We start from the raw sequence: 115343 nt of genomic DNA on the forward strand, positions 1-115343 counted from the left end.
TAATTCCGTTCTTTTTGATGTGATTTTAAAGGCTATAAATTCAACAATTATAACTGCTCCGTCTATAATTATACCAAAATCAATTGCTCCTAAACTCATTAGGTTTGCGTCGATTCCAAAAATATACATTAGCGATAACGTAAATAATAATGATAATGGAATTACAGATGCAACTACTAAACCAGATCTAAAACTTCCTAATAGTAGAATTACAACAAAAATGACAATAATAATCCCTAAAATTAAGTTTTCGGCAATTGTAAAGGTTGTTTTTCCAATTAATTCACTTCGTTCTAAAAATCCATTTATATATACTCCTTCTGGTAAAGTTTTTTGAATTTCAGAAACTCGCTCTTTTACAGCTTTAATTACTTTATTAGAGTCGCCATCTTTTAACATCATAATTTGGCCAAGTACTTTTTCTCCTTCACCATTTCCCGTAATTGCACCAAAACGAGTAGCAAAACCAAAGTTTACTTCAGCAACATTTTTAATTAATATTGGAACTCCTTCTACATTTTTAATTACTATGTTTTCAATATCTTCTAAAGATTTAATTAAGCCTTCTCCTCTAACAAAATAACTTTCATTATTTTTTTCAATATATCCACCTCCAGCAACACTATTGTTAAATTCTACGGCATCTAAAATTTCTGATGCCGTTATATTCATCGACTTTATTTTTTCGGGATTTATGGCAATTTCATATTGTTTTAAAAATCCTCCCCAAGTATTAACTTCCACCACTCCTGGTATACCAGACAACTGACGTTTAACAACCCAATCTTGAATTGTTCGCAGTTCCATTGACGAATATCTATCTTTATAGCCTGGTTTTGTATCAATAATATATTGATAAATTTCTCCTAACCCTGTTGTTATTGGCCCCATTTCTGGTGTTCCAAATCCTTCTGGTATTTTTTCTGCGGCTGTCTTAATTTTTTCAGCAATTAATTGTCTGGGTAAATAGGTTCCCATTCTATCTTCAAAAACAATGGTAACAACAGAAAGACCAAATTTTGAAACCGATCGAATTTCTTCAACTCCGGGTAAATTAGACATTTCCAATTCTACAGGATAAGTTATAAATTGTTCAATATCTTGTGTCGATAAATTGCGTGATGTTGTAATTACTTGTACTTGGTTATTTGTAATATCTGGTACTGCCCCAATAGGAATTTGTGTAAGTGAAAACAATCCAAATCCTACTATAGTAGCAGTAATTAAAAGTACTATTAGTTTATTATTAATACTTAGCTTAATAATTTGTTGCAACATAAATTAATTATTTAAAATTGTATATTGTTAAAAACCAAAAACTTGATTTTCAAAATTACCTATATAATAATTTAACTATGTAACTTTTGTAGAGGTAGAAAAAGGTTTTTTATTAATAAATTAGTTGGTGGCTTTGAAAAACAAAAAATAATAATTTATTCAAATAACAAATGTATGTTATCAATATTATTAATAATTATTAAAACAAATAATTTTACAATTATTAAATTTTACCAAAATATTTTCTAATAAACCACTCAATACTAAGTATTAAAACAACAATACCTAAAAGCCATTTCCAATCTATTAATGGAGATTCAATAACTTTTGAACTTTGAACACTTTTAAAACGAGGGTCGCTTTGTAATAATGTAATTAAATTTTCTGAGTTTTGTTCATAAAAAACTTCTCCATTAGTTTTTGTTGCTAACTTTTTTAATGATAAATCGTTCGCGTTTTTAAACTGTTGTTCTATTTCAAATTGAAGAACTTTAAAACTACCAGAAGATTTTGATGCTTGGTTATCAACTGTAACAGTATAATAATATTCACCTGCCGGGATATTTGAAAACTCAGCTTTGTATTGATTGTTACTTAAAGAAAAAGGTATTTTTTTAATATAATTATTCTCCTTACTGGAAATGGAAACCCACAATTTAGATTTTGTATTAAACTGATAGTTTTCATCTAAATAACTAGCCGAAAAATTCACCATTTCATTTGCGTAAAATAGATTATTTACCGTTACACTTAAACGCTCATTTCTTAAATTAGATGATAAATATTGTATTACATTAGAAATAAATCCATCAAATACTTCAAACGAATTATTTTTTACAAAACTACGCATTCTCCATCTCCAAATATTCTCTCCAAATAAAAAAGCACCACGTTGATTATCATTTTGAAAAGTTCCCAACATAGTTTCCTCAGTAGTAATTGGTCCTATTTTTTGAAATAATAATGTATTAATTGGTATTGAAAAATTTACTGTTCCAAAAACATCTTCTATTGGAGGAAAATTTAAAAAATCAATATCTTCAACTAAAAATGAAGGGAAATTTGAATTATAAACAGGACGATAATTTTCAAATTGTGAAGTATTACTTTTCTTAAAATTTTGTTGAATGCTATTTAAAAAATTCCAATCAGTACTTAAACCTGTTATAACAAAATAGTTCAAGTTTTTATCCGAAATATTGCGCATTACGCTTTTAAATAAACTAGTAGGCTGATAAAGTATTACCAATTGATAATCAGATACATTACCTTTAAAGTTGTTTATATTCTCAATAAATACTGAACGCTGTTTGTTGCTTTCAATTGCTTTTTTTAACATTCCTAAATCGGGATGAATTATTGAGGTTAACACTAATATTTTTGATGTTTCTTCTATAACATTTACACTAAAATTCTTTTTGTTATTTAAGGTATTTAATTCATCCTCTAAATTTTCAATACTTGCTGTAAAATACTGTATTCCTTTTTCCTTTGGAGACAAGAAAAAGGATTCAATTTTTACATTGTCATCCTTAGAAAAAATAAGGTTTTTTGAAAAAACTTTATTGTTTTTATTATAAACACTAAATTGTTTAGTTATCCGCTTATTTCCCGTATAATTTATAAAAACTTCAACAGGTAATTTATTATTTATGTACGTGTATTTATTTACATTAAGTTGCCCTATAAAAACATCCTCAAACTGAGTTGTATCACCAATAATTAAAGGAAAAACTGGGCTTTTGGAGGTATTAAATTCCACATTATTACCAATGGTTTGATTTCCATCTGTTACAATAATAATAGGATTGTTAGATTTCTTATAAAGCTTTGAAAACTCTTGAATGGGGGCCGAAATATTTGTTTGATTTTCATTAAATTTTAATGAATCTAACGGAGATACATTATTTCCAAAAGAAAAATATTCAACTTTATATTTATCATTTAAAAGTTTATCATTCTTAAGTTTTTCAACAAAATTTAAAACACTTTTATCTCCTGAACTATATTTAATTGATTTCGAATTATCAACAGCTACAATTAAATTAGGTTTTACATTTTCAATTTCAGTTTTATTAATTGAAGGATTTATTAAAAGTAAAAGAATTGTAAAAACACTTAAAAAACGTAAAAAAGAAAGCCAATATTTCAATTGGCTTTTCTCTTTGTTTTTATATAAATATTGAAAAAAAGCAACGATTAAAGCCAACAGAACAGCTAAAACAATAAACATAGTTTTAATCATTTAAATTACCATTAGGCTTAATTACTTTTTTTAGTTTTACTTTTATGTTAACATACCTCCATCAACACTAATTGTTTGTCCTGTAACATAAGCACTCATTTCTGAAGCTAAAAATACACAGGCATTTGCAACATCTTCAGGTGTTCCTCCTCGTTTTAAAGGAATAGAACTTCTCCATTCTTTTACTGTGTCTTCAGGTAGCTTTGCAGTCATTTCAGTTTCAATAAAACCAGGTGCAATAACATTACACCTTATATTTCTAGAGCCTAATTCTAATGCAACAGATTTTGAAAACCCTAATATACCTGCTTTAGAGGCGGCATAATTTGATTGTCCTGCATTTCCCTTTAAACCTACAACAGAGCTCATATTTATAATAGAACCCGAACGCTGTTTCATCATTGGTCTTATTACCGCTTTTGTTAAATTAAAAACAGATTTTAAATTAACATCCATAACGGTATCAAAATCATCTTCTGAAATTCTCATTAACAAATTATCTTTAGTAATTCCAGCATTGTTAATTAAAACGTCAATTGTACCAAATTCTTTCAAAACATTAGCTGCCAATTCTTGAGCTGCATCAAATATTGCAGCATTTGATTGATATCCTTTTGCTTTTACACCATATGATTTCAATTCTTTTTCTAATTCGTTGGCTGCTTCAACTGATGAGCTGTATGTAAATGCAACATTTGCTCCATGTTTTGCAAAAACCTGAGCAATTCCTTTTCCTATTCCTCTAGTTGCTCCAGTAATTAAAGCTGTTTTATTTTCTAAAAGTTTCATACTTTTTAATATAATTTAAAATTTAAATTTTTAATAAATCAAATATACACATTTGAACTAAAAAAGCCTCCAATAAGGAAGCTTTTGTAAATTTAATTAATATAAAAAAGGGTTGATTTATGCTATTTATCTTGAAAATGAACCTGTTGGAAAATTTAAATTTTGTCCCAAATTATATGTGGTATGATCTATTGCATTTGCTGGAATGTCTCCCACTAAAGGCTTTAACAAAAATGGATTAGGGCTATTATCCGGATCTGGTTCTATTGAAATTACAGCCTTACCACCCGATAAATCTACTGGAAAAGTTAATCCAGATGGTGCGTTTAATAAATAATCTTCACCTGGAAATGGCGGACCTGCCATATTATCACTAAAACCATCAAACTCATCTGCTCCTGTAACACTAGTAAACTTACCTGAAGTAACTGGCTGACCGTTTGTTACAACCCAACCTTCATATTTCCAACCAGCTGGTAATGTTGGCAAACTTAATCCAACAGCTGGGGAACCTGATGATAAATCTAAAAACCAAACCCCGCTATTTTCGTCATTATTTGCCCCATTTGTAGGTGTTGCTAAAATATATTTTCCAATGGCAGTTGAAAAGTTATTACCTAATGCCGCTCCGTGATCTATTGATAAAGTTCCTGAATTTCCAGAAAAATCACCCGCTAAAATATGTACATCACTAGGTTCCGGTACATCACCTACGGCTTTTTCAATTGTTAAAATAAATGCTGTTGCAGCATCTAAATCATCTAAATCTAAGTTAAAACTTGTTTGAGATAATATTCCATTATCATTTACTGTAAATCTTCCTGTTGTAACAGGAGAACCACTAACCATAATCCATCCTTCATAAACATAATCTGATCCAAGGTTTTCCAAACCAGAAATATTTAATACTAAATTCTTTGTTGTTGGTTCATCATCATCTGAACAAAATGATACTGTTAAAGCAAAACAGAACAATGCTATAAATTTAAAAATTCTTGTCATAATAATTTGTTTTAATGTTATATGACAAATATATTTGAGTAAAGTAAATTAAAATGTTAGCTATCTAACACTATGCGGTTTTTTTCAAAAAAAGTATTTCTTTTCCTTTAAAATCTATTATTCCTTCTTCCTTTAATTCATTCATTACTAGGTTTAAAGTTGGTCTTGATGTTCCAATTAGGTTTGCAATATCTTTTTGGGTGTATGGATGAGCCGCTTTTAATTTTCCTGTTTTTTCACAACAAACTCCATAATCTTCGCATAATTCGTCTAAAAAATCTAATAATCTGGTTTTAGCATCTTTAAATAATAAAATTTGTAATCGGCGTTCTAATTTTCTAATACGAAAACTAATAAATTTATAAATTTTTAAAGTAAAAGTTTGATTGTCTCTCATTAGGTCATGTAAAGTATTAACTCCTATTGGACATATAGTGGTATTATTATCTATAGATTGTGCAAATTCATTTCTTTTTTCTTCACCAAGAATTGCTTTTTCACCAAACAGTTCACCTTTACATAAAATGGCTTTTACTACTTCTCCTCCGTTTTCTGTATAATAACCTAATTTTACTTTACCTTTTTCAATTAAAAAAACTTTATTCGAAACATCTTCTTCAAAATATATATAGTCACTTTTAGAATATTCACTAAAATTATGGCAGTCTTTGTAGGCCGCAAATTTATGAGGGCATAAAATTTTAAAAAGATTTACGTTTTCGAAATACCAAAGTTTGCTCATTGTATAAATTTGTATCCTTTGTCGCAAAAAACAATAAAACTTACACAAAAACATAAAAAAACCTCTTTAATAAGAGGTTTTTTTGTTTTTTATAAAAATAATTTACTATTCTGATACTATATAAAGTTCTCTAAATTCTTTTGTTACCTCCAAGGTAACATTTCCATTTAATTTTGAAATATCAATTTCTTCATTATCAACTTCAACTTTTTTAATTTTAAATGGCAAGCCATGAATGTTTATCTTAAATGTTTCATAGCTGGTTACATATTTACCAGATTTAAACTGTTGAATTGTTAAAGAATTTTCTTTACCAACTTGATTAAAATTTCTTAAGCTATAACGTCCTTTTTTATAATCATATCCATCGTGAGCATCTTCATAAACTTCTGAAGATTCCTTACCCATTTTAAAATAAACGTCTAAAACCAATTGATCAATTTCTTTTTCCCCAACATATTGCTGAACAGGATACTTTGGAATAATTGCACCTTCTTTTATAAAAATTGGCATACTATCCAAATCGGCATCAACCCAAATTTCTTCTCCACCTTCTTCTATAATAGAATTATCCCAAAAGCTATACCATCTTCCTTTTGGTATGTACATTCTTCTACCTTTTGAATTTGCCTCAATTATTGGACAAACTAATATTTTTTCACCAAAAATAAATTCATCATTTCTATGATGTGTATTGGGATCTTTTTGATCAAATAGTACTAATGACTTAAGAATTGGAATTCCTTCACTAGTATATCTCCAAAAAGTAGTATATAAATATGGTAATAATTGATATCTAATTTCAATGAATTTTCTTACTATATCAGTAATTGTTTTACCAAATACCCAAGGTTCTTGATCTCCATGGTCTCCTGAAGAGTGCACTCTACAAAATGGATGAAAAACACCTAACTGTATCCAACGTGCAAATAATTCACCTGTTGGCTGTTCTGCAAATCCTCCAATATCCGAGCCTGCAAAAGAAAAACCTGACATACACATACGTTGTGCTTGTTGATTTGCAATTGCTAAATGATCCCAAGTAGCAACATTATCACCTGTCCACGTTGATGTATAGCGTTGTGTTCCCGAATATGCAGCTCTAGTAATTACAAAAGGACGTTTTGGATAAGAAAACTTTTTTAAACCATGATAAGTTGCACGAGCCATTTGCATTCCATAAACATTATGCGCTTTTCTATGACTACAAGGGTTTCCGTCATAGTCATGGCGTACATCATTTGGAAAAGTTTTTCCAGGAACATCCATAACAGCAGGTTCATTCATATCATTCCAAACCCCATTTACACCAACTTCTTCTATTAATTCTTTAAATAAATTAGACCACCATTCTCTAACTTCTGGGTTTGTATAGTCTGGAAAATAACATTCTCCAGGCCATACTTTTCCTTTCATATAAGGTCCATCCGCTCTTTTACAAAAATAATCTTTCTCTAATCCTTCTTTAAAAACATCATACTCATTGTCAATTTTAATCCCTGGATCTATAATTACAATTGTTTTAAACCCATCATCCGCTAATTCTTTAACCATTTTCTTTGGATTTGGAAAGTATTCTTTACTCCAGGTAAAACATCTAAACCCTTCCATATAATCAATATCCAAATAAATAGCATCACATGGAATCTTTAATTCCCTAAATTTGGCCGTAATTTCTTTAACATTTGATTCTGGATAATAGCTCCATTTACATTGATGAAATCCTAATGCCCATAAAGGTGGAATATGTTGTGGACGACCAGTTAAATCTGTATAATTAGAAACAACTTCTTTCATATCAGGACCATAAATGAAATAAAAATTCATTTCACCACCTTCTGCCCAAAAACTTGTTATATTTCTTCTTTCCTGACAAAAATCGAAAAATGTTTTAAAGGTATTATCAAAGAAAATTCCATAGGACTTCTCATGATGTATTGCTGTATAAAATGGAATTGCTTTATAAATAGGATCTGTATTTCTACCATAAGCAAAAGAATCTGTTACCCAGTTTTGAAAACGTCTTCCTTTTAAATTGTTATCTACAGGTTTATCTCCTAATCCATAATAATTTTCGGCTTGTTGAGACCTAAAAGACATTTTTACTATATCACCACCAATTTCATAACTTTCTTCCCAGTGAAATCCTATTTCGTCTTCTAAAATTAATGAGTTATCCTTCACATCATGGATAGTTCTTCTCATATCTAACTTTGAAATATTACAAATAAGCTTTGAAGTGGTTATAATGTAATTGTCGTCATCTTCCTCAATTTCCAAATGGTTATATCCTTTACTAGCATACATTGTAATTCCATAAGAAAAATCTTTATCAAAAAGTCCTGTTGTACTATATCTAAAACGTAAAACACTATCTCGTTCCACGGTTAATTCTAAAACAACATTATTCTCACTTTTAAAATATAAGGTATTAACGTTCTTTTTGTAAAAAACTATTTTTGAAGGGCTTTGATTTCCTTTATATTCTAATTCTGTATTTAATATCATATATATATTTTATAATAACGAGATCCAAATTTACTAAAATTAATCATTAAAACTACGCAGTAAAAATTTAAAAAAAGGCTACCATATTTAAATATAATTTAAATATGGTAGCCTTATATTTTGGTTATAATAATTAGTTCTACTTAATTTGAAAAACAGCCATTCCTAATGGAGATAACTTAATATCAGCTGAATAACTTTTTCCATTCCAAGTTTTCTTTTTAATTGTAATTTGTCTTGAATTTACATTTCCACTTCCTCCAAATTTTTCAGCATCAGAATTAAAAATTTCTTTTAATTTTCCATTTACTGGTAATCCTATTTTGTAACTATCAATTGTTCTTGGTGTAAAATTACATACAACTATTACATTTTCAGATGGTTTATTACCTTTTCTAATATAAGATATGACAGAGTTTTCGTGATCATCAAAACTAATCCATTCAAAACCTTCTGAACTAAAACCATTTTCAAAAAGAGCTGGTGTATTTCTATAAAATGCATTTAATTCTGAAAAGTAATTTTTCATGTTTTTATGAGGTTCAAATTCCAACAAATTCCAATCTAAACTAGATTGAAAATCCCATTCATCATATTGACCAAATTCACTTCCCATAAACAATAATTTTGTTCCTGGATGTGTAAACATATAACCATAAAGTAACCTTAAATTAGAAAATCGTTGCCATTCATCACCTGGCATACGTCCTAATATTGAATTTTTACCATAAACTACTTCATCGTGAGACAATGGAAGCATAAAATTTTCAGTAAAAGCATAGGCTAAACTAAATGTAATTTCATTTTGATGGTATTTTCTATATATGGAATCTTTTCCAAAAAATTCTAATGTATCATGCATCCAACCCATCATCCATTTCATTCCAAACCCTAGACCTCCCATTGATGTTGGTTTAGAAACCATTGGAAATGCAGTTGATTCTTCTGCGATTGTTTGTACATCAGGAAAACTTCTATAAACTTCTTCATTCATTTGTTTTAAGAATGAAATAGCGGCTAAATTTTCTTTACCTCCAAACTCATTAGGTTCCCATTCTCCATCTTCTCTAGAATAATCTAAAAATAAAATGGAGGCCACTGCATCTACTCTTAACCCATCTGCATGATATTGATCTAGCCAAAATATTGCATTACTAATTAAAAATGAACGAACTTCATTTCTTTCATAGTTGAAAATTAAACTTTTCCAATCTGGATGATAACCTTTTTTACGATCTGGATGTTCGTACAAATGAGATCCATCAAAAAACCCTAAACCGTGATCATCACTTGGAAAATGAGAGGGTACCCAATCTAAAATTAAACCAATTCCATTCTGATGTAATTTATCAACCAATAATTTAAACTCATCTGGATAACCAAAACGTGATGTTGGTGCAAAATATCCAGTTAATTGATATCCCCAAGAAGGATCATATGGATATTCCATTATTGGCATTAACTCTACATGGGTAAAATTCATTTCTTTAACATAAGCTACCAATTCATCCGCCAATTCAGTATATGATAAAAATCTATCTTCTTCCATTTGACGTTTCCATGACCCTAAATGAACTTCGTAAACGGAATAAGGAGCATCTAGAGAGTTATGCTCTTTTCTGGTTTTCATCCATTTTTTATCTTTCCATTTATAATCATCGCTCCAAACAACAGAAGCCGTTTTTGGTGGATGTTCATTTCTTCTTGCATAAGGATCGGCTTTTTCCGTAACAATTCCACTATTATTAGAATGAATTTTATACTTATATAAATTTCCCTTTCCAACATTAGGAATAAAACCTTCCCATATTCCGGATGAATCCCAACGAACGTTTAATTTATGTTCGCCATCATTCCAATGATTAAAATCACCAATTACTGAAACTTGGTTTGCCGTAGGTGCCCAAACCGAAAAATAAGTTCCCTCAACACCATCTACTGTAGTAATATGTGCTCCAAATTTTTCATAAAGTCTGAAATGATTTCCACCTTTAAATAGAAAAATATCAAATTCGGTAAAAAGACTATAAGGTTTAACTTTTGTCATATAATTATTTATTTATAAGATTTGAATTCCTAACTCAAAGGAATATTGGCCCTTATTGGGCAAAATTTTAATTTTAATTATTTATTAATTATAAAGATATGAAATGGCATTGCTGGATGCAATTCAATAAAATTATATTCATCATACCAATCGTATGTTGAATGCGTAATTAAATCTGTTACTTTAATTTGATGACCTTGCCAAACACCTAATTCATATAAGGGAAGTTTAAGCCAACCTTGCTGCATATAATATTCGTCTAAACTAATAACAATAAGCATTTCGCTTGTTTTATCATCATTCCATTTATAAAATGCAAGTAAATTATCATTATTAATGTCTACAAACTTTATATTGTTAGTTTGCTGCAAGGCTTCATGTTTATTTCTAATATTGTTAATTTGAGATATTAAATGAATTAGCTTATTCTCTTTAAACCAATTATAATTACAAATTTGGAATTTTTCAGAATTTAAATATTCTTCTTTACCTGGAATTGGTTCGCTTATCATTTGTTCAAAAACAGGTCCATATATTCCAATATTTGAACTCAATGTAGCTGCTAAAACATATCTCTGTATATGCTTGGCTTCATTTGCTCCTTGCAAGTGAAATGGATTAATATCTGGAGTATTTGGCCAAAAATTTGGTCTCATAAACTCTTTTTGATCTGTTTTAGTTAAATCTTCAACATATTCAATAAGTTCATGTTTTGTATTTCTCCAAGTAAAATATGTATATGATTGTGTAAACCCTTGTTTTCCTAATTGATGCATAACTTTAGGCTTGGTAAAAGCTTCTGCTAAAAATAATACATCTGGATATTTCTTTTTAATATTGGTAATTATCCAGTTCCAAAAATAATATGGTTTGGTATGTGGATTATCAACTCTAAAAATATTTATTCCACATTCTATCCAATAATACAAATCTTCTAAGCATTGATTCCATAAAGCTTCATATTCTACTGTTTCAAAATATATTGGAAGTATATCTTGATATTTTTTTGGAGGATTTTCGGCATATTGTACTGTGCCGTCTGGTCTCCATTTAAACCATTTTGGATGTTCCGTAACCCATGGGTGATCTGGAGCTGCTTGTAAAGCATAGTCCATTGCAACTTCAATACCCATTTCTTTGGCTTTCCAAACTAGCGATTTAAAATCATCAATTGACCCTAATTGAGGGTGAATAGAAGTATGTCCTCCATCTTTAGATCCAATTCCCCAACAAGATCCAACATCACCTTCATAAGCAGTTGTTGTATTGTTTTTTCCTTTTCTATTTACTTCGCCAATTGGATGAATTGGAGGAAAATATAAAGTATCAAATCCCATTTGAGAAACACGAGGAAGTAATTTTTCACAATCCTTAAATGTTCCATGAACACCTTCTTTTAATGAAGAAGATCTTGGAAAAAACTCGTACCAAGTACTAAATCTTGCTTTTAAACGATCTACATAAATAGTTAAAATTTTCGAATTGTTTGCTAATTTCTTCTCAGGATTTTTAAATAACAAATTATATAAATGCTCACTCTTAACTTCTTCAATAGCCTCGTTGTAACAATCTGTGTTTTTAAAAATATATTGCAATTTTAAGATGTACTGTTTTTCGGATTCTATTGATACAACATTTAATAAATTATCCAAATATTCAACACCTTCGAGAAGTTCTGATGCAACATGTTGATTATCATCAATTTTTCGAATAGTTCCATGCCTCCAATTTAAGGCATAATCAACCCAACCTTCAATTTTATACTCATAAACACCTTGTTTTTCAACATAAAAGGATCCATTCCACTCATCATTTCCGGCGTCCACTAATCTAGATTCTCTCCATTTTTTTTCTCTTTCATGCTTATATAAAATAGAAGCTGCTATAACATCATGCCCATCACCAAGTACAGTTGCACTTACTTCAACTACTTCTCCTACTACTCTTTTAATAGAAAATTCTCCGCTATTTATTTGCGGAGAAATATTTTCTATTACAACTCTTTTTTGATTCATCATTTAATAAATATATACTATTGGATGGTAAATCCATTTGGAATAATCGCTCCTTTTTTAATAACTACAATTCCTTCTTTTATGGCATAAGACTCATTTTCGTCATTTGCTAAATGTTTACCTCCATTAATTCTAACATCGTCTCCAATACAACAGTTTTTATCTAAAATTGCATTTTTTATAAAACAACGCTTACCTATTCCCATGGAAGCCACATTACTATCAAATATTTCTTCTATTGGTTGATAAAAATCACTACCCATCATATAGGTATTTATTACAGTAGATTCTGTATCAATTTTAGATCTAATACCTATTACAGAGTTTTCAATTTTACTGGCATTAATAATACATCCTTCAGCAATAACCGTTTTATTTAAACTGGTTCCCGAAACTTTTGTTGTTGGCAGCATACGTGCTCTCGTATAAATACGTTTTTCTCTGCTATATAGATCAAATTTAGGAAAATCATCAGCTAATCCTAAATTAGCTTCAAAAAAGGAATCTATGTTTCCAATATCAGTCCAGTACCCTTCATATTGATGACTTATAACCTTTTCTTTTCCAATGCTTTGAGGAATTATTTCTTTTCCAAAATCAATGGTAGTAGTATCTTCCATTAAATTTTCTAAAAGTTCTCTATTAAAAATATAAATTCCCATTGATGCCAAATAATTTCTTCCTTCTCCTTCCATTTCAGAGCTAACTTTAGAAGTCCAGTCAGGTAAAAGTTCTGCTGCAGGTTTTTCAATAAATGATGTTATTTCATTTTTATTATTTGTTTTTAAAATACCAAATTCTGTAGCATCTTTGGCATTTACTGGAATTGTTGCAATTGATAAAGATGCTTTTGCTTTTTTATGAGCATTTAACATATCATTAAAATCCATTTGGTACAATTGATCACCAGATAATATTAACATATAATCATACTCCAATCTTTTACAATGGTGCATACTTTGCCTTACAGCATCGGCTGTTCCCTGAAACCATCCTTTATTATTAGGAGTTTGTTCTGCAGCTAAAACATCAACAAAAGCTGAACTAAAAAAACTAAAATGATAGGTATTTTTAATATGTCTGTTTAAGGAAGCTGAATTAAATTGTGTTAATACAAACATCCTTTTTATTCCTGAATTTATACAGTTTGAAATTGGGATATCAACTAACCTATATTTTCCAGCAATTGGTACTGCCGGTTTTGAACGTGTTTCCGTTAAAGGATGCAATCTAGATCCTTGTCCTCCTCCTAAGATAATTGCTAAAACTTTAGTTCCTTGCATAATTTACAATTTTTAATATTTTAATATTTGGTTATATTATTTTATTGAATTTTTGTTGTGCTTAAATTAAAGATTTGTATAAATCTTTAGTTTGATTGGCTATTGCTACCCAATCAAAGTATTCTTCTACTCTTGCTCTTCCTTTTTGTCCCATTGAGTCTCTTAAATTTTTATTATTTATTAATTTATTAACTCCATCGGCTAAATCTCTTGCAAATTTATCAGGGTTAATTGGCTCAAAAGGAGCTTCCGATTGTTGCTCCACATCAACTAAAATACCTGTCTCACCATCTACTACAACTTCTTTTATTCCTCCAACAGCACTTGCAACAACTGCTGTATTACAAGCCATTGCTTCCACATTAATTATTCCAAAAGGTTCATAAATTGAAGGACAACAAAATACATCAGCATGAGAATATAATTGAATAACACTTTTCTTATCTAACATTTCATCAATCCAAATTACATTCTTTCTATTCTTTTTTACTTTATTAACACTGTCTTCCATTTCCTTGGCAATTTCAGGAGTGTCAGGAGCTCCAGCACATAATACCACTTGAGTATCAGGTTCAATATATTTAATTGCATTGACCAAATGTATAATTCCTTTTTGTCGGGTAATTCTACCAACAAATAGTACAAACGGTTTTGTTTTGTCGATACCAAACTTTTCTAAAGTTGAAGTTTCATCGGTTACTACATACTCTTGAAGATTGATACCATTATAAATAACTTTAACTTTATTTTCATCAACATTAAAATTATTTAAAACATCTATTTTTGTTTCTTCTGAAACTGCAATAAGGGCATCAGCCATTTCAATAGCCGTTTTTTCAATCCAAGATGAAGCATCATATCCCAATCCTAATTGCTCTCTTTTCCAAGGACGTAAAGGTTCTAATGAATGTGTTGTTATTACCAAAGGAACGCCATAACAAAGTTTGGCAACAATTCCTGCAAAATGAGCATACCAAGTATGACAATGAACTATATCTGCATCGAGAACTTCAGCATTCATATGAAGACAAGTACTTAAACTATTAAATACGGCTTTTAATTTATTATCTGAATGTTCAAAAATTGGATTATCATAAGGAAAACCTTTTACTGTCATATTTCCTGAACTCGAATTTTGATCTCCAAAACACTTAATATCAATTTCCATTAATTTCTCCAATTCTGTCGCTAAATATTCAACAACAACTCCTGCACCACCATAAACATATGGAGGAAATTCTTTTGTATAAAACAATGCTTTCATAAAACTACTTTCTATTGATTTTAATTTTTTCTCACTTAATTAATTATATAATCTTTCCAGCAACTCACAATTATTTTTGTAAATTTTAATCTATTAAAAATAAATATTTTTTGATTTTAAGAACGGAAAGAAACTTATTAAAATAACAAATGTTATTATAACTAAATTTAAAGTTTTCCTGTTTAAATTGTTCTTCATTTAACATTCAAATTTATGATAAAAAGTTACGAAAAATTTATTTAAGACACTATTTATTTACGAAAACGTTGGAATGAAATTTGTTTTATCTTGTTAGTCAACAATTTACACGTTAAAAAATTAAAAAAACTTTAATTAATTAAAAAAAATAAAAAAAGGAATGTTGAAAAACACTCCTTTTATTTATAAAAATTAGGTTATTTATTCCTTTTTTAATTATGAATTTTCTTTTTTAATAAGATTTAAAGCTGAACCTTCATTAAACCAATCTATTTGACTTTGGTTATAAGTATGATTTAATAGAATAGTATCTTTGGTCTTATCTTTATGCACAATTTCTAATGTTAATTGTTTTTCAGGTGCAAATTTATCTAAATCCACAAAGTTAAATGTATCATCTTCTTTAATTAAATCGTAATCGGTTTCATTTGCAAATGTTAAACCTAACATCCCTTGTTTTTTCAGATTTGTTTCATGAATACGTGCAAAGGATTTCACAATAACCGCCGCAACACCTAAATGCCTCGGTTCCATTGCTGCATGCTCTCGAGATGAACCTTCCCCATAATTATGATCTCCAACAACAATTGATTTTACTCCCGCTGCTTTATATGCTCTTGCCGTTGCAGGAACAGCACCATACTTACCCGTTAATTGATTTTTAACAAAGTTTGTTTTTTTTCCAAAATCGTTTACAGCTCCAATTAAACAGTTATTAGAAATATTATCTAAATGTCCTCTGTAGCGTAGCCAAGGACCTGCCATTGAAATATGGTCTGTTGTACATTTTCCAAAAGCCTTTATCAATAATTTAGCTCCAATAATTTTATTTCCAATTGGTTTAAAAGGTGTTAATAATTGCAATCTTTCTGAAGTTGGACTCACAGAAACTTCAACCTTACTACCATCTTCAACAGGTTCTACATAACCCGCATCCTTCACATCAAAACCTAATGGTGGAAGTTCTAAACCTTTTGGTTCATCCAATTTAACTGCTTCTCCATCTTCATTAATTAGTGTATCATTAATTGGATCAAAATCCAAACGACCCGATATTGCAATCGCAGCAACCATTTCTGGTGAACCAACAAATGCATGTGTATTTGGATTTCCATCAGCACGTTTTGAAAAGTTTCTGTTAAATGAATGTACAATAGTATTCTTCTCTTCACCTTTTAAATCACTTCTATCCCATTGTCCAATGCAAGGGCCACAAGCATTAGTAAAAATAGTTGCGTCTAAATCTTCAAAAACTTTAAGAATTCCATCTCTTTCCGCAGTATAACGTATTTGTTCTGAACCTGGATTTATTCCAAAATCTGATTTTGCCTTAATTTTTTTATCAACTGCTTGTTTTGCAATTGAGGCTGCCCTAGTTAAATCTTCGTAAGAAGAATTTGTACAAGAACCTATTAATCCCCAATCTACTTTTAAGGGCCATCCAAATTCTTTAGCTTTAGCTCCCAATTCTCCTACTGGCGTAGCTAAATCTGGTGTAAAAGGGCCATTTAAATGTGGACGTAAAGTATCTAAATTAATTTCTATTACTTGATCAAAATATTTTTCCGGATTGGTATAAACTTCAATATCTCCTGTTAAATATTCTTTTATTTTGTTTGCTTCGTCCGCAACATCATTTCTATCTGTAGCTCTTAAATAACGCTCCATAGATGCATCGTAACCAAAAGTAGAAGTTGTTGCTCCAATTTCTGCGCCCATATTGCAAATTGTACCTTTTCCTGTACAAGATAAGTTTTTTGCTCCTTCACCAAAATATTCTACAATAGCTCCAGTTCCTCCTTTTACAGTAAGAATTCCAGCTACTTTAAGAATAACATCTTTAGCAGAAGTCCAGCCGTTTAATTTCCCGGTTAACTTAACACCAATTAACTTTGGAAATTTAAGTTCCCAAGCCATACCAGCCATAACATCTACGGCATCTGCTCCTCCTACCCCAATAGCTACCATTCCCAATCCACCGGCATTTACAGTATGAGAATCTGTTCCAATCATCATACCTCCTGGAAATGCATAATTTTCTAAAACTACTTGATGAATAATCCCTGCTCCAGGTTTCCAAAAACCAATTCCGTATTTATTAGAAACTGACGCTAAAAAATCAAATACTTCTTTACTTGTATTATTCGCTCTTTTTAAATCTAAATTAGCGCCTTGTTTTGCTTGGATTAAATGATCACAATGAACAGTAGTTGGAACAGCAACTTTATTTTTTCCTGCTTGCATAAATTGTAATAATGCCATTTGAGCAGTTGCATCCTGACAAGCAATACGATCTGGTGCAAAATCCACATAATCCTTTCCTCTTTTAAAAGCTTTAGTAGCTTTTCCTTCCCATAAATGATTGTACAATATTTTTTCTGCTAAGGTTAATGGTCTTCCTACTATTTCTTTAGCGGCATCAACCCTTTTTGCCATTCTTGAATATACTTCTTTAATTATTTCAATATCAAAAGCCATAAGATTAATTTTAGATTCTATTTATTTTCAATTTTTTGAAACATCAATATACAAAATATGTGTCTCTTTGAAAACATCTTTATAGTTTTTGTTTAAAAGCCAAACAAACTATAATTATAAATTTATTTATCATATCTTACAATCATTAATTTAGCTAATAAAAAAGCCCAAGTTTAAAACTTGGGCTTTTTTATTATAATATATTTTTATTTACTAATTAACCAATAATTTATGAGATGGTTTAAATTTTGTTAGGTTAATACCATCTACTGCAGTTACATATTCTTCTATTGTTGGAGTTCTACCAAGTATTGTTGAAAGAACCACAACTGGAGTTGAAGAAAGTAAGGACTCACCTTTCTTTTCACCTGAATCTTTAACAACTCTTCCTTGAAATAAACGAGTTGAGGTTGCCATAACAGTATCACCTGGTTCTGCTTTTTCTTGATTTCCCATACATAAGTTACAACCTGGACGTTCTAAATACAACATATTTTCATATTTAGTACGAGCCAATCCTTTAGGAGCATTATCATCAAATTCAAAACCTGAATACTTTCGCAATACTTCCCAGTCTCCTTCAGCTTTCAATTCGTCTACAATATTATATGTAGGTGGCGCAACAACAAGTGGCGCATTAAACTCAACTTTACCTTGTTGAGACTCAATATTTTTTAGCATTTGAGCAAGAATTTTCATATCTCCTTTGTGAACCATACACGACCCTACAAAACCAAGATCTACTTTCTTGTTTCCTCCGTAAAATGAAAGAGGTCTTATAGTGTCATGAGTATATCGTTTAGAAACATCTTCATTATATACATCTGGATCTGCTATCATTGGCTCTGCAATAGCATCTAGATCAACTACAACTTCTGCAAAATACTTAGCATTAGAATCGGGTCTTAAGGCTGGCTTTTCACCAGATTTAATTTCCGAAATTCTTTTATTCGCTATATTTATTAAGCCTTTTAGCACTCGCTTGTCGTTATCCATTCCTTTATCAATCATAATCTGGATTCTACTTTTTGAAATCTCTAAAGATTCTATCAAAGTTTCATCTTCCGAAATACAAATTGAAGCTTTTGCTTTCATTTCAGCAGTCCAATCCGTAAAAGTAAACGCTTGATCAGCAGTTAGTGTTCCAATATGTACTTCAATTATTCTACCTTGGAATACGTTATCTCCGCCAAATTGTGAAAGCATTTGTTGTTGTGTAGCATGTACAACATCACGAAAATCCATGTAGTCTTTCATTTCACCTTTAAACGTTACTTTAACCGACTGTGGAATTGGCATAGTAGCTTCTCCTGTAGCTAATGCCAAAGCAACTGTACCTGAATCGGCTCCAAAAGCAACACCTTTAGACATTCTTGTATGTGAATCTCCACCAATTATAATGGACCAATCATCTACAGTAATATCATTTAATACTTTATGAATTACATCAGTCATTGGAGGATAAACTCCTTTTGGATCACGAGCCGTAATCAAACCAAAATCATTCATAAACTTCATTAGTCTAGGAATGTTTGCTTTGGATTTATTATCCCAAACTGAAGCAGTATGACAACCTGATTGATATGCACCATCAACAATAGGTGAAATTGTAGTAGCCGCCATCATTTCTAGTTCTTGAGAAGTCATTAAACCAGTAGTGTCCTGAGACCCAATTATATTTACTTCAACACGAACATCTGAACCTGCGTGTAAAACTTTACCTGGTGTTGTTCCTACTGCATTTTTATTAAATATTTTTTCAACTGCCGTAAGACCTTGTCCTTCATTAGAAACTTCTTTAGATGTCGCATATACAGTTGGCACTTCAATTCCTAAAACTTTAGCCGCAAAGGTTTGTAATTTTTTACCAAAAACAACAGCATAAGATCCACCTGCTTTTATAAATTCCTTTTTTTGCGGAGTTAATGCAGTAGAAATATCTTTTAATTCCTTTTCACCATTATATAATTTTTTGGTCTTCGTATTAATTGTAAGAACAGTTCCTGTTTCTACAGAATACTCTTGTTTTAAAACTGGTTCTCCATCTTCATCCACTATTGTATTGCCATTAGCATCTTTTTGCTTAACCCAGTTTTTAAGATCAATCCCAATTCCTCCCGTAACTCCAACTGTTGTTAAGAAAATTGGAGAAATTCCATTTGTTCCTGCAATTACTGGTGCAATATTTATAAATGGAACATAGGGACTAGATTTAATTCCTGTCCATAAAGCCACATTGTTTACTCCCGACATTCTTGATGAACCTACTCCCATTGTACCTTTTTCGGCAATTAACATCACACGTTTATTTGGATGTTTTTCTTGTAATGCTTTAAGTTCATTTTGCATTTCTTTATTGTGCTCAAATAAGCACTGACCGTGCAATTCTCTGTCCGATCTTGAGTGTGCATCACCTCCAGGAGAAAGTAAATCTGTAGAAATATCTCCAACACCTGCAATATAAGTTACTACTTCAATTTCTTCTTCAATCTCCGGTAGTTTTGTAAAGAATTCTGCTTGTGCATAACTCTCTATAATATCTTTAGCAATTTCACTACCATTATTATAAGCATCTTCTAAACGATCTGTGTCAGCTTCATATAGAAAAACCTGTGTTTTAAGCACTTTTGCCGCTTCTTTAGCAATTTCTTTGTCGCTTCCTAAAGCTAAATCTAATAACACTCCTATTGAAGGTCCTCCCTTCATATGTGATAATTGCTCAAATGCAAATGCAACTGAAATCTCTTCAATAACTGATTCACCAAGAATAATCTCTTTTAAAAACTTTGCTTTTACATTTGCAGCACTAGTTGTTCCAGGTAAAACATTGTAAATAAAAAAGTTAAGAGAATCCTCTCTATACTTATTATTTTTATCTTTAATTTGCTGAATAATTTCGCTAAGTAATTCAGCTCCATCAATTGGCTGTGGGTTTAATCCCTGATCTTTACGCTCTTCGATCTGCTTGATGTATTCTTTATAGGTGTTCATAATATTTCTAGGAATTTAGAGTGTTGGCATTAAATAACAACTGTATAAAATACCAAATCTATTTTATAATTATTTTGGCGAAGTTACAAAAAAGGAAAACTTTAATTTCACTTATTTCTATATTCAAACCTATTTTTACCAATTTAATTTTCAAAAACACCTATTTTTTTTAATAATATAAAATCATATTACGAAAACGTTGTAAATATTAACAATATGGCAAAAAAAACTAGTTTTAAAATTTCTAATATTCTACATATTATCTATTCTATAAATTGTCAAATCATCAATTATAACAATATTTAACCTTTGAAAAAAATGGAAAATGTGAAACAATTTAGTTTTTAAGTAAAATGTATAAAAATAAGTAGGTCTATAAGCCGGATTCTGTTCTTTAAAAGTTCTTATCATTTATCTAGACCATAAATTGCTTTATGGCTCAAGCTGTCTACCCCTTGAAATAAAGCGAGTAACTTTAAAATTTCAATATACATGACATTTCACCGCATAGAGTTTACCTGGTTTCACTACAGCCTAACTGTACTTGCTTTCTGTTGCACTTGTCCTCAACTTACGTTGGACGGATGTTATCCGCTATGCTACTCTTTGGTGTCCGGACTTTCCTCTTTATTAAAAATAAAGCGATAAGACAACCTACTTATTTCTGCAAAAGTAAGCTAATATTTAACATAAAAAAACCCACTCAAAGTTTGAGTGGGAAAATTGCTATGAAAAAGAAAAAGTGTTATTAGATTGTTTCATCTAATAACACTTCAAATATAATTGTAATTTCTAAATAATAAAATATTTAACACAAAATTTACATAAAAACGTGCATTTTATTTAAGAAAACATGTCTTTTACTTTTTCAAAGAAAGATTTATCTAATCTAGAAGGGTTTGGAGTAAAGTTATCATCGGTCTTCATGTTTTCAAAAAACTTTTTTTGTTCTTTCGATAAACTTTGGGGTGTCCAAACATTAACATGCACCAATAAATCTCCATTTCCATAGTGATCAATACTTGGTAATCCTTTACCTCTTAATCTTAATATTTTACCAGATTGAGTACCTGGCTCAATTTTAATTTTAACTTTTCCTGAAACAGTATCAATATTCTTATCTATTCCAAGAACTGCTTCTGAAAAATTAATATATAAATCATAATGTAAATTGGTACCTTCTCTTTTTAAAGTATCATGTTTAATTTCCTCAATAACCACAATTAAATCACCGTCAATAGAATTGTTTCCTGGAGCAGCATTACCTTTACCATTAACTTTTAATTGTACACCATCAGTTACTCCTGGTGGAATTTTAATTGAAACTGTTTCTTCCTTTATTACAAGACCTTGCGCATCTGCATTTTTAGGCTTTTTATCAATAACCTCTCCAGAACCTTGACAAGTTGGACACGTTGAAGCAGATTGCATACGTCCTAAAATGGTGTTAGTAACTCTCATTACTTGTCCTTGACCGTTACAAGTTGAACACGTTTTGTAGGTTGCTCCTTCAGCACCAACTTTTCTTTTAACTTTTACTTTTTTCTCAACTCCATTGGCAATTTCTTCTAAGGTTAATTTTACTCTAATTCGTAAATTACTTCCTTTTACACGCGCTCTACCTCTAGATTGACCGCCAAATCCGCCGCCAAATCCTCCACCGCCAAAAGCACCACCAAATATATCTCCAAACTGGCTAAATATGTCATCCATATTCATTCCTCCACCGCCAAAACCACCGGCTCCGCCACCGTTTTCAAATGCAGCATGACCATATTGATCATATCGAGCTTTTTTGTTTTCATCACTCAGCACCTCATATGCTTCGGCTGCTTTTTTAAAATTTTCTTCGGCTTCTTTATTTCCTGGGTTTTTATCGGGATGGTATTTAATGGCCATTTTTCTATAGCCTTTTTTTATCTCAGCTTGTGTAGCATTCTTTGAAATACCTAATACTTCGTAGTAATCTTGTTTCATGTTTTCAAATATTATTGTCCTACAACAACTTTAGGGTATCTAATTATTTTATCTCCTAATTTATAACCTTTTTCTACTACATCAATTATTTTTCCTTTTAGATCTTCAGTAGGTGCAGGTATTTGAGTAATGGCTTCATGTAATTCAACATCGAAAACAGAACCGTTTTCAACATTAATATAACTCAAACCCTTTTGAGTTAAAGAATTCACCAATTTATTATTAATTAGCTCCATTCCTTTTAACAATTCACTTCCTTCTTCTTCTTTTCTTATTTCATTTAAACCTCTGTCAAAATCATCTAAAATTGGAAGTAAAACTGTCATTAATTCCTCATTGGCAGTTTTAAATAATTCTATACGTTCTCTTGCTGTTCTTTTCTTGAAGTTTTCAAACTCGGCAAACAATCTTAAAAATTTTTCTTTTTCCTGAGAAACTTCAATTTTTAATTGTTCTTCAACACTAATTTCTTGTGTTTCTTCTTGTTTTACTTCGTTATCCTTTACTTCCTTTTCTTCTTTGGAATCCTTCTTTTTACTCATAATTTTATTTAAAAAATTTTTCACTTATTTAGTTAGCAAAAGTATTGCCATTTTTTTAATTATGCCAATATGACATTTATTATTCCAAACCATTTTATAAAAGTTATTTTATTTCATAAAAAAATGGATAATTATTCATTATCCATTTTTTTATATTAATATGGTAAAACTATTCAATACGTTTAATTTTTGCACCAATTGCTTGCAAACGTTTATCTATATTTTGATAACCTCTATCAATTTGCTCAATATTATGAATAGTACTAGTACCTTTTGCTGAAAGCGCCGCAATTAACAATGAAATTCCCGCTCTTATATCTGGAGATGTCATTACTGTTGCTTTTAAACTAGATTCATGATTCATTCCAATAACGGTTGCTCTATGAGGATCACAAAGGATTACTTTTGCTCCCATATCTATCAATTTATCTACAAAGAATAATCGACTTTCAAACATTTTTTGATGAATTAGCACACTTCCTTTTGCTTGTGTTGCAACTACTAAAATAATACTTAATAAATCGGGTGTAAAACCAGGCCAAGGTGCATCTGATATTGTTAAAATGGAACCATCAATAAAATTTTGAATTTCATAACTATCTTGTTCAGGTATAAATATATCATCACCTTTTCGTTCTAAATTAATTCCAATTTTTTGAAACACACGAGGAATTAACCCTAAATCATCCCAACTAACATTTTTAATTGTAATTGATGATTTGGTCATTGCTGCCATACCAATCCAACTACCAATTTCAATCATATCTGGTAAAATCCTATGACTACAACCGCTTAATTCCTGCACACCTTCAATAACTAATAAATTTGAGCCAACACCTGAAATTTTGGCTCCCATACTATTTAGCATTTTACACAGTTGCTGTAAATAAGGTTCACATGCAGCATTGTAAATAGTTGTAATTCCACGTGCTTTTACGGCGGCCATTACAATATTTGCAGTTCCCGTTACAGAAGCTTCATCTAAAAGCATATTTGTTCCTGTTAGAAATTCTGCTTCTACACCGTAAAATTTTTCATCTTTATTATACCTGAAATTTGCCCCTAGCTTTATAAAGCCTTCAAAATGAGTATCTAACCTTCTGCGCCCAATTTTATCACCACCTGGACGTGGAATATATCCTTTACCAAAACGAGCTAACAGAGGACCAACTATCATAATTGAACCTCTTAATGAGCTACCATCTTTTTTAAACTTTTCAGATTCTAAATAACTTAAATCTAATTCATCAGCCTGAAAAGTATAAGTGTCCTCATTAATTCGTTTAGTTTTAACGCCTAACTCACCCAGAATATAAATTAATTTATTTACATCTCTAATGTCTGGAATATTACTAATTGTAACTTTTTCTGAAGTTAATAAAACCGCACAAATTACTTGCAAGGCTTCATTTTTAGCTCCTTGAGGAGTTATACTTCCACTAAGTTTGTGACCTCCTTCAATAACAAATTTTGCCATGCTTTTATAAAATTATTTATATTTATAATTTCTTTTTCGAGAATCTTGTTGCTTATTTTTATTAGATTGTTTACGTTTTTTCATTAAATTTTTAACTTCAGAAAGTGTTTCAGAACTATCTGTTAAATCAATTTTACCTTTAGATAATTCTTTTAAATGTTTAAAAATTACTTTATCTTCAACAGTATCTTTATTCCAATTTAAATAGCATTTTTTCATATGATTAGCAATTGTATAATACAATGCTTCTCTTGCCTCTCCCTCTTCCCAAGTTAAGGCAACATCAATCATAATTTGAATATTATTTCCATAAAATCTATATTTTGATGCAGATTTTGGGTATGCTAACGGCTCGGGTTTAGCCTGAAGTTCTTCTTTTAATGGTTTTTCATACGGAGAATCTACATCCAATTTAAAATCGGACATTATAAATATTTGATCCCATAATTTATGTTTAAAATCAGGAACATCGCGTAAATGAGGTTGTAAATTACCCATTACATCAACAATTGCTTGCGCCATTTTATTTCTTTCATCAATATCTTCTAGCGCAATACAATGGTCTACCAATTTTTGAATATGTCTTCCATATTCAGGTATAATTAAATGAGGACGTTCCCCGTTGTATTCTAAATCAAATTCCATGTATCTTTTCTTCTTTTTATTTTATGCAAATTACAATATAAATATTGGTTTCACAACGTTATTTTCAGCTTAAAATTGTTAGTTTGGCAAATTGAAGCAATAACTTTTTAACTCCTACTGTTGCAAATCTTATTTCAGCTTTTTGATTTGCTCCCGAACCTTCCAAACTAAGAACCTCTCCTTTTCCAAATTTAGTGTGATTTACTATATTACCAACAACAATTTTACTATCGAACAAATTAGTATTTGGATTGTTTTTTTTAATTACTTTTTTCAAGTTCTTTGGAGCCTGAAACTCAATTTTTGGTGGTGTATTTTTTTTAATTGGAGTTCGTTGAACTGGTTTTTTAAATCTTATTTTATTTTGTGGTACGCTTCCAAATATATCGTCATTTATAAATTTATTTTGTGTTGGTACAATATTTTTTACAGTTAAATAGTCTAGAAATTTATCGTCTATTTCCTCTAAAAATCTACTTGGTTCACAATCAACTAATTTACCCCAGCGATATCTATTTTGAGAATAACACAAATATGCTTGTTTTTCGGCTCTAGTAAGTGCCACATAAAATAATCTTCTTTCTTCTTCTAATTCGCTTCTGGTGTTCATACTCATTGCTGAGGGAAATAAATTTTCCTCTAAGCCAACTATATAAACATAAGGAAATTCTAATCCTTTTGCTAAGTGAATTGTCATTAACGAAACCTTTGGAGAGTCATCTGTTGATTTTTTATCTAAATCTGAAGCTAAGGCCGCATCTTCTAAGAAAAAAGCTAAGGAGTCATCTTCTTTTTTTTCTTTTTGCTCATCGGTAAATCCTTTAATGGCATTTAATAATTCTTGAATATTTTCAACTTTACTAACACCTTCAGGAGTTCCATCTTGTTCTAAATCTTTAACTAACCGTGTTTGTTTTACAACAAAATCTGCTACTTCAAATGCATTTTTAGTTTGTGCTTCAATTTGAAAATGTTTAATCATTGTAACAAAGTTGGTTAACTTTGTTTTTGTACCAGCATTTAAATTTATGTCTATTTGATTTAAATTACATAGTAATTCAAAAATGGACTTTTTATAATGATTAGCTGCAACAGACAATTTATCAATTGTAGTTGCCCCTATTCCACGTGCCGGATAATTAATAACACGCTTTAATGCTTCTTCATCATTTGGATTAATCAATAAGCGAAGATATGATAATGTATCTTTAATTTCTTTTCTTTGATAAAATGAAAGTCCACCGTAAATTACATAATCAATATCTTTTTCACGAAGCGCATCTTCAATTGCTCTGGATTGCGCGTTGGTTCTATACAAAACTGCAAAATCGGAGTTTTTGAGTTGTAAATTCATTTTATTATCAAAAATTGAACTTGCAACAAATTTCCCCTCTTTTACTTCTGTAACAGTACGCATAACTTTTATTGGTTCTCCGTCACTATTTGCCGTCCAAACTTGTTTGTCTAATTTTGTTTTGTTTTTTGCAATTACACTATTAGCAGCTTCGACAATTGTATTAGATGATCTATAATTTTGTTCTAATTTAAATATTTTAACATCGTCATAGTTTTTCTGAAAATTTAAAATATTTTGAATATTAGCTCCCCTAAATGCATATATACTTTGAGAATCATCACCTACAACACAAATATTTTGAAATCTATCTGCCAAAGCTCGTACAATTAAATATTGCGAATGGTTTGTATCCTGATACTCATCTACTAAAATATACTTAAATCGTTCTTGATATTTGTAAAGTACCTCTGGAAATCTAGTTAATAATTCATTAGTTCTTAACAATAAATCATCAAAATCCATAGCTCCTGCTTTAAAACAACGTTCCACATAATGATGGTATATTTCTCCCATTTTTGGACGTTGTGTCATTTTATCAGCTTCAATAAGCTCTGGATTTCCAAAATAAGCTTTAACTGTAATTAAACTATTTTTAAAAGATGAAATTCTACCAAGCACCTGTTTTGCTTTGTAAAGGTCTTTATCTAATTGCATTTCTTTAATAATAGAAGATAGCAATCGAACCGAGTCTTGTGTATCGTATATGGTGAAATTTGACGGATAACCTAAATGATGCCCTTCCGATCTTAAGATTCTTGCAAAAACTGAGTGAAATGTACCCATCCATAAATTTTTGGCTTCAGAGGCTCCAACAACATTTCCAATACGTTCTTTCATTTCTCTAGCCGCTTTATTGGTAAATGTTAATGCCAAAATATTAAACGCGTCGACACCTTCATTCATTAAATGAGCTATTCTAAAAGTTAAAACACGAGTTTTACCAGAACCTGCCCCAGCGATAATAATCATTGGTCCATTTTTATGGATTACAGCAGCTTTTTGAGATTCGTTAAGGTTTTCTAAGTAGTTTATCACAGGAATTCTTTAAAATTCAAAAATACTATTACAAATTAAGTTGGGCAATAAAAGTTATTGACAAATAATTATTTAACATTATTATATAATAATTTTAACTGATTTACAAAAATTAGGATAAGCCCAAGAACTATAAAAAAACTAAAAATTAACATAAAAATATGGAAATAAGTTATTGCTGAAATTCCTATTAAAAATGTTCCACCTTGCGAAAAAAGAAGAATTTCGGATAATAAAATACCAACTAAAAACAAATTCAATCCTATTTTAGCGAATAATGATTTAAAATTAAAGACATTGGCCTGTTTTAAAATCAATAATAAAGTAACACTCATAAATGCTAATGTAAACAAATGTAAATAGCCAATTATAAAATAAGGTTTCAACGCTATAGATTTTTTTACAAAATAAGGAAAGGATGATAATAATTGCGCTATAATTTTAAAACTAAATGCAATCATTGCATAACTTAATAAGTATTTCGCCACCAAATCCCATGTTATTAATCTAAATGTACTAATAAGAATTTTAATTAAATACCACATGGCTATTAATTGTAAAATTGCCGACAAAAGTCCAATAACATTAAATATTACTTGATCTGTGCTCCACAAAACAGATAAAAAATAAGCTGGAATACAAGCAATATTTAAAAAAATAAAAAAATATTTTTGATTTTTAATTGATAATTCGATGCTTTGTTTTTTAAGTATTTTAAATAGTATTCCAAATAGGCAAAAAACAAAAAAACCATTGTATAAAAAATGCAAATAAAAATAAACTGTATTATAATACAACTCTGTTTTACCTTGGGTAACAATTACAAATGCTAAAAACCATGTTGCTAAACTTGATATTAAATAATAATAAATTCCAAATCTTATAAATTTTGTAGAAACATCTTCGCCTTTAATATCTTTCAATAATTGAAATGATAAAACATATGTTGTTATACCAAATACTGAAAGTAATGCTATAGAAAAAGCCTTGTAACCACTTAATAAAAAACTAAATAACATTAGTGTAATGGAAATAACACTAATTGCTAGCGTAATGCTATAAACTCTTCTGATTAAATTCTCTTTTGGAATAAAATAGTTAAAAATTGCACCAATTGTGGCTAAATATCCCCAACCTAAAAAAGCTACATGAGAATGACCCTGCACTAAATTTTTGTAGGAAATAATGTTAGAAGGAAATGCAAAATTCCAACGTAAAACCAATCCATAGATTGCAGAAAATATGAATAACAAAAATGAAAACAAAAAAAGTCCTCTTGAATATTTTTGAAGCATATTACAAATAAACAAGAAAAAAAATTATTCTCTTAAATTTTGAATAAAAAAAAACGACTTCAAATGAAGCCGTTTTTTAAAATTGAGGTAATTAAAATAATTTTATTTATTAAAGGTATATGAAAAACCAAACATTATCATGCTTGTTGACATTTCATAACCAACTTCACTATTTGGAACAACTCCAAGTGGATTGCTTGTTGCATCCCAAGGTCCATCAGGCATACCATCTCCATTAAAATCAATTGCTGGTGTTGGATTTAACAAGCTACCTGAAGTTTTCCCATCACTTTTACCATAATGAAAAACTCCATTAAGTTCAAAGTTATTATTTATTTCATATCCAAACCCTAATTGAAAGGCATTTGCAATAATTGCAGTTGCTGGTGTTGAGAAAAACGCTAATTCTTCGTCTATTGGATTACTACTATATGTATATCCAACTCTTAAAGGCATTTTTTCTATTCCTTTGTATTGTAAACCAACAGAAATTATATCTATGTTTTTCCAACCAAAACCTTTAACTGCTCCGGTAGGAAATCCATTATCTGCAATCACCCAACCTTTTTCAGAAAATCCATCGGTATTTTCGTAATCTACCATTCTATAATCCAATGCAATATCAATCATTTCATTTGAGTATCCTGTACCAAAAGATAAGATTGCAGGATAATCCATATTAAATGAAGCATCTGGTGCAGATGAACCATCTAAATAAGTATTATTAAATTCCAAGTCACCAAACGATTGTGTTGTTTTATATGAAGCTCCTAACTTAAAACCTCCATCAGACTCATAAAATACACCTATCTGTGCTCCAATTCCAATTGCTGATGCTTTATCACTTACTGGATAACCTAAAGTTTGACTAGGTGATGCAATTGGGTTTGGTGCTAATTCTAATGCTCCATAATTAATAGTTGGTTGTATCCCAACAGAAAAATTATCTGAAATTTCATAAGCCCAAGTTAAACCAATTTGCAACAACATATAATCTGATTCTAAATGTCCAAAACCTCCTGCCATTTGTGGAAAGTTGATTGGATTAACAGGCGCTGATGGATCAAAATTTGGATTGCCATTTCCCATTCTATCTTGTGGATAATTATTATTTTGAGGAAATGTTACCCCAAAACCGCTAATTCCAAATGCAGAAACACCAAAAGTATGTTTACTATCTTCTTTACCCCAAACCATTGCTAAAGCTGGCATTGGAGACACACCTCTATCATCCTCAGTAACTCCAGATAATGGTCCATAAGAAGAACTTAACTCTGGTGATGAAAAGAATAAACCTAAATCAAAATTTAATATTTTGTTATCAAATGTAGAAATTGCTGCGGGGTTCCATTGTAAGGCCCCACTTATATCTATTGGCTGAGCGGTAGCAGCACCTCCCATTGACATATTAACTGCACCAACACCTTGCATTATGTGTCCAGCTTGCGCAAAAGTTGCAGTTGTAAATAATAAAACTATTAATCTTAATAAATTTTTCATAAATATAATATTTGTTTAACTTAGTTTAGTTTTCGAAAAAACATAAGCCTTGTAGCTTATTTTAGTTATCCGATAATCAAATCTAAAAAGATTCATATGGATTATTGCTGACAATTGTCATTATATTTTTTATATAGGGTTACAATTGTTACATAACTCAAGGCCTAATTTTATTTTAATTAAAAATAAATAATTAAAATTATTATATCAACAATAATGATATTTATATTGTGGATTAATAATACAAAGCATATTTTTGAATAGAAATTTATAACAAATGGACCTAGATAGAATTATTGATTTATTAAGTTATACTATACCAACAATTGTAACTGGTATAATAGCTTATTATTTTTTTTTAAATCATACTCGAAATGAAGAACGAAAATTAAAACTTTCCATGCTTAAAGAAAATCAAAAACAAGCTTTACCAATAAAACTGCAAGCTTATGAGCGTATGACCTTATTTTTAGAACGTTTAAACCCGTCTAATTTACTATTAAGAGTAACATCTATAAATAATGATAAAGATGCTTATGTTATAAGCTTAATTAATACAATTGAACAAGAGTTTGAACACAATTTATCACAGCAAATATATATATCAGATAAATGTTGGAGTGTTATTGTTGCTTCAAAAAATGCGACTGCTCAAATTATAAAAAAAACTTCAGAAGATATTTCATTAAAAAACGCTCAAGAATTGAGAGAAGCTATCTTAAAAAAAATGTTAGAAGTTGCTCCTCCGAGTAAAACAGCACTGGCATTTATAAAAGATGAAGTAAAAAATATGATATAAAAAAAGCCGCCCTTGGGCGACCTTTTTCATACTTTTTATTTAACTGATTAGTTAAAGTATATTTTTGAAGCGTTAATAGGCGCTTTTAATGTTTGAGTATTTGTTTTTGTACTTATATCAAATACTTTCATATCTGCTTCACTTGCATAATCTTTAGCATCTAATACAAATAATTCACTATTATTTACAGCCATTCCGTAAAAAGTAGTTACAGATGACTCTAATAATTCACTTGCAGGTAATGTTGTTGCCGATTGAGAAACCTCATAAACTTTACTGCCTATATTATAATATAAATTAGCTGAGTTACCTACTAGTGCACTTGGATGAATTCCTGTGTCAAATTCAAGTTTGGAAGAAATTGCATTTGATGTTGTATTTATTTTTACAATTGAAGCTAAAGTTTCATTTCCTGTCCATGCTGCTTTACCTTCACATAAAACAACTAAATTTCCTGAATTATCAATTAATAAATCATCTGGTAAATCATTTACAGTAATTTCAGTAGTTGCTTCTGTTGCAATGTTTATAACAGTTACAATATTATTTGTTCCATTTCCTCCTTTATGAGAAACAAATAACTTTCCATTAGCTTCAATAATTCTTTCAACTCCAATTGAAACCGAAATTGTACTTGTTACTTCATAAGTGTTTAAATCTACAACAGCAATATAATCATCATCAACGTCCGCTCCATATACACCTTCAGCCCAGTTTGTTACATAACCTTTATCTCCAACAATTGTCATATATCTTGGTTTTTTTAAACCAGTTGTAATTTCTCCAAGTTTTTCAAAAGTATATCTATCAACTACTGAAATTGTATTTGCGTTATCTACAACAATAAATGCTCTAGAATCATCAAAAGCTATTGATTGAACAAAAATACCTAAATCTTCATTATTTACTTTTTTATAAATAAGACTCTCTGTAGTTGAGTAATCATTTGAAACATAATAGGTAGAACCAGAAATACCGCTAAAAGTACCTTCACCACTTACAATAATTCCATTTTCATAATCACCTTTTGGTAATTGAGGTTCATCGTCATCATCACACGATACACATATTATACTTAGTAAAAATAAGCTAAGTAAGAATTTACTGATTTTCATAATTTAAAATTTATAGTTTATGTTAATATTAAAATTTCTATTAGGCATTGGTCTACTTGGTAAAACTTGGTATTCTTTATTGAACACATTGTTTACTTTTACTCCTAAGATTAAGTTCTTATTTTCTTTTTGAATTAATTTATAACCAATACCTACATTTCCAACATTGTAATAAGGTACAGTGTAATTGTCTAAATTATCTGTTGTTGTATAGATATCACCGGTAAATAAATGTTGATAAAAAGCGTTTATTCTTTTATAAGAATAGCTTAAACTACCATTTGCCAAATGCTTAGGTACATATGTCAAAAATTTATCTGTGCTTTTATCTTTAGCAATGGTATAACTGTAATTGATTGTAAAATTAAAAAGGTGTTGATTAATATACTTGTTAACAGCTGCAGTAAATTCTATACCTTTATTAACTGCTTCTGCTACATTAATTGGAGTCCAATCGTTTGGTTTTTCTGGATCTACTCCTGGAGTCCAAACAATTTTATCTTTAGAATTTATGAAGTATACACCTAGGTCTAACTTAATTTCATTGGTTTTATAACCTAAGCCAAATTCACCTTGCAAAGAAGATTCTGGAATTAAATCTAAATTGCCCAACGCTGGCCAATACAAATCGTTATATGTTGGCACTCTATAATTTTTAGACCCGTTGAATCTTACAAAAGTATTTCTTACAGGTTTTATCTCAGCACCTAACGCAAATACAAAAGGCACATTATAATCCGAATTAAAGTCTTTCCTCACCTTCGCGTTCAAAGAACCTATATTTTCAATGTTTTGAGTATAAATAAGCGATTGTGAAAATTGCTTTCTGTTTTTTTCTTCAATTTGATCTGTTTTACCCAGAATAGATTCCAATTCAGTAAATGTTTCAATACTTGAGTTTGGAGATATTTTATAGTTGAAATTGTAATTTAGTAAATATCTTTTTGATTTTCCAAAGCTATAATCGTTAAGATTCTTGTCTGCAAAATACCTGTATTCTTGAGTTAAATAAGCAAATTTAACTTCGTGGGTAAATTCATTTTTATGGTAACGATATCCCAGTAAATTTCTAAAATTAAAATCCTTATATTTTTCTTTTGCTGCAGAAGGATTTGGAAGTGTTCCTGAAAATTCTCGATTTCCATTAAATTTTGATGAAATAGCACTAATTTTACTAAAATTATTAAGTTTATAAGCAAAACCTAACGTAAAACTTAGATTTTCATAAGAACCATTTTCATTTTTTAACCCGTTAGTTCCTAACCACTTATAATCATTCTCAGATTGATTGTAAGAAACTCCAATTTTTGTGGCTATTTTCTCATTACCGTATGAAAATTTGTATAAATTACTATAAGTATTAAAACTTCCTACTGAAGAAACTAGTTGATTATTAAAATGTTTTCCAAAACGTAATTGATCATTTAAATGTACCGTACCTCCAATAGCTCCTGATCCAAATTCAATACTTCCACCACCACTTCTAACATTAATATTATCAATTAAATTTACAGTTAAAGCATTAAAACCTGTTTGTCCATTGTTAATAGAATTTATATTAATTCCGTTCCAAACAACCACAGTATTTGAAGAACTTGTACCTCTAAAACTTGGTGAACTGGTTCCTCCCGAACCGTATTCTTTAATATAAATTGGCGTATTATATCTCAATAAGGTTGTGAATGATTCCGTATTTTTTACAATTACAGAATCTGATAAATTTAAAACTTTATACCCTTTGGAATGCTTTTGTAGTTTTACCGAACTTAAGTTTACAACTTTTAATTCTTGAATACTATCTAACTGAGCAAAAGATTTGCTTCCAACCAAAAAAATAAAAACTAATAGTATATATTTCATCATAATAACCTTTCTCCCGAAAGTTTTAATTAATTAGATTTTGGCAGGTCTCCTGGCTTGCGTATTGTTATTTACCTTCCCGTTATAAACAGTGGTTTAAGTTTTAATAACAACCGTCGATTTTACCGACTAAGCTTACAGTTGCGGGAACAGCGTTGGATTTTAACCAACTTCCCTTTTAACTCGTTTTATGCGAAATAAAATTCGAGAACCATAATCGGCTGCAAAAATAATTAAATAAGATTAATTAGTATCATTATTTCATTAAAATATTACATTTGCTGAAATTTTAAACCCTATGATATATTATATAACCGGTGGAGAACGTTCTGGAAAAAGCAGCCACGCCCAGAAACTAGCTGAAGGTTTAAGTGATAATCCCTACTATTTAGCAACATCAAGAATATGGGATAAAGATTTTGAAAAAAGAGTTAAACGACATAAAAATGATCGTGATGAGCGTTGGACAACCATTGAAGAAGAAAAAGAAATTTCAAAAGTAATTCCAAAAAATTCTGTTGTTGTTATAGATTGTGTTACCCTGTGGTTAACAAACTTGTATTTCGACTCTGAAAACAATGTTGAAAAATCATTAGAATTGGCAACAATTGAAATTGAAAATTTAGCAAAATTAAACAGTCAAATTATCATTATTTCAAATGAAATTGGAATGGGTGTTCACGCCCAAACACATGTTGCAAGAAAATTTACTGAATTACAAGGTTGGGTTAATCAACGTATTGCAAATAAAGCCGATAAAGCCATATTTATGGTTTCTGGATTGCCACTTACTCTAAAATAAAACTTAACAATGAATACATTTAAAATTACCTCAAACAATACAGATTTATTAGAACAAATTAAACATAAAATAGATTTTAAAACAAAACCAGTAGGCTCTCTTGGTTCACTAGAAACTATTGCAAAAAAACTTTGCTTAATTCAAGATACTTTAAACCCTAAGTTAACAAACCCTACAATGCTGGTATTTGCTGCAGATCACGGTATTACGGCAAATAAAGGTGTTAGTCCTTATCCACAAGAAGTAACCGCTCAAATGGTTTTAAACTTTTTAAATGGAGGGGCTGCAATCAATGTTTTTTGTAAGCAACATAATTTTAACTTAAAAATTATTGATGCTGGTGTCAATTTTAATTTCGAAGAAAATCCAGCACTAATTAATGCAAAAATTGCTAACGGAACAAAGGATTATTCTAAAGAACCTGCAATGAGTAAAGAACAATGCTCTTTAGCAATTGAAAAGGGTGCGGAATTAGTTGAAAATAGTTATAATAATAAATCTAATTGTATTGCCTTTGGAGAAATGGGAATTGGAAATACTTCGTCTGCTGCGTTATTAATGAGTACTTTTACAAACATTCCTATTGAAGATTGTGTTGGAAAAGGAACAGGATTAAATATTGAAGGTGTTACCAAAAAAGCTAAAATTCTAAAATCAGTTCAAGAATTACATGGAGACTGTGATAATGCATTTGAAAACTTACAAAACTTTGGTGGTTTTGAAATTGCAATGATATGTGGTGCAATGTTAAAAGCTGCTGAATTAAAAATGACTATTATTGTTGATGGTTTTATTGTTACTTCAGCATTGTTAGCTGCGAATTCAATAAATCCTAGTATTTTAGATTATTGCTTGTTTTCACATGTTTCAAACGAACAAGGACATAAAAAAATGCTTGAATTTTTAAACGTTGAACCAATTCTTCATTTAGGACTTCGCTTAGGAGAAGGAACAGGTGCTGCAATTGCTTATCCAATAATTGAATCCGCAACTAATTTTATGAATGAAATGGCTAGTTTTGAAAGTGCGGGTGTAAGTAACAAATAACGAATGGTTTAAATTATGCTAAAAAAAGAACTGAATATCCTATTCACGGCAATAATGTTTTTTACACGAATTCCGTGTCCAAAATGGATTGATCATTCATCAAAAATTCTAAATAAAAGTACTTAATATTTTTCTTTGGTTGGTATTATTGTAGGTGGTTTTGGAGCTTTAGTATATTGGGGGATTTCAATAATACTACCTCAAACTATTGCCATTCTTTTTAGTATGATTGCTACAATTTGGTTAACAGGTGCTTTTCATGAAGATGGTTTTGCTGATGTTTGTGATGGTTTTGGTGGTGGTTGGACAAAAGACAAAATATTAACCATAATGAAAGATTCTCGTTTAGGAACTTACGGAACAATAGGCCTAGTTGGAATGCTTGTTATTAAATTTACAGGATTATTATATTTACCAAGTCAATTAATAATTACGCTAATTGCTGGTCACAGTGTGAGTCGTTTTATAGCTTCAATCTTATTGTATTTATATCCATATGTTAGAGATGATATTACTAGTAAAGCAAAACCAATGGGACATGCACAAAAAATCTCTATTGTTATTTGGAATGGATTTATTGGTATAATTCCTTTGTTTTTTTATAGTTCTTATTGGGTATTTTTAACTATTATTCCACCTTTTATTTCTATGTTATTATTAGGAAGATTTTTTAAAAAATGGATTGGAGGACAAACAGGAGATTGTGCCGGAGCAACACAGCAAGTTGCAGAAGTAGTTTTTTATTTAAGCTTATTAGTTTTATGGAAATTTATTTAATTAGGCATACAACACCTAGAATAGCAAAAGGAATTTGTTATGGACAAGCAGACTTGGATGTAGCCGCTACCTTTGAGAAAGAAGCTTCAAGCATTTTAAGTTCTATAAATATTTTGGAAGAAGCTAAAGTGTTCTCTAGTCCTTTGAAAAGATGTACTAAATTAGCTCAAAAATTTTCTAATAATATTAATATCGATAAACGATTATTAGAGTTAAATTTTGGTGATTGGGAATTACTTAAATGGGACGAATTACCACAACCTGATTCCGATATTTGGATGAATGATTTTGTAAATGTAACTGTTACAAATGGCGAATCGTATAAAGATTTAGCTAAAAGAGCAAATGAAGCATTTACTGAAATTATTTCAAGTCCAGAAAAGCAACTTATTATAATAACGCATTCAGGTGTAATTAGAAGTATTCTTTCTAGAATTAACAATATAAATTTAAAAGATTCATTTGACATTAACATTCAATATGGACAAGTATTTAAACTTTATAAGCAACAAAATTTAATTACCCTTATATAGACAACAATTATGAAAATTTACAAACTTACATTTTCAATTTTTTTAATAGCCACTTTAGTAATTTCGTGCAATTCAAAAGTTTCAAATAAAATACAAGAAACAAGTAATTCTAATATTAAATATGCTCACGGTTTTGAAATTTTAAAAAATGGTACTAAAAAAACCTTAATTATTAAAATGCCCTATCCAGGAGCTATAGAAGAATTTAGATATAATCTAGTTTCTAAAAAGCCTTCGAATAAAAATGAATTACAAACTCCAGTTAATTCAATAGTTGTAACTAGCACCACTCATATTCCTGCATTAGAAATGTTAAATATTGAAAATAAATTAGTGGGATTTCCAAACACTGATTTTATTTCATCAAAAAAAACCAGAGAATTAGTAAAACAAAATAAAGTAGTTGAATTAGGTCATCCAGATCATATTAACACAGAAACTTTACTAGACTTAAATCCTGATATTGTTATGGGGTTTGCCATTAACAGTAATAATAAAATGTTCGAAACTATTGAAAAATTAGGAATTCCTGTTTTATTTAATGGAGATTGGCTAGAAGAAACACCACTGGGTAGAGCAGAATGGATTAAATTATATGGAGTACTTTTTAATAAAGAAAAAGAAGCCGATAGTATTTTTAAGGTTATTGAAAAAAATTATTTAGAAGCAAAAGAAATTGCTAAAAAATCAACAATTAAACCTTCTGTTATGTGTGGTGGGTTATATAAAGATGTTTGGTATTTACCAGCTGGAAATAGTTTTGAAGCGGCTTTTTTAAGAGACGCTAATACAAATTATTTATGGAACAATTCTACGGGTAAAGGAAGTTTATCTCTAAACGTTGAAAATGTATTTGAAAAAGGAAAAGATGCCGATATTTGGTTATCTCCAGGCTTTTACAAAACACTAAATGACCTTGGAGAAGAACATTTTATTTATACAAAATTAAAATCATATAATTCTAAAAACATATACTCATATAATAATACAACTGGTGAAACTGGAGGTGTTTGGTATTTTGAATTAGCTCCTACCCGACCAGATTTAGTGCTAAAAGATATTATAAAAATTGCACACCCCAATTTATTACCTGATTATGAATTTACTTTTTATCAAAAATTAAAATAATTACAATTAATGAAAAAACTTCGACCAAAATCTAATATTGATGATTTGTGTTACCCATATATTTATGAAGACTCTTTATTATGCGATTATGAAATTTTAACCGATGATTTAACGCGTATGGTTGGTTGGGCTATTAATGATTTAGCTATTTTAAGGGAAAATTATTTAGAAAATGAAGAACTTAAAAATTTAGAAAATCAATTAAATTGGATATTGCCTCTTTGTTTTCATTTAAATGGATCTATTAGAGGAAAACTTGCTATTTCGGAAAAGGATCATCTACAATTATTAGAAAATTATAGAAATTTAAAAGTTCTAACTGAAAGTTCAATCTCTGGATTTGTGTTGCCAGGTGGAGAAAGTCCGGTAGGTATTTTAAATAAATGCTCTTCAATTAGCAAGAAAGCAATTAGGTTAATGGTTAAAATACATAATGAAGAACAAAAAGAAGTTCCTGAAATTTTACCAAAATTTGCAAATGTACTTTGCAATTACTTTTTTACTGCAACTATATTAATAAACAAAATTACTGGTTTTAAAGAAACACCTTTTATTAGTAAAAGTTATAAGTAGAAAAATTATTATATAAAAAAACCGACTAAAATTAATTTTAGTCGGTTTTTTTTATGCATTATAAATCTCTTTTTATCTAAAAGATATTTTTCTCATTCTTAAACTTTCAGGGGTTACCTCTAAATATTCATCATCTTTAATATACTCCATACATTCTTCAAGAGAATAATCGATTTTTGGAGCAATTTTTACACTATCATCAGTACCTGATTTACGAACGTTTGTTAACTTTTTACCTTTTATTAAGTTAACAGCCATATCTTCTTGTTTGTTATTTTCACCAACAATCTGACCTTTGTAAATATCTTGATTTGGATCTATAAAGAACTTACCTCTATCTTGTAATTTATCAATTGAATACGCTGTAGCTTTACCTGTTTCTGCAGAAATTATAGCTCCATTATTCGATGTTCCTAATTCACCTTTATAAGCATCAAAACCACGTAATCTATGGTTTATTATTGCTTCACCAGCTGTTGCCGTTAAAATTTTATTTCTTAATCCAATTAAACCTCTAGAAGGAATATCAAATTCTAAATGTAATAAATCTCCTTTTGGCTCCATTACCAATAAATCTCCTTTTCTTAGCGAAACTAAATTTATAGCTTTACTTGAAGATTCTTCAGGAACATTGATTACTAAGGTTTCGTAAGGTTCACATTTAATGCCATCAATTTCTTTGATAATTACTTGTGGCCTTCCAACCTGTAATTCGTAACCTTCTCTTCTCATTGTCTCAATTAAAACCGATAAATGCAAAATTCCACGACCAAAAACGTTGAATTTATCTTCAGTATCAGTTTCCTCAACTCTTAAAGCTAGGTTTTTTTCTGTTTCTTTAAATAAACGATCACGTAAGTGACGAGAAGTTACATATTTACCTTCTTTACCATAAAATGGAGAGTTGTTAATTGTAAACAACATACTCATTGTAGGTTCATCAACTTTTAATCTTGGTAATGGTTCTGGATTTTCTAAATCGGCAATTGTATCTCCAATGTCAAATCCTTCAATTCCGGTAATAGCACAAATATCTCCACTTCTTACTTTATCTGTTCTATCTTTTCCCATTCCTTCAAAAGTATGTAATTCTTTAATACGTACTTTTTTAGTTGATCCATCTGCTTTGCAAAGCATATAATCTTTTCCTTCTACTAAATCACCTCTAAATACACGTCCAATAGCAATACGTCCAACAAAAGAAGTAAAATCTAACGATGTAATTTGCATTTGAGGAGTACCTTCATGATAAGGTGCTTCAGGAATATTTTCTAAGATTGAATCTAATAAAGGAATAATATTATCTGTTTCTTCTTTCCAATCATAGTTCATCCAACCATTTTTAGCTGAACCATAAACAGAAGCAAAATCTAATTGTTCTTCAGTAGCATCTAAAGCAAACATTAAATCAAAAACTTTATCGTGAACAATGTCAGGAGTACAATTTTCTTTATCAACCTTATTTATAACCACAATTGGTGTTAATCCAAGTTCCAAAGCTTTTCCTAATACAAAACGAGTTTGTGGCATTGGTCCTTCAAAAGCATCTACTAACAATAAAACACCATCAGCCATTTTTAATACACGCTCAACTTCTCCTCCAAAATCCGCGTGACCAGGTGTATCTATAATATTAATCTTTACATCTTTATATGTAATTGAAACATTCTTAGATAAGATTGTTATTCCACGTTCTCGTTCCAAATCATTATTATCTAATAATAAATCTGTACGTACTTTGCGCTCATCTAATATATGAGCTTGGTCAATAATTTTATCAACCAATGTAGTTTTACCGTGGTCAACGTGAGCTATAATTGCTATATTTCTTATACTTTTCATGTTCTGATTTTTAAAGCGCTGCAAAAGTACTTGTTTTATTTGGTTTATTGTAATAAAATATCAATAATGATACTTTAAATAAAAAAACACCTACAAAAACTTAATATTTTGAATGTCAATATCTTACTTGGTATTATTTAAGTTTTCTAAATATTTAACCAATTGATTACTATTAATAGCACATTGTAATTATAAAAAAATCCGACTCATTTTTTTAAAAAATAATGTTCTTAATTGTATTTAAAGCAATAAAAAAAGCGACAAAATGCCGCTTTTTTTTATACTAATTTTCAAGTTTTTAAAACTCAGAAATAGTTTTTTTAATTATTTCTACACAATCTAATAATTGCTCTTTATTCATAACTAATGGTGGGGCAAATCGAATAATGTTACCATGGGTAGGTTTAGCTAATAGACCATTATCTCTTAACTTTATACAAATATCCCATGCTGTTGAACTATCTTCACTGTCATTAATTACTATGGCATTTAATAAACCTTTACCTCTTACCAGTTTTATTAAATCATTTGTTTCTATAAATTTTCCAAGTTCTGATCTAAATAACTGCCCTAATTCCTCTGAATTTTTAGCTAATTCTTCATCTTTTACTACTTCTAAAGCTGCAATTGCAACTGCACAAGCTAATGGATTACCACCAAAAGTTGAGCCATGTTGGCCAGGTTTAATTACATCCATAATTTTATTGTTCGAAAATACAGCCGAAACAGGATATACTCCACCGCTTAATGCTTTTCCTAAAATTAAAATATCAGGTTTTACATTTTCATGTTTAACCGCTAATAATTCTCCAGTTCGTGCAATCCCGGTTTGAACCTCGTCCGCAATAAACAATACTCCATATTTTTCACACAATGCCTTTGCCTTTGATAAATATCCTTCAGAAGGTACATATACTCCGGCTTCACCTTGAATTGGCTCCACTAAAAAACCAGCAATGTTTTTGCTCGATTTTAAAGTTTCTTCTAAGGCATCTAAATTATTATATGCTATTTTTATAAATCCTTTTGTATAAGGACCAAAATTTCTTCTTGCATCTTCATCGTTTGAAAAAGAAATAATTGTAGTGGTTCTTCCGTGGAAGTTATTTTCGCATACTATTATTTCTGCTTCATTTTCTGCAATTCCATTAACTTCGTACGCATATTTTCTACATAATTTTATTGCCGTTTCAACTGCTTCTGCACCAGTATTCATTGGCAAAACCTTATCAAATCCGAAATACTCTGTAACGTATTTTTCGTATGCTCCCAAAACATCATTGTAAAATGCTCGCGACGTTAATGTTAATGTACTTGCCTGATCTTTAAGTGCTTTAATAATTTTAGGGTGGCAATGTCCTTGATTTACAGCTGAATACGCCGAAAGAAAATCATAATATTTTTTTCCTTCTACATCCCATACAAATACTCCTTCTCCTTTGCTTAAAACCACAGGTAAAGGATGGTAATTATGAGCTCCATACTTATTTTCTAATTCGATTGCTTGTTTTGATGATAGTGTTTCTGAAACCATCTTAATAAAAAGTTTAAAAATTGATTTTATCAATTCCTTCTTTTAGGAGAGAAATCATCCGATATATAAGCGTGCAAAATACAAATTATTTAGAAAATTAACTATTTAGAAAATAAATATAACTATCCTATCACAATACAATCTTAACAATTATTAACATAAATTAATAATTCAATTTTTTTCACGTTTTTTTGTCATTAAAATCACACTTTGTTAAAATTAAATCGATAAATTTGTTACAATCAAAATTAATTAAATTTAAAAAAATGAAAAAATCAGTTTTAGTGTTAGGTTTGGCTGCTGTAATTTTTACTAGTTGCGGTGAGAAAAAGAAAGAAGAAGTAAAAAAAGAAGTTGAAACAAAAGTTGAAGAGGTAAAAAAAGAAGTTAAAGAAGTTGTAGTTGATAATCTTGAATTAGGAAAAGAATTATTTACTTCTAAAACTTGTTCTACTTGTCATCAAGCAGATACAAAAGTTATTGGGCCTTCAATTAAAGATATAAATAAAATATATGCAGAAAAGAATGGAAACATTGTAAAGTTCTTAAAAGGAGAAGCTGAGGCAATTGTTGATACTGATCCAGGTCAGGTTGCAATTATGAAAGCAAACTTGGATGGTTTTGTAAAAGATCTTTCAGGCGATGAACTTGCAGCTTTAGCAGCTTATATGCGTTCTATTAAGTAATTTTTCTGAGTTTTCACAAAATTTACTATTTAATAAAAAAACCTTTAATAGCTTAAAAACTATTAAAGGTTTTTTTATCACCTATTTGTTATGCAAAAAAAAGTATTTTATAAGATATTAAATTTGGCTCAAAAGTATATTTAATACACTACCTATATTATTTTATTAAATTAAAATAAGGAGTTGTTTCATCATAAAATCCATTTTCATCTATATTATCTGATATTTTCCATAAAACTTTTCCATTAAACCAAATTGTATCATAATTTGATAAATAATTTTTACTACTATGGTTTATTTCAATGGTGTCAGTACTATTGCTGTTCCATCTAACATAAGTAACAGGTCTTTCTTGATTTTGAGATTTGTTTAATTCAATATCAATTCTATAATTATTCTCATACTTTTTAAAACGAAAACTATCTGGTTGTCTTTTAACCTCTTCATTATCAGAAAGATAAAATACCCCAATCCCACTTAAATAATTGGAATTTCCTGGATTTAATAAATCCTTGTTTTCAGAATTATAAACAGAAAACAATATATGTGATGCTCTATAATACGGTATAGCACGTTCCCCATCTTCATCTTGTGAATTACATCCCAAAAATGTTATAATTGATAAAACTATAATAAATATTTTCATAAACTTAATTTTCCTACTAAAGTAAAAATTTGGCAAACTAGATATAATGATATTTATTAGGTTAATTAACTTTTTTAATGTGTTTATTTAAAACAAAAAAACTGCATCATTTCTGATGCAGTTTTAAATTTATAAATGTTTTGGGCTTTTATTTCCCTTCCATTTTTTTCTTTAATGCAGCTAAATCACCACCTAAATCTCCAAGAGTAGTTTTATCTGCAGATTCAGCTTTTTTCTGAACTGATTTGATATTTTTCTCTTCTTGAGCTTTAAATATTGAAGTATGAGAAGCTACAACACGTCTAAATTCTTTGTTAAATTCAATAACTTTAAATTCAGCTGTATCTCCTTTTGCCAATTTAGTTCCATCTTCTTTAGTGGTAAAACGGCTAGGAACAAATGCTTCAACACCATCTTGTAAAGTAACTATTAAACCTTTATCGCTTTTATCTTTTACAACTCCTTCGTGAATTGAATCAATTGAGAATGTTGCCTCGTGAGCATCCCAAGGGTTTTCAGTAGTTTGTTTGTGACCTAAATTTAATTTACGTCCTTCAACATCTAATTCTAATACTTGAACTTCTAATTTATCTCCAACTGAAGTGAAATCAGATGGGTGTTTAATTTTCTTAGTCCAAGAAAGGTCAGAAATATAAACTAATCCGTCAATTCCTTCTTCTAATTCAACAAAAACACCAAAGTTAGTGTAGTTACGTACAGTACCTGTATGTGTAGAACCAACTGGATATTTTTCAGCAATATTATTCCAAGGATCTGGGTGTAATTGCTTAATACCTAATGACATTTTTCTTTCTTCTCTATCTAAAGTTAAAACTTGAGCTTCAACTTCGTCTCCAACAGATACAAAATCTTGTGCAGAACGTAAATGTGTAGACCATGACATTTCAGAAACGTGAATTAATCCTTCAACTCCTTGAGCAACTTCAATAAATGCACCATAATCAGCAAGTACAACTACTTTACCTTTTACGTTATCACCTACTTTAATAGACTCGTCTAATGCTTCCCAAGGGTGCGCATTTAATTGTTTCAATCCTAATTGAATTCTTGTTTTCTCATCATCAAAATCAAGAATTACAACATTTAATGCTTGATCTAATTCAACAACCTCACTTGGGTGGTTAATTCTAGACCATGATAAATCAGTAATGTGAATTAAACCATCAACACCACCTAAATCAACAAATACACCGTAAGAAGTAATATTTTTAACAACACCTTCTAATACTTGTCCTTTTTCTAATTTACCAATAATTTCTTTTTTCTGAACTTCAATATCAGCTTCAATAAGTGCTTTATGAGATACAACAACGTTTTTAAATTCTTGGTTGATTTTCACAACTTTGAACTCCATTGTTTTCTCTACATACTGATCGTAGTCTCTAATTGGTTTTACATCAATTTGAGAACCTGGTAAGAATGCTTCAATTCCGAAAACATCTACAATCATACCTCCACGAGTTCTACATTTTACAAAACCGTTAACTACTTCACCTGTTTCGTGTGCATTATTTACACGATCCCAAGCTTTGATAACTCTTGCTTTTTTGTGTGATAATACTAATTGTCCAGTACTATCTTCTCTTTTATCTACTAAAACTTCTACAATATCTCCAACAGCTAAGTTAGGATTGTAACGAAATTCGTTTAACGAAATAACACCTTCTGATTTTGAATTAATGTCAATAATTGCTTCACGGTCAGTTTTTCTTACAACTGTTCCATCAATTACTTCTCTTTCATTAACTAAACCTAAAGTACCTTCTAAGGCCGCTTCAAATGCTTTAATGTTTTCTTCGTCTACAGCTTCAATTCCTTCTTCGTATTTGTGCCAGTCAAAGCTTTCTAAGAATTCTTCAGGACTAACCTTCACTTCTTCCACTTTTTCTTCTTCAACTACAGGTGTAGCTTCTTTTTTTGCTTCTGCAGGTGCAGCAGCTTCTGTTTTTTCAACTTTTGGAGCATTTACTTGCTCTTCAGTTTTTTTTGTTTCTTCAGACATATTGCTGATGATTAAATTTTGTATCTTATTGTTTTACAGATTTTTAAACGATAAAAACGCAAAGAGATTATTTATATAAATTTAAATAAAATTCCTTTTTAAATCTGTTCTCGTAAAAAGGAGTGCAAATTTAGTAAAAAGTATTTGAAATAACAACATGTATTTGAGTTATTAAAAATTTAATTCACTAAAAATCACTACCTTGTGTTAATCTAAAAAAACTAACAATTATGAAAAAAATTATTTATTATTTATTGTCAATGCTACTAATAGCTTGCAATAACGAGCCAAAAGAAGCTGATAATTCAGTTCAAAATTTAAAAGAATATTCTATTAATCAATTTATGGACAATGAATCGGTTTATGGCGGAAGCTTCTCCACAGACAAGTCTAAATTACTTGTAACCAGCAATAGAACAGGAGTTTACAATATGTTCACTGTTTCAACAAAAACAGGCGAATTTATTCCAGAATCTAAATCAGATAGCTCTTCTGTTTTTTCAATTTCATATTTTCCAAATGATGATAGAATTCTTTTTAGAATGGATGACAATGGAAATGAATTAAATCATATCTATATGAAAGATTCAACTGGAATAACTGATTTAACCCCTTTTGAAGGGTCTAATTCTAGATTTTACAGCTGGGCAAAAAATAAAGAAAGTTTCTTTTTTGGATCGAATAAGAGAGATGAACGCTATTTTGATGTTTATGAGATGAATATCTCAACTTTTAAACCAGTATTGTTTTATGAAAACTTAGAAGGTTATAATTTTAATGGAATTTCTAACGACAAACAGTATTTAGCACTTAGTAAAACTGTGAATACAAATGATAGTGATTTGTTTATTTATAACTTAAATGATAAATCTTATACAAAAATAAATGACATTTTAAGTTCAAATTCAGCTGCAGATTTTAGCCTTGATAGTAAAGATCTATATTATACAACAGATGTAGATTCTGAGTTTGCATACCTTATGAAATACGATATTGAAACAAAAACTAAAGAAAAAGTTATGGAAAAATCTTGGGATATTACCTCAAGTTATTTTAGCGAAAATGGAAAATATCAAATAACTTCAATAAACGAAGATGCTAAAACAAAGGTTTTTATTAATGATATAGAAACAGGAAATGATATTGAGTTACCAACTTTTGATAATGGAAGTGTTATTGGTGTTGGTTTTTCAAGAGATGAAACCAAAATACGCTTTTATGTGGGTGGTTCTAACTCACCTTACAATTTATATATTTATGACATCGCTAGTAAAGAAGTTCAAAAATTAACTGATGTTTTAAATAAAGAAATTGAGCCAACTCACATGGTTAATTCTGAAGTGATTCGATTTAAATCGTTTGATGGTGTTGAGATTCCTGCAATTTATTACAAACCTCATCAAGCAAATAAAAACAATAAAGTTCCTGCTTTGGTAATGGTTCATGGAGGTCCTGGAGGACAATCGGGTCAGTATTACAATCCCTTAGTTCAATATTTAGTAAATCATGGTTATGCAATTTTAGCCGTGAATAATAGAGGAAGTAGTGGTTACGGAAAAACATTTTTTCAAATGGATGACTTAAATCACGGTGATAAAGATTTAAAAGATTGTATTGAAGGAAAAAACTGGCTAGCTGCACAAGAAATTATAGATGCAGAATCTATAGGTATTATGGGAGGTTCTTATGGTGGTTATATGACTATGGCAGCATTAACGTTTACTCCTGAAGAGTTTGACGTTGGTGTTAATTTATTTGGTGTAACAAATTGGCTTAGAACTTTAAAAAGTATTCCGCCTTATTGGGAAGCTTTTAGAGATGCACTGTATAAAGAATTAGGAGATCCGTATTCTGCAGATTCGGTTAGATTACGTAAAATTTCTCCGTTATTTCATGCCGAAAATATTACAAAACCTTTAATTGTATTGCAAGGAACAATGGATCCAAGAGTTTTAAAAATAGAATCTGATGAAATTGTTGCTGCAGCAAAGAAAAACGATGTTCCCGTGGAATATGTGCTGTTTGAAGATGAAGGACATGGTTTTGTAAAGAAAGAAAATCAGATAACAGCTTATGGAAATATACTTAAGTTTTTAGATACTTATTTAAAGAAATCTGAAATTCCAGTAAAACAATAAAAGTTTAAAAGGCTGTCTAAAAAGTTTTTGAATAACGTCATTCTCAATTTGAATTATATAAACTAAAGTCATACTTTTTAGACAGTTTTTTTTAAAATAAATTACCCAATCCACTCTTTAAAATCTTTTACACGTTCTCTACTCACTATAATTTCAGCTTCATTAAAATTTCTTAGAATAATTTTTAAGCGGCTATTTGTATAGGAAATAATATCTTTAATTGCATTTACATTAACAAAGTATTTTCTACTAACTCTATAAAAATGATCTGGATCCAATTTTTCTTCTAATTGCTCTAGTGTTTCCTCTAAAACATAACTTCTATTGTTTGTTGTATGAATATGCGTTGCTTTATTTTCACTAAAAACACATTCAATAGATTCTATTGAAATCATTTTTAAATGCTGTCCTATTTTAACTGTAAATCTTTTTTTATAACTTTTTTGAGTTGGAGCAATTAAATTTTTAATTTCTTGTAAGTTTATTCCAGAATTTTGATTGGTGGAAATCAATTTTTTGTATTGATCTATAGCATTTTCCAATTCGTCAGAGTCTATTGGTTTTAACAAATAATCGACGCTATTAAGTTTAAAAGCCTTTAAAGCATATTCGTCGTATGCAGTGGTAAATATTATTGCGCTTTTAACTTCAACTTCTTCAAAAATTTCAAAAGACAATCCATCGGATAATTGAATATCTAAAAACAATAAATCGGGATGTTCATTATTATGAAACCAATTTATGGCCTCTTCAACCGAATGAAGCATTGCAATAGGCTCTATATTATATTCGTTGAGCATTCTATTTAAGCGTCTTGCAGCTGGTTTTTCATCTTCAATAATAATTACTTTCATTGTTTACAATTATTTTATTTTGAATTTAACATTTTAACAAATTAGGTTTGCCTTCGTATCTCAATCACTTCGCTACTCCCACATATCCTTTTTATCTTTATCCATTAATTCCTTAATCTTTTTATCTTCCCAGTTTTTACCTAAAATAAAATTCATTCCAAACACTCCAAATGCGTGAAATACAATTCCTATTCCCCAGAAAAACAGTGTTCCGTATGAACTCCAATCTAATAAAAGACCTACTCCTTCACCTGAAATAATTCTTGCTAATATTATAAAGGCATTTACTGCTAAATAAACCATTAAATGAACATAAAACCCCTTAATTGCCTTAACTCGTTTTTGTGCTCTAATATATTTTTGATTTTCTAAATTATTATTTTCCATTGTATTATTGTTTTTATTGTTGGCTAAAATTTAAACCTATTTTTTATTATAAATAGCTAATTAGTTATTGAATCTATCTTTATCCATTAGTTCTTTTATTTTTCTATTTTCCCAATCTTTTCCAAAGATTAGATTATGCCCAAATACACCAAATGCGTGTGATATAATTCCAATTCCCCAACCTAACATTGGCCACCAAAACCATTGATAACTTGGTGATGTTTTTAAGTTAATAAATACTAAAAAAGGGATTACCAAACAGTAGGACAATAAATTCCAATAAAATCCTTTAATCTCTTCAACTCTTTTTTTAGCTCTTATATACTTTTGCTCTTCAGTAAAATCCGTTTTCATTTTTTTGTTTTTTTATGATTTCTATTAGAATAAATGCTGTTTTAATTAATTTAATAATTAAATAGAATTACTCCCAATATTGTTTTTTGTCATTTTCCATAAATTCTTTAATCTTTTTTTCTTCCCAATTCCTTCCTAAAACAGAGTTATAACTAAAAGCTTTAAATCCTTGAAAAACCATTCCTATTCCCCATCCTAGCATTGGAAACCAAAACCAATGAAACTGAGGAACAAATTTTAAATTTATATAAATTAACATTGGAATAACAAGGCAATAAGCAATAATTCCACTGTAAAAACCTTTGATTTCCTCTACTTGTTCAACAGCTCTCATATATTTGGAACTTTCTATATTATTTGATGATTTCATAATTTTTGTTTTTTGAGTTAATAACGGCAATTTTACCGTAAATTTTTCTGAGTTTTTTTCTATAAACACTTTTTTAAGTGTAATTAAACTATACCTATCAACTATGTTTTTTAACCCTACTTTTGTTCCTCTTTCAAGCACAGTTTTAGGACTGTAATTATTTGTAATTATTAAATAACCTTCTTCTTCAACAATGGAAACTTTTAAAGGGTTTTCTTCTGAAACTACATTATGTTTTATTGTATTTTCTAACAAAAGTTGAAGCGATAATGGTATAATTTTTAAATTAGGGTTACTTGCTTTTTCTGGAATTTCAAAGGTTACTGCATTTTCAAAACGCATTTTTAATAATTCCATATATGTTTTTGCAAACTTTAGCTCTTCATCCAAATCAATTAAATCTTTACTTTTTTGTTCCAAAACATACCTATAAACTTTTGATAGTTTCGTTGTAAATTTTTCTGCTTGCTTTGGATTTTCTCCAATTAATGAGGTTAAAACATTTAAACTATTGAATAAAAAATGTGGATCTATCTGACTTTTTAACGATTCAAATTTGGCTGTTTCGGTTTTTGCTACAATTTGTTGTTCTTTAACTTTCTTTTCGGTTAATGCCTTATAAAAGAATATTGCGTGAAAAACAAGACTTGCAAATAAGGTTACAATTAAACCAAACAGGTAATACGTTTTTGCATTACTATCATTAAAAAAATTTTCAACTGGCTTACCTAAAATTAAAACCATAGTAACAAATCTTAGCAGCACCAAACCAATCATAGTAAGAGTTACCGAGACAAATGCCCCAATAATTAACCTATATTTTGAATGATCTTTCCAAGTAAATTTAGTCTCAAGAAATTTAAAAAAATATCCATTAATAGCACTAAGAACAAAAGCATACATAAAATGAATTCCAAAAACTAATATTAAGTCATTAAGCGGTATATTAAAACCTCCGTTAAAAACCACTCGCTCAATAATAAATATGATTATGGCAATTATAAACGAAATTTTTAATAAGGATTTTAAATCTGTTTTCATCTTATGGAAGGTATATTTAATGGTAAGTGCAATTTAAAATTTAATTTCCAAAACAACATCCTCATTTAATAATTCAAATTTAGAATTTTCAAATTGTGGAGGACCAAAACTTAATGAATTGTTAGATGTTCCATAATTTTCTTTAGGCATACCATTTAATTCAAAATCCATTTTTTTATTTTCATTTTCATCGTGAAAACAAATAATTGCATATTGACCATTTCGCACATTTTCAAAAATTACGGTGCTTTTTCCATTTTCAATTTTTGAAGTTTTTGCTTGTAATGGCTGTTTTCTAAAATTTTCTTTATCAAAAAGAGCAAAATTAGCAGTTCCATCATCGTTTAATGCATTTACAATAGACACTGTAATTGAATTAGTTTTTTCAATATTTAAATTGGTTGAATTTTGACCTAAAATTATAGTAGAAAATAATAAAGCCATTGTTAAAATTACATGTTGCATAATAAATTGTTTTTAGATTAATATTTTATTTACACTTCAAAATTGTGGATTTTATATGGTTCTATAAATTTTAACTTACCGAATTGTATTTTTTGTACGACGAATTGTAATTTTTAATTTTTAATCATTATTTCACATACTGTAAATACAATAATTTCAATTTTTAAAACTTGTAAAATTGCTATCTAAAAAAATATAAGTTATCAAATTTTAAAAATTAAAAATTTCCTTATTTCAAACGTTTTCAATTAATAATTATCTACAAAAAAAGCACTTTTTAAAAACCCTAACATTCGTCATATTTTTAACAGAAAAAAATTGTAATTTTATAAGACTTTTACAAAAAAACAGTTACATTATGAAAATATACGATGATAAACACATTAAAAATGTTGCTTTTGTAGGCGCTAATAAAAGTGGTAAAACTACACTAGCAGAAACAATGCTTTTTGAAGCTGGATTAGTCAACCGCCGTGGTACCGTAGAAAACAAAAATACTGTTTCCGATTACCACGAAATTGAACATGAAAGAGAAACTTCCATTTTTGCCACTCCCCTTCATACAGAATGGCGCAACTACAAAATAAACATATTAGACACTCCAGGTTTAGACGATTTTATAGGTGAAATTGCATCTACAATGCGTGTTGCAGATTCAATTGTAACTGTGGTAAATTCACAACATGGCGTTGAAGTAGGGACCGAAATTATTTGGAACTATGTAGATCGTTTTTCTAAACCAACCTTATTTGTTATAAATCAAATTGACAATCCAAATGCCGATTTTGATGAAAGCTTCAATAGCATCGTAAATTTAATAGGTACAAATGCCGTTAAAATTCAATATCCACTTGTAGTTGATGGAGCGCAATGTATTATTGATGTATTAAAAATGAAAATGTACAAATTTGGTCCAGAAGGTGGTAAACCAGAAAAGTTTGAAATACCCGAAGATCAAAAAGATATTGCAAATGAACTACATAATGAATTAGTTGAAAAAGCCGCTGAAAATGATGAAGCCTTAATGGAACTTTATTTTGATAAAGGAACGTTAAATGAAGATGAAATGAGAGAAGGAATTAAAAAAGGAATGCTTAACCATGAATTATTTCCTGTTTTCTGTGTATCTGCTTTAAACGATATGGGAACTGGTAGATTAATGGGATTTATTGATAATGTAGCACCTTCTGCTGCTGATTTAAAACCTGAACAAAGTGTAGAAGGTAACACTATAGAATGTAAACCAGACGCTCCAACTTCACTTTTTATATTTAAAACCTTATACGAACCTAATTTAGGTCAAATTAGTTTTTTTAAAGTAAAATCAGGAGAAATAAAGCAAAACGATAAATTAGAAAATTCTAGAAACGAAGAAATTGAAATTATTAACCAACTTTATATAATGGATGGTAAAAACCGCGAACCGGTTGAAAAATTAAGCGCTGGTGATATTGGCGCAACATTAAAATTAAAATATACCGAAACCAATGACACCTTAAGAACAAAAGGTTCGGATATTACCATAAAACCAATCCAATTTCCGGCACCGAGAATTAGTAAAGCTGTAACTGCAGCAGATAAAAATGATGAGGAAAAATTAAATGACGCTTTAAAGAAAATTCATAGTCAAGATCCAACAGTAACAATTAAATATTCTAAGGAATTAAAACAACAAATTCTTTCTTGTCAAGGAGAACTTCATTTAGCTACTATTGATTGGACATTGAAAAAAATATATGGAATAACAGCCGTATTTGAACAACCTAAAATTGCTTATCGAGAAACCATTCAAAGATCTGCCACAACTAGCTACAAACATAAAAAACAATCTGGAGGTTCGGGACAATTTGGTGAAGTCCATATGAAAATAGAACCTTGGTATGAGGGAATGCCAGAACCAGAAGGATTCAATATTAGAGGAAAAGATGAGATTGAGTTAGATTGGGGAGGAAAACTCGTATTTTATAATTGCATTGTTGGTGGAGTAATTGATACTCGTTATTTACCTTCTGTATTAAAAGGTTGTTTAGAAGTTATGGAAGAAGGACCATTAACTGGATCCTATGCCCGAGATATTAGAGTAATGTTGTTTGACGGAAAAATGCATCCAGTAGATTCAAATGATATTTCCTTTAAAATTGCTGCTTCTCACGCTTTTAAAGCTGCATTTTTAAACGCAAAACCAAAATTATTAGAACCAATTCAGGAATTAACTGTAAAAGTTCCTGAAGAATTAATGGGTAATGTTATGACCGATTTACAATCTAGAAGGTCTATTATTTTAGGAATGGATAGCGATGGAAAATACCAATCTATAAAAGCGAAAACTCCATTAGCCGAAATGTATAAATATTCTACAACCTTAAGATCTATTACCCAAGGTAGAGGAAGTTTTAGTACAAAATTTTCAAATTTTGAATTAGTTCCAAATAATGTTCAAGAATCTTTAGTTAAAACAGAATAAAACCAATTTTATTTTTATTATTTAAACAAAAAAGACTCGTCATTTAACATGACGAGTCTTAATAGTTAGTAGTTAAAAGATTAATATATTTTATTAATTCAATCAATTTTAATAGTCTAATCGTTTACATGGTTTATTATCCAACGTAATTAAATAGTGTACTGGAATATCAATCTTTGTAACAAATGTAACATTATTTTCAACATACACAAATTATTTAAGCATTATCTTTATATTAAATTTAATTTTTTATGAAATTTATTGTATTATTAGTAACCGTAACAATTACATATATTAATAAAGAAATTTATTGATATTTCACTATCTTTGCAGCCAAATTACAACTACAACAAATGAAAATATTATTTTTAACTTTAGCGTTATTAGGATTAGGTGTAGCAGGAATTGCTATAAAATTATGGGCTAAAAAAGATGGCAAATTTGCAGGTACTTGTGCTAGTCAAAATCCACATTTAAATAAAGAAGGAGAACCTTGTGGTTTTTGTGGTAAAACCGCTGATGAATGTGAAAACAGATAATTAATGCTCGAATATTTGTTTATTACTTTTTTAGTAATTGTCTGTATTCAAAGTGTTTATTACTTATTAATTTTTGGGAGTTTTTCATTTTCTAAAAGTAAAAAAACAGAAATAAACTTCAATAAAGATGTTTCTGTGGTTATTTGCGCAAAAAACGAAGCTAAAAACTTAAAAAAAAACCTACCTTATTTTTTAAATCAAGAATATTCTAATTTTGAAATTATTCTAATAAATGATTGTTCTACAGATGACACATTAAGAGTTATGGAGCAATTTAAATTAACATCTTCAATACCAATCAAAATTGTTAACGTTGCCCCAAATGAACAATTTTGGGGAAGTAAAAAATATGCTTTAACACTTGGAATAAAAGCTGCTAGTTACGAGTTCTTATTGTTTTCTGACGCGGATTGTAAACCTATTTCTAGGCAATGGATACAGGAAATGACTAATTTATATATTAAGCCTACACAACTTGTTTTAGGTTATGGTAGTTATTCTAAAGTTAAAGGCTCTATATTAAATAAACTAATACGCTTTGAAACATTGTTAACGGCAATACAGTATTTTTCATATGCAAAAATTGGTTTACCTTATATGGGAGTTGGACGAAATTTATCATATACCAAATCACTTTTTTTTAAAAACAACGGTTTTGTAAACCACATGAATATAAAATCTGGTGATGATGATTTATTTATTAATGATGTAGCTACTAAAAATAATTGTGCTATTTGTTTTTCAGAAAATAGTTTTACTGAATCAGCACCAAAAACTACTTTTTCGAGCTGGATTCAACAAAAAAGAAGGCATATTTCTACATCAAATTTTTACAAACTAAAGCACAAACTTCTTTTAGGACTATTTTATCTTTCTCAATTATTATTTTGGTTTCTGTCAATTATTCTTGTGTTATTTTATCCAAAATTTACTTTTGTTATAGGATTAATTCTAATACGTTTCATCATAATTTACTTTTCCATTGGTTTTAGTGCAAAAAAGTTAAACGAAAAAGATTTAGTGCTATTTGCTCCATTTTTTGAATTATTTTTAATTCTCATTCAAATGTTTATCTTTATAAAAAATCTTATTTCAAAACCCAAACATTGGTAAATAAAAATATTGATATTGCTGATTTAATTGAAAAAGCTCGCAAAAAAAATGAAACAGCTTTTAACACACTATTAAACACTTATTGGAGTGATGTTTTTCGCTTTCAATTATCAAAATGCGATAATGAAGACGAAGCAGAGGATATTACCATTAAAACTTTTTCGAAAGCTTTTGACAAAATCCATTTGTATAACGATAGATATAATTTTAAAACTTGGCTTATTTCAATTTCTAAAAATATTTTTTTAGACCATATTAGAAAACGACGTACAGATACGGTATCAATAAATAAAAAAGAATCTGAAGCATATAAAATATTTGATGAAACTCCATCAGCCGAAGATCAATTAATAATTGAACAAAATCTAGCACAATTATTAAACTATATAAAACAATTAAAACCTCATTATCAAGAGATTATAAATCTTCGATATTTTAGAGAAATGAGTTATAAGGAAATGGCTGATTACCTTAATGAGCCAATGAGCAATATTAAAGTAAAACTAGTTAGAGCTAAAAAATTATTAGCGGCAATTATTGAAAAATCTTCTTAAATTGAATACTAAATATTTAAATTGGATTCATAAACTAGGTCCTGGTTTATTATTTGCTGGTGCCGCAATTGGTGTATCTCATTTAGTACAATCAACACGAGCTGGTGCCGATTTTGGTTTTGGATTAATTTGGGCTCTTGTTTTAATTCATATTATAAAATATCCGTTTTTTCAATTTGGACCTCGATACGCAACTGCAACAGGAGAAAGTTTGTTAGATGGCTACAAAAGGTTAGGTAAAGAAGTTCTTATTGCCTATTTTATTCTGAATTTAGCAACAATGTTTACAATACAAGCAGCAGTAACAATTGTAACTGCTGGTTTAGCAGCTAATTTGTTTGGAATAACTACCAATCCTGTTACTTGGAGTATTATAATTACAATTCTATGCTTTTTATTACTAGTTATTGGTAGATATAAGCTTCTAGATAATTTAATGAAAGGAATTATTATAGTACTTACAATAAGTACCATTGCATCTTTAATAATTGCTTTAAACAATAAACATTCTATTTTAACTTTAGTACAAATTTTACCCAAAGGCACCACTGAAATTACTTTTCTAATTGCATTTTTAGGTTGGATGCCAGCCCCACTCGATGTTTCAATTTGGCAATCGCTTTGGGCAATCGAAAAACAAAAGAACAAAGCTATTAAATTTAATACCAAACAATCTATATTTGATTTTAATATAGGGTTTATTGGTACATTAATTCTTGGTATTTGCTTTGTTTCTTTGGGTGCACTAGTAATGTTTAACACTAATAATACTTTTAGCAATAGCGCAGTAACTTTCTCCCAACAACTCATAAATTTATATACCACAAACCTTGGAAAAGGAATGTATATTTTTATTGCAGCTGCAGCATTTACTACAATGTTTAGTACTACCATTACAACTTTAGATGCGTCGCCAAGAGCAATGGCAAAAACTTTTGATTTGTTAACAAATAAACCTTTTAAAAATTTATATTGGTTTTGGATTAGTTTTTTAGCCCTTGGAACAATTATAATATTATCTTTTTTTATGTCGGAAATGGGACTCTTAATTAAAATTGCAACAATACTTTCTTTTTTAACAGCACCTTTCTTTGCAATTATAAATTACATCTTAGTATCGGGTAAACATATGCCTAAACAGTGGCGGCCTTCACTTAAAATGAAAATTCTAAGTTGGATTGGAATCTTTTTTTTAATTGCATTTAGTATTTGGTTTATTACAAGTTTATAAAATCTTTGTACTTTTGCAGTCAATTTTCAAAAGAAATGACAAAAGAAACAACTTCAATTCAAAATAAACAACAAAAACCCAAATGGTTACGAGTAAAATTACCTGTTGGTAAAAAATATACAGAACTTAGAGGTGTTGTTGATAAGTATAAATTAAATACTATTTGCACAAGTGGTAGCTGTCCAAATATGGGCGAATGTTGGACTGAGGGTACCGCAACATTTATGATTTTGGGGAATATTTGCACAAGATCTTGTGGTTTTTGTGGTGTAAAAACTGGAAGACCCGAAAATGTAGATTGGGAAGAGCCAGAAAAAGTTGCTCGATCAATTAAACTAATGAATATTAAACATGCTGTTATTACATCTGTCGATAGAGATGATATTAAAGATGGTGGCTCTATTATTTGGGCTGAAACTGTTAATGCTATTCGTAGAGCAAATCCAAATACAACATTAGAAACTTTAATTCCTGATTTTCAAGGAAACAAAACTAATATTGATAGAATATTGGATGTAGCTCCAGAGGTTATTTCGCACAATTTAGAAACTGTAAGACGATTAACTAGAGAGGTTCGTATACAAGCTAAATACGACCGTAGTTTAGAGGTTTTAAAGTATATGAAAGACCAAGGTCAGCGCAGAACAAAATCTGGTATTATGCTAGGATTAGGTGAAACAGAGCAAGAAGTGATTGAAACAATGAAAGATTTATCAAATGCTAAAGTTGATATTTTAACTATTGGACAATATTTACAACCAAGTAAAAAGCACCTACCAGTAAAAGAATTTATAACTCCTGAACAATTCGATAAATACAAACAATTGGGTCTGGAAATGGGATTTAGACATGTAGAAAGTAGTGCTTTGGTAAGATCATCTTATAAAGCACAAAAACATTTAGAATAAAAATAATCTAATTTAACTTTATATTAACAGTTAACATAATTTTTGGCACGACAATTGTATAGTCTTATTCGAACAAAAGTTTGGTTAGTTTTGTTTAAATATTGTTTAAGTTTAGATTTAGTAAAAAAAAGCGTTTGATTAACGCTTTTTTTTATTTTAATAATTTACCTTCTTCTAGTAAAATATCATACACATATCCATAACCAAAATCCTTATTCAAGGTAATATTACCCTTAAAAGTAACTGTATCTCCTACTTTTACAACTTCTGTTGTAGTTATAGTTAAACTACTTTTAGTTTCAAATTTAGATCCATCAACAATATGTACCCAATTCTTATCAAGAATTCCATTATTAACTTTAACAACTTTTCCCTTAACAAGTAGCTCTTTTCCTAGAAGTGATTCTTTATTCTCAAAGATATCTTTTAAAGAAGTTCCACCTGTTGGTGTCGCAATTTTAACGTCTAAAATTGGAGAATGCTCGTGTTTAGTATTTGAATGTGGATTTTGATTTTGTTTTTTCACTGCTTTTTCTGTTGCTCTTAAACCTTCAGCAAAAACAATACTTTCAAATGTTTTATTTAAATGCTTACTTTCAAAATCTTTCATTACCATTCCACCATCATAGTAATAAGTTTTTCCTATTTCCACTTCAGAATTTGGAATAGCCATCCAATAGCTTTCCCCATTTTCCATAACATTAACATAGGCATAACCACCACCGTCAACAAATTCATTTACAACAATTTTATGGGAACTAGATTTTAAAACTTCATTGGTCGATTCAATTTTAGAATAACTAGTTTTCTCTTTGCAACTAAACAAAAGTATTGCACTAAAAATAATTGCAAAAAATTTTATATTATTTTTCATTCTTTTTAATATTTCGATAAATGTAACAAATATTATTTTTAAAATAATGATATTAATCACCATTCAATTTTAGATAATCCATTTGCAGTTAAATAATCATTTACTTTACTAAAGTGCTTATTACCAAACCAATAACCTCTATTAGCACTTAAAGGAGAAGGATGACCAGCGGTTAAAATGCAATGTTTATTTGAATCTATCCTTAATCCTTTCTTTTTAGCATATCCGCCCCATAATAAAAACACCACATTTTCCTTTTCTTCTGAAATTTTAGAAATTACAACATCTGTAAACTTTTCCCATCCTTTTTTTTGATGGGAACCTGCATTATGAGCTCTAACTGTTAAGGTTGCATTTAAAAGAAGTACACCTTGTTTTGCCCAGCGTTCTAAATTTCCACTTTTTGGATAGGGAATATTTAAATCTGTTTCTATTTCTTTAAAAATATTTATTAATGAAGGTGGATGTTTTATACCTTCATTTACAGAAAAACATAAACCATGGGCTTGGTTTTTACCGTGATACGGATCCTGACCAATAATTACAACTTTTAAATTATTTAGGGAACATAAGTTAAATGCCTCAAATATTTTATTTCCAGGCGGAAAACATGTGTTAGTTGAATATTCTTCCTTTACAAACTTTGTAAGTTCCTGAAAATAACCCTTTTCAAACTCAAGTTTTAACAATTCACCCCAATCTTTATCTATTTCAACTTTCATTATTTGTATTCACCTTAAATTTATACTTTTGTCTAGCTTTCAAAAGTAGCATTTTTTATGAGTAATATTTCAGAAAAAACATTAATTGATTTAGAATTTTTTACCATTTTAAAATCGGTAAGTAATCTTTGCATCTCTGATTTAGGCAAAGAAGAAGCTTTAAAAATTAGACCAATTCAATCGAAAGAAAAACTCATTCCTCAATTAAAACTTGTAAACGAATATTTATCTTCTTTTGATAATGACAATAGGTTACCTAACCATTATTTTGATGATATTCAAAAAGAAATAAAGTTATTAAATATTGAAAATAGTTATTTAGAGCCTTCTTCATTTCTAAAAATTTTAAACAATTCGAATACGGTATTTGAAATTTTAAAATTTCTTAAAAAATTTAAAGATATTTATCCCGAGTTATTTAATTATTCTGAAACCATTGAATTTCAAAAACTTATTTCAGATAGTATCAAAAAAATAATTACCCCTTTTGCTGAAGTAGATGAGAATGCTTCTTCTTTATTAAAAAGTATAAGAAAGGAAATAAATTTGGTAAGAGCAAAAATTGGGTCAAGTTTTACAAAGGCTTTAAATCAATATGCAAGCTCGGGTTATTTAGATGAAATAAGAGAATCTGTGGTTGACAATCAGCGCGTATTAGCAGTGCAAGCAATGCATCGCCGAAAAGTTAAAGGAAGTCTTTTGGGAAGTTCTAAAACTGGAAGTATCGTGTATATTGCGCCTCAAGCAACATTGCAATATAGCCGAGAATTACAAAATTTATCTTATGAAGAACATCAAGAAATAGTTCGAATTTTAAAAGAATTATCTAATACAATTAGAGTTTTTGTTCCTGATTTAAAAGAATACCAAAACTTTTTAATTAAGCTTGATGTTATTGGTGCAAAAGCTATTTATGGAAAAAAATTGAATGCATGTTTACCTAAAATAACAGCTGAAAAAAAAATATTTTTACGTGATGCCTTCCACCCTATTTTATTGCTTAACAACAATGAAAAGAAGATAAAAACAGTTCCTCAAACATTAGAATTAAACAACAAACAGCAAATAATTGTAATATCAGGGCCAAACGCAGGAGGAAAAAGTATTACTTTAAAAACCATTGGCTTATTACAAGTTATGCTACAAAGTGGTATTTTAATCCCTGTACATGAGCGCTCAACCACCTATTTTTTCGATAAAGTTCTAACAGATATTGGAGATAATCAATCTATTGAAAATCAACTATCTACTTACAGTTATCGATTAAAAAATATGCGTAATTTTTTACGTCGTTGTAATGAAAATACTTTGTTTTTAATTGACGAATTTGGAACAGGTAGTGACCCCGAACTTGGAGGCGCATTGGCCGAAATATTTTTAGAAGAATTTCATTCAAAAGGCGCTTATGGTATTATTACAACCCATTATGCTAATTTAAAAGTTTTAGCTAACGAATTAGAAAATGTTGCTAATGCAAATATGCAATTTGATGAAAAAACGCTAGAACCATTATTTAGGCTATTTATTGGTCAGGCAGGAAGTTCATTTACTTTTGAAGTTGCTCAAAAAAATGGTATTCCATTTAGCTTAATTAATAAAGCTAAAAAACGTGTTGAAGGCGAAAAAATTAGATTAGATAAAACTATTTCTAAACTTCAAAAAGAGAGAAATAAGCTTCAAAAAACATCAGAAGGTTTAGAAAAAGAAAAAAGTAAGGCTGCAGAAAAATCGGATTCGTTAACAGAAAAGCAAGAGAAAATTCAAGAAAAACTTGAAAATTTTCAAACCTTATATGATAGCAATCAAAAAATGTTGGCTTACGGAAGAAAAATTAATGAGTTAGTAAATAAGTACCTTCAAAATAATAATAAAAAAGAATTAAATGTCGAATTTAATAAATGGGTTGCATCAGAAAAGACAAAACATTTGAAAAAAAATCCTCCAAAACCCAAAACTAAAGCACAAAAAAAACAAGTAAAAGTTGAAAAGAAAAAGGTTGAACAAAAACTAATTTCTACTGAAAAAGAAGTGTTGGTTGAAGTTGTTAAAGTTAGAAAGCAAAAGAAAACTGAAGCATTAAAAGCTGCACAACAAAAAGCCAATTATACCTTTAAAGTAAATGACAAAGTTAGAATAATTGACAGTAAAGCTTGTGGAACAATTGAAAAAATTGAAAAAAATAACGCTTTTATAAATTACGGTGTTTTCACAACAAAAACCACATTAACAAAATTAGAATTAGTTGAATCTGCGAAAAAGTAGAAAAAATTTCATAATCATATTAAATTTATTCTTAAATTTAATAAAGAAATCAACGTAAATATCTTAATTAATATTTATTCAAATTAAAACCCATTTTTAATTTGATATTATAATCCCAATACTTTAGTTTCTATTAAATCCAATATGGTTAAAAATGGGCTTACCATCCAAAGTCGTGTATGTGAAAGTGAAATTCGACATTAATCTATTGAGTAGCCGAGAAAAGAAGCCGAAAATCGAAAGAGTAAGCATTTTTCACTAACTATTTACTTCTTAGAAAATGAAAAAAAATCTAATATTAATAGTAGTTGCAATTTTAGTAAGCTTTACTAGTTTTTCACAAAATGTTTCTGGTGTTTACAATACAGATTATAAGCAAATGACACTAACCCAAATTGGAAATAAAGTTACAGGAACTTACGAAGGTGCAAATGGAAAGATACAAGCAATTTTAAATGGAAATAGACTTGTTGGAACTTGGAAAAATAGTGCTAGTAATAAAACGGGAAATTTTGAATTTATTTTTAACTCTAGCTTTTCATCTTTTACAGGCAAATATGGTTACAATAATAATGGACCTACCAAAAAGTGGAATGGGAAAAAAGTTAATTCAACTGCTTCAACCAATACTATAAAAACTTCTCCGGTTAAAATAATTAATATTGCTGGAGAATATGCTACGGATTATGGAAAAATGACACTAAATCAAAATGGAAATTTAGTTACTGGAAACTATGAAGGTGGTAATGGAACTTTAAAAGGAAATATTGAAGGAAACCGTTTTTTTGGTACTTGGAAAAACTCTTCTAATTCAAGAACTGGAAATTTTGAATTTATATTTAATTCTGATTTGTCGGCATTTACAGGTAAATATGGCTATAATACTGCTACTCCAACTAAAAAGTGGAACGGAAAAAAAGTTAATTCAACTGCTTCAACCAATACTATAAAAACTTCTCCGGTGAAAATAATTAATATTGCTGGAGAATACGCTACGGATTATGGAAAAATGATACTAAATCAAAATGGAAATTTAGTTTCTGGAAACTATGAAGGTGGTAATGGAACAATAAAAGGAAATATTGAAGGAAACCGTTTTTTTGGTACTTGGAAAAACTCTTCTAATTCAAGAACTGGAAGTTTTGAATTTATATTTAATTCTGATTTGTCAGCATTTACAGGTAAATATGGCTATAATACTGCTACTCCAACTAAAAAGTGGAACGGAAAAAAAGTTAAATCAACTGCTTCAACCAATACTATAAAAACTTCTCCGGTGAAAATAATTAATATTTCTGGAGAATATGCTACGGATTATGGAAAAATGACACTAAATCAAAATGGAAATTTAGTTTCTGGAAACTATGAAGGTGGTAATGGAACAATAAAAGGAAATATTGAAGGAAACCGTTTTTTTGGTACTTGGAAAAACTCTTCTAATTCAAGAACTGGAAGTTTTGAATTTATATTTAATTCTGATTTGTCAGCATTTACAGGTAAATATGGATATAATACTGCTACTCCAACTAAAAAGTGGAACGGAAAAAAAGTTAAATCTTTTGGAAATACTATAACAACAAATCCAATTCAAATTGATTTACCAATTAATATAATAGGAAGCTGGAGTTCAAATGGCAATCGAAACCATCGTGGAAGAGCCAATATATGGCAAGAAGGTAATAAATTTACGGTTATAGTTTCTTGGATTGATGAAGAACGAAATTTATGGAAAAGTTATAAAGGGGAAGGTAAATTTGAAGGCCGAGAAATGAATTTTAAAGTATATCCTGCAGTAACAAAAGGCTTAACAGTTGATCAGGGTTATGTGTACCATTGGAAAATTTCTTCCGATAATAACCAAATTACATGTTACTATACTAGATATGGAAAAAGAACTACTAATACAAATGTTTATTATAAACGAGTAGACTAATATTAAATAGTAGTACAAGTAAAAAAAATAAGTTATCCTCGTATTTTTTTTACGAGGATATTTTTTTACATAAAAAAATCTATTCCAATTCGTAATTTTTCATTTCATTATCATAAAATTCACTTGCTTCTTCAATTAAAGTAGCAACTTGAATTTCTAATTCATCTTGATCTTCACCAACAAAATCTTCTAGCCATTCAACTTCATCATCAACTAAGTTTATTATAAATCGTGGAAAATCTGTATGGATCACAAAAATATCGTTTGGACATTCCGTATTATCTCCCAATAAAAATTTAGGTAACTTCATTATTTTCTTTTATTAATTTATTTGTTAAAAAATTAAATCTAATAAACAACAATAACGCCGAAACGGTTAAAGCTGTTAAAAGTCCAATCCATATTCCAAATGTACCATATCCTGCTGTTCTACCCAAATAATAACACACTGGAAATCCTATTATCCAATACGCAACAAATGTTATAGCAGAAGGAATGTTAACATCTTGCAACCCTCTTAATCCACCTAATATCACAGCTTGTAATCCATCCGACAATTGAAATAATCCTGCAATAACTAACAAACTTGAGGCTATTTTTATTACCTCCAAATTATCGGTAAACACATAAGGTAAAACATCTTTAAAAACCATAAAACCAAACGTAAATACCGACATTAATATTAAAATTAAAAAGAAATTGGAAAAGGCTATTCTACGTAATTCAGTAAAATTCCTTAATCCTTTTTGATTTCCAACTCTAATTGTTGCTGCAACACCAATTCCTACGGCTACCATAAAAGTTGTTGATGCTAATTTTAAAGCAATTTGATTTGCCGCCTGAGGAAATGCTCCTAAAGTTCCAGCAAGTAAAACTGAAGCTGTAAACAAACCTACTTCAAATAACATTTGTAAGGCGGTGGGCAAACCAAGTTTTATAATTTTTTTGAAATATTCTTTCTTTATTTCTGAAAGTTTTAATCGCTTCATATAAATAGCAAATTTTTCTCTTTTAATTAGAACTATATATATAAAAAACACCATAACTGTTCTTGAAATAAGTGTCCCTAAGGCAGCTCCAACAAGCTCTAATCTTGGAAATATCCAAAATCCATAAATTAACATAAAGTTTAAACTTACGTTTACAACATTTGTTAAAATTGTTGCCCACATTGCATATTTTGTTTCAGACAAACCATCGGTAAATTGTTTAAAACCTTGAAAAACCATTAAAGGAATCATTGAAAAAGCAACAATTTCATAATATGGAATTGCCAAAACAACAACTTCTTCTGGTTGATCTAAATGATATAAAATGGGTTTTAAAAAAATCAATACAACAAACATTGAAACCCCTAAAATTGAAGTTAAAATTATTCCATGCTGAAATATACTCCTACCCTTTTCTTTATTCTTTTCCCCATCAGATTCTGCTATTAATGGAGTTATAGCAAAGGAAAAACCTAGGCCTACAGATAAAGTAATAAAAAACAGACTATTTCCTAAAGAAGTAGCAGCTAATTCAACGGCTCCTAAGCGCCCAACCATTATATCATCAATTAACCCCACCAATAAGTGTCCCAAAGACCCCATCATTATTGGCGTTGCTAATTTTAGATTATTTTTAAACTCGGATGTATAATTTTTTAGATTCAAATGGTAATTTTCTAGTGCGCGAAGGTACTCTATTTTAATCTTATTTTCTTAATTTAAATACTATTTGAAATTTATGATTTATTTATTAAATCATTTTAAAATCTAATAATAATTCGCCTTCAATAGATGCTTGTAATTGATCTCCTTTAAATATTTCGCCCGCGCCTTTTGCAGGAGTTCCAGTAAAAATTAAATCACCTGGCTCTAAGGTCATATATTTTGAGGTAAAAGCAATAATTTCTGCAAAGTTATATATCATATAAGCCGTATTTCCAACTTGTAATTGTTTCCCATTAATTTTTAAATCGAAATTAATATTTGTTACGTCACAAAAATTTGAAATTGGTTTAAAAGAAGAAACCGGCGCAGCACCATCAAACCCTTTTGCTAAATCCCACGGACCTTTTGTTTCTCTAGAACTGGTTAAGACATCTTTTGCTGTATAATCAATACCCACTCCAATTTCCGAAATATAGGAAACTGCTTCTGCTTCAGATATATTCTTTCCTTGTTTTCCAATTTTTATAACCAATTCAACTTCATAAATAAGTTCATTAGTAAAAGTTGGGTATAAAACGTCTTTATTATTTGTTACTAAGCTAGATTCTGGTTTTGAGAAAATTAATTGATTACCACTTTTATTAAAGTCTTTTTCCTCTATATTATTAACGTAATTTTTTCCTATTCCAAGTATTTTCATGGTTATTTTTATTTGGTTAATTATTTTAATTTAAAAAATCAAAAATACAAAAGAACCGTTATAATTTTATTAAAAAACTTCAAATTAATTCGGTTTGTATAGTTTTTAATTTAACTTTGATATTTAAACCTAAAAAATAATAAAAATGGCTAAAATAACACTAAAAGGAAACCCTTTTAAAACATCAGGAAAATTACCAAAAATTGGAAAAAAGGCTCCAAAATTTTCATTGATTAAAGCAGATTTATCTAAAGCAAAACTAAAAGATTTTAAAGGATCCAAATTAGTTTTAAATATATTTCCAAGTATTGATACTGGAACCTGTGCAGCATCAGTTCGAAAATTTAATGAAGAAGCGGCAAAATTAGAAAACACTAAAGTTTTATGTATTTCAAGAGATTTACCATTTGCGCAAGCTCGTTTTTGTGGTGCAGAAGGATTAGAAAATGTTATTACATTATCCGATTTTGCAAAAGGTAAATTTGGAAAAGCTTATGGTTTAACTATTGAAAATGGGCCTTTAGCAAATTTACATTCTAGAGCAATTGTTATTATTGATGAAGACGGTAAAGTAACTTATACAGAACAAGTTCCTGAAATTGTTGACGAACCAAATTATGATGCAGCTATAAAAGCGCTTTAATTTATGAACTCAGAAGATAATTTTATTTTAAATCGAATTAAATCTGTTAAATATGCAGCAAAAGGTTTTTGGATTTTAGTTACTTCTGAAAAAAGTATCATAGCACAAATTATTATTGCAATAATAATGACCATAATTGGTTTTATAATGCAAATTTCTGCTACCGAATGGATGTTTCAATTTTTTGCAATTGGACTGGTTTTGGTAGCAGAATCTTTAAATACGGCTATAGAAAAATTAGCCGATTTTATTCATCCCGAATACCATACTAAGATTGGAATTATAAAAGATATTTCTGCAGGTGGGGCTTTTTTTGCTGCAATATTTGCCGTTATTATAGGTTTTATAATTTACTTACCTAAATTTATTTAGTATTTCAGTAGCAATCACATTTATTTTTTATTTTTGTGACATAATCAATTCAATGGCAAAAAAACAAAAAACAGTATCTAAAACTAATAAAACACCTCGTTTTCAAGGTATTAAATTGTTCTTTGAAAATAGACAAACCCAAACAATAATAGGTTCCTTTATTGTTTTGTTTTCTATTTTTATGGTAATTTCATTTTTATCTTATTTCTTTAATTGGAAAGATGATCAAAGTCAATTACAAAGTTTTACAGATAAAAACATCTCCGTAAAAAACTTACTAGGAAAAATTGGAGCTAGTATAAGTCACTTTTTTATTTATAATGGCTTTGGAGTATCTTCAATTTACATTCCTATATTATTGTTTTTGTCTGGAACAGCAATTTTCTTAAAAGGTAATTTAAAAAAAGTTAAAAATTATTGGGGTTGGGGAATTTTAGCAATGATTTGGCTAGCAGTGTTTTTAGGATTTTTTAGTAATAAAAATTCTCTATTACCCGGTGTTATTGGCTATGAAATTAATAATTATTTACAACAATTCTTAGGGAAAACAGGACTCCTTCTTGTATTATTATTTTTATTAATCTCTTATTTAGTAATTCGATTTAGATTTACACCTGAAAAAATAAAAAGTTTTATACCTGCTAAAAAAGAAAAGCAAATAGTAAAAGATGTAGCATCAACTGAAACCATAGAAAAAAATAATCTTACAACTGAAGTTGTAATCGAAAAAAAAGAACCAAAGCTTGAAACTAAAATTGACCTTCCAACAGATTCCATAAAAAAGGAAACAATTATAGAAGAACCAAAAATCACAACAAAAGAAGCTAAACCTAGTGTAGCCATTGATGTTGAACAAGTGGTAGAAGAAAAACATGTAGAAGAAAACCTTTCAAGTAAATTGGTTAAAGATTTTGGAGAATTTGATCATACGCTTGAACTTGGAAATTACAAATTTCCAACTCTAAATTTACTTAGAGATTACGACGAAAGTATTTCAATAGATCAAGAAGAGTTAGAGGCTCATAAAAATAGAATTGTTGAAACATTAAACAATTATAATATTGGAATATCTCGTATTAAAGCAACAGTTGGACCAACCGTAACTTTATACGAAATTGTACCAGATGCAGGTATTAGAATATCTAAAATAAAAAATTTAGAAGACGATATTGCACTATCACTTGCTGCCATGGGAATTAGAATTATAGCTCCAATTCCGGGAAAAGGCACTATTGGTATTGAAGTTCCAAATAAAAAAGCAACAATGGTTTCGATGAAATCGGTAATTTCATCGGCAAAATTCCAAAATTCAGAAATGGAATTACCAATTGCATTAGGAAAAACTATTTCAAACGAAACGTTTGTAGTTGATCTAGCAAAAATGCCTCATCTACTTATGGCAGGTGCTACCGGACAAGGAAAATCTGTAGGATTAAATGCTGTTTTAACATCTTTACTATATAAAAAACACCCAGCTGAAGTTAAATTTGTTTTAGTGGACCCTAAAAAAGTAGAATTAACATTATTTAATCATATTGAACGTCATTATTTAGCTAAATTACCCGATACTGAAGAAGCTATAATAACTGATACAACAAAAGTTATTAATACACTTAATTCTTTGTGTATTGAAATGGATGCCCGTTACGATCTTTTAAAAACTGCAATGGTACGTAACATAAAGGAATACAATGCAAAGTTTAAAGCTCGAAAATTAAACCCTGAAAATGGTCATAAATATTTACCTTACATAGTTTTAGTAATTGACGAATTTGCCGATTTAATTATGACGGCAGGTAAAGAAGTAGAAACGCCTATTGCTCGTTTAGCACAATTAGCCAGAGCTATTGGAATACATTTAATAGTTGCAACCCAAAGACCTTCTGTAAATGTTATTACAGGTATTATAAAGGCTAACTTCCCGGCTAGAGCTGCATTTAGAGTTACATCTAAAATAGATTCTAGAACAATTTTGGACGGACCTGGAGCTGACCAATTAATTGGTAAAGGTGATATGTTATTTTCTGGAGGAAATGATATTATTCGATTACAATGTGCCTTTGTTGACACTCCTGAAGTTGAAAAAATTACAGATTTTATTGGCTCTCAAAGAGCTTATCCAAATGCATATTTATTACCCGAATATAATGGTGAAGAAGTTGGCACAAGTCTTGATATAGATATTAGCGAAAGAGATGTTTTGTTTAGAGATGCTGCCTTGGTAATTGTACATGCACAACAAGGATCAGCCTCTTTATTACAACGAAAATTGAAATTAGGATACAACAGAGCTGGTAGGTTAATTGATCAATTGGAAGCAGCTGGAATAGTTGGTCCTTTTGAAGGAAGTAAAGCTAGACAAGTTTTGGTTCCTGACGAAATGGCTCTGAATTTATTATTAGACGGAGAAAAACAATAAAGATTAAAGTATAAAAATACAATGAAAAAATTATTAATAGTTATAGTTATTACAGTTTTTAATATTGCAATCTATGGCCAAGATGAAAATGATGCTAAAAAGCTTTTAGATGAAGTAGCTCAAAAAGTTGAAGGTTATGACAACATATATTTAGAATTTAATCATCGATTAGATAATGATGACGCAGATGTACACCAAGAAACAATGGGTAAAGTAACCTTAAAAGGCGATTTATACCATTTAAAATATATGGGTACCGAACAAATTTTTGATGGTAAAAAAACCTATTTAATAATTCATGAGGATGAAGAAGTGATTATTCAAAACGCTAATAATGAAGAAGATGCAACAATAACCCCATCAAAAATGTTTTCATTTTATAAAAATGGATTTACATACGAAATGGGTGATTTAAAAACCATAAAAGGAATAAAAATTCAATATGTTAAATTAATTCCTATTGATAGCAATTCAGAAACACTACATGTTATGGTTGGAATTGATATTAAAACAAAGCATATTTTTAACATTATCGAAACCGGTGAAAATAAGACTGTTACCACTCTAGAAGTAAGATCTTTCAAAACAAATCAACCTATCTCGGAAAAGCTCTTTATCTTTGACGATGCAAAATACAAAGATCAAAAAAAATATACGATCTCTGAGCCAAACTAATAGCATTGAAAATATTTGATAAATACATTTTAAAAAGCTTTGTTCAGCCATTTTTAGCCACATTTTTTGTGGTTCTTTTTGTTTTGGTTATGCAATCATTATGGCTTGCTTTTGACGAAATTGCAGGGAAAGGAATAGACATATTTTTTATTCTTAAATTCCTTGGTTACTTAGCTTTAATATTAACTCCTACTGCTCTACCTATTGGAATATTATTATCATCAATTATGGCTTTAGGTAATTTAGCTGAAAATTATGAATTTGCAGCTATAAAATCGGCAGGAATTTCTTTAAACAGGGTAATTAGACCACTTGTAATTTTAACCATATTATTAAGCGGACTAAACTTTATCTTTTTAAATAATATTTATCCTTGGGCAACTTTAAAGCAAAAGAACCTATATCTTAATATGAAAAAGAAAAAACCAGCACTTGCGCTGGTTCCTGGTGCCTTTAATACGGAAATACCAAGTTTTAACATTAAGTTTGATGAAAAATATGGAGAAGAAGAAAATCTTTTAAAAAAAGTTCAAATAGCTGACTTAACTTCCTCTCAAGGTAAAGTTAAAATCATTACAGCAGAAAAAGGTGAAATTTCAACCGAAGAAGGAAGTAAATATATGACACTTACACTTCAAAACGGAAATTATTATGAAGAGCATGTGAATAGATCAATGTCTTCAAATGATAGGAAAAAAATGCCTGCTTCTGCAGCAAAATTTGATACCTATACAATAAATATAGACATATCGGCTTTTAATGACGATAAAGACTTGGATAAAGAAGATATAAAGCAACATCACGGAATGTTAAGTATTCATCAGTTGGATTCAATTTCAAAAGTTGAAAAGGAAGATTTTGATAAGTATATAGAGGAACGTGCAAACAATTTATATTTAATGACTAAAGCAAAAAAGTTGTATAAATATCCCGATTCTCTTGTTGATCAGAATTTAAAACCTGAAATATTAGATAATTTTAACACCTCAAATAAAAGTATAATTGTTAGAGATGCTACCACAAATATTAACAGGTCAATTGATAGAATTAAAAATCAGAAACAAAAATTTAAGGATCGAAGAAAGCGACTAAATTTATATGATTATGAATATAATTATCGAATTTCATTTTCATTAGCCTGTTTGGTTTTATTTTTTATAGGTGCTCCTTTAGGTTCAATAATAAGAAAAGGTGGTTTTGGGTTGCCAATGATTATGGCAATCACTATTTTCGTAATCTACTTTTTTATATCTCAGTTTGGGAAAAATTTATCAGAAGAAAGCGCAATATCCAGTACCTTAGGTAGTTGGATTTCAACTATAATATTATTACCTTTTGGAATATTATTAACTAGAAGAGCTACAAAAGGAATGGGAATTTTTAACATAGATTCTCTTTTAGAAAATATTAAAAAGTTTTTTAATCGATTTAAAACAATCAAATTAAAATGAAAGATTCGACAAACAACATAAAACTAAATACAATTACAGAAGCTATTGAATCTATTAAAAATGGTGAAGTTGTTATAGTTGTTGACGATGAAAATAGAGAAAATGAAGGTGATTTTGTAGCGGCGGCCGATATGGTAACTCCTGAAATGATCAACTTTATGGCAACCAAAGGAAGAGGGCTAATTTGCACTCCTATTACAGAAAGTAGATGTAAAGAACTTAATTTGGATTTAATGGTGGGTGTTAATACTGATCCACTGGGAACAGCTTTTACGGTTTCAATTGATTACCATGGTAAAGGAGTAACTACGGGAATTTCTGCACACGATAGAGCAATTACAGTGAAATCGTTAACAGATCCCAATACAAAACCTCATAATTTAAGTAGACCTGGACATATTTTTCCATTAAAAGCACGAGAAGGTGGTGTATTAAGAAGAACCGGACATACTGAAGCAGTTATTGATTTGGCTAGATTAGCGGGTTTGCAACCAGCTGGAGTTATTGTTGAAATAATGAATGAAGATGGAACAATGGCGCGTCTTCCTCAACTGATTAAAATTGCGAAAGAGCACAATTTAAAAATTATTTCAATTGAAAAATTGGTAGAATATCGTATGCAACACGATTCATTGATAGAACTTTCAGAAGATTTTAACATTGATACGCGTTTTGGTGAATATAGATTAAGAGCGTATAAACAAACTACAAATAATCAAGTTCACCTAGCATTAACAAAAGGCACCTGGAATACCAACGAAAAAGTATTGGTTAAAGTAAATTCAACATTGGTAAATAATGATATATTAGGAACCTTAACCAAAAATCCAGACGATAAATTAAAAGGAGTTTTTGACGCAATCAATAAAGAAGGAAAAGGTGCTGTTGTATTTATTAACCAAGAAAATCAATCTTTTAACTTATTGTCTCGTTTAGAAATATTAAAAGAATCTCAAGAAAAAAAAGAGCCTTATACTCCAAATTTAAAAATGGATGAAAAGGATTTTGGTATTGGTGCTCAAATATTACATGATTTGGGTATAAAAAAACTTAAAGTTTTATCTAATGCAGATACCTATAGAAAAAGAGTTGGAATGACAGGTTATGGAATTGAAATAATCGAATATGTAAACTACTAATAATAAATAAAATGCAATGAAAAATATAGTTTTACTTTGCATTTGTTCAATAATTTTTGTTAACTGTAAACAAGAAATTAAGCATCAACAAAAAAAAGCAATTGTTAGTTTAAAAAGCGAGTTTTTTATTAATGGCTTTATTGATAATTTAAATACCAATAAAGTTTATTTAAATAAAATAATTGAAAATTCTACATTTGTTATCGACTCTTCAATTGTAAAAAACAACGAATTTATTTTTAAAGGATTTGTTGAATATCCCGAACGATTTGCAATAAGTTTTGAGGGTTATTCAACAAAGTCTATATTAATTATTGAAAACACAAATTTTTCAATAAAAATAGATGGTAATAAGCTGCAAGACCCTATTATAGATGGATCTGAATTAAATAAAAAATTGCAAGAATATAAGTTAACTTCAAAAAATATTTTTAAAAAAATTGAATATTTGTTTCCTCAAATTCAAAAATATAGATTAGAAAATGATGCGCAAAAGCTTTCTGAAATTAGTGAGAAAATGAAAAATATTGAACAAGAACACACTAATTTTAGTTACAATTTTATCTTAAAAAATAGTGATTCTTATATTGCTCCAATGTTACTAAGAGATCAATTAAAAACAACCCCAATTGATACAATTAAAATAATAAAAACTTTTGAAAAATTTTCAAACTCCGTTAAATTGTCACCCGATTCACAAATAATAATACATCAATTAAACTTACATTAAAAAGTTTAAGTTTGTTTCGCTAGGTAATTCTTTCGCTTGTTTCCCTTTTAGAAATAACCGTGCATCTAAAGAACCTTTTAAAACTACGTTACTACCATTAACTAACAGCCAACTTCCTTCACGTAATCCTAAAACAGGAATATCATTTAATGTGTGAAATTCATTAATTCTAGTTTCTCTGGTTTCTCCCATATGAGTAGAACTAGGATCTGGATCTAAATAATGTGGGTTTATATTAAAATTAATAAAACCTAAAGCTTTAAAACTTGGCGGATAAACAATAGGCATGTCATTGGTATTATTTACTGTTAAACCAGTTATATTACTACCTGCACTTGTTCCAAAATAAGGAGTTCCGTTTTCTACAACATTTTTAAGAGCCCCAATAATCTTAGTATCATACAATTGCTTTACCAACAAAAAAGTATTTCCACCTCCAGTAAATATACCTTTTGCATTATTTATGGCTTCAATAGGATTCTTATATTCATGTATACCAATAATTTTAATTCCTATTTTATTAAAAGCCGTATTTGCTATTTCCGTGTACTTTTCATGAGAAATACCACTTGGTCTAGCGTATGGAATAAATAATATTTCTTTAACCCCTTTAAAAAAAATTGATAATTCCGGTAAAATATATTCTAAATATTCTTTTCCATGAACTGTTGATGTACTTGCTATAATTAATTTTTTCATTATTATACAGTTTTATTAAATATACTATTTTTCTTATTAATTAACATAAGTTTACAAAAGCATTAATACTCTTTTAAGATTTCAAAAACGAACTTTGTTTATAATGAAATCCAAACTTTTAAACCTTACCCTTTTAATCCTTATTTCTTCCAAATCCTTTGCGCAAGAAGAACCCACTATAATTCATGGTAGAATTCAAAACATAATTAACAAACCTTTAAGTGACATACATGTTATAAATTTAAACAATAAACAAGGAACAATAAGTAACTTAAATGGTACTTTTGAAATTGTTGCAAATGAAAATGATGTAATACTTTTTTCATCAATACAATATCATAATAAAAAAGTAATAATTTCAAATAATATTTTACAATTAAAGCATTTTAATATTGAACTACTTCCTTTAGTTAATGAATTAGAAGAAGTATATTTACATGGCTTAACTGGAAGTTTAAATTTGGATTTTAAAAAAGTTCCAAAGGATACCATTCCAAAACATACGTTTTCATATAATTACGAAGACGTAAGAAAACTAGGAGATGATTTTAATATTGAATTAAATAAACCTCCAGATGCCGAAGCTTTAGTAAATCCTATATTAATGAATGGAGTTGGTGCAAGTGTTTCTATTCCTAATTATCAATTAATTGCTGAACAAAAACAAAAAAGAGAATTAAAACAAAAAAAATCCTTTCCAATTCAACTAAAAAAGGAATTAGGAACTGATTATTTTGTAAATTTATTAAAAATACCACCTGATGAAATATTTATATTTATTGATTACTGTGAACCTTATAATATATTAGAAAAGTACTATAACAATAAAGTATTAGAAGTTATTGAAATCTTAAAAAAACAAAGTATTGCTTACAATGAAAAAAAATAACTACTTAATTGTTTTGTTTTTAGCGCTAGTAATTTATTCTGGACCAAAAGTAAGGTGTCAAGAAAACAGTATTAAATTACAAGGAATTGTTAAAAGTGATTCTATTTTATTAAAGGATGTTAACATTATTAACAAAACAAATAAAACAGGATCTTCAAGCAATACATTTGGCGAATTTGAAATTAATGCTTCTGAAGGAGATTCAATTTTATTTTCTTCTATTGGATATTCTAAAAGAATAATAAAAATTTCCAAAACACATATAAAGAATAAAAAAATTGTAGTTTGGCTCGAAGAGGGTTTTAATGAATTAGATGAAATAACTTTAGGTCAACATTTAAAATTTGACACAAGTAAAATTTTCGTTCATAAAAATATGACAATTGATAAAGATATTGGGAATTCAGTTGAGCCTCCAAGTGTTAGAAAATATGTAGACCCAATAGGAAATAGTTCCAACGGTATAAGTATTATTGGGTTAATTTTTAAAGTTACCGATGAACTTTTTCTTAAAAAAGGGAGACTTGAAAGAAAACTTAATAAACGAGAGTTAAAACAAAAAGTGAAAGATCAACAGCTATTTATAAACACTATTGTAAACACATATAACCAATCATTTTTTATAAACGAATTAAATATAAATTCGAACAAAATTTATATTTTTATTGATTATTGTGAACAAAATGGCTTAGCCAACCTTTACGATTCCAACGAATTTGTGATAAAAAACTTCTTAATTAAACAAGCAAATTTATTTAACTCAATAAAATAAATAATTGGAATGAATTTTGTTAATTTGAATACAAACTACAAAAAATGAAATTTAAAAAACTGCTTCTCTTTATTTTCATCATTCCTTTAGTTTCATTTACTTTACATAAATATTATATTAGTTTATGCGAGATAGATTATATTGAAAATAAACAAACCATTCAAATTACTATGGGATTGTTTATTGATGACATTGAATTTACTTTAAATAAAGATAACAATACTGAGCTATACCTTGCTACTAATGAAGAAATTGAGTCAATTGACGAAATTTATGAATCCTATTTAAATAACAATTTTATTATTATTGTAAATAATGAACAATTACCTTATCAATTTATAGGTAAAGAATATGACGATGATTTGGTTCGCTTTTATTTAGAAATTTCAGATGTACCAAAACTTAACTCTATAGAAGTTAAAAACACTTGTTTAATTAGAGATTTTAACGATCAACAAAATATTATTAAAATAAATGCAAACAAAAAGCAAAAGACATTTTATTTGGATAATAAAACTGATAAAGGTTTGTTAAAATTTTAACTCTAATTAACATTTTTTGTTAATTTTATTTATTTTGGAGGCTTAATCCAATTTTTAAAATTTTATGAAAGTAATTCGCATTGTAGCAATCATAATTACACTATTCCCTTCTTGTTTTTTCGCACAAATTACACCCCAAAAAGGTCATTACAATATTAGTAAGTTTAAACAACTTAATGAAGAACTACCAACGCCTAATAAACAACACACAGCATCGGGTGCTCCAGGTTTTGAATATACACAACAAAAAGTTGATTATGACATAAACATTGTTTTAGATGAAACCAAACACCAAATAAAAGGTGAAGAAACTATAACATATCATAATAATTCTAAAGATAATTTAGACTATTTATGGGTACAATTAGATCAAAATGTTCGTTCTGCAGATTCAAAAAAAGATGATAGAAATGGTGGTGGTCCAAGAGCTTTATACTCCCCTTCTACTTTTACAAAAAAATTTATGGGTAAACCTTTTGATGGTGGATTTAAAATTGAACATATAAAAGATAGTAATGGAAAATCATTAAATTATATGATTAATAATACTATGATGCGTATTGATTTGGATAGCCCATTAGCATCAGGAGAAACCTTTGTTTTTAATATTAAATGGTGGTACAACATAAATAATTACATAGAAGATCGTGGGCGTTCTGGTTTTGAAATTTTTGATGATGGTAATCCAGCATATGCCATTGCGCAGTTTTATCCTCGTTTAGCCGTTTATAACAATGTAGAAGGCTGGCAAAATAAACAGTTTTGGGGATCAAGTGAATTTGCTTTAGAGTTTGGTGATTTTAACGTTTCCATTACTACACCCAGCGATTATATTTTAAATGGAACTGGCGTAATCCAAAATCCGAAAGAAGTTTTAACTAAAAATCAATACAAAGCATATTTAGCAGCTCGAAAATCGTTCGATAAACCAATATATATTGTTACTCCAGAAGAAACTTTAAAAGCATCATTAAAAAAAAGTACCACAACAAAAACTTGGAAATTATCAGCAAAAAATGTTAGAGACTTTGCATTTGCCACATCAAGAAACTATATGTGGGACGCTATGGCTGTAAAATTAGAAAACAAAACAGTAATGGCATATTCTTTATTCCCAAAAGAAGGAAAAGAATTATGGGAAGAGCATTCAACACGCGTAGTCGCAAATACTTTAAAAGTATATTCAAAGCACACTTTTGATTATCCTTATCCGCAAGCAACATCAGTAAACGTTCAAATGGGAATGGAATACCCTATGATTTGCTTTAACTTTGGTCGAGTAGAAAAAAACGGAAGATATAGCGAACGAACAAAAAAAGGAATGATTGGAGTTATAACTCATGAAGTTGGCCATAATTTCTTTCCTATGATTGTTAATTCAGATGAAAGACAATGGACTTGGATGGATGAAGGCCTTAATTCTTTTGTTGAAATTTTAGCTGAATTTGAGTACAATCCTAGCCTTTTTCCAATGAGTAAATATCCAAAAAACATTATAGGCTATATGAAAGGAGATCAAAGTAAATTAGCTCCTATTATGTCACAAGGAGATAATGTTTTTAACTTGGGAGCAAATGCTTATAGCAAACCTGCTGCTGGCTTATTTATATTACGCCAAACTATAATGGGACCCGAATTATTTGACTATGCCTTTAAAACATATGCAAAAAGATGGAAATTTAAACATCCTACACCAGCCGACTTTTTTAGAACTATGGAAGATGCTTCTGCAATGGATTTAGATTGGTTTTGGAGAGGTTGGTTTTATACAACAGGAAATAATGATATTGGAATAAAAGATGTTAAAAAGTACCATGTAACCAACAAACCAACGGAAGCTGCCGAAAAAACTTATGCTCGTTACGGAATAACAAAAGATCAAATTCCCCCTTCATTATTCCTAATTTCTGAAGATAGTGATGACTTTTCAAAAGATTTAAAAAGTGAAAAACCAGAAGATTTTAAGATTCTTAATGATTATATTCAATCAAATTTTTCGAAATTAGAACAGGCTACTCTTAAAACACCAAAATATTTTTACGAGTTAAAATTTGAAAAACCAGGTGATTTGGTAATGCCTATTATTGTTGAATTTGAATTTGAAGACGGCACGAAAGAAACAAAACAATATCCCGCTGAAATTTGGAGAAAAAACGATTCTGAAGTTACAAAAGTATTTCCTTCAACAAAAGCCATTAAAAAAATTACCATTGACCCAAATGAACAAACCGCAGATGTAGATTTAAGTAATAATAGTTGGCCAAAAAACACCGAAAATAAATTTGATCAATTTAAAAATAATCGGCTAAAAAGCTAATTTTAAAAGTCAATTCTAGCAGCTTTACTATTATAAATACCATTTATGAATAACATAATTTTTAGATTAATACTTGTTCTTTGTTTTTCCTCTAATTTATTTGCTCAAAATAATACTAATCAAAAGGGACATTATAATACCAGTAAGTTTAAACAATTACAAGAAGAATTACCAACTCCAAATTCACAGCATACAGCATCAGGGGCTCCAGGACATGAATATACCCAACAAAAAGTTGATTATGAGATGGACATTATTTTGGATGATGAAAATCAACGTATTTATGGCGAAGAAATTGTTACCTACCACAATAACTCAAAAAATAATTTAGAATATTTGTGGCTACAACTAGATCAGAATATTAGAGCTAAAGATTCAAAAACTCCAGATATTAAAGGAAATGAAATAAAAACTTTATACTCTCCTACTCAATTTTCAAATAAGTTTATTAAAAATAAATTTGATGGTGGTTTTAAAATTCAATATGTAAAAAATATTGACAATAGTGATGTTTCGTATCTTATCAACCAGACAATGATGAGAATAAATTTAGAAAAACCTCTTGAATCTGGAAAATCTTATTCCTTTAAAATAAAATGGTGGTATAATATTAATGATCACGTTAAACAAGATGGCCGATCTGGTTTTGAACATTTCTCTGAAGACAATAATAACAATTATGTAATTGCACAGTTCTTTCCAAGGCTTTGTGTTTATAATAATGTTGAAGGATGGCAAAACGATCAATTTTGGGGAAGAAGTGAATTTGCACTAGAATTTGGAGACTACAAAGTAAATATTACAACACCCAACGATCATATTTTAGGTGCCACAGGTGTATTAATAAATGAGGCTGAAGTACTAACTTCCATACAACAGAAAAGACTTGCAAAAGCAAGAAAATCATTCGATAATCCAGTTATTATAGTTTCCCAAGATGAAGCCATAAAAGCTGAAAAAAATAAAGCTAAAAAAACAAAGACTTGGAAATTTTACGCAAAAAATGTACGAGACTATGCCTTTGCAACTTCTCGTAAATTTATTTGGGATGCAATGGCAGTTGATATAAATGGAAGAACTGTTATGGCTTATTCCTATTATTCAAAGGAAGCAAACCCATTATATGGAGATCATTCTACAAGAGCAGTTGCACAAACCTTAATTACTTATTCTAAACATACTTTTGATTATCCGTATCATAAAGCAATTTCGGTTGACGGTCAAATGGGAATGGAATATCCACAAATTTGTTTTAATCCGGGAAGACCAAATCCTGATGGAACATATAGCAACAGAACAAAATACCGAATGATTGGTGTAACTATTCACGAAGTTGGGCATAATTTCTTTCCTATGATTGTAAATTCTGACGAACGTCAATGGACTTGGATGGATGAAGGCTTAAATTCCTTTGTTCAAATGTTGGCCCAAATGGAATATGAAAAAGGTTATCCTTTAACAAGAGGACTGCCAAAAAATATTATCCCTTATATGAAAGGAGATCAATCTAAAATTGCACCAATTATGTCCAAAGGAGACGATTTGTTTGAATTTGGAAATAATGCATACGCTAAACCAGCTACAGCATTATGGATTTTGAGACATACTATTATGGGACCAGAATTATTTGATTTTGCTTTTAAAACCTATGCAAATAGATGGAAATTTAAACATCCTACACCAGCAGATTTTTTTAGAACTATGGAAGATGCTTCTGCAATGGATTTAGATTGGTTTTGGAGAGGTTGGTTTTATACAACAGGAAATAATGATATTGGAATAAAAGATGTTAAAAAGTACCATGTAACAAACAAACCAACGGAAGCAGCTGAAAAAGCTTATGCTCGCTATGGAATTACAAAAGATCAAATTCCTCCTTCATTATTCCTAATTTCTGAAGATAGTGATGAATATTCTGAAAAAATAAAAGATATAAAACCACAAGATTTCGAAGTTTTGAGCAACTACATTAAACAAAACTTTTCTTCAGAAGAGCAATTAACATTAAAAGCTCCTAAGTATATTTACGAAATAAAATTTGAAAAACTAGGAGAATTGGTAATGCCAATCGTTGTTGAATTTGAATATGAAGATGACTCAAAAGAAATGAAACAATATCCGGCAGAAATATGGAGAAAAAACGACAAAGAAGTTACAAAAGTTTTTTCTTCAACAAAGGCAATTAAAAAAATCACTATTGATCCTAAAGAAGAAACAGCAGATGTTAACCCATTAAACAATAGTTGGCCAAAACCAACCGAAAATAAATTTGAAAAATTTAAGAAAAGAAAACTTAAAAGTTAAAAACCTTATAACTAAAAAAGCTCAATTGAATAAAATCAATTGAGCTTTTTTAATATATTAAATTACTTTAAGATAAAACTTCCTGTACTTTGTCAGCAGCTTCTTGAAATTCAGTTGCAGATATTACATCCAATCCACTATCGTCAATTAATTGTTTTGCTTCAATTGCATTTGTACCTTGCAAACGAACAATTATAGGAACTTTTATAGCATCTCCCATATTTTTGTATGCATCTATAACACCTTGTGCAACTCTATCACAACGTACTATTCCACCAAATATATTAACTAAAATAGCCTTAACATTTGGATCTTTTAAAATAATTCTAAAAGCAGTTTCAACACGTTTAGCATCAGCTGTTCCACCCACGTCTAAAAAGTTTGCAGGCTCACCTCCCGATTGCTTAATTAAATCCATTGTACTCATAGCCAAACCAGCGCCATTTACCATACAACCAACGTTACCGTCTAAATCTACATAATTTAAACCAGCAGCATTTGCTTCAACCTCAATATCATTTTCTTCTCTTAAATCTCTTAAAACAGCTAAATCTTTATGACGGAATAAAGCATTATCATCTAAAGTAACTTTTGAATCTACTGCTAAAATTTTATCATCTGAAGTTTTTAACACTGGATTAATTTCAAATAATGAAGAATCCGATTCTACAAAGGCCTTATATAATGAACTTACAAATTTCATCATTTCTTTTAACGCCAAACCCGACAACCCTAAATTAAATGCTATTTTACGAGCTTGAAATGCTAATAAACCTAGATGAGGATCTACATCTTCTGTGAAAATTAAATGAGGCGTTTTTTCAGCAACTGTTTCAATATCCATTCCCCCTTCTGTAGAATACATAATCATATTTCTACCAGTACTTCTATTTAAAAGAACTGACATATAATATTCTTCTGGTTCATTTTCTCCTGGATAATATACATCTTCTGCAATTAAAACTTGATGAACTTTTTTTCCCTGCGGCGGTGTTTGTGGAGTTTTCAACATCATTCCTATTATATCTTCAGAAATACTCTCAACTTCTGCTAAACTTTTGGCTAATTTTACTCCACCTCCTTTACCTCTACCACCGGCATGAATTTGAGCTTTAACAACCCACCAACCAGTACCAGTTTCAGTAGCTAATTGTTTTGCTGCTTCAACAGCTTTTTTATGATTATCGGCAACAATTCCTCGTTGAATTCTTACACCAAAACTATTCAATAATTCTTTTCCTTGGTATTCGTGTAAATTCATTAGTATCTAAATTTTATTAAGGTTTAAACAAATGTAATAAATCAAAACTTAAATTTTATGTGGAATTTTTAATTTTTTTTGCAATATGGAAAATATTCGTAATTTCTAATTTATGCTTTATATTACCCACCAAATATGCAATTCTTAACGTTTAAAATGGTTTATTATTAATTTAAATTTTTACTTTTTTATAAGCAAACCATTGAATTACAAATAATTCTATTTTTTAAATTTAATATTCCCTTTTTATTAACCCTTAGTTTTGTTAAAAAATATATTAGATATTTGTTAATTAATAATCTTAAATCTTGCGTAAAAGTAAAATTATTTAAAAATTAGCAATATTGAGTTTGTTTAATATTAATATTCAATAATTTTTTAAAAGAACTAATGTTTCACATCCTATTTTCTATAATTTCTAAATTATATTAAAATTAAAAATTGGTTGTAATTAAATTTTAATTGTATTTTCACGGCTAGTATTTAAACAAATGATAGAAGCAAAAAACATTCATAAATTTTACGGCGAATTAGAAGTTTTAAAAGGAGTTGATTTAAAAATTAATAAAGGAGAGGTGATTGCTATTGTTGGCCCATCTGGAGCTGGAAAAACAACACTTCTTCAAATTTTAGGCACCTTAGATGTCCCTTCTAACAACAATAATTCTGCGCTTTCTATAAACAATATTAACTTATTAGATTTAAAGGATAAAGCGCTCTCAAAATTTAGAAATAAACATATAGGTTTTATTTTTCAATTTCATCAATTATTACCTGAGTTTACAGCTATTGAAAACGTATGTATTCCGGCATATATAGCAAACAAATCCAAAAAAGGTGCGGAAAGCAAAGCTATTGAATTACTCGATTTTTTAGGACTATCACACAGATTACATCATAAACCTAATGAATTATCTGGAGGTGAACAACAACGAGTTGCTGTAGCAAGAGCTTTGGTTAATAATCCCGATGTTATTTTTGCCGATGAACCAAGTGGAAATTTAGATTCTACTTCTGCCAAAAATTTACATCAATTATTTTTCGAACTTCGAAATAAGTTTAACCAAACTTTTGTAATTGTAACTCACAATCAAGAATTAGCAAATATGGCCGACAGAAAATTGGAGATGAAAGATGGTAAAATAATCAATTAAAAAACTGTAAATGATTGGAATTATTAGTGCAATGCAGGAAGAAATTCAGGCTTTGTTAAATGAACTTAAAAATGTTTCGACATCAACAAAAGGTATGAGAACCTATTACGAGGGAACATTATTAGATAAAAAAGTAGTTTTAGTTTTTTCTAGATGGGGAAAAGTTGCCGCATCAGCTACTACCACACAACTTATTAACGATTTTAAAGTTAAAGAAATTATTTTTACTGGAGTTGCAGGAGGTATTAAAGACGATTTAAATATTGGAGATGTTGTTATTGGAAAAAAACTATTTCAACATGATTTAAATGCCAAACCATTTTATAAAAAATTTGAAATCCCAATTTTAAAAAAGAAATCTATAAAAACGCAAAATAAGGATAAACTAGTAGAAGCAACTAATAGTTTTCTGCAAGATTATAATAGTTATATTAAAAGTTCCGATGCGTCTCTGTTTAATATAACTAAACCCAAATTTATTTATGGAAATATTGCAAGTGGAGATCAGTTTATATCAAGTTTAAAAAAAATTAAACAATTAAATAAGGATTTACCAAGTGCTGTTTGTGTTGAAATGGAAGGTGCTGCAGTTGCTCAAATTTGTTATGAATATGAAATTCCATTTTCTATTATTCGAATCATTTCCGATAAAGCCAATGATAATGCAAAAATTGATTTTTCTAAATTTGCAAATACAATTGCCAGTAATTATGCATTTGGAATTTTAAAACACTATTTCAAATCTTAATTTTTAAGCTTTTAAATTAACCAATATTCAAGTAAAAAATTAATATCTTTGAAAAACTAAATTGAACAATGCAATTTAAATATCCCGAAATTTTATATGCACTTTTTGCATTAATCATCCCGATTATTGTTCATTTATTTCAATTACAACGCTTCGTTAAAGTTCCATTTACGAACGTGAAATTTTTAAAAAATATTGAACAACAAACTCGCAAAAGTGCTCGTTTAAAAAAATGGCTGGTATTGCTTTCTAGATTACTCGCATTTGCTTGTTTAATTATTGCTTTTGCCCAACCTTATTTTTCTAAATATTCTACTGAATATAATTTTAACACAAACATATATTTAGATAATTCATTTAGTATGCAAGCCAAAGGGGAAAATGGTGAATTATTAAAAAGCACAATTCAAAAAATTATAGAAAAAAACACTACTAAAAATAATTCTATTTCTATAATTACTAATAATGAAAACTATTTAAATTTAGATTCAAAAAATTTAAAAACCAGCTTATTAAGCATCAATTATTACCCTAATAAGTTGGATTTAAGCACTGCTATTTTAAAATTAAATAGCAACAAAATCACATCAACTAAAACTTTAAATAAAAATATTTTAATATCTGATTTTCAAGAATATAATTACGGTAATAAAAATTTATTTACAAATGTAAACACTCCTATTGATTTTATTAAAGTTTCGCCTGTAAAGCCAAATAATATTTTTATTGATAGTGTTTACATTGAGCCTCTAAATTCAATTGAATCTAACTTAATTGTAGTAATAAAAAACTCTAATTCAGGCAATCAAAATGTTCCAATTTCTTTGTTTAACCAAGACAAATTAATTGGTAAAACTACGGCCCGTATTAAAAATAATGATGCATCTAAAGTGAATTTTTCCATTCCAAATACAACAGAATTTAATGGTAAAATACAGTTGATAGATGACGGATTAGAATTTGATAACGAATTATTTTTTACACTTTCAAAACCTCAAAAAATAAACATTTTAAACATAGGTATTGATTCGGAATTCCTATCGAAAATATACACTAATGACGAGTTTAATTACAGTAGTTTAAACATTAATAATTTAAATTATAACAACATCCAAAATCAACATTTAATTATACTCAACGAAATTGAAGAATTTCCAATAGAATTAATATCAGAATTAAATGAGTATACAATTAACGGTGGTAATTTAGTAATAATTCCATCGCAGAATTTTGACATGTCATCTTACAATAACTTGTTATCCAAATTGGGTATTGGACGCTTTATCACATCTAATTCTTCCGAACATAAGATAACAGCTATAAATTACGACCATCCGTTAATGAAAGGAGTTTTTGAAAAACAAGTTAAAAACTTTGAATATCCAAAAACAAAATTTCAGCTAAATGGAAGTTTTAAAAATTCCTCGGCAATTATCAACCTCGATAATAACAAGCCATTTATATCTTTAATACCGATAAAAAAAAGTAATATTTATATAATAGCATCACCTTTAAACAATACCATATCTAACTTTACACAATCTCCATTAATTGTTCCTGTATTCTATAATTTTGCAAAATATAGCCTACAATTTTCTAATTTATATTACACCATTAATCCAGAAATTATAATTGATATAAACGCTTCTATAAAAAAAGATAAAGTTTTAAAAATGAGCAATGGAACTAACGAATTTATTCCTTTGCAAGAAGTATATCAAAATAAAGTTCGCTTAATTTTACAAAATAATATCTTAAAAAGTGGTTTTTACAACATAATTGAAAACAATGAAACCATTAAAACATTAGCTTTTAATTATAATAGAAAAGAAAGTAATTTATTTTATACCAATATAGAACAATTTAGTAAAAACAATAAAAACATTTCACTTTCATCATCAATTGATGATTTATTTAGTGAAATTAACAATCAACAAAAAATCAATTGGCTTTTTAAGTGGTTTTTAGCTTTTTCTGTCCTATTTTTGTTAATTGAAATACTGTTATTAAAATATTTCAATATATGAATGTACTCATAAAATCTGCAACAATTATTGATCCTTCTGGTCCGTTTAACAAAAAAACGCAAGACATATTAATTGAAAATGGCATTATAAAAAAAATTGACAATTCAATTAAAAATAGTGAAGGATACAACGAAATTAAACTAGATAGCTTACACATTTCACCAGGTTGGTTTGATACTAGCGTAAGTTTTGGAGAACCTGGATTTGAAGAACGAGAAACTATTGAAAATGGCTTAAATACCGCAGCTAAAAGTGGTTTTACAGCTGTTGCAATTAATCCAAACACCTATCCAATGGTAGACAACAAATCGGCCATTGAATTCATAAAAAACAAAGGAATCGACAGTGCAACTTCATTATTTCCAATTGGAAGTTTAACTAAAAATGCTGAAAGCAAAGATCTTGCAGAATTATATGATATGCAAAACTCAGGAGCAATAGCATTTGGAGATTATTGCAAACCCGTTTCTAATGCTAATCTTTTAAAAATAGCATTGCAATACGCTCAAAACTTTGACGCATTGGTTTTTAGTTATCCACAAGACGATTCTATTGCTGGAATTGGTTTGGTTAACGAAAACGTTAATAGCACAAAACTAGGTTTAAAAGGAATGCCGTCAATGGCCGAAGAAATGCAAATTGCTCGTGATTTATTTCTTTTAGAATATACCGGAGGAAAATTACATATACCAACAATTTCAACTGCAAATTCTGTAAAATTAATAGAAGAAGCTAAAAAGAAAGGCTTAAATGTAACCTGTAGTGTTACTGCACATCACTTAATATTAACCGATGACGAACTTGTTAACTTCGATTCGAACACTAAAGTTTTACCGCCTTTAAGAACAAAAAAAGACACAAAAGCACTTATTAAAGGTGTTGAAAAAGGAGTTATTGATATAATTACAAGCGATCACAACCCTATTGATATTGAACATAAAAAAGTTGAATATAATAACGCTAAATTTGGAACTATTGGATTAGAAAGTCTGTTTGGAGCTTTAAATAAAACTATTTCATTAGAAAAATTAATTAGTTGTTTATCTGAAAATCCAAAAAGTAGATTTAACATAGACTGTCCACCTATTAAAGAAGGAGAAAAAGCCTCGTTAACATTGTTTAATCCAGATTTCGAATATGTTTTTACAAAAGATTGTATTTCTTCTACTTCAAAAAACGCTATATTTTTGAATAAAAAAATGAAAGGAAAAGTGTACGGAATTATTTCTAACAATAAAAAAGTTTTGTAGTTTTAAAAAAATATTAAAAATTAAAAAATCAATAAATGGAAAATCAAACAGTTAATGAAGGAAAAACAATGGCAATAATATCCTATTTCTGGTGGATAGGCTTAATAATTGCTTTTATTATGAATAATTCTAAAAAAAATACTTTTGCCTCGTTCCATATTCGCCAAATGTTGGGTTTACTTTTATTAAATGTTGCTGTAAGTTTATCTTATAAATTTTTGGGATCTTCTATTGGAATGATTCTAGGTTTAGGAACATTTGTTTTATGGGTAATTGGTTTAATTGGAGCATTTCAAGGAGAAGAAAAAAGAATTCCCTTATTAGGAGATATGTTTCAAGATTGGTTTAAATCAATTGGCTAATAGTAATTAAAATTATACTTTTGAAGTCGCTCTAAAAGGGCGACTTTTTAGTTTATCTATATGGAAAATTTATCATTAAAATATTTAGTTAGAGAGCCTAACGAAATTAACGAGCAAACATCATTACTAATTCTATTACACGGTTATGGCAGCAACGAAGAAGATCTATTTTCTTTTGCTACAGAATTACCAGAAAACTTAATAATTGTTAGTGCTAGAGCTCCAAGAACATTAGGTTTTGGAAGTTATAGTTGGTACACCATAAACATAGATGGAAGCGGCGGCAAATTTTCTGATGATGAAGAAGCTATCGAATCTTTAAATAAAATTTCTACATTTATTACTGAAGTTCAAGAACGTTACGGTAAAACTCCTGAGCAAACTTTTTTATTAGGTTTTAGCCAAGGTTGTATTTTAAGTATTGCTACTGCCCTAACCTATCCTGAAAAAGTTCAAAAAGTTATTGGTTTGAGTGGTTATGCTAATTTTGATATTTTACCTTCTAATTACAACAATCCATTATATAAAAACTTAGACTTCTTTTTATCTCACGGAAGCGTAGATCAAGTTTTACCAGTTGAATGGGCACGACAAACTCACGAGTTCTTAAGTAAAATAGATATTAAACATAGCTATCAAGAATATCCTGTAGGGCACGGAGTAGCGCCTCAAAATTTCTTTGCTTTCAAAAAATGGATTGAAGAAAGATTGTAACTTTGTTATAAAGTTTAAATTTTGAGAAATTCAGAAATAAAAAAACTTACGGTTAATGATTTTATTGAAATTTTAGGTGAAGAACCACAACCTGAAGGACTTTTCGTTTATATTTCTGAAAAAAATGAGGAAATTCCATTTACATTTCCATTTAAATCACCTGATTATAGTTTAGTACATATAATTAGTGGCTCAATAAAACTAAGAGTTAACCTAATTTCAAAAACACTTTCAAAAAACGAAACTATCTCATTATCACCTAAAAATGTGATTCAAATTTTGGAAATGAGTACAGATTTACAATTTATTAATATTAATTTTTCTACTGATTTTATTTTGGAAAGTTTCTTGTCTAAAACAGGTGTTGAAGCTTTTGATTATTTCACAGTGAGTAATACACCTAAGCTAAAACTAACCGATAACGAAGGAGAAACTTTACTAACACTTACTAAATTACTTCGTCATTTTAATAAGCTAAAAAAAGCTGTTTTTAAAAAAGAAATTGTAAAAAACATATTTGGAACTATAATGTATAGTTATGCAGAATTATTCAAAAGACATTATCCAGATATGAAAGTTGAACTTACGCGTCAAGAAGAATTAGCGTTTAGGTTTTGGAAAATTTTAGAAGAAAACGCAACAACAGAAAGAACCGTTAAATTTTATGCCGATGCTTTATGCGTAACAACAGGCCACCTTTCAAAAACCTTAAAACAATTAACTGGCAAAACTGCTTCTCAATTAATTGATGACTCCGTAATAATGGAAGCGCGTTTATTACTGGAAAATCCTCAATACTCTATTGCACAAATTGCGGAAAATCTAAATTTTAGTGACCAATCCTTCTTTGGAAAATATTTTAAAAAGCACATTGGTTTGTCTCCATCTCAATATAGAAATGAGAAAAGAAAATAAACGTTACTGCAAATATAGTTAACAATTTGCTAGTTAATTAACAAACTAATTTATTACTCCTCTCATCTCAACAAGGTTTAACACCAAAAATAGACCAACAAAATCACACTTTTACTTGTTTTTATTACTTTAAATCATAATAATAACTGATTTTGACCAATTTTAGCATTTTACAAACCTGTTGAGAAACTTAAAATAAACGGAATTTTGTACCATAATTTTAAGATAAAACTCAAAGGAAAATGAAAATTACAAATCTGTTAGCTATAACAAGTCTTGTACTTTTTTTTGGTTGTTCTGAAAAAAAAGAAGAAACCAAAAAAGTGAAAATTTATAAAGTTGAAGTAGCTAAAATAACCGCAAATACAGAAAAAGAAGTTTTAAACTATAGCGGAACTATTGAAGCTGACAACACAGTTTCTTTAGGTTTTATGGCTTCAGGAAGAGTTTCTAATATATTAGTTCAAGAAGGACAAAAGGTTAAAAAAGGGCAACTTTTAGCAATAATTGATGCTACATCTTATAAAAATGCATTTGATATTGCAAATGCAGGTTTAGAATTAGCAAACGACAATTATACCCGTTTAGAACAGCTTTATATAAAAGGAAGTTTACCAGAACGTGATTTTATAGCTGTTAAAGTCGCTGTTGCACAAGCCAATGCTAATAAAAATTTAGCGGCTAAAAATTTAACCGACACTAAACTTTACGCTCCTTTTTCAGGAATGATTACTCAAAAACAAACCGAAATTGGAGCAATTACTGCCCCTAGTGTACCTGCATTTACCATAATGAAAACTGATAAAGTATACGCAACTGCAGCTATTAGCGAATCAGAAATTTCAAAACTTAAAATTGGTTCTGAGGCAATGGTTGAAATTCCTTCAATGAATAAAATAGTTAACGGAAAAGTAGCAATTATCAATCATAGTGCCGATGCTTTAACAAGAACATTCACTGTTAAAGTTCGCTTAGATAATTTAGAAAATGAATTGCTTCCAGGAATGATTTCAAACATAAAAATTAATACAAACAATACACAAAATGTAATCTCTATTCCTGCAAACACAGTGTTAAGAGACGCCAATGATATTACCTATGTATATGTAGTTCAAAACAATATAGCAACAAAAAAACGAGTAACTATTGGAAACTTTATGGGAAATAATGTGATTGTAACCAATGGTTTAGCAATTAACGATGTATTGGTTTCAAAAGGTTATACAAATATTAAGGATGGACAAAAAGTAACGTTTTAACCACTAATCTACTGAAAAGTTTCAATTGTCATTCTGATTTTTTTATCAGAATCTCATCAAACTGGTTATCAATTATTATGAGAACCTGAATCACTTTCAGGTTGAAGAAAGGTTAGAAATTAAAATCGAAAAAGACAAAACAATGAAAAAACCAAAAATAAACTTTATAGAGGCAGCAATGAAAAACCGTCAGGTTACTATTACATTGACTGTTTTATTAATGTTCTTCGGGCTTTATGCAGTACTCACAATGCCACGAAGTGAAGATCCAGAAATTGTATTTAATCAAGCATTGGTAGTAGCTGTATATCCAGGAGCTGATGAACTCCAAGTAGAGGAACAAGTTACCGATAAAATAGAACAGTTTTTATTCAGTTTTGAAGAAATAAAAAAAGCTAAAACATATTCAAGAACCAAATCCGGACAAGTAGTAATTACCGTTGAATTAAATGATAATGTAAAAAATAGAGATCTGTTTTGGTCAACTTTACAACACGGTTTAAATACAACCTTCAGGTTAAATTACAACTTACCTCCTACTATCATTGGGCCCATTGTAAACAGTAACTTTGGAGATGTTGCAGCTCAAATGATTACAGTTGCTGCTCCTGGAAGAAGTTATGCTGAAATGAAAACGTATCTTGATTTGCTAGAAGATGGAATAAAACTGATTCCTGAAACGTCTAAAATTAACCGTTATGGTGAACAAGAAGAACAAATTTATGTAACGCTTAACAACGAAAAATTAAAACAATATGGCTTTGATATTACAACCATAGCTAAAATAATTAGTACACAAAATTCAACTTCCTATTCGGGAAATATTACACTTCAAAATAACGATGTTTCGATTTTCGCCAAAAATCAATATAAAACTATTGCTGATATTGAAAATCAAATTATTTACAGCACCCCAGAAGGGAAGGTAGTTCGTTTAAAAGATATTGCTTTGGTTGAACGTAGATATCAGGAAGAAGAAAGCTTTATACAAGTTGACAATCAACGAGTAACAATGCTTTCGGTTGAAATGCAACCAGGAAACAACATTGTAAAATTTGGTGAAAAAGTAGAAGAAAAAATTGCTATAATTGAAAATAAACTTCCAAGTGATGTACAAATAAAAACTATCGTTAATCAACCTGAAGTTGTAAAGGAAAGCATCAATCACTTTATGCTAGAATTTATAATTGCAATAACGGCTGTAATTATTGTTGTTATTATTCTATTACCTTTTAGAGTGGCAATTGTTTCGGCTTTGGCTTGTCCTATTTCTATCTTAATCACCTTCGGAATATTAAACATTCTTGGAATTCAAATTCACCAAGTAACATTAGCTGCCTTAATTATCGTGTTAGGAATGATTGTAGACAACGCCATTGTGGTAGTTGATAATTATATTGAAAAATTAGATGAAGGAACCGAACGCTGGACAGCTGCATGGCAAGCTGCAACACAGTTGATGATTCCTATTTTTACAGCAACAGCAGCTATTATTTTTGCCTTTGTTCCGTTAGCAATTTTCTTAACAGGTTTATCTGCTGATTTTATTATTTCATTACCAATTGCAGTTGCTGTAGCATTGTTTACTTCATTTTTAGTAGCAATTTTACTAACACCTTATATGTGTTACGTTTCCATTAAAAAAGGATTGAAACACAAAGTAACCTACAGACCTCCAAAACTTTCTGTTTTAGATCGCTTACAAAAATTCTATAATAATTGGCTAGATTACAGCTTTAGATATCCCAAAATAACCTTAAGTATTGGTATTTTATCTGTAGTAATCGCCATAATTTTAGCAAGATCTACCGAACAAGAATTATTTCCTTTTTCAGAAAGAAATCAATTTAATTTAGAAGTTTGGCTACCAAACGGAACTAGTTTAGAGGAAACTGAAAAAGTTGTAAACCAAATAGAAACAAAAATTAAAACCGACGAACGCATTACTAAAATTGCGAGTTTTGTTGGAACAAGTTCACCTCGTTTTCACGTAACTTATGCACCTGAAGTTCCTCGAAAAAACTTTGCGCAAATCTTTATCACAACTATTGATAATGAAGCAACTAATGAGATAGTACAAGAATATATTAAAGAATTTGAAGACTATATTCCTGATGGTTACATTAGAGTACGCCAATTATCCATGAAAAGCGCTTTGGCCCCAGTTGAAGTTAGAATTGTAGGCGATAATATTAACAACCAAAAGAAAGTTGCCGAACAAGTTAAAACCATTCTTGAAAATACAGAAGGAACAAATTGGGTGCGTACAACTTATCAAGATGATTATTATGGTGTAAAAATTAATTTAAATGATACTAAAGCAAACCGAGTTGGTGTAACCAATGAAATGGTAGCACAAACTTTAGGTGCTGGATTAACGGGTTACCCTGTTTCAACTTTATATGAAGGCGATAAACCAATTGATATTCTATTGCGTTTAAATGCTGAAAATCGAAATAACATTCAGGATATTGGAGAAATATCAATTTCCACTTTATACGGAACAAAAGTTCCTTTAAAAGAAATTGCAGACATTACACCTGAATGGCATACAGGAGTAATTGCTCGTAGAAATGGGTTACGAACTTTAACGGTTCAGTCTGAAGCTCAAAAAGGAATAAAAGCTGCTACAATTTTAAATAATATAGACGCTGAAATTCAAAATTTAGAATTGCCTAACGGCATCGATATTCATTATGGAGGCGAGTACGAAAGTTCTGCTGAGACTATGCCTCAAATGGGAATGTCGTTATTAGTGAGTTTAATTCTAATCTTTATGGTTTTACTATTTCAATTTAAAAACTTCACAAAAGTAATGATCATCCTAGCAACATTTCCTTTGAGTTTGTTAGGTGCATTCCTTGGTTTAAAATTAACAGGAAATCCATTTGGATTTACAGCTTTTATGGGGATTATTAGTTTAATTGGTATTGTAGTTAGAAACGGAATTATACTTGTTGATTATGCCGATGAACTAGCAATTAAACACAATTATTCTATTAAAGGAGCTGCAAAAGCTGCAGGAAAACGAAGAATGAGACCAATATTTTTAACCTCTGCAGCTGCCGCTGTTGGAGTAGTACCAATGATTGTTGGTAAATCGCCACTTTGGGCGCCATTAGGAAGCGTATTAGCTGTTGGATTAATAATTTCTATGATACTTACCTTATTTGTAGTGCCAATTCTGTATTACAAATTTGCTAATAAAGAATATCCTAAAAAACACCCAAGACCTGAAGATGATGAAATTTTATACAAACCTAAAAGTAGAATTGAAAAATTAAAATTGAAATTAGCAAAACTAGCTCCAATATTCTTTATGTTATTTGCAATCCATTTTACAAATGCACAAGAACAAACTTATAGTTTAAATGCTTTTAAAACTTTGGCTATTCAAAATAATAAAAAAGTTGTACAAGCACAGCACAATTTAGATGCTGCAAAAGCTGCTGAAAAATCTGCAAAAACATTAAACAAGCCGAAATTAGATGCGAGCGTCTATGGAATTTATATAGATGAAGTTCCAATGGATATCATTCCTAATTCAGATTTATATTCTTCCATTGGAGTTACTCAAGTGTTGTATGCTGGCGGACGCATAAATTCCGGTAAAAAAATGGCTTCAAAAGCTGTAAACATTCAAACGTCTCAAAAGAAATTGACAGATAGCGAAGTATTATTAAATGTTGAAACTACCTACTGGCAATTGGTAAATTTAAAAGGTCAAGTTGAATTGGCTAAGAAATATAAGAAGTTATTAAATGAATTATTGACTGATTTAACCAATTTATATGAAGCCGGAATTATTTATAAAAACGACTTGTTAGAAGTTCAAGTTGAAGCTAATCAAGCTGAATTAAACTTAACAACAGCAAACGATACTTTCAAAATTTTAAAATTAAGTTTAGCACAACAAACTGGATTAGAAACCATTGATTTTTATGTTGAAGATTCTATAAATGAAGCCACGTTTTTTATTGAAGAAGAATCAACTGAAAATGCTTTAAAAAATCGCCCAGAAATTGCAATGCTTGAAAACGCTGTTGAAATTGGCGACTTACAAACCGATTTACTAAAAGCTGAACGCAAACCATCCTTGGGAATTAATTTATCAGGCGCATATTTGTATGGTGATAATTTGAATGCCGCTGCAGAAGAAAACCATATAACCAATTTTGTAGGACTAGCTAATTTAAGTATTCCCATTTTTGATTGGGGAGGACGCAAACAAAAAGTAAAAGAGCAACAATATAAAGTGGAAGCTCAAAAAGCACAATTGGAAGAAACCAAAGAGTTAGTAGCAATTGAAATTCAGAATGCCTATTTAGAGATGAATCAGGCTTTAAAACGAATTGAAATTGCTCAAAAATCGTTAGCTCAGGCTGATGAAAATTTAAAATTGAATCAGGATAGATTTGAAGTTGGAACGGTTAAAGGTAGCGATGTTTTAGAAGCTCAAGTACTTTGGCAAAAAGCAAACTCGAATTTAATTGATGCTAATGGAAACTATCATATTAAAAAAGCATTTTATTTAAAAACAACTGGAAATTTAAAATAAGTTTTATGGATTCAACTAAAAAAGATTTGATTTTACAAACTGCTTTAGAATTGTTTTCAGAATATGGAACACAACAAACCACAATGGATGCTATTGCCAATGATTGTGAAATTTCAAAAAAAACAATTTACAAGTATTTCAACAATAAATCTGATTTAATAAACCGAGTTTTCGAAACTTTAAATATTTAATATAAATCTAAAAATTAACTATTATGGAAGACAGCACTAGTGAAATAATTATTGAAACTGCCAGCAAAAAGTTTAGACAATATGGTTTACATAGTTTATCTATGGATGATTTAGCAAAATTCTGTGGCGTATCAAAAAAAACCATTTATAAGTATTTTCAGAATAAATCTGATTTAATTGATACTATTTTAGATAAAAAAATTGAATTTTTAAAAACAGATTTTGAAGAATTACATTCAGTTTCAAAAAATGCCGTTTCAGAAATGTATTGCTTTTTAAATATGATAAATGATTTTGCAAATGATTTACCTACTGCACTTCATAGAGATTTAAAAAAGTATCATTTAAACCTATTTGTAAAGTACAACCATGTACAAAATGATGTTTACAAACCTTTTATTGTAAGAAATTTAGAAAGAGGAAAACAAGAAGCTTTATACAATAATGATTTTAATATAGAAAATATAACAAAATCTATTTTAGATGTAATTGATATGATTTTTATTGAAGGGTTAAGAAATGATAGAGCTTCTATAAAAACAGTTGAGTTTTTTGAAAATATGCTCATTCACAAAATTGCTACCATTAAAGGTTTAAAAAAACTAAATGCCTTAATTGAAGAATAATATTTATTATTAAGTTTATTGTTTAAAAGAAGTTAAAAGAATAAAAACTATTCTTTTAACTTCTTTTTTATATGTAAAACGTGATTTTCTGAAGAAATACAAGCAAACTCTTTTGAGTTAACGATTATTTTAAAAAAAATAATTCCTTTCGCTTAAAGAACAAATAAAATAATCCTCCTAAAATAAAAGAATCTATAAAATATGCTTGTGTGAGTTCAAACACTTCCAAATATGTAAAAACCGTAATTACCGAACTCAAAACCCAACTAAATAACGCCGGTGATTCCCATTTGTTTAAATTACCTAAATCATATTTTTGTTTTTTTATCCAAAAGAAATGTATAAAATAAATTGAAGATATTGATGGAGCTAAAATTCCTAAAAATTCCAGAAAATCAAAAAGATATTGAGCAAAACCCAAAAGCGCTAAAATAGTTCCAAAAACACTAGATAAAATAGCAACCAATTTGAAACTCCATTTTTTGTTTATTGTTGCAAAAGTTAAACTTGCCGAATATAAATTTGTAGCGTTAGTTGTCCAAGTGGCTATAAAGAGTAATAAAAAAGCAGGAATAACCAAATTGTACTGCTCCATAATTTTAATAATATCTACTTCTCCTGTTGTAATTGAAGGTACGGCACTTAAAATAAGAGCCAATGGCGTACCAATTGTAAGCCCCAATACTGCTCCTAAACTTTGTTTATCAGTTTTTACAAATCTTGAAAAATCTGCCATTAATACAGGAAACAATATAGCTGCTCCAACTAAAATTGATGTTGCATCAAAAAGTGTCATTGTACTTTCTTTTGGAACATAATTAAAAAGTTGTTCCCAAGGATTTTCCAATTTCTCTATAGAAAGATAGAAGACATATATTAAAAAACCCGTTAAAATTGGAATTGAAATATTTGCAAGTTTTTCTATACTTCTTATACCATAAACAGTTGTAATTGTTATAAATACACTAGTTACAATAATTATAAGTTCTTTTGAAACTTCAACTTTAAATGTACTTATGGTAGTATCAAAAATAGCAATTGCTAAAAGTTCAAGAGCAACAGCAAACCAACCTACCAAAGTAACTCCAAATATAAAATTTACAATTTTAGCTCCATATTCTCCAAAACTAAAATGCAAAATCATATAAGTAGATAATCTTGAACGATTACCTATTAAAGTGGTAGCCATACACATTATAGTTAATACTAATGTTGACACTCCAAATGCAATAAGTGCTTTTTTAAGACCTAAATTAAGTGCTATTTCTGAACCTAAAAATAATGTAGAAACTGATAAGCCAGTACTTGCAATTATTAAAGCAACAACCCAACCTGAGACAAAATCTTTTGGTTGAACCTTAGTAGTAGCATATTGATCGCCTTCTTTAGACATTTATATTTTTTAAAAGGTTTTCGGCTAAAGGTCTTAAATCTTTATGACAAACCTCACCATTATCTGTTATTTGTACATCATCTAAATAAATGCTTGTATTAATAACAACACCATCAAAATGAGATTTAGCTTCTTGACCTAACGGAGGCATATCCATTGCGCTTGTATGTCCAAAACCAAAATCAACTCCTCCCCAAATTCTTTCATCTTCAACAAGTTCATGTGTTAATTTGTTTACTTTTGGATTTAATCCTAACATATTATGAGATATCTTATACATATTTTTATCATTGAAAGAAACTAAATATTCTTTAAATCTTTCTGCGGCTTCACCTCCTATTACTTCTGTAATATTTCCTTCTTTTAATTTAAATTTAATTTGGCTATTCTCTTCTGAATGTTGCAAATGATCAAAAACAATAGTTCCATTCATACTATTTAATTTAGGAACAATATTTACAAACCCCGGTGCGGTTCCAAATTTAGGCTTTGAAAAATCTCCATCATCATAATCAAATGCATAGTTTAGGTCTATATCATATGAAACATCTGTACCATTTTTGCTTGTTATGCGTATTTTTTTTGACGCCATAACCATATCCGTAACTTTAACTAATAAATTTTTAAGTGATGCAATTTCATATCCCGTAAAAACTCTATGCAATGATTCTACAGAACTGTCTGCAATAATTAAATAGCGTAATTTTTTATTTTCTTTCATTGCTGTTTCCCAAATATCTGAATACAATAACACTACCGAATTTGCTTCAATCCAAACATCTGCTTTACAAAGTGCTGCCGTTAATGATTCTGAAGGCCAATCTTTCATTCCGGCCTGACTATCTTTTTCTGCTTTTGGTATCCACATTAATAATGGAAGTCCGCCAACATCTTGTGTTGCTTGCGCTAATGCTTCTACTATTTCTCTTTTTGATCCTAAATCTACTGTAATGGCTACCGTTTCACCTTTCTTTACCTGAAACATTTCTTCAATTAATACCTTTGAGAAATGTGCTGTTTTTGATTGCATAGTACTTTCTTAAAATTTAAATGAAATTGATGTTCCAACAGTTAATGGTTGTCCTCTCCAAGCTACATCATCAGGACTTCCAACAAATTCTCCTGGTGAAAACTCTTGATAATATTGTTTATCTGTTAAGTTTTTACCCCATAATTCTAATTTCCAATTATTGTATGTTAATCCAATTCGAGCATCTAATAATGAATAGGCATTTGTAGTATGTGCATCTAAATTGCTTTCATGAAAATATGTTTTTCCTGTAGTGTCAAGATTTAAAAAACCGTTGAATTTTAATTCGTTGGTTATATTAAATGAAGATTCTAAACCAACTGCAAATGTACTTATTGGTACAAAAGGAGTTTTATTACCATTGTATTTGGTATTATCTGTTACATCTCCATTATCTCCACCTGTTTTACCTCCATCTACTATTTCAGCATCTGTAAAACCATAATTTGCAAATACATCTAAAAAGTTTGTTAGTCGTGCTCTTGACTCTAATTCAAAACCAAAAACCTTCGTTTCATTATAATTATAAACTCCTGCAATAAACGTTTCTAAGTCTAAAATATACTGTTGTTGGTTGTTAAGTATTGAACTAAAAATTGATCCGTTGAAAATTAAACGATCATTCATTGAAGTAGTTTTAAACCCAAACTCATAATTATCGGAAGTTTCATCATTAAATTCTCTATCAAATAAGTTTGTTGCTTGTGCATTAAAACCTCCATTTCTATATCCTTTACCATAATTAGCATAGAATAATACTTTATCCGATGCTTGGTATGATAACGAAACTTTTGGTTGAAACTCATTATTATCTCTATCTGAATTGGTTACAAATAAAAAGTCATCTTGTTCAAATTTATCTATATCATATCTAAATCCTGCTGAAACCGTTAGTTTCTCTGTTAATTTATAGTCCCCAAATCCAAACAAAGCTATTGTTTGTGTTTCATTTAAATAATCTGCTGTATCATCTTCAAATGGCCCACCAAAATCAACACCAACACCTGTGTTTGCATAATAATCTTTTTCAATTTTTTGGTAGAACCCACCTAAACTCCAATTAAATTTAGTTTCAGAATTTGTGTTATTGATTCTAATTTCTTGATTAAAGGTTTTGGTTGTAATATCTTCGGTTTGGGTTAATCCATCAAGTGATAAAAAATCTAAATCTCCAATTGTTGAACGCTCAACTTTATTTATAGATGTAATACTTTGTAACTTTACATTACCTAAATTATAGTCCATTTTGAAATTACCATAATTGTTAATCATATCCGATTTTCCTATAACATCAGCGTCTATAACATTATTTCCATCTTTAGGATTTGGATCTAATATACCTCCAGTAAATTCTCCATCAGTTCCAATTGGGTTTACAGAATAGTAAGTTGCACCTCCATCAATTTTAAAATGTTGAAGCGTAGCAGAAATTGTAAAATTATTAGAAACTTTAGCTTTAATTTGACCTCTTATGTTGAAATTTTCAGAAAAATCTACTTTTTCGTTCAAAAATTCATTTGTTAACAATCCGTCAATATTCTTATACTGCGTAGAAAATCGATAAAAAACTTTATCTTTTGTTATTGCTCCCGATGATACGAATTGTCCTTTAAAATATCCTCCATTACCAATTCCTAATTTCACTTTATTTGTAAGCTTATTAGTTGGATCTTTAGAGTAAATATTAACTGCTCCACCAATGGCATTTTTACCATATAACGCACCTTGTGGGCCTTTCACAACTTCAACCAAAGCAATATCGTACAAATCTTGACTTAATAAACTTGGATCTGGTATGGTTACTCCATCAATTACAAAAGCCAAGGGTGCATCTCCTCCTCTAACTTGTGGAATACCTCTAACTGTAATAAAGTTTAAACCTACAGCTTGTGCTGTATTAAATTTTAAATTGGGCACTAAACTGGAAAAAGAACTTACATCTGAAATTCCTGCATTTTCAATACCTTCCGAATTTAAAGCCGTAACAGATTCTGCCGTATTTTGAATTGTTGCTGTACGTTTTCGAGATTTCCCTATTACACCAGAAAATCCTTTAATGGTTACTTCTTTTAAAGATTGCGACGATTCTTTTAAAACGACTTCTATTTGATTTTTACCTTTTACGTTTATTTCTAATGTATCAAAACCAACAAAAGAAAATGTTAAAATAACATCATTATTTGAAACTAAAATTTGAAAATTCCCGTTAAAATCAGAAATTACACCCGTTGAAGTTCCTTTTTCAATAATATTTGTTCCGGGAATTGGTTCTCCTTTTTCGTCAATTACTTTTCCAGATATAGAAATTTGAGAAAACCCTATAGTTGAAAGTAATAAGAATATGATTATAATGTTTTTTTTCATGTCCATAATTATTTCTAGTTTGAATTAATTTACGACCAAAGTAAATTATTAATAATATATTTTTATTCATTCTTAATATTAAAAATATTTTTAATAATTTTATTATATAAATAGGAATTTATGAAAACTCAATCAAAATCGCTTACATTAACAGCACATTACTTTGAAATTATTCTAAATAATATACACAACAAATTTCTAAAAAAGCATAATCTTCATAAATTACCAAAAAACTTCCAGCTATATGGCTATGGAGCTCATAATGAAAATAAACCAAGTTTAAAGAATGATTTTGAAGAAATTGGTTCAGAATTTATCAATGGAAAATACCTTTATGACAAATCTAGAGAATTAGAAAAAGGAAAAATTCTTATTAAATTAAATAGTTTTTATAAATCAACTATACTTTTATATTTAGGTTATAATGATATTAAATCATTTCTTGATGATAACACTTTATCCGAAAAAGAATTAGAGAAGCAACTTTCATTAATATCGGATCATAATGAAAACATTACTTACTATTATTTAAACTATTATTTTGGAGAAGACAATGTAATATTAAAAGGACAAACAATTATTTCAAATAATTGGAAGAAACTTCGACATATATTTTTATATCCGCTTGAAGATGGAACCATAAGAGAACATCACAGTAATGGAACTATTAGTAGAGATGGCGATACTATTAGTATAAAAACAAAAACATTATCAGATGGTAAGTATATTGATGGCGCAAGTGAAATTTACTATGTAGGTCACAAAGCACTTTCTAGTATTAACTTTTTGGTTGGAACTTACTGTAATTTTGATGTGTATAATAATACCGTAGCAGGTAGGTCTATTTTAGAAAAATGTGAAAGCGAAGAAGAAATGGAAGAAAAATCTAATTCGCCTTACATACCTCCATATATTGCACAAGAAATAAGAGATAAACGAATTGTTAATAGTAGAGTTGTTCCTAAAAATTCGTTGGAACTATCTAATAACAGCCCGTACGCTTCATTGTATGGTAAAATTCCAGGTTATTATAAAATTATTTTTGAATTTGGTGATGGTTTTAAAGAAACACTTGAATTTAAATTATTACCAACAAATTTTAAAATAGAAACCTTAACTGAAAACGTTTACATCGATAAGGATAGAATTGAGCTGATTAACAAAGGATCCGTTATAAACTTTAGATTTGCTTTTTCTGGAATTATAGCTTTGGAAAGAGTAAATATTTACTTTAAATCTTATTATTTAAAAGGAAATGTAAACACTCAAAAAGGCGTGTTTAGCGGAATTGACAATGAAAATAGACTTGTTAATGGAACTTTAAATATAATTTATAACGAACTTATATAATTCCTTTCGCCTTAAACTCTAAGTATTTATTTATTACGTTTATTGTTAAGTTTTTTGGCTTTGTTAAAATAGCGTAAATACCATTGCGCTCTAATTCTTTAACAATTAGTCGTTTTTCGAAAGTAAATTTCTCTGCAATTGTTTTATGATAAATTTCTTGAACGTCTTTGGCATTATTGTTTAACAACTGGTCTAATTCTGTATTTTCAAAAAACACTACAATTAATAAATGATTTTTTGAAATAGCTTTTAAATATGGTAATTGTCGGTTTAAACTAGAAATATGCTCAAAATTTGTATAAATAGTTAACAAACTACGCTGTGCAATCTTGCGCTTTATAAATGCATATAAATAGCCAAAATCCGCATCGGTATATTTTGTTGTAATATTATACAAAGCATCATTTATGGTATTTAAATGCGTTCTTTTATTACTCGCAGGTATAATAGTATCCACTTTTTTTGAAAAAGTTATTAATCCAGCTTTGTCATTTTTTCGCAATGCAATATTTGAAAAAGCTAGAGTTGAATTTATTGCATAATCCAACAATTTTAACTCCTCAAATGGCATTTTCATAACACGACCCAAATCAATAATTGAATAAATAGGTTGTGACTTTTCATCTTGGTATTGATTTACCATTAATTTAGATTGCTTAGCAGTAGCCTTCCAATTAATAGTTCGAACATCATCACCTGCTATGTAGTTTTTTATTTGTTCAAATTCTAGAGTATGACCTATTCTCCTTATTTTCTTTAAACCAAATTCTGTTAAACGATTACTCATAGCCAAAAATTCATACTTTTTCATCTGAATGTATGAAGGATAAACAGCTACCATTTCATTTTTATGAAAAACAGTTCGTTTTGCAATAATTTTTAATGGAGATGAAACATATACATTTAAATTACCAAAATGATACTCACCTCTTTCAACTGGTTTTACTTCATATTCGAAATTATAGTTTTCTGAAGGGTTTAATTTAGCTAGATACTCAAAATCTCGTTTTTGAAATTGTGAAGGTAACTCATCTATAATTTTAGCTGAAATTTTAAAACCATAATTATTTTTTAAAGTTATTGGAACCGGATTTTCATCTGAATTTGAAAACTTTTCAGATAAAATACGTCTAGCTTCAATTCCTTTAGTTTTTTTGAATAATAAAAAAACATCAGCAACAACTAAAAACAATAATATTAAAACTAAAAACCAAGCAAGCATATACAATGCAGTAAACCAAAACGAAAGTAAAAAAACAGCCGAAATTATACTGATGTAAACAAAAAATTGTTGATGAAAATATATGCTTTTAATTAGTTTCAAATGTATTTTTTTATAATAAAACCTTAGTTAATTATTTATCTTGGAACTTCTACCGATTGCAAAATCATTTCAATTACTTTATCTGCCGTCATACCTTCCATTTCACGTTCTGGCGTTAATATAATTCTATGACGCAATACTGGGTAAATAACTTTTTTAATATCTTCTGGAATTACAAAATCTCTACCATTTATTGCAGCCCAAGCTTTAGATGAATTTAATATTGCAATACTTGCTCTTGGTGAACCTCCTAAATATAAATGCGGGTGATTTCTTGTTTTTATTATTAGCTCTGCAATGTATTTCATAATTTTTTCTTCAACCAAAATATCAAAAATCTTATTTTTATATTCCAATAAATCCGATTCTGAAATTAAAGATGAAATTAATGCTTGAGGCAATGCCCCTTTTCTATCTTGATGTGTTTGAAGTATTAAAAATTCTTCATCCAAATTTGGATAACCAACATCTATTTTAAATAAAAAGCGGTCTAATTGTGCTTCAGGTAAAGCATAAGTTCCTTCTTGTTCAATTGGATTTTGAGTTGCCAACACCATAAAAGGTGGTTTCATTTTATAGGTATTTCCGTCAATAGAAATTTGGCGTTCTTCCATAACTTCAAACAACGCGGCTTGTGTTTTTGCCGGTGCACGGTTTATTTCATCAATTAATACCAAATTAGAGAAAATAGGACCTTCTCTAAATTCAAATTCAGAAGTTTTCATGTTTAAAACTGACGTTCCTAAAACATCACTAGGCATTAAATCTGGCGTAAATTGTAACCTGCTAAAACCTGTATCAATTGTTTTTGAAAGTAATTTAGCTGTAATAGTTTTTGCAACTCCAGGAACACCTTCTATTAACACATGACCATCGGCTAATAAGGCCACAATTAATAAATCAATAAAATTATCCTGACCTACAATAATTTTACCTAATTCTGCTTTAATTTTAATTACAGCTTCTTTTAATTTTTCTAAATTTATTCTACTATCAAAATTCAAATCGTTAGTTTCCATATTGAATTGTTTTTTTAAATTTTTCTATCATTTTATTAAGTTGAATCAATTCATCGCTCGAAATTTCATTTTTAAGATGAATTACATCACAAAACTTAAAAAGTTTTTCAACTTCTTTTAATTCGTTTCCACTTCGCAAAGCGACATAGTTATAAAAATTATCATCAATTGTTGTAGTTGGTATATGTAATTTTGTTCGTACAAATTCTAATAAATAACTAATTTTATGTTCTGCAATATTTTTATGTTCTTGCTTTTCGAAATACATATTAGCAATGGTTTGCGTAAATGCCACCGTTTGGTTTTTTAACGGAGTAATTATTGGAATACTTCGCTGTTTTCTTTTTCCTTCAAAAATTACAAATAATAAAATACCAATTAACGCCATATAATAAGCCCATTTTAAGTGTTTTGAACTTAATAGATATTTTATTGGAGAGGTAATTTTACTTTTTCCTGTTTTATAATACGAATCCCATAAAATTGGAATGTCTTCTCTTAAATAAGATAAAATATTTGCTGCGTGCTGATGATTATTTTCTGATAAAATTGAGTAATTGGTAAAAACCTCAGGAAAAGTATGTAAATAAAAATTACCTTTTCCATATTTAAATTTAACAAAATTTACACCTTCCTCTGTTCTTTCTTCATTTTCGTTTACATATCCCGAAATACCTAAAACTGTTGTATTTATTGTATCTATTTTTGTAAAAACCTGATTTACAAGTGGTCGCTTAAAAGAATACTCTTTTCCTTTAAATGATGTGTTTAGGAGTTTAAAAAATAACTTTTCATCCAAATTTTTACTTATCAATCTTTCGGTTTCAAAATTTAAAGTATCAATGTTCATTCCGTGTGTCGAAATAAAAACATCATTACCTCTATTTACAAAATTCATTAACCTCAAAAATTCATCATCTCCAAAATTTAATTTTTCATCAACAAAAAAATAAGTGCCAACTAATGAAGTATCTTGTAAAAAAATATAAGGCGGAATATTGACTGATGATACTTCTGTTTTTGGAAATAAGGTTTTTAATTCCTTTTTTAAAATATAGGTTCCATAAGGAATTTTATGCTTTGCAGTATAACTTGGAAACCAATTAACTGGTTGTTTTTTTGTGCTTTCAAGATATAAAAACCCTAAAATTAACAGCACTAAAGCAACTATGTATATTTTCGATCTTTTATCCAAATTAGTTTTTATTTATTAATTCTGCTGCCTTTTGAAAATCGGCAACTACTTTAGAGAATTCTATTTCACTAATTTCAAAGTTTCCGTACCATACAAAATCGTACAACCTAGTTAGTTTTTTAAAAGATGTTCCAATTGTTGGTTTTGATATTTCTTTAATATAATCTTCGTTTGTTTTTTGTTGTTCCCAAGCTATTAACTGTTTATTTTCTAATTGTCTTAAAATATTTAAGTAGTAATACCTAATTGCCAGCCTAAAATTTTTCTGTTCTATTGCTTGCGAAATTAATTTTAACAAATCACTTCTTTTTATTAATGCTTCATCTTCTGTAATGGTAACTATTGCTTCGTTAGCAGAATTTGAAACTATTGAGTTTGAATTTACTTTTAAAAAGAATTTTAGGATAAAAAACAATAACAAACCAACAATTATATAAGGTATCGATTTTAAAATGCCTGCAAAAACTCCTTTAGCATATTTCATACCAAAAATCCACTCTAAAAATCCCATAAACTGCCTAACGAGCCAATTAAAAACACGTTCTAAAAAGGTAGGTTCTCTTTCTATTTTTTCTTCTAAATAATCAAAATCTTTATCTAATTTGTATTCATTTAATTTTTTTAAATCAAACTTTTTTTGAACAATAGTACTTTTGTCATTTTTCACCATTAATGAATCCGTTTGAGCATAAATCCCAACGAAAAACATTAAAAAAAACATTAAAATGACTGATTTGTACATTAACTATTCTTCAATTTTTGAGTTACCTAAACTATCAATTTTTTCGAAAGTTCCTGTTAAGTTTTTTTGTTCATTTAAATCGAAATAAATAAAAACTGTAGAAATAAGTGGAATTGAATATAATATAAATTGAAATATATAAGAGCCAATTGTTAAAGCCAAATATATTGGATCTTTAAACATTGAAAATACCGCAGTTGGATCGTCTCCACCCATTGCAGTTCCCATTTTAATAAATTGATAAATCATTGCAGGAATAGAAAATGCTTGCCCTAAAATCATTAATAAAATCCAAACAACTAATAAAACTCCAAAAGTATTCCACCACTCTCCTTTTATTAAGGTAAAACAATGTGAAAATGTATCGCCAACACTTTTATTTTCAAAAACCATTATTGAAGTAGCAATGGAGAACACAGTTCCTAAATATATTCCTGGTGCGTAACAAAATATCATACCAAATACGGTTACAATTGTAATTAAAACTCCTAATCCTAAAAACTTCCATACATTTTTTAGTATATTTTCTTTAACTTCAGAAAATTGAGGTTTCCCATTATTATTTATATAGGATTTTATAAAATATAAGGATGACATTGATAGTAAGGTATACAACAAAATATAAACGAATATAATTCCAAAAACCCAAGAAAATATTTGTGACAAAAAACCAATTGGGTTAGATTCTACTTCGTCCATATTTGTAAATAAATCGGCCATTGTAAACATATACAATACTAAAACCGCTAGTCCAATTAATAAAACAGGTCCAACAATTTTTAATACGGTTAAAAAATACTCCTTCCAATTCTCTCTTATAAATTTAAACGTATCGGAAATAATAGTTCCTAAATCGCGTTCTTTTTTAAATTCTATAAAATTATTATTCTCCATTTACTTTTAATTTATTTAATTTAATTGGGTAAATTATATAGTAGTATACTATAACTGTTAATGATGTTAAAATTATAATAATTGCTAACCAATCTGGCATTTCTGTATGTCTGGTAACAAAACCTTCCAAAAAACCAGCAACAATAAAAAATGGAATTGTACTTACCATAATTTTTAAACCAGCTTTAAAACTTCTTTTAAAAGATTCTAACCGAGTATAAGTTTTTGGAAACAAAAGTCCATTCCCTAAAACCAAGCCTGCGCAACCAGCAATTATTATTACCGAAATTTCTATGGTTCCGTGTATCCATATTGTTCTTGAAGATTCCCAAAGTAGGCCTTTATCATAAAAAAAATATAAAAACGAACCCAACATTATTCCATTTTGCATCATCACATATAAGGTTCCAACAGAAAACAACATTCCAAAAACAAAAGCCATCATTGCCACTTTAATATTATTCAAGGTAATTTGAATAAACATACTACTTTCATCCATTTTTTTATAAACCGCCATTGGATCGCCACTATCTATGTTTTCTAGGGTCATATTTACATAGTTATCACCTAAAATTAACCTAACAAAATCGCCATCGTTTGCTGCAGAATAAGCTCCAATTATTGCAAAAAACAAAAAGGTTACAAATGCTATATATAATTGTTTATGATAAACATAAAATTGAATTGGAAATTCATGTTTAAAAAAATTTACTAATCTATTTTTATTTTCTTTTTTGGTTTTATAAATTTTTTGATGCGCCTTAGAAGCAATTGAATTTAAATATAAAACAGTATTACTTTGAGGATAAAAGGTTTTTGCATAACTTAAATCATCTGTAATTTCAATGTATAAATCAGATAGTTTATCAGGTGAAACTTGCTCTTTTTTTTCAAGAACATTTTCAAATAACAACCATTTATTTTTATTTCTTTTTACAAATGATGCTTCACGCATTTTTTATATTTTTGCTTTTTCAATATAGCAATAAATTATATTGATATTTTTAAGTTAACGAATGTAAAAAATCAATTCGTTTCAGCCAAAAAGATTAAACACTATTAATGGATAATTTTAAAATAGAAACTGCCCAAAACATTACTATTCAACAAAATGTTGCTCCCTTAAGTACTCGTATTGGTGCTTTTTTAATTGATATGCTTATTATTGGAGGTTATTATACATTAATTTTAGTTGTTTTAAATGCCTTAGGGTTTATGCCTACCGAGAATATTTTTGTTTATTATTCAATTGTAAGTTTACCTGTATTCTTTTATAGCCTAATTTTTGAAACTTTAATGAATGGGCAAACTCCTGGTAAATATTTTAACAAAATTAGAGTTACAAAAATTGACGGTTCAAAACCCACATTTGGAAGTTTTTTAATTAGATGGATGTTGCGTTTAATAGACATAACTTTGGCATCTGGTTCTATTGCGTTATTAACTATTTTATTAAATGGAAAAGGACAACGATTAGGTGATTTAGCAGCTGGTACTACTGTAATTACAGAGCGTAAAACGGTATCAATTAATAATACCTTAATTGTTGATTTACCAGAGGAATACACTCCTACTTTCAGTCAAGTTACAATGCTTAGCGACACTGATATTCAAACTATTAAAGAGCTTTATTTAAAAGCGAAAAGAAATGGAAATCACAATACAATAGTTAAATTACACGAAAAAATAATTGATTTAACTGGTATAAATTCAGATTTAAAACCAATTGAATTAATTGATATTGTTATTAAAGATTACAATTATTTCACTCAAAAAATGTAACTAAATCTTTTTTTAAACAACGATTTAAAAACGATTTAATAAATTGATTTTAATACTAATAAATAACTTAAAAAAACTTTGTATTTTTTAAGTTTAAGAATTCCGAACTTAATTATATTTGCTAAAATTTTAACACAACTAAAATGTCCTTTTTTGAAATATTAGATATTACAGCTGTTGTCGCATTTGCAATTTCTGGAGCATTGGTAGCAATGAGAAAAAGATTAGATCCTTTTGGTGTTTTTATAATTGCTTTCTCTACATCTGTAGGCGGAGGTACCCTAAGGGATGTTTTAATAGATAAACCTGTTTTTTGGATTGAAAATGTAATTTACTTTTACCCAATATTAATTGGAGTTTTATTAGCAATATTTTTTAGAAAAAAGTTAAAATATTTAAGTAAATCGTTGTTTTTATTTGATACTATAGGTTTAGGTATATATACAATTGTTGGAACTGAAATAGGAATAGTGTATGGTTTACATCCTATAATATGTATTTCTCTTGGTACAATTTCCGCATCATTTGGAGGAGTAACACGCGATATTTTATGCAACAAAATTCCAATAATTTTTCAAAAAGAAATTTATGCTACAGCTAGTATTGCTGGGGCTATTGCTTTTTTAGTTCTAACACATTATAAAGTTGATGAAACTGTTGCATATATATTAACTTCGAGCATTGTAATAATAATTAGGTTAATCTCTGTAAAATTTAAATTACAACTTCCTACTTTTTATACACATATGATTTCATAATGGATTTTAATAAATTTAAACATATAATTTCAAAAATTGAAACTGCTAAATTAGGTGGATTAGAAGCACAATTTAAATTGGCTCCAGAAATTCGAAGACCTTTTTCTGAAGAAATTATAAATTCTAAAAACCCTAAAAAAGCAGCTGTATTAGTAGTTTTTTATCCAAATAATTTTGGTGAGGTAAACTTTTTATTAACTGAAAGAGCAAGTTATAAAGGCACTCATTCTGCACAGATTAGTTTTCCTGGAGGAAAAGTTAATAATACGGATTACTCTATTAAGCACACTGCACTGAGAGAATCTAATGAAGAAGTTGGTTTAATTGAAAAGGATATTGTTGTTTTTAAAGAAATGACCAATGTGTATATTCCTCCAAGTAATTTTTTGGTAACACCATTTCTCAGTTATTTAAATTACACTCCTACTTTTAAAAAAAATTATGAAGTAAAAGATTTAATTGAAGTAAAATTATCCGATTTTTTAAGTGAAGATGCACAAACTTCAACAACCTTATCTACATCTTATGCTAAAAACATGAAAGTACCTTGCTATAAATTAAACAGTTACATTGTTTGGGGAGCAACAGCAATGATGCTAAGCGAGATAAAGGAACTGTTAAAAAAGTATCATTAATTTTTAGTAAGTTTGTACTAATCAAAACTAACTACATGCCTCTATTTAAACGTAATCCATTTGGACATATTTTATTTCTTAAAAAATGGCTAATTAGATTTTTTGGACTTGTTTCACATGGACGTTATAGAAGATTTAATGATTTAACCATAGAAGGATCGGAAATAATTAGAAGTTTACCCGAAAAAAATGTGTTATTTGTATCAAATCATCAAACTTATTTTGCTGACGTAGCTGCAATGTTACACGTTTTTAATGCTTCTTTAAAGGGACGCGAAAACACCCTAAAAAATGTTGGTTATATTTGGAATCCTAAGTTAAACATATATTATATAGCAGCTAGAGAAACTATGAAAGCTGGACTATTACCTAAAATATTTGCATATGCTGGTTCTATTTCAATTCAACGTACTTGGAGAAGTGCCGGAAAAGATGTAAATCGACAAGTAAAAATGTCGGACATTAGTAATATTGGAGTTGCTTTAAATGATGGTTGGGTTATAACATTTCCACAAGGAACAACAACACCCTTTAAACCACTACGAAGAGGAACAGCACATATTATTAAAACATATAAACCTGTTGTAGTTCCAATTGTAATAGATGGTTTTAGAAGAGCCTATGATAAAAAAGGACTAAATATAAAAAAGAGAAATGTTTTACAATCAATGGTAATTAAAGAACCGATGAAAATTGATTATGAAAATGAATCTTTTGATGAAATAGTTTCTAAAATAGAAATGGAAATTGAACAACATCCATCATTTTTAAAAGTACTGTCTGTTGAAGAATACAAGAAACAAGAAGACGAATTAAACGCCAAAAGAAAGTTTTGGAGTTAAAAAAAAGGGTCACATATGTATGTGACCCTTTTTTTATGTTTCATTTAATTTAACCAAGCATTCAACATCCAAATTGTTTTTTCTTGCTCTCCAATAAAATCACTCATCATAGAATTTGTTCCTTCATCGCTAGCCTCATCAGATTCTGCTAAAATAATTCTTTCAACCTTAAGTAATTCAGAAAGAGAATCTACTACTAATTGAACTGCAATTACATCGTTATTAATATTTTCACCAACCGGGACTTTGGCTAATTCAGTATATTTTTCAAATGTATGTAGAGGTACACCTCCTAGAGTTAAAATACGTTCTGCAATTAAATCAATTTTCTCTTGTGAATCTGTATATAACTCCTCAAATTTAATATGTAATTCAAAAAAAGATTTCCCTTTAATATTCCAATGTAATCCTCTTAAACTTTGATAATACACTTGAAAATTAGCTAATAACTCGTTCAATCCTATTACTAAGTTTTCTGTTTCTTTTTTATCTAAACCAATAATTGTTTTATTCATAATATGTATATTTAATTTATTTTTTATTTCTACACCACAAAAATATTTCAAAAAACATCAATTAAAGTATAATTATAATCGATAGTTTTAATATCTTTATCGTAAATATTTATAGTTATGACAATTACTCAATTAAAATATGTGTTAGCAGTTGCAGAATATCAAAATTTCACAAATGCTTCAGAGCATTGTTTTGTTACTCAACCAACACTTAGTATGCAAATTCAAAAACTTGAAGATGAACTTGATACAAAAATTTTTAATAGAAACAAAAAACCTATTCAACTTACGGAAATTGGAAAAAAGATAGTTGAACAAGCAAAAATTATTGTTGATGAAAGCATTAGAATTAATGATATTGTTGAACAACAGAAAGGATATATAGGCGGTGATTTTAAATTAGGTATTATTCCAACAATAATGCCAACACTTTTACCAATATTTTTGAAAACATTTATAAAAAAATACCCAAAAGTTAATCTAAAAATTGAAGAGCTTACCACAGAAGAGATTGTTAAAAAATTAAGTGAAGGACATATTGATGTTGCAATTGCTGCTACCCCTTTAGAAAATGAGAACATTAAAGAAAAAGTACTTTATTATGAGCCATTTGTAGGCTTTGTGCCTAATGATCACCGTTTACATGATTTGAAAAAGATAGATATTGAAAATTTAAATATTGAGGATATTTTATTGTTAGAAGACGGGCATTGCTTTAAAGAAAGTGTTATTAATATTTGTAGTGCAATTGGAAATAAGAATCAACATTTTCAATTACATAGTGGAAGCTTTGACACTTTAATAAAACTATCCAAAGAAGGATTAGGAATGACATTATTGCCATATCTTCAAACTTTAGATTTAAATGAAAAAGACAAAAAATATTTAAAAGAATTCCAAGAGCCAGTTCCGGCAAGAGAAGTAAGTATTATTTATCATAAATCGCATTTAAAAATACACTTAATTGATGCTCTTAAAAATGTAATTGACGGACTTATTAGGGGTGTAATAGCTTTTAATAATGTTAAAATAATAAGTCCACTGCAAAAAAAAGGAGCCTAAAGGCTCCTTTTGTTATTTTGGACTAGGGTTAAGCATTTTTGAAGTTCTGGTTTAGTTCGAGTAAATTCTTGTAACCAAAAATACAACTCTTTAACTTCATAAGGTAACAACCTTTCAAATGCCTTTTCTAATTCTTTTTTAAATAAATCTAAATTAAAGCTAACTTTTTCGAGTACAGTTTTTGTATACTCAAACATTGCTCTCGCCATAAATTAAAAATTTTAGTTGTTAAAAATAAGAACGTTTGTGGTTTATAATTATTGTACTAATTTACAAAAAAAATAAAACTTAAACGACTTAAAAAAATGTTAATTCTAAAATTTTTAAAATTAAAGATTATTTACTTTTTCAATTAACATACTTGCTTTTTCTTCTAACTCTTTATTAATTGATTTAAAATGAGTTTTATAATTATCAACTTTTTTATTATTAATTTTAGCAACCAACTCATCAAACACTAAAATTGCCTCGTCAATAATTGCCTCTGAAGCCTTTTTATCCGCTTTTGGATTCAACATTTCCCACGAATAACACTCTTCAATAATATCACCTAAAACATAGTTAATATCCTTTTTTAAATTTTTTATACTTGCCATAATAATTATTAATTTTTTACAAATTTACACAATATGTTTATTAACTTTTAATTAATGTGTTTTTTCTTTCCTATTTAAAAAAAATTTATAAATTTGAAGTAATTATGAAAGCATTATTAAATACATATTCAGTTTTATCATCAATTAAGATGATAGCCAAGTCGATTTCAACTTCGATTTGTAATGTCTATGTTATGCATAATTTTAAGCTACAACAGATTCCAGTTACAAAAAGCACTTTCAATAAACATTGAATATAAAATTTAAATATAAAATTTCAAAAAGGTGCTTTTAACAAAAAGCACCTTTTTTTATACAATAAACATTAATTAAAATAGAAAATTATGAAACAATCGAACATTTACCAACAGACAAAAGCCGTCATTAATATGCTATGTAAGCATTTATTAGCATCAACCGTTAAAAGACCAATACCCATACCTATTAGAATAAACCCATAAATAAAAAAGACATGAAAAATTTTGAAAATATAATTGCTATTCCTAAAAAAAGCTTCACTGTAACGTCAAAAGACATCAACAATAATAACGCCTTATTGTCCAATATTTTATATAATGAAATGGAAGGATTTTCAAAAAATACGGTGTTGTCTAAGTCAGATATTGCATCTCCTAACCCTCGTTTATATAAACTTCAAATTTTAAAAAACGCGTATTTAAATGATACGTTGTTATTAAAATCTCAGATTAAAAAATTGAACGAATCTGAACTACACTTATTAGTATCTGTAGAAGTTGAAAAAAATGTAAAAGACAATATTATTTGTAAGGCAGTATTCAAATTTCCACTAAAAAATGAAATTGCAAAAGCATCTTAAAATAATAAGGCTACTTTATTTTAAGTAGCCTTATTAATATATATTTTTAACAAAGAATTGAGTGATATTAATGCCCATATTCCTTCCAAAATAATAAATGGAATATAATTAATTAATATAGAAGCAATACAAGCAATTCCTGCTCCAAAAAAATTCAACAATAAAAAAGGTAAACTATTGTTTAAGATTTTATTGTAGACATTTAATATATAGGCAACAAGAATTAAAGAAACACCAATAAAACCTAACCAATCAGAAAAATTCATAGCTTAATTTTGTAAAATGTGATTACTCAAAACAAAACAGGTAAATATTCCTTCAAATACTAATTCATTTTTAGCATTAACCACCGTAACCGAAACTGGAATTTTTTTCCCATTTGTATCTTCA

General features: G+C 28.9%; 98 protein-coding genes, 1 other RNA gene and 1 riboswitch (2 of these 100 cut by a window edge). Of the genes, 47 read left to right on the forward strand and 52 right to left on the reverse strand.

The window, feature by feature from the left end; all coding sequences use genetic code 11:
- The 20 genes from Q0776_RS08275 to Q0776_RS08370 all read right to left on the reverse strand — a co-directional run.
- On the reverse strand, positions 1-1278 hold the 5' portion of the coding sequence (locus Q0776_RS08275) for a CusA/CzcA family heavy metal efflux RND transporter (RefSeq protein ID WP_298366961.1). 3051 nt of this gene lie to the left of the window's left edge; only the first 1278 of its 4329 coding nucleotides appear in the window; its start codon is at positions 1276-1278; its stop codon lies beyond the left edge, outside the window.
- Between the two features lie 223 nt (positions 1279-1501).
- Positions 1502-3523, reverse strand: coding sequence for a VWA domain-containing protein (locus Q0776_RS08280; RefSeq protein ID WP_298366964.1), 2022 nt, complete (start codon positions 3521-3523; stop codon positions 1502-1504).
- A gap of 42 nt (positions 3524-3565) precedes the next feature.
- Positions 3566-4312 carry a 3-oxoacyl-[acyl-carrier-protein] reductase gene (fabG, locus tag Q0776_RS08285; RefSeq protein WP_298366966.1) on the reverse strand — a complete coding sequence of 249 codons (747 nt, stop codon included), beginning with the start codon at positions 4310-4312 and terminating at the stop codon, positions 3566-3568.
- A gap of 126 nt (positions 4313-4438) precedes the next feature.
- A complete protein-coding gene (locus Q0776_RS08290) occupies positions 4439-5314 on the reverse strand; it encodes an anti-sigma factor (RefSeq protein ID WP_298366968.1) in 876 nt (291 codons plus the stop codon).
- Positions 5315-5384: 70 nt separating this feature from the next.
- Positions 5385-6056, reverse strand: a complete 672-nt coding sequence (locus Q0776_RS08295; protein ID WP_298366971.1) for a Crp/Fnr family transcriptional regulator — start codon at positions 6054-6056, stop codon at positions 5385-5387.
- A 105-nt stretch (positions 6057-6161) separates the two neighbouring features.
- Positions 6162-8564, reverse strand: a complete 2403-nt coding sequence (locus Q0776_RS08300; RefSeq protein WP_298366974.1) for a glycoside hydrolase family 31 protein — start codon at positions 8562-8564, stop codon at positions 6162-6164.
- Positions 8565-8703: 139 nt separating this feature from the next.
- Positions 8704-10611, reverse strand: coding sequence for a 1,4-alpha-glucan branching protein GlgB (glgB, locus tag Q0776_RS08305; RefSeq protein ID WP_298366976.1), 1908 nt, complete (start codon positions 10609-10611; stop codon positions 8704-8706).
- Positions 10612-10688: 77 nt separating this feature from the next.
- Positions 10689-12629 (reverse strand): alpha-1,4-glucan--maltose-1-phosphate maltosyltransferase, encoded by a 1941-nt coding sequence (locus Q0776_RS08310; protein ID WP_298366978.1) that lies wholly within the window; start codon positions 12627-12629, stop codon positions 10689-10691.
- 14 nt (positions 12630-12643) lie between these two features.
- Positions 12644-13909, reverse strand: coding sequence for a glucose-1-phosphate adenylyltransferase (locus tag Q0776_RS08315; RefSeq protein WP_298366981.1), 1266 nt, complete (start codon positions 13907-13909; stop codon positions 12644-12646).
- 61 nt (positions 13910-13970) lie between these two features.
- Positions 13971-15173, reverse strand: a complete 1203-nt coding sequence (gene glgA, locus Q0776_RS08320; protein WP_298366983.1) for a glycogen synthase — start codon at positions 15171-15173, stop codon at positions 13971-13973.
- 414 nt (positions 15174-15587) lie between these two features.
- Positions 15588-17849 (reverse strand): aconitate hydratase, encoded by a 2262-nt coding sequence (locus tag Q0776_RS08325; RefSeq protein ID WP_298366986.1) that lies wholly within the window; start codon positions 17847-17849, stop codon positions 15588-15590.
- 213 nt (positions 17850-18062) lie between these two features.
- On the reverse strand, positions 18063-20840 hold the full coding sequence (locus tag Q0776_RS08330; protein ID WP_298366988.1) for a bifunctional aconitate hydratase 2/2-methylisocitrate dehydratase: 2778 nt from the start codon (positions 20838-20840) through the stop codon (positions 18063-18065).
- A gap of 360 nt (positions 20841-21200) precedes the next feature.
- Positions 21201-21501: RNase P RNA component class A (gene rnpB / locus Q0776_RS08335), an RNA gene on the reverse strand.
- A 182-nt stretch (positions 21502-21683) separates the two neighbouring features.
- Positions 21684-22817 carry a molecular chaperone DnaJ gene (gene dnaJ, locus Q0776_RS08340; protein WP_298366991.1) on the reverse strand — a complete coding sequence of 378 codons (1134 nt, stop codon included), beginning with the start codon at positions 22815-22817 and terminating at the stop codon, positions 21684-21686.
- Between the two features lie 11 nt (positions 22818-22828).
- Entirely contained in the window at positions 22829-23359 is a 531-nt protein-coding gene (locus tag Q0776_RS08345; protein ID WP_298366993.1) for a nucleotide exchange factor GrpE, read from the reverse strand.
- Between the two features lie 169 nt (positions 23360-23528).
- Entirely contained in the window at positions 23529-24836 is a 1308-nt protein-coding gene (gene murA, locus Q0776_RS08350) for a UDP-N-acetylglucosamine 1-carboxyvinyltransferase (protein WP_298366996.1), read from the reverse strand.
- Positions 24837-24848: 12 nt separating this feature from the next.
- Complete coding sequence (locus tag Q0776_RS08355) at positions 24849-25481, reverse strand: DUF4290 domain-containing protein (protein WP_298366998.1); 633 nt, start codon at positions 25479-25481, stop codon at positions 24849-24851.
- A gap of 64 nt (positions 25482-25545) precedes the next feature.
- On the reverse strand, positions 25546-27873 hold the full coding sequence (locus Q0776_RS08360; protein WP_298367000.1) for a UvrD-helicase domain-containing protein: 2328 nt from the start codon (positions 27871-27873) through the stop codon (positions 25546-25548).
- Between the two features lie 68 nt (positions 27874-27941).
- Positions 27942-29168, reverse strand: coding sequence for a hypothetical protein (locus Q0776_RS08365; protein WP_298367003.1), 1227 nt, complete (start codon positions 29166-29168; stop codon positions 27942-27944).
- A gap of 102 nt (positions 29169-29270) precedes the next feature.
- Positions 29271-30668 carry an outer membrane protein transport protein gene (locus Q0776_RS08370; RefSeq protein WP_298367005.1) on the reverse strand — a complete coding sequence of 466 codons (1398 nt, stop codon included), beginning with the start codon at positions 30666-30668 and terminating at the stop codon, positions 29271-29273.
- Positions 30669-30945: 277 nt separating this feature from the next.
- On the opposite strand from Q0776_RS08370, the gene Q0776_RS08375 reads away from it, so the two are divergent.
- Positions 30946-31467 carry a hypothetical protein gene (locus Q0776_RS08375; RefSeq protein WP_298367007.1) on the forward strand — a complete coding sequence of 174 codons (522 nt, stop codon included), beginning with the start codon at positions 30946-30948 and terminating at the stop codon, positions 31465-31467.
- 47 nt (positions 31468-31514) lie between these two features.
- On the opposite strand, the gene Q0776_RS08380 is transcribed toward Q0776_RS08375, so the two are convergent.
- Together Q0776_RS08380 and Q0776_RS08385 are read right to left on the reverse strand one after the other, a co-directional pair.
- Positions 31515-32582 carry a DUF5074 domain-containing protein gene (locus tag Q0776_RS08380; RefSeq protein WP_298367010.1) on the reverse strand — a complete coding sequence of 356 codons (1068 nt, stop codon included), beginning with the start codon at positions 32580-32582 and terminating at the stop codon, positions 31515-31517.
- Between the two features lie 3 nt (positions 32583-32585).
- Positions 32586-34445: a TonB-dependent receptor gene (locus Q0776_RS08385; protein WP_298367012.1), complete on the reverse strand. Its 1860-nt coding sequence runs from the start codon at positions 34443-34445 to the stop codon at positions 32586-32588.
- Positions 34446-34466: 21 nt separating this feature from the next.
- A riboswitch (cobalamin riboswitch) is annotated at positions 34467-34673 on the reverse strand.
- Between the two features lie 67 nt (positions 34674-34740).
- On the opposite strand from Q0776_RS08385, the gene cobU reads away from it, so the two are divergent.
- The 6 genes from cobU to Q0776_RS08415 all read left to right on the forward strand — a co-directional run bounded on the left by cobU (position 34741) and on the right by Q0776_RS08415 (position 39302).
- Complete coding sequence (gene cobU, locus Q0776_RS08390) at positions 34741-35244, forward strand: bifunctional adenosylcobinamide kinase/adenosylcobinamide-phosphate guanylyltransferase (RefSeq protein ID WP_298367015.1); 504 nt, start codon at positions 34741-34743, stop codon at positions 35242-35244.
- Between the two features lie 9 nt (positions 35245-35253).
- Positions 35254-36291 carry a nicotinate-nucleotide--dimethylbenzimidazole phosphoribosyltransferase gene (cobT, locus tag Q0776_RS08395; RefSeq protein ID WP_298367017.1) on the forward strand — a complete coding sequence of 346 codons (1038 nt, stop codon included), beginning with the start codon at positions 35254-35256 and terminating at the stop codon, positions 36289-36291.
- Positions 36292-36426: 135 nt separating this feature from the next.
- Positions 36427-37068 (forward strand): adenosylcobinamide-GDP ribazoletransferase, encoded by a 642-nt coding sequence (locus tag Q0776_RS08400; protein ID WP_298367021.1) that lies wholly within the window; start codon positions 36427-36429, stop codon positions 37066-37068.
- Entirely contained in the window at positions 37053-37601 is a 549-nt protein-coding gene (gene cobC, locus Q0776_RS08405) for an alpha-ribazole phosphatase (protein WP_298367023.1), read from the forward strand. Before Q0776_RS08400 ends, cobC begins: the two co-directional genes overlap by 16 nt.
- Positions 37602-37610: 9 nt before the next feature.
- On the forward strand, positions 37611-38729 hold the full coding sequence (locus Q0776_RS08410; protein ID WP_298367027.1) for an ABC transporter substrate-binding protein: 1119 nt from the start codon (positions 37611-37613) through the stop codon (positions 38727-38729).
- 9 nt (positions 38730-38738) lie between these two features.
- Positions 38739-39302 carry a hypothetical protein gene (locus Q0776_RS08415; protein WP_298367030.1) on the forward strand — a complete coding sequence of 188 codons (564 nt, stop codon included), beginning with the start codon at positions 38739-38741 and terminating at the stop codon, positions 39300-39302.
- Between the two features lie 72 nt (positions 39303-39374).
- Here Q0776_RS08415 and typA read toward each other — a convergent pair whose 3' ends face one another.
- On the reverse strand, positions 39375-41144 hold the full coding sequence (gene typA, locus Q0776_RS08420) for a translational GTPase TypA (protein WP_298367032.1): 1770 nt from the start codon (positions 41142-41144) through the stop codon (positions 39375-39377).
- 298 nt (positions 41145-41442) lie between these two features.
- Positions 41443-42678, reverse strand: coding sequence for an ornithine--oxo-acid transaminase (gene rocD, locus Q0776_RS08425; RefSeq protein ID WP_298367035.1), 1236 nt, complete (start codon positions 42676-42678; stop codon positions 41443-41445).
- A gap of 266 nt (positions 42679-42944) precedes the next feature.
- Here rocD and Q0776_RS08430 point away from each other — a divergent pair, with 266 nt between their 5' ends.
- Positions 42945-43364 carry a c-type cytochrome gene (locus Q0776_RS08430; RefSeq protein WP_298367038.1) on the forward strand — a complete coding sequence of 140 codons (420 nt, stop codon included), beginning with the start codon at positions 42945-42947 and terminating at the stop codon, positions 43362-43364.
- 157 nt (positions 43365-43521) lie between these two features.
- Here Q0776_RS08430 and Q0776_RS08435 read toward each other — a convergent pair whose 3' ends face one another.
- Both Q0776_RS08435 and rpsA read right to left on the reverse strand, forming a co-directional pair.
- A complete protein-coding gene (locus Q0776_RS08435) occupies positions 43522-44010 on the reverse strand; it encodes a hypothetical protein (RefSeq protein WP_298367040.1) in 489 nt (162 codons plus the stop codon).
- A gap of 148 nt (positions 44011-44158) precedes the next feature.
- Positions 44159-46033 carry a 30S ribosomal protein S1 gene (gene rpsA, locus Q0776_RS08440; RefSeq protein ID WP_298367043.1) on the reverse strand — a complete coding sequence of 625 codons (1875 nt, stop codon included), beginning with the start codon at positions 46031-46033 and terminating at the stop codon, positions 44159-44161.
- Between the two features lie 230 nt (positions 46034-46263).
- On the opposite strand from rpsA, the gene Q0776_RS08445 reads away from it, so the two are divergent.
- Positions 46264-48171, forward strand: coding sequence for a S9 family peptidase (locus tag Q0776_RS08445; RefSeq protein WP_298367045.1), 1908 nt, complete (start codon positions 46264-46266; stop codon positions 48169-48171).
- A gap of 101 nt (positions 48172-48272) precedes the next feature.
- On the opposite strand, the gene Q0776_RS08450 is transcribed toward Q0776_RS08445, so the two are convergent.
- The 5 genes from Q0776_RS08450 to Q0776_RS08470 all read right to left on the reverse strand — a co-directional run bounded on the left by Q0776_RS08450 (position 48273) and on the right by Q0776_RS08470 (position 51642).
- On the reverse strand, positions 48273-49025 hold the full coding sequence (locus Q0776_RS08450) for a LytTR family DNA-binding domain-containing protein (RefSeq protein WP_298367047.1): 753 nt from the start codon (positions 49023-49025) through the stop codon (positions 48273-48275).
- A 72-nt stretch (positions 49026-49097) separates the two neighbouring features.
- Positions 49098-49412, reverse strand: coding sequence for a 2TM domain-containing protein (locus Q0776_RS08455; protein WP_298367050.1), 315 nt, complete (start codon positions 49410-49412; stop codon positions 49098-49100).
- Between the two features lie 60 nt (positions 49413-49472).
- Positions 49473-49766, reverse strand: a complete 294-nt coding sequence (locus Q0776_RS08460) for a 2TM domain-containing protein (protein ID WP_366139077.1) — start codon at positions 49764-49766, stop codon at positions 49473-49475.
- Positions 49767-49833: 67 nt separating this feature from the next.
- Positions 49834-51177, reverse strand: a complete 1344-nt coding sequence (locus tag Q0776_RS08465) for a histidine kinase (protein WP_298367052.1) — start codon at positions 51175-51177, stop codon at positions 49834-49836.
- 33 nt (positions 51178-51210) lie between these two features.
- Positions 51211-51642, reverse strand: a complete 432-nt coding sequence (locus Q0776_RS08470) for a DUF2141 domain-containing protein (protein WP_298367054.1) — start codon at positions 51640-51642, stop codon at positions 51211-51213.
- A gap of 358 nt (positions 51643-52000) precedes the next feature.
- Between Q0776_RS08470 and Q0776_RS08475 the strand changes: the two genes are divergently transcribed.
- The 6 genes from Q0776_RS08475 to lipA all read left to right on the forward strand — a co-directional run bounded on the left by Q0776_RS08475 (position 52001) and on the right by lipA (position 58451).
- Entirely contained in the window at positions 52001-54106 is a 2106-nt protein-coding gene (locus Q0776_RS08475) for an elongation factor G (RefSeq protein ID WP_298367056.1), read from the forward strand.
- 353 nt (positions 54107-54459) lie between these two features.
- The gene (locus Q0776_RS08480; protein WP_298367058.1) at positions 54460-54645 is read left to right on the forward strand and encodes a membrane or secreted protein; all 186 of its coding nucleotides are present in this window, start codon (positions 54460-54462) and stop codon (positions 54643-54645) included.
- 3 nt (positions 54646-54648) lie between these two features.
- Positions 54649-55758, forward strand: a complete 1110-nt coding sequence (locus Q0776_RS08485; protein ID WP_298367060.1) for a glycosyltransferase — start codon at positions 54649-54651, stop codon at positions 55756-55758.
- Positions 55752-56312: a sigma-70 family RNA polymerase sigma factor gene (locus tag Q0776_RS08490; protein ID WP_298367062.1), complete on the forward strand. Its 561-nt coding sequence runs from the start codon at positions 55752-55754 to the stop codon at positions 56310-56312. Before Q0776_RS08485 ends, Q0776_RS08490 begins: the two co-directional genes overlap by 7 nt.
- 1 nt (position 56313) lies before the next feature.
- Positions 56314-57543 (forward strand): Nramp family divalent metal transporter, encoded by a 1230-nt coding sequence (locus tag Q0776_RS08495; RefSeq protein WP_298367065.1) that lies wholly within the window; start codon positions 56314-56316, stop codon positions 57541-57543.
- Positions 57544-57578: 35 nt separating this feature from the next.
- A complete protein-coding gene (gene lipA / locus Q0776_RS08500) occupies positions 57579-58451 on the forward strand; it encodes a lipoyl synthase (protein ID WP_298367066.1) in 873 nt (290 codons plus the stop codon).
- A gap of 151 nt (positions 58452-58602) precedes the next feature.
- Here lipA and Q0776_RS08505 read toward each other — a convergent pair whose 3' ends face one another.
- Together Q0776_RS08505 and ung are read right to left on the reverse strand one after the other, a co-directional pair.
- Positions 58603-59325, reverse strand: a complete 723-nt coding sequence (locus Q0776_RS08505; RefSeq protein ID WP_298367067.1) for a hypothetical protein — start codon at positions 59323-59325, stop codon at positions 58603-58605.
- Positions 59326-59381: 56 nt separating this feature from the next.
- Positions 59382-60047: a uracil-DNA glycosylase gene (gene ung / locus Q0776_RS08510; RefSeq protein WP_298367068.1), complete on the reverse strand. Its 666-nt coding sequence runs from the start codon at positions 60045-60047 to the stop codon at positions 59382-59384.
- Between the two features lie 57 nt (positions 60048-60104).
- Here ung and Q0776_RS08515 point away from each other — a divergent pair, with 57 nt between their 5' ends.
- Both Q0776_RS08515 and Q0776_RS08520 read left to right on the forward strand, forming a co-directional pair.
- On the forward strand, positions 60105-62309 hold the full coding sequence (locus Q0776_RS08515; RefSeq protein ID WP_298367070.1) for a DNA mismatch repair protein MutS: 2205 nt from the start codon (positions 60105-60107) through the stop codon (positions 62307-62309).
- Between the two features lie 280 nt (positions 62310-62589).
- On the forward strand, positions 62590-64242 hold the full coding sequence (locus tag Q0776_RS08520; RefSeq protein ID WP_298367072.1) for a hypothetical protein: 1653 nt from the start codon (positions 62590-62592) through the stop codon (positions 64240-64242).
- Positions 64243-64321: 79 nt separating this feature from the next.
- On the opposite strand, the gene Q0776_RS08525 is transcribed toward Q0776_RS08520, so the two are convergent.
- The 3 genes from Q0776_RS08525 to Q0776_RS08535 form a co-directional block, all read right to left on the reverse strand.
- A complete protein-coding gene (locus tag Q0776_RS08525; protein WP_298367074.1) occupies positions 64322-64552 on the reverse strand; it encodes a hypothetical protein in 231 nt (76 codons plus the stop codon).
- Positions 64539-65897: an MATE family efflux transporter gene (locus Q0776_RS08530; protein ID WP_298367076.1), complete on the reverse strand. Its 1359-nt coding sequence runs from the start codon at positions 65895-65897 to the stop codon at positions 64539-64541. Before Q0776_RS08530 ends, Q0776_RS08525 begins: the two co-directional genes overlap by 14 nt.
- 85 nt (positions 65898-65982) lie before the next feature.
- On the reverse strand, positions 65983-66597 hold the full coding sequence (locus tag Q0776_RS08535; protein WP_298367078.1) for a fumarylacetoacetate hydrolase family protein: 615 nt from the start codon (positions 66595-66597) through the stop codon (positions 65983-65985).
- Positions 66598-66742: 145 nt separating this feature from the next.
- On the opposite strand from Q0776_RS08535, the gene tpx reads away from it, so the two are divergent.
- Genes tpx through Q0776_RS08570 form a run of 7 tightly spaced genes read left to right on the forward strand, consistent with a single transcriptional unit; the run spans position 66743 to position 74026 of the window.
- The gene (tpx, locus tag Q0776_RS08540; RefSeq protein WP_298367080.1) at positions 66743-67240 is read left to right on the forward strand and encodes a thiol peroxidase; all 498 of its coding nucleotides are present in this window, start codon (positions 66743-66745) and stop codon (positions 67238-67240) included.
- Positions 67241-67243: 3 nt separating this feature from the next.
- Positions 67244-67612 (forward strand): diacylglycerol kinase family protein, encoded by a 369-nt coding sequence (locus Q0776_RS08545; protein WP_298367082.1) that lies wholly within the window; start codon positions 67244-67246, stop codon positions 67610-67612.
- A 52-nt stretch (positions 67613-67664) separates the two neighbouring features.
- Positions 67665-70031, forward strand: coding sequence for a DNA translocase FtsK (locus tag Q0776_RS08550; RefSeq protein WP_298367084.1), 2367 nt, complete (start codon positions 67665-67667; stop codon positions 70029-70031).
- Positions 70032-70052: 21 nt separating this feature from the next.
- Positions 70053-70706, forward strand: coding sequence for an outer membrane lipoprotein carrier protein LolA (locus Q0776_RS08555; RefSeq protein WP_298367085.1), 654 nt, complete (start codon positions 70053-70055; stop codon positions 70704-70706).
- Positions 70707-70711: 5 nt separating this feature from the next.
- A complete protein-coding gene (locus Q0776_RS08560; RefSeq protein ID WP_298367087.1) occupies positions 70712-72157 on the forward strand; it encodes an LptF/LptG family permease in 1446 nt (481 codons plus the stop codon).
- On the forward strand, positions 72154-73296 hold the full coding sequence (gene ribB / locus Q0776_RS08565; protein ID WP_298367089.1) for a 3,4-dihydroxy-2-butanone-4-phosphate synthase: 1143 nt from the start codon (positions 72154-72156) through the stop codon (positions 73294-73296). Before Q0776_RS08560 ends, ribB begins: the two co-directional genes overlap by 4 nt.
- Before the next feature lie 16 nt (positions 73297-73312).
- Complete coding sequence (locus Q0776_RS08570) at positions 73313-74026, forward strand: DUF4369 domain-containing protein (RefSeq protein WP_298367091.1); 714 nt, start codon at positions 73313-73315, stop codon at positions 74024-74026.
- On the opposite strand, the gene pepE is transcribed toward Q0776_RS08570, so the two are convergent.
- Positions 74018-74725: a dipeptidase PepE gene (gene pepE, locus Q0776_RS08575; RefSeq protein ID WP_298367092.1), complete on the reverse strand. Its 708-nt coding sequence runs from the start codon at positions 74723-74725 to the stop codon at positions 74018-74020. The two genes, Q0776_RS08570 and pepE, sit on opposite strands and share 9 nt — an antisense overlap.
- A gap of 103 nt (positions 74726-74828) precedes the next feature.
- Here pepE and Q0776_RS08580 point away from each other — a divergent pair, with 103 nt between their 5' ends.
- The 5 genes from Q0776_RS08580 (at position 74829) to Q0776_RS08600 (ending at position 81549) form a co-directional block, all read left to right on the forward strand.
- Complete coding sequence (locus tag Q0776_RS08580; protein ID WP_298367093.1) at positions 74829-75614, forward strand: hypothetical protein; 786 nt, start codon at positions 74829-74831, stop codon at positions 75612-75614.
- Positions 75601-76386 (forward strand): hypothetical protein, encoded by a 786-nt coding sequence (locus Q0776_RS08585; protein ID WP_298367094.1) that lies wholly within the window; start codon positions 75601-75603, stop codon positions 76384-76386. The genes Q0776_RS08580 and Q0776_RS08585 overlap by 14 nt, the downstream gene beginning before the upstream one ends.
- 44 nt (positions 76387-76430) lie before the next feature.
- Positions 76431-76928, forward strand: coding sequence for a DUF6702 family protein (locus Q0776_RS08590; RefSeq protein ID WP_298367096.1), 498 nt, complete (start codon positions 76431-76433; stop codon positions 76926-76928).
- A gap of 64 nt (positions 76929-76992) precedes the next feature.
- On the forward strand, positions 76993-79245 hold the full coding sequence (locus Q0776_RS08595; protein ID WP_298367098.1) for a M1 family metallopeptidase: 2253 nt from the start codon (positions 76993-76995) through the stop codon (positions 79243-79245).
- A 45-nt stretch (positions 79246-79290) separates the two neighbouring features.
- Positions 79291-81549 carry a M1 family metallopeptidase gene (locus Q0776_RS08600; protein ID WP_298367100.1) on the forward strand — a complete coding sequence of 753 codons (2259 nt, stop codon included), beginning with the start codon at positions 79291-79293 and terminating at the stop codon, positions 81547-81549.
- 67 nt (positions 81550-81616) lie between these two features.
- On the opposite strand, the gene sucC is transcribed toward Q0776_RS08600, so the two are convergent.
- Complete coding sequence (gene sucC / locus Q0776_RS08605) at positions 81617-82810, reverse strand: ADP-forming succinate--CoA ligase subunit beta (protein WP_298367101.1); 1194 nt, start codon at positions 82808-82810, stop codon at positions 81617-81619.
- A gap of 491 nt (positions 82811-83301) precedes the next feature.
- Here sucC and Q0776_RS08610 point away from each other — a divergent pair, with 491 nt between their 5' ends.
- The 11 genes from Q0776_RS08610 (at position 83302) to Q0776_RS08660 (ending at position 96614) form a co-directional block, all read left to right on the forward strand.
- Positions 83302-83964, forward strand: a complete 663-nt coding sequence (locus Q0776_RS08610) for an ABC transporter ATP-binding protein (protein WP_298367102.1) — start codon at positions 83302-83304, stop codon at positions 83962-83964.
- 10 nt (positions 83965-83974) lie between these two features.
- Positions 83975-84712 (forward strand): 5'-methylthioadenosine/adenosylhomocysteine nucleosidase, encoded by a 738-nt coding sequence (locus Q0776_RS08615; protein ID WP_298367104.1) that lies wholly within the window; start codon positions 83975-83977, stop codon positions 84710-84712.
- Positions 84713-84780: 68 nt separating this feature from the next.
- Positions 84781-86739: a BatA domain-containing protein gene (locus tag Q0776_RS08620; protein WP_298367107.1), complete on the forward strand. Its 1959-nt coding sequence runs from the start codon at positions 84781-84783 to the stop codon at positions 86737-86739.
- Positions 86736-87989 (forward strand): dihydroorotase, encoded by a 1254-nt coding sequence (locus Q0776_RS08625; RefSeq protein ID WP_298367109.1) that lies wholly within the window; start codon positions 86736-86738, stop codon positions 87987-87989. Before Q0776_RS08620 ends, Q0776_RS08625 begins: the two co-directional genes overlap by 4 nt.
- A gap of 35 nt (positions 87990-88024) precedes the next feature.
- Positions 88025-88351: a hypothetical protein gene (locus Q0776_RS08630; protein WP_298367111.1), complete on the forward strand. Its 327-nt coding sequence runs from the start codon at positions 88025-88027 to the stop codon at positions 88349-88351.
- Between the two features lie 60 nt (positions 88352-88411).
- A complete protein-coding gene (locus Q0776_RS08635; RefSeq protein WP_298367113.1) occupies positions 88412-89065 on the forward strand; it encodes an alpha/beta fold hydrolase in 654 nt (217 codons plus the stop codon).
- A gap of 21 nt (positions 89066-89086) precedes the next feature.
- The gene (locus Q0776_RS08640; protein WP_298367115.1) at positions 89087-89980 is read left to right on the forward strand and encodes a helix-turn-helix domain-containing protein; all 894 of its coding nucleotides are present in this window, start codon (positions 89087-89089) and stop codon (positions 89978-89980) included.
- A gap of 242 nt (positions 89981-90222) precedes the next feature.
- Positions 90223-91239, forward strand: a complete 1017-nt coding sequence (locus Q0776_RS08645) for an efflux RND transporter periplasmic adaptor subunit (RefSeq protein ID WP_298367117.1) — start codon at positions 90223-90225, stop codon at positions 91237-91239.
- A 142-nt stretch (positions 91240-91381) separates the two neighbouring features.
- Positions 91382-95797 (forward strand): efflux RND transporter permease subunit, encoded by a 4416-nt coding sequence (locus Q0776_RS08650; protein WP_298367118.1) that lies wholly within the window; start codon positions 91382-91384, stop codon positions 95795-95797.
- Between the two features lie 5 nt (positions 95798-95802).
- Positions 95803-95988: a helix-turn-helix domain-containing protein gene (locus tag Q0776_RS08655; RefSeq protein ID WP_298367120.1), complete on the forward strand. Its 186-nt coding sequence runs from the start codon at positions 95803-95805 to the stop codon at positions 95986-95988.
- Positions 95989-96011: 23 nt separating this feature from the next.
- Entirely contained in the window at positions 96012-96614 is a 603-nt protein-coding gene (locus tag Q0776_RS08660; RefSeq protein WP_298367122.1) for a TetR/AcrR family transcriptional regulator, read from the forward strand.
- A gap of 124 nt (positions 96615-96738) precedes the next feature.
- Here the strand turns inward: Q0776_RS08660 and Q0776_RS08665 are convergent, their stop codons facing one another.
- Genes Q0776_RS08665 through Q0776_RS08675 form a run of 3 tightly spaced genes read right to left on the reverse strand, consistent with a single transcriptional unit; the run spans position 96739 to position 101401 of the window.
- The gene (locus Q0776_RS08665; RefSeq protein WP_298367124.1) at positions 96739-98007 is read right to left on the reverse strand and encodes a cytosine permease; all 1269 of its coding nucleotides are present in this window, start codon (positions 98005-98007) and stop codon (positions 96739-96741) included.
- Positions 98000-99037, reverse strand: a complete 1038-nt coding sequence (locus Q0776_RS08670) for a hypothetical protein (protein ID WP_298367126.1) — start codon at positions 99035-99037, stop codon at positions 98000-98002. The genes Q0776_RS08665 and Q0776_RS08670 overlap by 8 nt, the downstream gene beginning before the upstream one ends.
- 9 nt (positions 99038-99046) lie before the next feature.
- A complete protein-coding gene (locus tag Q0776_RS08675) occupies positions 99047-101401 on the reverse strand; it encodes a TonB-dependent receptor (RefSeq protein WP_298367128.1) in 2355 nt (784 codons plus the stop codon).
- Between the two features lie 120 nt (positions 101402-101521).
- Between Q0776_RS08675 and Q0776_RS08680 the strand changes: the two genes are divergently transcribed.
- Positions 101522-102751, forward strand: coding sequence for a hypothetical protein (locus Q0776_RS08680; protein ID WP_298367129.1), 1230 nt, complete (start codon positions 101522-101524; stop codon positions 102749-102751).
- On the opposite strand, the gene Q0776_RS08685 is transcribed toward Q0776_RS08680, so the two are convergent.
- From Q0776_RS08685 to Q0776_RS08710, 6 genes are read right to left on the reverse strand one after another with little or no spacing between them, the layout of a single operon-like run.
- Positions 102744-104075 carry a DUF58 domain-containing protein gene (locus Q0776_RS08685; RefSeq protein WP_298367130.1) on the reverse strand — a complete coding sequence of 444 codons (1332 nt, stop codon included), beginning with the start codon at positions 104073-104075 and terminating at the stop codon, positions 102744-102746. The genes Q0776_RS08680 and Q0776_RS08685 overlap by 8 nt on opposite strands.
- 35 nt (positions 104076-104110) lie before the next feature.
- The gene (locus tag Q0776_RS08690; RefSeq protein WP_298367132.1) at positions 104111-105094 is read right to left on the reverse strand and encodes a MoxR family ATPase; all 984 of its coding nucleotides are present in this window, start codon (positions 105092-105094) and stop codon (positions 104111-104113) included.
- Positions 105084-106289, reverse strand: coding sequence for a DUF4350 domain-containing protein (locus Q0776_RS08695; protein WP_298367134.1), 1206 nt, complete (start codon positions 106287-106289; stop codon positions 105084-105086). The genes Q0776_RS08690 and Q0776_RS08695 overlap by 11 nt, the downstream gene beginning before the upstream one ends.
- Before the next feature lies 1 nt (position 106290).
- Positions 106291-107031 (reverse strand): DUF4129 domain-containing protein, encoded by a 741-nt coding sequence (locus Q0776_RS08700; protein WP_298367135.1) that lies wholly within the window; start codon positions 107029-107031, stop codon positions 106291-106293.
- Positions 107032-107034: 3 nt separating this feature from the next.
- Positions 107035-107925 (reverse strand): hypothetical protein, encoded by an 891-nt coding sequence (locus tag Q0776_RS08705; protein WP_298367136.1) that lies wholly within the window; start codon positions 107923-107925, stop codon positions 107035-107037.
- A complete protein-coding gene (locus tag Q0776_RS08710; RefSeq protein WP_298367137.1) occupies positions 107915-108880 on the reverse strand; it encodes a stage II sporulation protein M in 966 nt (321 codons plus the stop codon). Before Q0776_RS08710 ends, Q0776_RS08705 begins: the two co-directional genes overlap by 11 nt.
- A gap of 107 nt (positions 108881-108987) precedes the next feature.
- Between Q0776_RS08710 and Q0776_RS08715 the strand changes: the two genes are divergently transcribed.
- The 4 genes from Q0776_RS08715 (at position 108988) to Q0776_RS08730 (ending at position 111942) form a co-directional block, all read left to right on the forward strand.
- Positions 108988-109707: an RDD family protein gene (locus tag Q0776_RS08715; protein WP_298367139.1), complete on the forward strand. Its 720-nt coding sequence runs from the start codon at positions 108988-108990 to the stop codon at positions 109705-109707.
- A gap of 143 nt (positions 109708-109850) precedes the next feature.
- Positions 109851-110465: a trimeric intracellular cation channel family protein gene (locus Q0776_RS08720; RefSeq protein ID WP_298367142.1), complete on the forward strand. Its 615-nt coding sequence runs from the start codon at positions 109851-109853 to the stop codon at positions 110463-110465.
- Positions 110465-111100 carry a CoA pyrophosphatase gene (locus Q0776_RS08725; protein WP_298367145.1) on the forward strand — a complete coding sequence of 212 codons (636 nt, stop codon included), beginning with the start codon at positions 110465-110467 and terminating at the stop codon, positions 111098-111100. The genes Q0776_RS08720 and Q0776_RS08725 overlap by 1 nt, the downstream gene beginning before the upstream one ends.
- Positions 111101-111135: 35 nt before the next feature.
- On the forward strand, positions 111136-111942 hold the full coding sequence (locus Q0776_RS08730; RefSeq protein WP_298367147.1) for a lysophospholipid acyltransferase family protein: 807 nt from the start codon (positions 111136-111138) through the stop codon (positions 111940-111942).
- A gap of 44 nt (positions 111943-111986) precedes the next feature.
- On the opposite strand, the gene Q0776_RS08735 is transcribed toward Q0776_RS08730, so the two are convergent.
- Positions 111987-112457: a Dps family protein gene (locus Q0776_RS08735; RefSeq protein ID WP_298367149.1), complete on the reverse strand. Its 471-nt coding sequence runs from the start codon at positions 112455-112457 to the stop codon at positions 111987-111989.
- Between the two features lie 117 nt (positions 112458-112574).
- Between Q0776_RS08735 and Q0776_RS08740 the strand changes: the two genes are divergently transcribed.
- On the forward strand, positions 112575-113519 hold the full coding sequence (locus tag Q0776_RS08740) for a LysR substrate-binding domain-containing protein (RefSeq protein ID WP_298367151.1): 945 nt from the start codon (positions 112575-112577) through the stop codon (positions 113517-113519).
- Here the strand turns inward: Q0776_RS08740 and Q0776_RS08745 are convergent.
- Positions 113516-113728, reverse strand: a complete 213-nt coding sequence (locus tag Q0776_RS08745) for a hypothetical protein (RefSeq protein ID WP_298367153.1) — start codon at positions 113726-113728, stop codon at positions 113516-113518. The two genes, Q0776_RS08740 and Q0776_RS08745, sit on opposite strands and share 4 nt — an antisense overlap.
- Before the next feature lie 120 nt (positions 113729-113848).
- Positions 113849-114115: a hypothetical protein gene (locus tag Q0776_RS08750; protein ID WP_298367155.1), complete on the reverse strand. Its 267-nt coding sequence runs from the start codon at positions 114113-114115 to the stop codon at positions 113849-113851.
- Between the two features lie 472 nt (positions 114116-114587).
- On the opposite strand from Q0776_RS08750, the gene Q0776_RS08755 reads away from it, so the two are divergent.
- Positions 114588-114953, forward strand: coding sequence for a hypothetical protein (locus tag Q0776_RS08755; RefSeq protein WP_298367157.1), 366 nt, complete (start codon positions 114588-114590; stop codon positions 114951-114953).
- A 20-nt stretch (positions 114954-114973) separates the two neighbouring features.
- On the opposite strand, the gene Q0776_RS08760 is transcribed toward Q0776_RS08755, so the two are convergent.
- Positions 114974-115219 carry a hypothetical protein gene (locus Q0776_RS08760; RefSeq protein ID WP_298367159.1) on the reverse strand — a complete coding sequence of 82 codons (246 nt, stop codon included), beginning with the start codon at positions 115217-115219 and terminating at the stop codon, positions 114974-114976.
- Between the two features lie 3 nt (positions 115220-115222).
- Positions 115223-115343, reverse strand: the end of a protein-coding gene (locus tag Q0776_RS08765; RefSeq protein ID WP_298367161.1) for a MaoC/PaaZ C-terminal domain-containing protein. It continues 281 nt past the right edge of the window; the window shows 121 of its 402 coding nt (coding positions 282-402); its start codon lies off the right edge, out of view; it ends in the stop codon at positions 115223-115225.

It is taken from the genome of uncultured Lutibacter sp. (assembly GCF_947495725.1).
In the GTDB taxonomy this organism is placed as follows: Bacteria; Bacteroidota; Bacteroidia; order Flavobacteriales; family Flavobacteriaceae; genus Lutibacter.

Coding starts and splice junctions, on each gene's coding strand:
- Q0776_RS08280 (WP_298366964.1), bottom strand. CDS start 3,523: ATGATTAAAACTATGTTTATTGTTTTAGCTGTTCTGTTGGCTTTAATC.
- fabG (WP_298366966.1), bottom strand. CDS start 4,312: ATGAAACTTTTAGAAAATAAAACAGCTTTAATTACTGGAGCAACTAGA.
- Q0776_RS08290 (WP_298366968.1), bottom strand. CDS start 5,314: ATGACAAGAATTTTTAAATTTATAGCATTGTTCTGTTTTGCTTTAACA.
- Q0776_RS08295 (WP_298366971.1), bottom strand. CDS start 6,056: ATGAGCAAACTTTGGTATTTCGAAAACGTAAATCTTTTTAAAATTTTA.
- Q0776_RS08300 (WP_298366974.1), bottom strand. CDS start 8,564: ATGATATTAAATACAGAATTAGAATATAAAGGAAATCAAAGCCCTTCA.
- glgB (WP_298366976.1), bottom strand. CDS start 10,611: ATGACAAAAGTTAAACCTTATAGTCTTTTTACCGAATTTGATATTTTT.
- Q0776_RS08310 (WP_298366978.1), bottom strand. CDS start 12,629: ATGATGAATCAAAAAAGAGTTGTAATAGAAAATATTTCTCCGCAAATA.
- Q0776_RS08315 (WP_298366981.1), bottom strand. CDS start 13,909: ATGCAAGGAACTAAAGTTTTAGCAATTATCTTAGGAGGAGGACAAGGA.
- glgA (WP_298366983.1), bottom strand. CDS start 15,173: ATGAAAGCATTGTTTTATACAAAAGAATTTCCTCCATATGTTTATGGT.
- Q0776_RS08325 (WP_298366986.1), bottom strand. CDS start 17,849: ATGGCTTTTGATATTGAAATAATTAAAGAAGTATATTCAAGAATGGCA.
- Q0776_RS08330 (WP_298366988.1), bottom strand. CDS start 20,840: ATGAACACCTATAAAGAATACATCAAGCAGATCGAAGAGCGTAAAGAT.
- dnaJ (WP_298366991.1), bottom strand. CDS start 22,817: ATGAAACAAGATTACTACGAAGTATTAGGTATTTCAAAGAATGCTACA.
- Q0776_RS08345 (WP_298366993.1), bottom strand. CDS start 23,359: ATGAGTAAAAAGAAGGATTCCAAAGAAGAAAAGGAAGTAAAGGATAAC.
- murA (WP_298366996.1), bottom strand. CDS start 24,836: ATGGCAAAATTTGTTATTGAAGGAGGTCACAAACTTAGTGGAAGTATA.
- Q0776_RS08355 (WP_298366998.1), bottom strand. CDS start 25,481: ATGGAATTTGATTTAGAATACAACGGGGAACGTCCTCATTTAATTATA.
- Q0776_RS08365 (WP_298367003.1), bottom strand. CDS start 29,168: ATGCTTCAAAAATATTCAAGAGGACTTTTTTTGTTTTCATTTTTGTTA.
- Q0776_RS08370 (WP_298367005.1), bottom strand. CDS start 30,668: ATGAAAAATTTATTAAGATTAATAGTTTTATTATTTACAACTGCAACT.
- Q0776_RS08375 (WP_298367007.1), top strand. CDS start 30,946: ATGGACCTAGATAGAATTATTGATTTATTAAGTTATACTATACCAACA.
- Q0776_RS08380 (WP_298367010.1), bottom strand. CDS start 32,582: ATGAAAATCAGTAAATTCTTACTTAGCTTATTTTTACTAAGTATAATA.
- Q0776_RS08385 (WP_298367012.1), bottom strand. CDS start 34,445: ATGATGAAATATATACTATTAGTTTTTATTTTTTTGGTTGGAAGCAAA.
- cobU (WP_298367015.1), top strand. CDS start 34,741: ATGATATATTATATAACCGGTGGAGAACGTTCTGGAAAAAGCAGCCAC.
- cobT (WP_298367017.1), top strand. CDS start 35,254: ATGAATACATTTAAAATTACCTCAAACAATACAGATTTATTAGAACAA.
- cobC (WP_298367023.1), top strand. CDS start 37,053: ATGGAAATTTATTTAATTAGGCATACAACACCTAGAATAGCAAAAGGA.
- Q0776_RS08410 (WP_298367027.1), top strand. CDS start 37,611: ATGAAAATTTACAAACTTACATTTTCAATTTTTTTAATAGCCACTTTA.
- Q0776_RS08415 (WP_298367030.1), top strand. CDS start 38,739: ATGAAAAAACTTCGACCAAAATCTAATATTGATGATTTGTGTTACCCA.
- typA (WP_298367032.1), bottom strand. CDS start 41,144: ATGAAAAGTATAAGAAATATAGCAATTATAGCTCACGTTGACCACGGT.
- rocD (WP_298367035.1), bottom strand. CDS start 42,678: ATGGTTTCAGAAACACTATCATCAAAACAAGCAATCGAATTAGAAAAT.
- Q0776_RS08430 (WP_298367038.1), top strand. CDS start 42,945: ATGAAAAAATCAGTTTTAGTGTTAGGTTTGGCTGCTGTAATTTTTACT.
- Q0776_RS08435 (WP_298367040.1), bottom strand. CDS start 44,010: ATGAAAATATTTATTATAGTTTTATCAATTATAACATTTTTGGGATGT.
- rpsA (WP_298367043.1), bottom strand. CDS start 46,033: ATGTCTGAAGAAACAAAAAAAACTGAAGAGCAAGTAAATGCTCCAAAA.
- Q0776_RS08445 (WP_298367045.1), top strand. CDS start 46,264: ATGAAAAAAATTATTTATTATTTATTGTCAATGCTACTAATAGCTTGC.
- Q0776_RS08450 (WP_298367047.1), bottom strand. CDS start 49,025: ATGAAAGTAATTATTATTGAAGATGAAAAACCAGCTGCAAGACGCTTA.
- Q0776_RS08455 (WP_298367050.1), bottom strand. CDS start 49,412: ATGGAAAATAATAATTTAGAAAATCAAAAATATATTAGAGCACAAAAA.
- Q0776_RS08460 (WP_366139077.1), bottom strand. CDS start 49,766: ATGAAAACGGATTTTACTGAAGAGCAAAAGTATATAAGAGCTAAAAAA.
- Q0776_RS08465 (WP_298367052.1), bottom strand. CDS start 51,177: ATGAAAACAGATTTAAAATCCTTATTAAAAATTTCGTTTATAATTGCC.
- Q0776_RS08470 (WP_298367054.1), bottom strand. CDS start 51,642: ATGCAACATGTAATTTTAACAATGGCTTTATTATTTTCTACTATAATT.
- Q0776_RS08475 (WP_298367056.1), top strand. CDS start 52,001: ATGAAAATATACGATGATAAACACATTAAAAATGTTGCTTTTGTAGGC.
- Q0776_RS08480 (WP_298367058.1), top strand. CDS start 54,460: ATGAAAATATTATTTTTAACTTTAGCGTTATTAGGATTAGGTGTAGCA.
- Q0776_RS08485 (WP_298367060.1), top strand. CDS start 54,649: ATGCTCGAATATTTGTTTATTACTTTTTTAGTAATTGTCTGTATTCAA.
- lipA (WP_298367066.1), top strand. CDS start 57,579: ATGACAAAAGAAACAACTTCAATTCAAAATAAACAACAAAAACCCAAA.
- Q0776_RS08505 (WP_298367067.1), bottom strand. CDS start 59,325: ATGAAAAATAATATAAAATTTTTTGCAATTATTTTTAGTGCAATACTT.
- ung (WP_298367068.1), bottom strand. CDS start 60,047: ATGAAAGTTGAAATAGATAAAGATTGGGGTGAATTGTTAAAACTTGAG.
- Q0776_RS08515 (WP_298367070.1), top strand. CDS start 60,105: ATGAGTAATATTTCAGAAAAAACATTAATTGATTTAGAATTTTTTACC.
- Q0776_RS08520 (WP_298367072.1), top strand. CDS start 62,590: ATGAAAAAAAATCTAATATTAATAGTAGTTGCAATTTTAGTAAGCTTT.
- Q0776_RS08525 (WP_298367074.1), bottom strand. CDS start 64,552: ATGAAGTTACCTAAATTTTTATTGGGAGATAATACGGAATGTCCAAAC.
- Q0776_RS08535 (WP_298367078.1), bottom strand. CDS start 66,597: ATGAAAATACTTGGAATAGGAAAAAATTACGTTAATAATATAGAGGAA.
- tpx (WP_298367080.1), top strand. CDS start 66,743: ATGGCTAAAATAACACTAAAAGGAAACCCTTTTAAAACATCAGGAAAA.
- Q0776_RS08545 (WP_298367082.1), top strand. CDS start 67,244: ATGAACTCAGAAGATAATTTTATTTTAAATCGAATTAAATCTGTTAAA.
- Q0776_RS08550 (WP_298367084.1), top strand. CDS start 67,665: ATGGCAAAAAAACAAAAAACAGTATCTAAAACTAATAAAACACCTCGT.
- Q0776_RS08555 (WP_298367085.1), top strand. CDS start 70,053: ATGAAAAAATTATTAATAGTTATAGTTATTACAGTTTTTAATATTGCA.
- ribB (WP_298367089.1), top strand. CDS start 72,154: ATGAAAGATTCGACAAACAACATAAAACTAAATACAATTACAGAAGCT.
- Q0776_RS08570 (WP_298367091.1), top strand. CDS start 73,313: ATGAAAAATATAGTTTTACTTTGCATTTGTTCAATAATTTTTGTTAAC.
- pepE (WP_298367092.1), bottom strand. CDS start 74,725: ATGAAAAAATTAATTATAGCAAGTACATCAACAGTTCATGGAAAAGAA.
- Q0776_RS08580 (WP_298367093.1), top strand. CDS start 74,829: ATGAAATCCAAACTTTTAAACCTTACCCTTTTAATCCTTATTTCTTCC.
- Q0776_RS08585 (WP_298367094.1), top strand. CDS start 75,601: ATGAAAAAAAATAACTACTTAATTGTTTTGTTTTTAGCGCTAGTAATT.
- Q0776_RS08590 (WP_298367096.1), top strand. CDS start 76,431: ATGAAATTTAAAAAACTGCTTCTCTTTATTTTCATCATTCCTTTAGTT.
- Q0776_RS08595 (WP_298367098.1), top strand. CDS start 76,993: ATGAAAGTAATTCGCATTGTAGCAATCATAATTACACTATTCCCTTCT.
- Q0776_RS08600 (WP_298367100.1), top strand. CDS start 79,291: ATGAATAACATAATTTTTAGATTAATACTTGTTCTTTGTTTTTCCTCT.
- sucC (WP_298367101.1), bottom strand. CDS start 82,810: ATGAATTTACACGAATACCAAGGAAAAGAATTATTGAATAGTTTTGGT.
- Q0776_RS08610 (WP_298367102.1), top strand. CDS start 83,302: ATGATAGAAGCAAAAAACATTCATAAATTTTACGGCGAATTAGAAGTT.
- Q0776_RS08615 (WP_298367104.1), top strand. CDS start 83,975: ATGATTGGAATTATTAGTGCAATGCAGGAAGAAATTCAGGCTTTGTTA.
- Q0776_RS08620 (WP_298367107.1), top strand. CDS start 84,781: ATGCAATTTAAATATCCCGAAATTTTATATGCACTTTTTGCATTAATC.
- Q0776_RS08625 (WP_298367109.1), top strand. CDS start 86,736: ATGAATGTACTCATAAAATCTGCAACAATTATTGATCCTTCTGGTCCG.
- Q0776_RS08630 (WP_298367111.1), top strand. CDS start 88,025: ATGGAAAATCAAACAGTTAATGAAGGAAAAACAATGGCAATAATATCC.
- Q0776_RS08635 (WP_298367113.1), top strand. CDS start 88,412: ATGGAAAATTTATCATTAAAATATTTAGTTAGAGAGCCTAACGAAATT.
- Q0776_RS08645 (WP_298367117.1), top strand. CDS start 90,223: ATGAAAATTACAAATCTGTTAGCTATAACAAGTCTTGTACTTTTTTTT.
- Q0776_RS08650 (WP_298367118.1), top strand. CDS start 91,382: ATGAAAAAACCAAAAATAAACTTTATAGAGGCAGCAATGAAAAACCGT.
- Q0776_RS08655 (WP_298367120.1), top strand. CDS start 95,803: ATGGATTCAACTAAAAAAGATTTGATTTTACAAACTGCTTTAGAATTG.
- Q0776_RS08660 (WP_298367122.1), top strand. CDS start 96,012: ATGGAAGACAGCACTAGTGAAATAATTATTGAAACTGCCAGCAAAAAG.
- Q0776_RS08665 (WP_298367124.1), bottom strand. CDS start 98,007: ATGTCTAAAGAAGGCGATCAATATGCTACTACTAAGGTTCAACCAAAA.
- Q0776_RS08670 (WP_298367126.1), bottom strand. CDS start 99,037: ATGCAATCAAAAACAGCACATTTCTCAAAGGTATTAATTGAAGAAATG.
- Q0776_RS08675 (WP_298367128.1), bottom strand. CDS start 101,401: ATGAAAAAAAACATTATAATCATATTCTTATTACTTTCAACTATAGGG.
- Q0776_RS08680 (WP_298367129.1), top strand. CDS start 101,522: ATGAAAACTCAATCAAAATCGCTTACATTAACAGCACATTACTTTGAA.
- Q0776_RS08690 (WP_298367132.1), bottom strand. CDS start 105,094: ATGGAAACTAACGATTTGAATTTTGATAGTAGAATAAATTTAGAAAAA.
- Q0776_RS08700 (WP_298367135.1), bottom strand. CDS start 107,031: ATGTACAAATCAGTCATTTTAATGTTTTTTTTAATGTTTTTCGTTGGG.
- Q0776_RS08705 (WP_298367136.1), bottom strand. CDS start 107,925: ATGGAGAATAATAATTTTATAGAATTTAAAAAAGAACGCGATTTAGGA.
- Q0776_RS08710 (WP_298367137.1), bottom strand. CDS start 108,880: ATGCGTGAAGCATCATTTGTAAAAAGAAATAAAAATAAATGGTTGTTA.
- Q0776_RS08715 (WP_298367139.1), top strand. CDS start 108,988: ATGGATAATTTTAAAATAGAAACTGCCCAAAACATTACTATTCAACAA.
- Q0776_RS08720 (WP_298367142.1), top strand. CDS start 109,851: ATGTCCTTTTTTGAAATATTAGATATTACAGCTGTTGTCGCATTTGCA.
- Q0776_RS08725 (WP_298367145.1), top strand. CDS start 110,465: ATGGATTTTAATAAATTTAAACATATAATTTCAAAAATTGAAACTGCT.
- Q0776_RS08730 (WP_298367147.1), top strand. CDS start 111,136: ATGCCTCTATTTAAACGTAATCCATTTGGACATATTTTATTTCTTAAA.
- Q0776_RS08735 (WP_298367149.1), bottom strand. CDS start 112,457: ATGAATAAAACAATTATTGGTTTAGATAAAAAAGAAACAGAAAACTTA.
- Q0776_RS08740 (WP_298367151.1), top strand. CDS start 112,575: ATGACAATTACTCAATTAAAATATGTGTTAGCAGTTGCAGAATATCAA.
- Q0776_RS08745 (WP_298367153.1), bottom strand. CDS start 113,728: ATGGCGAGAGCAATGTTTGAGTATACAAAAACTGTACTCGAAAAAGTT.
- Q0776_RS08750 (WP_298367155.1), bottom strand. CDS start 114,115: ATGGCAAGTATAAAAAATTTAAAAAAGGATATTAACTATGTTTTAGGT.
- Q0776_RS08755 (WP_298367157.1), top strand. CDS start 114,588: ATGAAAAATTTTGAAAATATAATTGCTATTCCTAAAAAAAGCTTCACT.
- Q0776_RS08760 (WP_298367159.1), bottom strand. CDS start 115,219: ATGAATTTTTCTGATTGGTTAGGTTTTATTGGTGTTTCTTTAATTCTT.